Source organism: Microbacterium sp. NPDC064584, assembly GCF_040687315.1.
GTDB lineage: Bacteria > Actinomycetota > Actinomycetes > Actinomycetales > Microbacteriaceae > Microbacterium > Microbacterium lacus.
This window is the reverse complement of sequence record NZ_JBFBMZ010000005.1, coordinates 136,471-223,545: the sequence shown is the minus strand read 5'-3', so window position 1 is coordinate 223,545 and position 87,075 is coordinate 136,471. Positions and strand designations below refer to the sequence as shown.

Below are 87,075 nucleotides of genomic sequence, written 5' to 3'. Positions count from 1 at the left end.
CCGGGGAGATTAGGGAACGTAAGCACTTCCACTAAGCCCCGGAGGTTCTCCTCAGCGCAACCCCCGAAACGTCACCAACGTCTCAGCCGGGTACAGCTAGCCTGGCGGTGATGAGCCAGACACCTGCTGCCCCGCCCGTCGCCACGACGTCGCGCGCGAGCTTCCGAGGTACCGCATCGGGCGCAGCCGAGGTGTTCAAGGGAATCCGCTACGCCGAGGCGCCGGTCGGAGAGCGCCGCTGGCGCGACCCCGTGCCCCACGTCGCGAGAGGTGAGGTCGATGCGACGACGTTCGGCGCGATCGCGCCGCAGCAGACGAACCCGGCGCTGAACCTCGGACCGGATGCGGTGCAGGACGAGGACTGCCTGTTCCTGAACGTCTGGCGTCGCCAGGGGACGTCGGAGGACGCCGGGCGGCCCGTCATGGTGTGGCTGCACGGAGGCGCGTACACGTTCGGTTCTTCGAGCCAGCCCATGTACGACGGTGCCGCGCTCGTGCAGACGGGCGACGTGATCGTGGTCACCCTCAACTACCGGATCGGAGCCCTCGGATTCCTCGACCTGTCGTCGCTGTCGACGCCCGAGGACGTCTTCGACGGCAACCTGGCGCTGAAGGACATCCTGCTGGCGCTGCGCTGGGTGCAGCACAACATCGCGGGATTCGGCGGCGACCCGGAGCGCGTGACCGTGTTCGGGGAGTCGGCGGGCGGCGGGCTCGTCACCACGCTGCTGGCGACGCCGAGCGCCGAGGGCCTGTTCCACCGCGCGATCGCCGAGTCCTCCCCCGCCACGAGCATGTACGGACCGAAGCGCGCCGGCGAGGTGGCGCAGCGGTTCCTGACCGAAACCGGCCTCGATGCCTCCGCCCTGCCACGGCTGCGGGAACTCCCCGCGGACGAAATCGTCCGGGCGACGATGGCCGTCTTCGCGGCAGTCCCGACCGCCGCCCCGGGCACCCTCGCCTTCGCGCCGGTCGTGGACGGCGAGCTGGTGCCGGAGGCACCCGCATCCGCCCTCAAAGAGGGGCGCGGGCTCGCCGTGCCGCTCATGATCGGCACGAACCGCGACGAGGCGTCGTTCTTCCGCTTCATGAAGAGCCCGCTCATGCCGGTCACGAAAGACGACATCGAGCGCATGTTCGCCGACATGCGGGCTGAGAACCCCGACGTCGAACTCCCGTCACGCGAAGCGGTGCTCGCCGGATACGAGGGTGTCCGTCAGAAGGTGCTGGGGCTCGGGATCGCGCGCGACATCGCGTTCCGTCTGCCGACGATCTGGATCGCGGAGGGGCACAGCGCGGTCGCGCCGGTTTGGCTGTACCGGTTCGACCACGCGACGCGCGCGATGAATGCGATCGGCATCGGGGCGACGCACGGCGCCGAGCTCGCCTACGTGTGGGGCAACCTCGCCACCGGTCCGAAGGATCCGACGTTCTGGCTCGGCGGCAGGCGCACGGCGGAGCGCATCTCGGAGCGCCTGCGCGCCCGCTGGACCGCGTTCGCGCGCGGCGAGGCACCCGATGCTGCTGCGGTGACGGATGCCGTCGCCTGGCCGTCCTATGACGTGCAGGATCGACAGACGCTGGTGATCGACGCACAGGACCGCGTCGTGGAGGACCTCGACGCCGCCTTGCGGGCCGGGTGGGGCGACCAGGTCCTCGCGTTCCCCTGAGGGCGCTCGCTAGCCGCGGAAATCGTCCGGGTCGACGTCCTCGAGGAAGCGCTTGAACTCGTCGAGGGCCTCGTCCTCGTCGTCATCGGACGCCGTCACCGTGTCGAGCACACCGGCCTCCTCGAGGACGTCCTCCGCGACGCGGATCGGAGCGCCGACCCGGCAGGCGAGGGCGATCGCGTCGGAGGGCCGGGCGTCGACGATGCGCTCGCCGGCGATCGTGTCGAGCGTGATGTCGGCGTAGAACGTCCCGTCCGTGATCCGGGACACGGCGACCCCGCCGACGGACGCGTCCAGCTGAGCCAGAAGCGTGCGCATCAGGTCGTGCGCGAGCGGCCGCGGCGTGTCCGCGCCCTCCACCGCCGCCAGGATCGAGGTCGCTTCCTGCGCGCCGATCCAGATCGGCAGGATGCGCCCCTCGCCGGGTGCCTCATCGATCGGCTTGAGCAGGATGACGTGCTGACCGGCAGGGTCGAGCGCGATCCCCGCGACGCGAACCGGGATCATCCTGTTCTCCTCTCGCGCATCCGGGACCCCATGCTCCTCGCCCGCCTGCGGGACGGTCAAGGGGTCAGCTCAGCGCCTGCGCTTGCCGTTCTCCTCGAGCGGTCGCAGACGCGCGTGGACCATCGCCTGGCGGTACACCTCGCGCACCGTGCGCAGTGCGCTCTCGGTCGTGGCATCGTCGCCCGACCATGCCGACGGACTCGTCGAGCGGGCGGCGAAGACGTGGATGCCGCGATCGCGCAGCAGTGTTCCGGCGATATCCGGAGACGACAGGCGGTTCGCCACGTAGGCGGACTCCTCGCCGTGGGCGACGATGGCCTTCACGCGAGGCAGCAGATCGATGAGCTGACGCAGGGGCCGCGCCCCGGCATCCAATTGCTCGTGCGTGTGGCGACCCGCGTCGCGCCACGGGTACGCGTGCCAGGGCATCACGTGTCGGGGTTGGAGATCGACGGCTTCGAGCACGCGCGCCAGGCGTTCGGCCGAAGGGTGGTCGTCCTCGAGGGAGAACATGCCCGATCCCACCTTCAGGCGCGGTCGCGGTTCGGGGCGCGGGATGAGCACGATGATCCGGGCCTTCTCGAGGTCGTGCTCGGCCGAGACGTAGGGCGGCCACTCGTCGGCGGGGCGCCCGCGCTGCAGGCGGGTCGCGAGGTCGTTCACCGGCAGGATCTGCAGTTCGTCCAGCCGGGACTCCTGCAGCCGCTTGTACTCCGGATCAGCCATCCGACGCGACATCGCACCTCCTGAGCCTCGATGGCTGAACCCTAGACCCACCTGCACCGCGCGAGAGGGCAGAAACGGACCGCTTCGCCGGCGTGTCGCCTGTCAGAAGTGCCCTCTCGCGAGGAGCAGGTCAGCCAGCGCGGCGCTTGCGCATCTGCGCGAGCGGGAGGGACAGACGCGGGTTGCCCCGCAGCTGCTCCTCGTGCGCGTCGAGGAACGCCCAATACGCGGCGGTGAACTCCGAGTCCCGCGCCTCGGCGGCGCTCCCCCACCACGACCCCATCTTCTGCAGGTACGCCCCGCCCGAGATGTAGGGCTTGGTCGCCACCCGACCGCCGTCCGCGTACTGACTCATGCCCTGCACATTGGGAACCATCACCCACTCGTACGCGTCGACGAAGAGAGCGGAGAACCAGTCGTACACGTCGTGCGGGTGGTAGCCCTGCAGCAGGAACCAGTTGCCGAGCACCATGAGCCGCTCGATGTGATGGGCGTATCCCCAGCGCTGGACGCGCTCGAGCACGGTCCGCACCGGCGCGGGAAGATCATCCGGGATGCCGTCCCCGGTGTACCACCACGGCTCGAGCCTCCTCGACAGAGCGAAGTGGTTCGCCTGCTTCAGCTCCGGCATCGCCCGGTACGCACCGCGCATGTACTCGCGCCACCCGATCACCTGCCGGATGAAGCCCTCCAGCGACGCGAGCGGCGCGTCCGGATGCGCGAGCACCGCGTCCACGACCTCGTCCACCGTGAGCAGTCCGATGTTCAGCAGAGGGCTCAACAGCGAGTGGAAGAGGAACGGCTCTTCCGCGGCCATCGCGTCCTCGTAGCGACCGAAGAGCTTGAGGCGCCGCGACACGAAGTCATCCAGCCAGCGACGCGCGGCATCCGGCGTCACCGGCAGCCAGAATTCCGCAGCGTCGCCCGGCGCATCCGGAAAGCGCCTCGCCACCTCGGCTATCACGTCACGGGTGATGTCGTCGTGCTCGGGCAGCAGGGGCGCGGGCACGTCGATGCCGCCTTTCGGCAGCGGCTCGCGGTTGTCGGCGTCGAAATTCCAGCGCTTGCCGACGGGCTGCGCGCCGTCCATGAGGATGCCGGTCCTCCGGCGCTGCCACCGATAGAAGTCCTCCATGCGCGCCGCGGCATGCCCCGTGAACCATTCGTCGAGGTCGCGGGCAGGAGTCAGGAACAGAGCGTCGGAGTAGACGCGGGTGTGCAGCGACTCCTGCTCGCAGAAGCGCAGGAGGCGACGGTCCACACCCCGATCGGTCGCCGACATCCATGCGAGCGCCTCGATGTCGTGCGTGCGGACGAGGTGCCGAAGCGCGTGCAGGAACCCGAGGTCGGCATCCAGCGTCACGCGCTCCACCCGGCGGCCGTCGGCCGACAGCCGCGCTGCGGTGTGCCGCATGGCCGACAGGAGCAGCACGATCTTGTGGGAGTGATACGGGCGCCGACGGAAGGCGGCATCCGCTTCGACGAACAGGATCAGGTCGATGTCGGGATCGGCGAGCGCCGGGTGATCGGCGAACTGCTGGGTCGCCAGGATGAGCGCCGCCTTCACCGCGGCAGGCCGTCCAGATCCAACGGAAGCTCGCGGGCCCGGTCCCAGGGCTCGGTCCAGCCGAGCCGCTCGAACAGGCCGTCGAGCAGCATCGCCGTGAACCCCCACACGAGGAATTCGCGGCCATCGCGCTCGACGGTGAAGCCGGGTCCGCTCCACGTCCGGCCGTCGCGGCGGATCACCGTCACTCCTCGATGCGCCGGGTCGAGCAGATCGGCGACCGGCGCGCGGAAGACCGCGGCCGACTCGGCCTCGTCGACGACACGGACCTCTGACGGATGCCGCCACCACGCGACGACGGGCGTGACCAGGTTCTGCGAGAAGGCCAGCGGGACGCGTTCGAGCATGCCCAGCACTTCCACCCCGTCGGGGTCCAGTCCGGTCTCCTCCTGCGCCTCGCGCAGCGCTGCGTCGACCGGTCCGGAATCCTGCGGGTCCAGGCGACCGCCGGGGAAGGCGACTTGACCGGGATGGGCCCGCAGCGTCGCCGCGCGCTCGAGCAGCAGGACGTCGAGGTCGCGTGAGACGGCGTCGCTCGCGGCTCGATGGTCGCTGGGCAGTCCGTCCAGGATGCCGAACAGGATCAGCACGGCCGACGACCGGGCATCCGCCGAAGCGGGCAGGGCGCTCAAGCCGGGGAACCCGGCTCCGCGCCCGGCGGCCACGTCTTCCGTCAACGCGATGAGCGCGGCGCGCGCGCTCAGAGAGGTCTGTGACGGCATTCGATCAGGCTACGCCCGGCACGTGGGCGGGGGGCGATGCATCGGCATCCGGATGCGCCGCATCCGGACGGCGTACGCTCCTGATTGTGCAGTGCGTCGCCTTTCTCCGGAACGTGAATCAGGGACAGCGCGGGCACCCGTCGACGGCCGACGTCGTCGGATCCTTCGCCGATGCCGGCGCCGCCGATCCGCGCGCGTTCCAGAGCAACGGGACCATCCTGTTCGCTTCGGCCGACCCGGGGGCCACGGTCGAGGCCGCAGGGTCGGCGCTGGCCCGACGCTCCGGGATCGAACGCGAGGGATTCTGGATGCCGCTCGCCGACGTCGTCGCGATCGTCGACGTTCATGCGGATCGGCTCGACATCCGGCGCTGCGAGGTGACCCTCCACGGCGGGGGTGTCGTGGACCCGACCGATCCGGAGGTCGTCCGCACGGCGGCGCATCGCCGCTGCGAGATCGTGGATGCCGGACCCGGCTGGATCGTCACCGTCAACGAGCGGGACGCCGAGAGCAACGCGACACCCGTGGCGGAGCGTCTCACCGGCGGTCCGGCGACCTCACGGGGTCTGCCGACGCTCGTGCGCCTGGCCGACCGATTCGGAGCGGAGTGAGGTCAGGCCGGCTGCGGTGAGCGCAGGATCTTGCTCATCGCCTTGCCGCGCGCGAGCTCGTCGACGAGCAGGTCGAGATAGCGGATCTTCTGCATGAGGGGATCGTCCACGTCCTGCACACGAACGCCGCAGACGGTGCCGGTGATGAGCGTCGCGCTCGGGTTGAGGCGGGCGTCCTCGAAGAACTCCTCGAACGTGGTGCCGGCCTCGATGTGGCGTGCCAGCGCGACGGCGTCGAAGCCGGTGAGCCACGCGATGACCTCGTCGAGCTCAGCCTGGGTGCGCCCTTTGCGCTCGACCTTCGCGACGTACAGCGGATACACCGACGCGAACGACATCGTGAAGATCCGGCTCATGCCCGCGATCGTACGCCCGGCAGCTGACCGCCGACACGTTTCGGTCATGTGAATTCTGCGGCGGTTGAGATCCGAACTGATGACCGCCGTGCGCTGCGCTCCCTATGTTGGGAACAGACCCGTGACGGTGACGCTGTGAGGCCCCCTAGCGTTCCAGCCCTCGTCGTTGACGCTTCGCCGCGGGTTCAGGCCCTCCGGCGGCTCGGGTTCCCCAACTCCACCGCCGGAGGGCCGCCGCTGTTCGAGCGATGCCGTCGCTCCGGCTCTTATCCTTGGTCACGTGCCAGACAGTGATGCCGTCCCTCCACCGGCAAGATCGTCGATCGTCCGCTATTCCGGCATCTACAACGCCGACGGCGGCGTCGTAGGCGAGATCCGCTACCTGTTCGGGCACCTCCTCGGCTCGGCGGAGTGCTCGCTGTGCGACATCACGCACTCCCCTGTCCGCAGGAAACCGGAGTGGGATCGGATGGTCGCCAGGGTGGGCCTTCCGATCGTGCTGCTGCACCGCAACGAGCTCGACGGCGCCCTCGACGCGGCTGTGCGCGGCATCGCGCTGCCTGTGGTCGTGGCCCACCATGAGGACGGCTCGATGTCCGTCGCGCTGGATGCCGACGACCTGCGTCAGCTGCGCGGCTCCGTCGACGAATTCGAGCAGGCACTGCTCGGGCCTCAAGGATCGCGCTGACCAGCCTCGGAAAGATGACCACCAGCCCGGAAGCAGAATCCCTTCATCATCGGCTCCGGTGTGCCTCTGGTGGACGGACCGTTCGTCCCGACGGGTTTCCAGTCCGTGGATGAGGTTCTGCTGGACATGGTGTCCGTGTGCTCACGTACGACCGTCGGGCGCGGTAGCCGGGCACACGCTCAGTCCGCCGCCGAGGCCAGGGGCCCTGCCATCCACGCTTCGAGCTCCCGCTGAGTGCGCAGCCGGACGATCGCGAGATGCGGCATGTCGGCGTCGAGTTGCGGGATCCGCCCCGTGTATTTGCGTCTGGTCCTGATCGACCAGCGGACGATGTGCTCCCGGTCATGGAAGAACGTCCGCAGAGGCGGTTCGATGTTTCCGTTCCACAGAACCTCTCGGTGGAGGCGGCGTCGCAGCGTGCGCCGCACCACTCGCGGCAGGGTGACCGTCGCGAACGGCACATCCAGCCACACCAGGAGGTCGGCACGCTCGACCAGCAGGGGCCGCGCGGTGGAGTACTGCCACTCGGTCGTCCACGACGGCTGATCCGCCAGCATCCGCACGTCCTCGACGAACCCCTCCCGGGGCGTCCATTCCGGGCCGTGGTAAAGCGCGTCGAGCTCGGTGTAGGGCGCGTCGAGAACGCGGGCGATCCGCCTGGCCAGCGTGCTCTTGCCCGCGCCGGACACTCCGGCCACGAGCACACGCCGCGGTCGGAGCGGGAGCGGATCGTCGAAGCGCAGCACACGAAGGAGGCTAACGGTCGACGCGTCGTGTGATGCTGAGATGATGCGAGCCGTCCTCCCCGATGCCGTCGTTCCCCTCGCGCTGCGCATGATGCGCGCGAACCGGACCTTCGTCAGCGCCGACGGCGCGAGAAAGCGGATCCGGGAACGCGGGCTGCGACCGGTGCCGTACGGCCCTCCGTCGCGCCTGCGGCCCGGGATCCGTGTCGACGTGGAACAGTTCGACGGCTGGCCCGTGTACACGATCCTGCCGCCCGAGACCCGCGGCGCCGTGGTGTACGTGCACGGCGGCGGCTGGGTGAACGAGATCGCACCCCAGCACTGGCACCTGGCCGCACGGATCGCGGCGGAGACGTCGACGGCGGTCGTCGTGCCGATCTACCCCCTGGTTCCGTTCGGAACCGCCCGCGAGGCCCGCGACACGGCGGCTGCTCTGGTCCGCCGGAGCATCGACACGTACGGAGCGACCTGCCTCGCCGGCGATTCCGCAGGCGGTCAGATCGCTCTCTCCACGGCACTCGCCCTCCGTGACGGCGGCGTGGTGCTCCCCCGGACTGTCCTCATCTCCCCCGCACTGGATCTCTCGTGGAGCAACCCCCGCATTCCGCTCGTGCAGCCGTCGGACCCTTGGCTGGCCACTCCCGGCGGCCAGGTCCTCGCCGAGCAGCGGCGCGGCGATCTCGACCTGCTCGACCCCGCGGTGAGTCCGCTGTTCGGCGATGTCGCCGGACTCGGCCCCCTCACGGTCTTCACCGGGACGAGGGATGTCCTCAATCCCGATGCGCACGTGCTCGCGCAGAAATCCCGTGCCGCCGGCGTGCCCTTCGAACTGTACGAGGGTGCCGGGCAGGTGCACGTGTACCCGCTCGTGCCGACACGCGCAGGACGCGAGGCGCAGTCACATCTCGTCTCCGTGCTCGGATCAGCCATCGGCTCGTAGCCGCCCGGACGACGAAACCCCCGCTCGACCTGGTCGAGCGGGGGTTCGCTTTGGTATTTCAACGATCGTAGGCGCTCATATTCAAGATCCTTCCGTCGGGGATCTTGAGACTAGTCAGCCATCGCCGTCGTGGCAAGACACCAACAGCGCCAGAGCCGAGCCGCGCACGATCGCCGTCACGCGCGGCCCTACCGCCGCGGCCGACCGAGTTCTACCGTGTGGGCATGGGGTTCGATGGTGCCGCGATCGACTACGACCGCTTCATGGGTCGCTATTCGACTCTGCTCAGCGCTCCGTTCGCCGACTTCGCCGGCGTGCGAGCCGGGCAGCGCGTCCTCGATGTGGGATGCGGTCCCGGTGCGTTGACCGGTGAGCTCGTGGCACGTGTCGGGGCGTCTTCCGTCGCCGGCGTCGACCCGTCGGCATCGTATGTCGCATCCGCGCGCGAACGCTTTCCCGACGTACGGGTCGAGACGGCATCCGCCGGTGACTTGCCGTTCGACGATGCCGAGTTCGACGCAGCCCTGGCCCAGCTCGTCGTGCACTTCCTCGCCGGCCCGGTCCACGATCTGCGGGAGATGGCGCGGGTCACGCGGCCGGGTGGGATCATCGCGGCCTGCACGTGGGACCACGCGGGGGGAACGAGCCCGTTGAGCCGCTTCTGGGATGTGCTGAGCGCCCACGACCCCGACGCTCCGCGCGAAGCGCACCTCCCGGGGACGCGCGCGGGTCAGCTGAGCGAGTACCTCAGGGATGCCGGCCTCGACGACATCGTGGAGACGGTGTTGACCGTGCACGTGCTGCACCCGACTTTCGAAGACTGGTGGACGCCCTACCTGCGCGGCGCGGGCCCGATCGGGGCGTACATCGAGTCGCTGGATGAGACGGGCCGCTCGGCGCTGGAGCGCGCCCTGCGGGCCGAGATGCCCGCCGCTCCCTTCGAGATCAGCGGGTCTGCGTGGGCCGCCCGCGGAACCGTGGCCCCCTCACACTGAAGTCAGCGCCCCGGCACGGCGACGGCGCCGGGCGTTCCCGGAAGCACCTCGAAGCCGAGCGGGAAGTCGACGAGCATCTCCCCCAGTCGGGCGAGAACGCTGCCGTCGCCGTCGAGGTGCGCGGACCCATCCGTCAACATCGCCGCAAGGGAGACCTCGCCGGTCATGGCGCGTTCGAGATGTGCACGATCGATCGTCACCGAGACGTCCGGATCGGCCGCCGCCGCTCCTTCGAGCGTGGTCAGGGCGCCGTTGGAGAGCTCGATCACGAACCGCTGTCCGGTGTCGGGTGTGGTCAGGTTCGCGACGAACGACAAGGTCTCGGCCTTGGCGGGGTCGAGGCGAATCGCGAGGAAGTCGAAGAACTGCACGGTGGTGAGCGCCCGCACCAGATCCGGTCCGGTCGCCGTGGGAGTGACGCCCGAGGGAAGCCCGGAGCGCAGTTCGAGCGCTCCGGCCAGAAAGCTGTTGCGTAGGCTCGGACTCTCCTGCTGGTACCCGATCTGCTCGAAGGCCTGCGCCAGCAGCATCCGCGCGTCCTCTTCGCCCGGCTCGGCGTAGAGGAGCTTGTTCAGGATCTCGGTGGCCAGGAAGTACTCGCCCTCGGAGATCAGCTCCCGCGCCTTGGCGAGGATCGGTCCGGCGCCTCCCATCAGCTCGACGTAGAGCGGGGCGGAATCCTTCGGGGAGAGCGGGATGAGCGTCGTCGGGTTCGCATCCCAGTAACCGAGATAGCGGTTCACAACGGCCCGAGCGTTGTGCGGGACCGACCCGTGGTAGCTGCGCGCCGTCCACTGCCGCTGCAACGATTCCGGCACCCGGTAGACGTTGTGGATCTCGTTGATCGTCACACCCTGGTTCGCGAGGTGCAGCACGGTGTTGTTCAGGTGCGCGTACGTGTCGCGCTGTGCGCGCATCACCTCCTGGATGCGCTCGTTGCCCCAGCGCGGCCAGCTGTGCGAGGCGAACATGACCTCCGCCTCTCCGCCGAAGCGGTACAGCGCGGCGTTGATCTGCCTCGACCATTCGAGGGCGTCGCGGACGAGCGCGCCGCGCAGGGTGTAGATGTTGTGAATCGTCGCCGTGATGTTCTCCGCGGCCCAGAACGCCTTGAGGTCGGGGAACCACGTGTTCATCTCCGCCGGCGCCTCGGTGCCGGGGGTGTTCTGGAACACCATCCGGACCCCGTCGATCACGTGCTCCTCGAAGTCGTCCTCGATTGACATCGTCGGGGCGATGAGACCGATCGAGCCCGCGGCGACCTTCTTCCCGATCGCCTGGTCGACGTGTCCGAACGGGCTCGGCTCGAGCAGAGCGCCGTACTGGTAGAACAGGCGACGCGACATCGCGTTTCCGGCATAGACGTTCTCGGCGACCGCGTGCTCGAGGAATCCCGCCGGCGCGATCACCTGCACCGCACCGCTCACGACGTCCGCTTCGTCGATCACTCCGCGCACACCTCCGAAGTGATCGCCGTGCGAGTGCGAGAAGACCACCGCGACGACGGGGCGTTCGCCCAGGTGCTCGGTGACGAGGGCGAGCGCGGCCGCGGCGGTCTCCCGCGTGGTCAACGGATCGAACACGATCCAACCCGTGTCCGACTTGATGAAGCTGACGTTCGCGAGATCGAAGCCGCGCACCTGCCACACCCGGTCGGGGACGACCTCGAACAGGCCGTAGTGGGCATTCAGAACCGCCTGTCGCTGAAGCGACGGGTGGATGCTGTCGAACTCGTCCGATTCAGTGAGGAAGGAGTACGCGCCGAAGTCCCACGCGACGTTGCCGGCGTCCGCCATGATGCGCGTCACCGTCGGCCGGGCGATGAAGCCGCGGGTGACCTCGTCGAAGTCCCGGCGATCGGTGAACGGCAGGGACTCGCGGGCACGCTGCTGCGCGGCGGTGGTCGCGGCGGAGGGCGCCGTCCCGTGCGGGTGGAAGTGGTCTGAGCGAGCCATGGGCGGTGCCGACGTTTCTGCGAGGGTTGCCTCGACGCCTGACCGCTCGAAGCCTGTGGACCGCATTATCCCCGCGCCCCCAGGGGAAACGACCCCGCCGGCCCGAGGTCAGACCGAGCAGACCGACACCGGGATCCCGTCGACCAGGCAGGCGTCGCTGCCCTCGCGGGTCTCGATCTGCCTGCTCAGGAACGGGCTGAGATCGGCGCGCAGTGTCATGACCCGCGCGGCGGCCTCGTCGAGCCTGTCCTGCGGGATCCTCCCGGAGCGCACGGCATCGGCCAGCGCGGCCGAGAGCCCGGGGACGCTGATCCCGAACGTCGACGGATCCGCCGGCAGTACGTACAGCAGCAGATCCGACCCCGCCGCGACCGCTCGTATCGCGTTCTCGCCGGCATCGGCGTACTCCGCGAGTCCGTTGTGCTGCAGCATGAGCATGTCGTCGGTCACGACGACCCCGTCGAAGCCCAGCTCCTCCCTGAGGATGCGATGCCACACCGGCGACAGCGAAGCGGGCGTGGGATCGACGGCGGGGTAGGCGAGGTGACCCGTCATCACGAGGTCGACGTCCGCGTCGACAGCGGCGCGGAACGGGGGCGCGGCGGCGGACCGCCACTCGTCGAGCGTGAGTGGAGCGGCCGGCACACTCGTGTGCGAGTCGCCCGGAGCGGCGCCGTGGCCGGGAAAGTGCTTGACCGTGCCGGCGACGGACCCCTGCGCCTGCTCCCCCGTGACCGCCGCGGCCACCCGGTCGCCGGCGGACTGTGGATCAGTGCCGAGCACGCGATCCCAGATGAAGGACGCGGGATCGGCCGTCACGTCCGCGACGATCCCGAAGTTGACGTTGATTCCGGATGCCGCCAGCACGTCCGCCCGCATGGAGAAGGCCGTCTGCGCGTCCGCTGCCGGCGCCGCGCGCAGCTGAGCCGGATCGGCTGCGGGATCCCACGGCAGCCGCTGGACGATGCCGCCCTCCTCGTCGATGCCGACCAGGGTCGCCGCATCGGATTCGACGTGCAGGGCGGACGTCAGATCGCGGAGCTCCTCGGGCGCGCCGGGGATGTTGTCGCCCATCAGGATGACTCCCCCGACGCCCTGATCGACCAGGGCGCGCAACGGGGCGGGATCCGTGCCGGGTGCATGGACCATGAGCAGCGACGCGGCTTTCTGCTCGAGCGTCATGCCCGCAAGCCGTCGGTCGACCCACGCGTGCGTGCGCTCCTGCGCGGACAGGGTGGGGACAGGCGACGGTGCCGCTGTCGGGGTCGTGTGCGCCGCCGGGGGCGTGCTCTCTGCGGCGCAGCCCGCGATCGTCAGCGCGGCGACGAGCGCACCGACCGAGATCGCCGTCCGCTTCGCACCCATTCGCGAGAGCCTAGCCCGCGATCCCGACGAGCGGCTGAGAGGACCGGTGCGATTCGCACCGGATGCCGAGCGCCGCGCGCGCGAACGCCGAGGTGTATCAGCATCCGTCCGGCGGTCCTCTTCTTCTCTGCAATCAGCCGGCCTCGGCGTCGGCCCGGATGGAGAGGAGTGGTCATGACTGCCATCACCGGAATCCTGGTGCAGATCATCACCGGGGATATGGAGAACGCGGGCACCGACGGACGGGTCTACCTCGGGCTCGGCGGCAGGGAGTTCCGGCTCGACAGCCGAGCGGACGACTTCGAACGCGGATCGTGGCGCGAGTACATCCTCGGGCGCGGTCCGAAGGAGCCCGACCTGCCCAGTCCGCAGATACGTGTCGAGTGGCCGGGGTTCAACGATCCGCGCATCGGCTTCGTGCTGGACACCGCGTTCCTCGACAAGAGTCCGGTCTACCTGCGCTTCGAACCGGTCGGCGAGGATCCGAACTGGAACCTGAAGACCGTGTTCGTGCTGGTGTACGTGGGCCAGAGCAGCTTCCACGGATACTTCACGACTCCTGCCGGGTTCGACAACCTCTGGATGGGCCACCCGATGGGCAAGATCGTCTACCTGACGTCGTCGTGGCGCCCCGAGCGCCCGAGGCCGGTGCCCGACAGCATCCGCACTCACCTGCCCGAGGTTCTGCGGACTCTCAGCGACTGATCCTCACCGCGCCCGCTGACCGCGCCCTCGGCATCCGCGATCGCGTGTGTCCTCGCGCCCGTCCCGTCCCCGCCGAAATGGTGGGTTCCCCGCCGAGATGGTGGGCTCCCCCGCGAGATGGTGGGCTCCCCCGCGAGATGGTGGGTTCCCCGCCGAGATGGTGGGTTTCCCGCCGAGATGGTGGGTTTCCCCGCGAGATGGTGGGCACCACCTCGCCGGAACAGGCACCATCTCGCGGGAACAGGCACCACCCCGCGGGAACAGGCACCACCTCGCGGGAACAGGCACCACCTCGCCGGAACAGGCACCATCTCGCGGGAACAGGCACCTCCTCGCGGGAACGGGCACCACCCGGCGGGAGAGTCAGCGCGCGCGGACGCGATGGTGGAGAAGGAGGACTCCGTTCGAGAATCGACGCTCCCCGAGGAGTTCGAGACCCACGCGCTGTCCACGCGGGAGCGCGGGCTTGCCCCCGCCGACGCTCACGGGGAACACGAAGAGCAGGCATTCGTCGATGAGCCCCCCGGCGAACGCCCGGGCGGCGAGGTCCGCCCCTCCGATCAGGACGTCGCCGGGGGCGTCGTGCGTGACTCGGCGGACCTCGTCATCGACGAATCGGCGCTCGATGCGCGTATCGGCGGTGCCGACCTCGGCGAGCGATGTCGAATAGACGACTTTGTGCGCGGCCTTCCACGCGGCGGAGAACGCGCCGAAACGATCGTTCTGGGCGCCGAGCGCGGCATCCGTCTCCCACACCGCCATCGACTCGTACAGGCGACGGCCGTACAGGAGCGTGTCCGCGGACGCAACGAGCTCGGTCTGGTGGTCGAAGAGCTCGTCGTCCAGCGGCAGCCAGTCGAATCGGCCCTCGTCGTCTTCGATGAACCCGTCGAGCGACATGTTCGTCACGTACTTCAGCACGCCCATCGGTGTGCTCCTTCCGACAGTCCAGCCTGACCCGCCGAACGGATGCTGTCCACCCTGGTCGTCGCGAAGGTTGACGGCACCTGCCGCCTCGCCGTCACATCGGGCGCAAGAACAGCCCGCCGGGCCACCACCCAGGAAGGCCTGTTACAGTGGAGAAGCCCACTCGGGTCTTGCGTCGTCACCCACTCCGCATAGATGCAGAGCCTGGACCAGACAACACGACGCCCGGATCGTTCTCCTGACGTCCGCCGCCACTCCCCTTCGATTTCGCGCACGAGCGTCCCCTGACGTCGCGCAGCTCCTGAAAGTTCTTTTGACCTCCGTCACCATCACCCCCTCCGCCTCGCGACCGCAGCCCGTCTGGCGACCGGCCGACTCCGATGTCTTCGTCGCGACCGTCGCCGACGAGTACGCGGGTTTCGTCGCGGCCACGGCACGGGGCCACGAAGCCCACGGCGCCCGCGGCGAGAACCTCGGTGTGCACGAGACCCGCGACCGGGCGCGAGCCGCTGTCGCAGCATCCGTCACGCACCTCGCTCCCACCCCCGCGGGTCCCCCGCGTCTGAAACGTCCGCTCCGCACACTGCGGCGCGGCACCCCTGGTCGCTCTCGCGGCCCGAAAAGTAAAAGGAATGACACGATGGCCACTGGCACCGTGAAATGGTTCAACTCCGAAAAGGGCTTTGGATTCATCGCCCCCGACGACGGTGGAGCCGACCTGTTCGCGCACTACACCGCGATCGCCGCGAGCGGCTACAAGGAGCTCACCGAGAACCAGAAGGTCGAATTCGACGCCGAGCGTGGCCCCAAGGGCATGCAGGCAGCGAACATCCGCCCGCTCTGATCTCGCGTCATCCGCACGGGTGTGAACCCGTGTGACAGACGACACCGGATGCCGTCGATTCTTCGGAATCGGCGGCATTCGCGTCTATACCCCACGCCCCTGATCAGCACTTTTCCGCGCGACGCTCACATGTAACGTTCAGGTAACGCACCGGACCTGTCCAGAAAACCCAGGAAGAGTCGGGGACTTGTGTTCGCCTCGCGGACGCACGGCGCCCGCCCGTGGGCGCGGATCTCTCATACGGAACCGGTTTTCATGCGCTCCAGCACCCCCACGTCCTCTGCCCGCCGCGCCCGCCGCATCGCCGAACGTCGCTCTCGCCGCCGCCCCGCGATCATCGCTGCGGGCCTCGCCTTCGCCGTGGTGGCCGCAACCGGAGCGGCTGTCGCCGTCCCGGTCACGTCCGCACAGGCCTCGGCCGCGGGAACGTCGCCGAGCTTCGCGCTCGCGTCGTACTCGGTGCCCCTGGACTCCCAGGTGGCTGCCTCCGCCGGCGACAAGACCACGATCGAAGCCCGCGCGGCTCTCGTGGCGGCGAAGATGGCCATCGCCGACGCCGCTCAGGTCACGACCGATATCCAGGCCTCGGGCCTCGATGTCGGCGTCACGAACACGACCGTCGACACCACGCGCCTCGAGAAGGCCGTCGACCGTCTCAAGGACGCCAGCATGCTGCCCGCGATGCTGGTCTCCGCGTTCAGCACCGAGGTGACGGATGCCGTCGCGGCGGTCGATGCCCGGACCAACGGTCTGCGCGGTCGGCTCGACGCCGCGATCGCCCTGAAGGCGGAGCAGGAGGCCGCCGCAAAGGCCGCCGCCGAAGCCGCTGCCGCCGCAGAGGCCGCTGCGGCTGCCGAAGCCGCCGCCGCCGCCGAGGCCGCCGCGGCCGAGCAGGCATCGAGCACTCCTTCGCCCGTGTTCGCCGGACCCGGCACGAGCGCCGGCGAGGCGCAGGCGATCGCCCGCGGCATGCTCGCCGGCTACGGCTGGGGCGACGACCAGTTCGGCTGCCTCGTGGCGCTTTGGGACCGTGAGTCCGGATGGAACTCGCAGGCGTACAACGCCGGCAGCGGCGCCTACGGCATCCCGCAGGCTCTGCCCGGCAGCAAGATGGCCAGTGCCGGCGCGGACTGGCAGACCAACGCCGCCACGCAGATCTCCTGGGGTCTGGGCTACATCGCCGGCCGCTACGGCAACCCGTGCGGTGCGTGGGATCACTCCGAATCCGTCGGCTGGTACTGACCTCCTGACACAACCGAACGCCCCGGGATCCGCCGATCCCGGGGCGTTCGGTCGTACGATCAGGCATGGCGCACACGATGAACACCGGAACCATCGTCGCAATCGTCGGCGATCAGTCCGAAGAAGCCCTGGCCACGCTCGACGGCATCCGTGGAGTCGAGGTCCTGTCGCTGCAGGGCAGTGAACCGGCCCTCGCCACACGGCGGATCGCGGCATCCGCAACACCCTGGGTCGTGCATGACGCGGACCCGCTCGTGCACGTCGCCGCCGCGTGGGTGGAGCTGTTCGAAGCGCGCGCGACGCTGGAGACGCTCGAGGTCGAGGTGGAGACCGCGCTGTCCCTCTTCGAAGAGGGCGCCGCGATCATGCCCGATTACTACATCGTGCTCGAGCCGGAGGACGCCCCGGACACCTGGCGGCACTGGTGGTGCGGCGCACTCGGCCACCGCGCGCCGCAGCGCGTGATCGCCGCGCCCGCCCCGACGACGCCACGGGATGCGGCGCTGCGACGCATGCTCGGAAACCTTCCGTCCTCCCGCCCGTGGCCGGAGCCCGCCGCGTGGCTCCCCCGCCTGCCCTTCGAGATCCCCGACCGCGTCGGTCTTCGGGATCTCGGGTGATGCCGGAATCCCCGCAGCCGCGGCGCTGGTCGTGGGCCTACGCCCTCCCCGCCGGGGCGGCGGGCGCCGTCCTCGGTCTGCTCCCCTGGATCATCGCCGGAGGCCGCCTCCCCGAGCAGGAGCTGTGGACAGCGACAACGACGGCCATGCCGTTCGTGCTGCTTCCCTTCAGCTTCACCTCGGTCGTCCTCGTCTTCTCGCTCCTCATCGTCGGCGCGACTGTCGCGGGCATCGCCGGGCGGATGCTGCGCGTGCGCGGTTGGGGCCTGCTGCTTCTCGTCCTCGGCGTCCTGATCGTGCAGGGTCTTGCGACCGCGCAGACGGCTACGGTGCTCCGCGCCGGCTTGCAGGAACGACTCGAATCCACGGTCTACCTCGCGGCCCTGGTCGCCGGGACGGTGCTGTCGATGCTTGTCGGCGCGATCGTGACGATCCTGGTCGCCGGCGCACCGCGCGCCGGAGCCCTGATCGGTCTCACGATCGGCGCGATCGGCATGGGCTCCTGGACGGCACTGCTGCTGGACCCGGGACGAACGGCGGAGGGCGTCTTCTCCGCACTGCTGCCTCTCACGCCGTGGATCGCCCCGGTGCTCACGGGAATCGCGATCGCGTGGACGGGCATCGGGACGGCGGGGCGCGTGATCGCCGCTCTCGCGGCCCTTGTGATGGTCTGGGTGGCTCCGGCGGTGACGACGGCGTTGTTCAACGCCCTCGGCAGTCGCGTGCTCCTGCGGTCCTCCTCGGACCTGATCGACTACGGCGTGGGCGTCTTCCAGGCCGCGCTCCTCACCCCCGAACTGGCGCTGCGGCCCGTCCTCGCCGCGGCCGGAGTTGCCGCGCTCGGACTCGGGCTGCGTGCACTCGTGGGGCGTCGGCGCCGCGGCGCGGCATTCGCCGACCCGCCGTCAGGGCAGGCGCCTGCCGATCCACCCGGCGAGCAGGGCGTGCAGCAGCGGGATGCCGGACACGACGATCAGGACGGTGCCGAACACCGCATCGTCGGCACGCACAGTCAGGCCCCCGACGAACAGCGCGGCGAACAGCACCGCTGAGATCACCCGCCGCATCGTCCGCTCGAGGCTGCCGATGCGACGCTCGAGCCGCGGGTTCTGCACAGAGAGCCGGCCGTCCTCGATGCGGGTCGTGAGATCGTCGAGGCGCTGCGGCAGGCGCGCCGCCGTCCGCACCGCCGTCACCGCCTGCCCGGCGAACGCCTGGACGACGTTGCCGCCCTCCTGACGGATGAGCTCTCCCGCGTACGGCTCGACCGCGTCCCAGATGTTGAACGCGGGGTTGAGCGAACTGCAGTTGCCGGAGACGAGCGACATCGCGCGGATGATCAGGAGGAAGTTCTCGGGGAACTGGAACGGCAGCGAGCGGACCACGTCGCCGAACTCGATCGCGAACGCCCGGAACTCCCGCGGGTCGACCTCCTGCAGCTCCGCGAAGCCCATCCCGCCGAATCGCGCGAAGAGCGTGGTCATCGCCCGCTCGAGCTCGGTCGTGTCGGCCGACGGCAGCAGGACGCCCACTTCGCGGATGCCGTCGACCATCCCCTTGCCGTCACGGGATGCCGCGGCGATGAGCACCCGCCGGAGCCCTCGGCGCAGCCCGGGAGGCACTTCGCCCATCATCCCGAAGTCGATGAACGTGAGATGCCAGCCCGGACCGGTGCCGTCGTCCGCGGACGCGTCCGGCGTCACGAAGATGTTGCCCGGATGGGGATCGGCGTGGAAGAACCCGTCACGGAAAAGCTGGTCGAACATGACCGACGCGAACGCGATCGCAACATTGGACGGGTCGATCCCCGACGCCCGCAGCCCGTCGACGTCGTTGAGCTTGATCGCGGTGACGTCCTGCAGCGTCAGCACGCGACGCGTCGTCCGCTCCCACACGACGTCGGGCACGCCGACCCGCCGGTCACCGGCGAAGTCGGAGGCGAAGTGCTCGGCGTTCGCGGCCTCGTTCAGATAGTCGATCTCCTCGAGCGACGTGGCCGCGAACTCCTCCACGAGCGCCGGTGCGTCCACCCGGTCGGACACGAGACGGATGCGACTGAGCCACCCGCCGACCTTGCGCAGGGCGCGCAAGTCGACGTCGACGATCTGGTCGATGCCGGGGCGCTGGATCTTGACCACGACCTCGCGGAGCCCGGACTGCTCGGCATCGGCATCCGACAGCACCGCCCGATGCGCTTGTCCGAGGGATGCCGCCGCCAGCGGCGCCGGGTCGATCCAGGCGTACGCGCGCTCGAGCGGCACGCCGAGCTCGGCTTCGGCGAGCGTCCGGATCGCGTCGAAGGGCACCGCGGGCACCTCGTCCTGGAGGCCCTCCAGCTCTTTCGTGATCTCGGGCGGGAGGACGTCCAGGCGCGAGGAGAGGAACTGGCCCACCTTGATCATCAGCCCGCCGAGGTCGACGGCCAGAGCGTGGAACCGACGGGCGATGCGGGTGAGGCGCGCCGCGCGACCGCGGGCGGACAGGGAACCGAGACCGATGCGCGGCAGGAACAGCTCGTACCACCACGCCTGGGCGAGATAGCGCGCGGCGAACCGCGTTATGCGGCGATAGCGTGCGCGCATCTCACCGGCGTCGGTCATCGGATCTCCAGGGGTGCGCGAAGCTCAGGGCCGACGTGCGGCGGGCACGGATTCAGTCTTGGGCGAGGATGGAGAAAAGCTTACGGCGCGCGTCATCGAGGACGGCGACGGCTTCCTTCACCTGCTCCGCGCTGCCGGAGCGCCCGACCTGAGCGACCGCCTGGGCCAGGTCGATGCCTGCCTTCGGGAGCGCCGTGGTCCGGCCGCTGTCGCTGAAGCCCATCCGGGAGCTCGAGCCCACCCACGGCGCCGACTTCTCCGCTGCAGCATCCGCGACTTCGCGTCCCTCTTCGGTGAGCGAGTAGGTCTTGCGACCGCCGGATTCCTCGGCCTTGATGAGACCCTCGTCGGCGAGCAGCTGGAGCGTCGGGTACACCGAGCCCGGGCTCGGCTTCCAGCTGCCGCCGCTGCGCTCCTCGATCTGCTGGATGATCTGGTAGCCATGCATCGGCTTCTCCGCGAGCAGCGCCAGGACGGCGCTGCGCACGTCCCCGCGGCCCATCCGCGTGGATCCGCCGCCGACCTTCTGCTCGAACTGGCCACGGAGCTGCTCCATCGCCTCCCAGAGCCCCGCCATCGGCCAGCCCTGTCCGGAGCCGCGCGATCCTGCGCCTGCGCCGCTGCCGCCGAACCAATCGCCCATGTTCGAACCGCTCATGATGACCTCCTTCAGGCTGGCTCCGGCTGAGCTCAGCGATACTCAACGATATATCGCTCAGTATCGGCGAGGGGCGGTTCGGGGCAATCTGCCAGGTCAGCCGAAACGCTCCGCGGACGCCACCTGCTGGGCGACGCGGCGAAGGGCGAGCAGAAGCGGCTCGACGATCACCGATCCGAGGACGACGTATCGGACGGCCGCCTCCAGCGACTCCGTCGGAACCCCGGCGATCTCGGCGTCGGCGATCGCACGGATCGAACGGAGATAGACCGGCATGACGTCGGCAGGCACCTCGAACCCGGCCTGCTCGATCCCCTCGAGCGCGCGCGCGACTGCGCCGAGCACCTGCTGATCGCACATCCCCGGCCTCCACCCGAGACCTTCCGCCAGAGCCTCGGCGGCCGACAGATCGATCTCGCGATCCAGCGCCGGGGTGATCGCCGCGTGCGCGACTCCGAGGAGGTGGTGCGCCTCCGGGGGATCATCGAGAGCCGAGAGGACGGTGCGCGTCGTCGCGATACTGACCCCGGAGTCGACGAGCGCACGGACGAGGCGCAGGCGCTCGAGGTGAGCGGTCTCGTAGTCCGCCTGGGTCGCCGAGAGTCGCACGCCCTCGGGAACGAGCCCTTCGCGCAGGTAGTACTTGATCGTCGGCACTGCCACTCCGCTCCGGGCGGACAGCTCTGAAATCCTCATCGAGCCCCCTTGACTTCGATAGTAGCGCTATCCAATATAGATAGTAGAACTATCCAATCGGAGGAGGAGCCCCCGTGAGCAAGATCATGATCGGTCGTCATACCCATCAGCACGACGGCGAACTCGTCGTCTTCCACATCGGAATGCAGATCAACCGCTGGTGGCGACCCGACCTGTGGATGCCCGCGTTCACCGCGATGCCGCGCATGCTGCGCGAGCTGAGCATGGATCCGGACTCCGGTTTCCTGGGATACGAGCTGCTGATGGGCGCCGGCGGACCGTACGTCGTGCAGTACTGGTCCTCGATCGAGAAGCTCTACGCGTACGCGTCCGCACCGACGGCGGAGCATCGTCCCGCGTGGTCGCGATTCAACAAAGCGGTGCGCAAGGCGCCTGGGGCGGTCGGCATCTGGCACGAGACTTTCCTGGTCGATCGCGCCGAGAGCATCTACGTGTCGACGAAGCCGATGGGTCTGCCCAAGGCGACGCGCTCGGTGCCGATCGAGCGCAACTACGACCGCGCGCGGGCGCGCTTCGCCGACGGCCGGACGGCGGCGCCAGCCGCCTGACCGGCGCTCAGTTCGCGGCATCCGACACCGGTTGGCGCAGGATCGTGCGCAGCTTCGACGGGTCCGCGCGCCGCGGATCGCTCAGGTAGATCTCGTGGTGCCGCCCCGTCATCCGCAGCCCGCGAGACGGGATCACCTCCGCGTGCAGCTTCTGCAGCACCGGCCCCTCGCTGTCGAACGACCCGACGTGAAGGGTCTGCACGCACCGGCCCTCCGACAGGGTTTCGAGCCGCACGCGCTCCGCAGCCGCCGACGCCGCCTTCGCGCGCGCCCCCGCGAACTGCTCCGCGGTGATCCAGTCGGGCGTCAGGATCATCGCGGTCCATTCCCATGCCGATTTGTCGCGCGCGGCGGTGAAGCTCTGCATGTCCTCCGCCCACCACAGCGCCTCGAGCGGCATCACGACGTAATCGCGATCGAGCTCCTTCTTGCTGAGGAACTTGAGCGGATAAGCGATCGAGTACAGCGCTGTGAGAGCCTCGCCGAACACCGGCCCGTTGGGATCGCCGCGCCCGTCGATCATGAGGAACCGCAACGGCGGCACGTCGACGGTGTCGAAGACGCCGGTGCGCGCGCGGTAGCCGACGATGTCCTTCTTCAGATCGACCTTCATGGATCTCACCTCCTGCGCGCGCGGACCCTTCGCACCACGACCGCCACGACGCGCCACCCCACGAGCGTGACGAGCAGCGTCAGGGTTGCGACGATGATGAACGCCACCGCGATGCCCTGACCGGATGCCGCACGCAGCAGCATGCCACCCACCACGGTCACGACCCACACTCCGAGTCCGGTCCGCACCGGCGCTGCGGGTCGCCGCCAGCCGAGCGTCACGAGCCAGCCGGCGACGAGCCCCGCCAGGAAGGGCCATGCGGTCCCCCAGAGCCCGGCGAGCACAGCGGAGTCGTGGCTCGCCCGCCCGAGTGCGGCGAACACGACGACCAGCACGGCGTCCAGACCGAACGCGAGGGCGACCGATCGGCGGGAGGGACGCGCGGTCACGCGCGCTGCTCCCGCGGCGTGAGTTCGGGCGTGAGCGCCTCCCGCTCGTCGAACACGAAGCACTCCCCCGTCCAGTGCGCGCCGCCGGCCGCCGCGAAGTAGCCGAGGATGCCTCCCTCCAGCTGAAGCGCCTCCACACCTTCGGACCGCAGGTACAGCGCGGCCTTCTCGCACCGGATTCCGCCCGTGCAGTAGCTGACGACGGTCTTCCCCTGCAGGTCGTCGCGGTGGCGGGCCGCGGCAGCCGGGAACTGCGTGAACCGCTCGATGCGCCAGTCGACGGCACCGTCGAACGCGCCGTAGTCGACCTCGAACGCGTTGCGCGTGTCGATCAGGACGACCTCTCGTCCTCGATCATCCACACCGGCATCCAGCCATCGACGCAGCGTGAGCGGATCGACCGCCGGCGCGCGGCCTCCCGCGGGCTGGATCGTCGGGTGGTCCATACGGATGATCTCGCGCTTGACCTTCACGAGCAATCGTCCGAACGGCTGCTCGCGCGACCAGCTCTCTTTCGCGGCGAGCGCCGCGAACCGCTCATCGCGGCGCAGGTCGTCCAGGAACCCGCGAACGGCATCCGCGGCGCCGGCGAGGAACAGGTTGATGCCCTCTTCCGCCAGCAGAATCGTGCCCTTGAGCCCGCTCGCCTGGGCACGCTCGCGCAGCACGGGCTGCAGCGACGCCGGGTGGGCGATCCGCGTGAAGAGGTACGCCGAGACGTTCAGGACCGAAGACACCGCACCAGCGTACGTCGCGTCCTGCCGCGTCCCCGGCCGCCGGACGCCGCGTACACTCCGAGCGTGACCGTACACGCACCCCTCGAACCCGGCCGGTACCGCCACTTCAAGGGCGGCGAATACGAGGTGATCGGCACGGCGCGGCACAGCGAGACCGAGGAAGAGCTGGTCGTCTACCGGGCGCTCTACGGCGAGGGCGGCCTCTGGGTACGCCCCCGCGCGCTGTGGGACGAGCCGGTGCACCGAGACGGATACGACGGGCCGCGGTTCCGACGCGAGGACTGAGCGGGATCCGGCACCCGAGCCGATAAAGTACGACTCGAAACGCCCATGCGAACTCGCCGCGCACCCGAATGGACGACACGATGGCAGGTCTCTCGCGACGCCAGTTCCTGGCGCGTACCGCTCTGCTGGCTGCCGCGACCGGGGTCTCCTTCGACCGGCTCGGGCCGCTTCTGCACGCCGGGTCCGTCCGCGCGGCATCCGCCGTCGACGTGCCGACGACGCTCGCTCAGACGATCCTGCAGGGCGGCGTGCAGAGGGGCCGCTACCGCACGCTCGTGACGGGTCCCGGCGAGCCGTACATTCCGCGGCTCGACGTCCTGCGCGCGACCGCGAACCCCGACCGCGCCGCCGCGAGACGCTCGCTGCTGTACCTGGGCCATCTCTCGGATCTGCACGTGATCGACGCGCAGTCCCCGGGTCGCATCGAGCCGATGATCGTCCAGGACCACTCCGCGTGGGGGTCGGCCTTCCACCCGCAGGATCCGATGAGCGTCCACACGACCGCGGCGATGGTCCGCGCGTTCTCGGACGCGCGGTACAGCCCGCTGACCGGTGCGCCGATGAGCGCCGCGATCGTGACGGGCGACAGCGCCGACATGCACTCGCACCTCGAGCTGCGGTGGTACATCGATCTGATGGACGGGCTCACCGTGAATCCGGCGAGCGCCGGCGCGACCTACCAGGGCGTGCAGGCGTGGGCGGAAGCCGTGTGGGCCTACCGGCCGAAGGATCCCGCCGGCGGTGCGTTCGGAGAGTACGGGTTCCCGACGCTGCCGTCCCTGTTGGCCGAGGCCATCGCGATCCCGGTGCCTTCGGTCGGCCTTCCCGCACCCTGGTACGCGGTGTACGGCAATCACGACACCCTGCTGCTGGGCACGTTCGACCTGAGCCCGCAGCTGCACGCCCTGGCGATCGGCGGCCGGAAGTCGTACACGCTCGAAGCGACGGCCGGCAGCGTTCTGGCAGGGTACGCCGCGACCGGGAGCGCCCTGCAGCAGGCCGGCGACGCGCTCGGTCTCGCGCTCGGGCGCAGCGGCTTCCGATCCGTGCCGGCCAATCCCGCGCGGCGCCTGTTCGAGCAGCGCGAGTTCATGGCCGAGCACTTCCGCACCGAGCCCACCCCGGGCCCGGTTGGACACGGCTTCACGCAGCGCAACCTCGACACCGGCGAGACGTGGTGGAAGACCGACCTCAGCCCGCATGTCCGAGCGTTCGGCGTCGACACGTGCAACCAGGTCGCCGGCCCCGACGGTGCCGTGCCGGACACGCAGTTCCGCTGGCTCGAGAAGGAGCTCGAGCAGGCGCAGGCAGAACAGAAGCTCGCGCTGATCTTCAGTCACCACAACAGCCTGACCCTCGAGAACCGGGCGCAGCGCCCCGGAGAGACCGAGGTGCTGCACGGCGCCGAGGAGTTCATCGACCTGCTGCTGCGCTTCCCCGTCGTGGTGGGGTGGCTCAACGGCCACACCCACCTGAACCAGATCCTCGCCCACACCTCCTCCTCGGGCGGCTTCTGGGAGATCACGACCGCGTCGTGCATCGACTTCCCCCAGCAGCAGCAGGTGGTCGAGATCGTCGACAACCGCGACGGGACCCTGTCGCTGTTCACGACCGTGCTCGATCACGCCTCCCCCGCGGTGCCCGGCACCGGCGGCTCCTCAGCGGATCTGGCCGCTCGCAGCCGCGAGTTCGCGGCGAACGACTGGGCCGAGAGCCCCGACATGCGTCGCGGGTCGCCGCTGGATCGCAACACCGAGCTCCTGCTGAAGGCGCCGTTCGACCTGTCGAGGATCACGGATGCCGCCCTGGAGGCCCAGCACATGACCGAACGCGCGCGCATCGTCGCCTACGAGGACAGGATCGGCGCATGAGCGGTCGCACGCGAATCCCGTTCGCCCTGCTCGCGGCGGGCGTCCTCCTGCTGACCGGATGCTCGCAGGTCGCGGCGATCGCTCCGGTCGGCGGGGATCACCTCGCGGAGGTCCGCTTCGCGGCGATCGACGTGCTGGTGGCATCCGGTACCGAGCTGCTCACGGCTCCGGACTGCACGACCGAGTCCGACGGCGCGATCTCGTGCACCGGCGAGACGCTCGCTGGCGAGAGCATCACCGTGCTCTCCCCCGCCGACGACCCGGCCTCGGTCACGGTCACAGTCGATGACGTTGTGCTCTACCAGGGCAGCATCCAGGAAGCCCTCGAGAAGGCGCTGAGGCCCGCCGGATGAGCGCCTGGCGCATCGTCGCGCGGGGCTGGCGCGTCTTCGTCCCCGTCGTCCTGATCAATGCCGTCGTGCAGGCGGCGACCGTCGCGCCCGCGCTCACCCCCGAGCCGGGCGCGGGATTCCTCGCGCTCGCCGCCGCCTCGTTCCTCGCGTTCAGTGCCGCGTCGGCGGCCGTCGCCGTCGCGGCTCGTGCCGCCGTCGTCGGCGGGCGGATGCCGTGGCCGCGCTGGTGGGTGTGGTTCGGGTCCGTCCTCGCGGTGCTCGCGATGACGGCATCCGCTCTGCTGAGTCCGATCGCCGTGCCGTTCGCCGCGGTGCTCGCCCTCGTTGTCATGCCCGGGATCACCGCCGGAGACGGGCTCGCGGGCGTCCGGGTGTTCGCACGACGGCCGTGGCGGGCGATCCTGCTCTCGATCGGCTCGCTGCTCTCGATCGTCGTCCTCTGGGTCGGCGCGCTGCTGCTCGGCTTCTTCATCACCGGAGCGATCGCGGCGTTCGCGACCTGGCTCGTGAGCGGTGCGATCGCTGTGGTACTCGTCGGCGCCTGGACGAGTCTGGTGTCAGAGACGGCTCGCGCAGGGCACGCACAGCACGGCAGCCGGCCGTAGCCGCAGACGCTCGATCGGGATCGGCTGACCGCACGAAACGCAGATCCCATACGACCCCGCGCGCCGCCGCTCGAGGGCGCCGTCGAGATCCGCGAGCTCCTTCTCGGCATCCGCCCGCTGGCCCTCCGCCCGTGACCACTCCGTCGACAGGGTGGACCCCTCCGGATCGTGCTCGTCGTCGTCGTTGGCGCCGGCGCGCGCGGCGCGGATGACGTCGAGCCGCTCCTGCAGCGCGGCGAGCCGCTGCCGGACGTCGTGCAGCGCCTCCGCGATCAGAGCGTCGAGGTCATCGTCGGGGGCGCTCACCCGATCGCATCCGAGATCGGGACGTCGCCCGAGTTGAAGCGGATCGTCCGCCCGATCGTGGCGGGGGTGGCGAGCACGTCCGCGATCACCGCCGCGACGTCCGCGCGCGGGACCGAGGCCGACTCGGCGGCACCGACGTCGATCCGGCCGGTCGGCTCGTCGAGGGTCAGCGCGCTCGGGGCGAGGATGGTGGCGGACAGCGCGCTCTTGCGGAGGTGCGCGTCGGCGGCCGCCTTGGCCTCGGCGTAGGCGAAGAAGGCGTCGTCGGGGTCGACGCCGTGGTCGGGACCCGCGCCGAAGTAGGACACCATGACGTAGCGGTCGACCCCCGCCCGCTCCGCCGCATCCATCGAGCGGATCGCCGCGTCGCGGTCGACCGCGTACGTGCGCTGCGGGCTGCCGCCCCCGGCGCCGGCGGACCACACGATCGCATCCTGCCCGGCGAACAGATCGGCCAGGTCCGCGATGGAGAGGGTCTCGACGTCGGCGACGACGCCCGTCGCGCCCGCGGACTCGACGTCGATGACGTGATCGGGGTTCCGCACCACGCTGGTCACCTCGTGCCCTCGCTCGGCGAGCAGGGGGGCCAGCAACAGGGCGATCTTTCCGTGCCCGCCGATGATGAGAATGCGCGACATGAGTGCCTCCGATCGGTGAGCTTCCACGCTACGGCGCCACGGCCGCCTGCGGAGCGGAGTACGCGCTCAGCGCACGAGCCGGCGGGCGACGGCCGAGATCTGATCGGGGCCGACGCGGCAGCATCCGCCGACCAGTCGCGCCCCGCCGGCGGCCCAGTCGCCGGCATGCGCGGCGATCTCGGATGCCGACCCCGACCAGGCGCGCTCCTGCGCGTGCCAGAGCTCGCCGCTGTTCGGGTAGACGACCCCGGGAAGTCCGCCGCCGGACGCCCGCAGCGCGGCGAGCGCCCCGGTGATCTCGGCCGTGTCGCAGCAGTTCACTCCAGCCGCGACGATCTCAGGGACGCCGGCGGCGAGCGCGAATGCGTCCGCGAGGTCATCGCCCGCGCGCAGTCTGCCGTCTGCGACCGTGACGCTGACCCAGGCGGGGATGCCGATGCCGTCGAGTTCGGCCGTGATCGCCTCGACTTCGACGAGAGAGGGCACGGTCTCGATCGCGAGGACGTCCGGCGCCGCAGCGGCGAGCGCGGCGAGCCGCGGCCGATGCCATTCGCGCAGCTCGTCGACGGTCCGCCCGTACGCGCCGGTGTACTCGCTGCCGTCGGCGAGCGCTGCGCCGTACGGTCCGACGGATGCCGCGACCCACGCCTCGTCGGCGCCGAGTCCCGCGTCCTCGCGCGCCTGTCGCGCGATTTCCACGCTGCGATGCAGAGCCCGCTCGACGTCGGCGCGGTCGAATCCGGCGGCCGCGAGACCGGTGTGGCTCACCTGGTACGACGACGTGATCGCCACCCGCGCGCCCGCGTCGAAGTACTCGCGGTGAGCGCGCCGGATGGCATCGGGGTCTTCCAGGAGGAGCCGGGCCGACCACAGCGACGAACTCATGTCGTGGCCGTGCGACTCCAACAGGGTTCCGAGACCGCCGTCGAGCACGATGGGGCCGACGGCGAGGGCGGCGACGAAGGAGGACATCGCGTCAGTCTAGAAGCGGCGTCGTTCCTGCTTACGCCCAGCGTTGCCTATGAGCTCGCTGTGACGGGCCGATTCTTAGTGGCTCCTCAGAATCCGCTCTCCACGATGAACCCATGACCACTCTCGCTCCGCGGACGCGCACGATCCCGGCATCCTCCGTGTCCGCTCCCCCGGCGCCGGCTGTGCCGCTCGTCCACCGCCCTGCGCGGCGAGCCCTCTGGCACGCCGCGGCGACCGCGGTCATCTGGCTCACGAGCCTGTTCGTCGTCGCGCTGTGGGTCGCCGGCGGCGGGGTGACGGCCACCCTGGGGTTCGACGCCGACACCCTGACGACGCTCGGGCGACTGACGGGCCTCGTCGGCGCGAACCTCCTGCTCTCTCAGGTCCTGCTCATGGCGCGGATCCCGCTGTTCGAGCGGGGCTTCGGGCGTGACGCGATCACCCGCATGCACCGCTTCGTCGGATTCTGGTCGTTCTGGCTCATGGGAGCGCACATCGTGCTCCTCGTCCTGGGGTACGCCGCGACCGCGGCCGTGAACCCGTTCGTGCAGCTCTGGGAGTTCATCTGGGAGTACCCCGGAATGCTGCTCGCCACGGCGGGAACGCTCCTGATCCTGCTCGTCGTCGTCACCTCGATCCGCCGCGCGCGGAAGAAGCTGCGCTACGAGTCCTGGCACCTGCTGCACCTGTACGCGTACGTCGGCGTCTTCCTCGCGCTGCCGCACCAGCTCTGGACAGGAGCCGACTTCCTGTCCTCGCCCGCGGCGACGGTCTACTGGTGGACGCTCTGGGCGCTGGCGGCGGCATCCGTCCTGGTCTTCCGGGTCGGCATCCCGCTGGTCCGCTCCGCACGGCACGGCGTACGGGTGCACGCGGTCGAGCCCGACGGCGAGAACGGCGTGACCGTGCACATGGCCGGACGTGACCTGCACCGCCTCGGCGCACGGGGTGGCCAGTTCTTCGTGTGGCGGTTCCTCGACGGCGCCGGCTGGACGCGCGGCAACCCGTTCTCCCTCTCCGGCGCGCCCGACGGCCGGTCGCTGCGGATCTCGGCGCGCATCGCCGGCGACGGCACGCAGCGCCTGACCCGACTGCGCCCCGGCACCCGGGTGCTCATCGAGGGGCCCTACGGTCACATGACCGGCGACGCGCGGAAGGGGTCGAAGCTGCTCATGATCGGCGCCGGCGCCGGAGTGGCGCCGCTCGTGTCGCTACTGGAGGAGCAGGCGTACCGCCCCGGCGACGCGATCCTGCTGACCCGTGACCACACGGAGCGCGACGCGCTCCGTCAGGGTGCGATCGCACGCCTGGTCGTCGAGCGGGGTGTGCGTCACGCCGCGCTGTCCGGTCCCCGCAACCCCGGCGCATCGTCGTGGCTGGATGCCGGTCACGCGGCGTGGCGGGGACCGGACCTCATCCGCTACCTCGCCCCCGACATCGCGGCCTACGACGTGTACGTGTGCGGCCCCGTCCCGTGGATGGACGCCGTGATCCGCGACCTGAAGCAGGCGGGCGTCCGGGGCGACCGCATCCACTCCGAAGCCTTCACCATCTGAACCCGCTCGAGGAGCACATCATGAAGAGAATCGTCTACGCCGTCCTGGCCACCCTCAGCGGTCTGGTTCTGCTGTTCAGCTACCGAACCTCCCTCGACGCGGTGCAGCCTCTCGCCGTGGCGGACACGGGTGCCACCACCGGCACGAGCGCGGCCCCGAGCACCGGGACGCAGAGCTCGGATGACGAGTCGACCGAGTCCGGCGACGACGAGTCGAGCGAGGGTGGCTCGTCCTCCTCGAGCGGCTCCTCCTCGAGTTCGTCCGGCTCGTCCTCGTCCTCCGGATCGACGACCGCCGCGAGCGGCTTGACCGACGGCACGTACACCGGTGGCGCGGCGAACACGCGCTACGGCGCCGTCCAGGTGCAGATCACCGTGTCCGGAGGCGTCATCACCGACGTGCAGGTGCCGCAGTACCCGAACAGCAACCGCGAAGACCAGCAGATCAACGCCCGCGCTCTGCCGACCCTGATCGCCGAGACGACGCAGGCGCAGAGCGCGCAGATCGACATGGTGTCGGGCGCGACCTACACCAGCCAGGGCTACATGGCCTCGCTGCAGAGCGCGATCGACCAGGCGAGCGCCTGATGATCGCGACCGGCGCCGCGGCCCTCACCCGTTCGGTGCGCGTGGAAGAGATCATGGGGATGCCGATCAGCACCCATGTGCTCACCGGGGGCGTCCCCGACGCGGAGACCGAGCAGTCGATCGCGGCGTGCTTCGCGGAGCTGCGTGACATCGACCGCGTGTTCTCGACGTACCGCGCCGACTCCGACATCAGTCGCATCGCCCGCGGCGAGCTGACTCTGCGGGATGCCGATCCCCGCGTCGCCGAGGTGGAGGCGGCGTGCCGAGCGGCGGCGATCGAGACCGGCGGCCTGTTCTCCGCCACGTGGAACGGCACGTTCGATCCGACCGGATTCGTGAAGGGCTGGGCCGTGGAGAGCGCCGCGCGGCGCCACCTCGCGCCGCTGCTCGGCACCGTCGATGCGGTCGGCATCAACGCCGGAGGCGACATGCAGCTGTTCACCGCCGGCGGCTCGGCGTGGGTGTGGAACGTGGGGATCGCCGATCCCCGCCACCCGGGACAGGTGATCGCGACGCTCCCGGTGCGCACCGGCGCCGTCGCGACCTCCGGGTCGGCGGAGCGCGGCGCGCACATCATCGATCCGCGGACGGGCTCTCCGGCTCGCGGCGTCCTCAGCGCGACGGTGGTCGATGCGAGTCTCGCCCGGGCCGACCTCTGGGCGACGACCGCGGTGATCGCAGGCTTCGAGGACCGCACGTGGATCCCGCGCGCGGGCACGCGGACCGGCATCCTGATCGCCGACGACGGTCGCGTCACCCGCTGGCTCGACGGAACCTCCGTCGACGTCGTCCCGCCGGGGGTGCTTCTCGGCTGACTCGGTCAGGACGCGAGGGGCAGCCGCAGCAGCAACGTCGTCCCGGCAGCCGAGGTGCTCTCCACCTCGACGCCGCCGCCCGCCCGCATCGCGACGTCGCGGACGAGGGAGAGCCCGAGTCCGAAGCTGCGCCGGCGGCCGCTCTCGGCCGACCGTGAGAACCGTTCGAACACGTCCGCCGGGGCGATCCCGCGGATGCCGGAGCCGCGGTCGACGATCCGGATCGCCGCGGCGCCGCCCTCGCGGGCGACGCGGACAGCCACCTCCGCCCCGCTCGGCGAGTGCTGGATCGCGTTGTCCAGCAGCGCCACAATGACCCGCGTCAGCGTGACGGAGGGCAGGGTGACCGTGAGCGGACCCGTCGTCTCCGTCCGCACCGACACCCCCGCCTCGAACGCGAGGGGCTGCACGGACTGCACTGCGCCCGCGACGGCGTCGTCGACGGATGCCGGGGCTTCGGCGCTCGCGCCGCCTTCGGCCGCGAGCAGCAGGTCGCTCAGCACGTCGTTCATCATCGCGGCATCCGTCCGCAGCTCCCGGAGCGTCGTGTCGATCGGCTCGCCGCGCTCGTGTCGGCGCTGCAGGAGCTGGATCCGGCTCGTGAGGGCCGTCAGCGGGGTGCGCAGTTCGTGCGACGCATCCGCGACGAAGTTGCGCTGCAACCGGAGCGCTTCGCCGAGGGGCCGCACCGATCGCCGCGCCGCGAACCAGGCGACGGCGGCGAGCAGCACGACGCCGATCACCCCGAGGACGATCACTGCGGGAAGGATCCGGTCCGCATCGATCACGAAGTCGTCGTCGCCGCCCGGCCGAGGGAATCCCCCGTCGTGCTCGCCGACCTCTGGTCGCCGATTGAGCACGATGACGGCCAGGAGCAGTCCGACCCCTCCGGCGATGATCAGCGCGGAGGCGACGGCGACGGTGAGACCGATGGACACCGCGGCGCGTCGCACCCGCGCGCGGTCGTCCTGCACGGTCACGAGGGGTTCCCCGCCCGATAGCCGCGAGCGCGGACGGTCTCGATCATGTCGCGGGTCGACTTCCGTCGGACGTAGTGCACGTACGTGTCCACCGAGCTCGTCGTCTCGCCCTCGCGGAAGACCGAGCGCAGGATCTCCTCCCGCGAGAACACATGCTCGGGGCTCGCGCTGAGGAGTTCGAGGAGCGCGGTCTCGGTCGCGGTCAGGGCGATGCGGTACCCGCTCGGGTCGTACAGCGCCTGCGACGCGGGCGTGAACGTCCACTCCCCCAGACGCCGGCGCCCGGCATCCGCATCGAAGCCGCGCCGCAGCGAGCGCAGCCGCGCGAGCAGCTCTTCGTAGTCGAAGGGCTTCACGAGATAGTCGTTTGCTCCCCCGTCCAGGCCGCTCACGCGGTCGTCCACCGACCCGAGTGCGGTCAGCATCAGGATGGGTGTCGTGATGCGCGCGGTCCGCACGGCGCGGATGAACTCGACTCCGTCCATGCCGGGCAGACGCCGGTCGACGACCATGACGTCGTAGCGTCCGTTCAGCGCGAGCTGCAGTCCCGCCTCGCCCGTGGTCGCGTGATCGACGCGGTACGCCTCGGAGAGCACCTCGACGGTCATCGCAGCGATGCGCGGATCGTCCTCGACGTACAGCAGCGCGCCGCGAGCGGCATCCGCGTCCTCCGCCATCGTGCACCTCCCCGTCGGACTGGCTCCGAGACTACGACCCGAGCTGATGCACCGCCTGTGACGACCCATCGGTTTCGACGGATTCCGACCTGTCGGACCGGATCGCTGATTGACTGGACAGATGGCGCAGGTCGCGATGTTCCCTCTCGGAACGGTCCTCTTCCCGCACACGCCCCTGGCTCTGCGGATCTTCGAGGAGCGCTACCTCGTGATGCTCGGCCGACTCCTCGAAGACGACGACCCGCAGTTCGGCGTCGTGCTCATCGAACGAGGGAGCGAAGCCGGCGGCGGCGACCAGCGCTTCGGCATCGGCACGATGGCGCGGATCACGAACGTGATGGCCGCCGAGAAGGACATCCATCTGATCGCCGTCGGCGGCGCCCGCGTCGAGGTGAGCGACTGGAGCGAGGACGAGCCCTATCCGACCGCGTCCGTCAGGGAGCTGCCTCCGCTCGTCTGGGACGACGCGCTCACGCCGCTGCGCAACGAAGCGGAGCGCATCGTGCGGCGGGTGCTGTCCCGCGCCGCGGAGTACAACGAGGTGCAGTGGGACGCGAACATCGAGATCTCCGATGACCCGCTGGAATCCAGTTGGCAGCTCGCGGCGATCGCCCCGCTCGGTCAACTCGATCAGCTGCGACTGCTGCGCTCGACCACGCTGGGCGGTCTGCTGCGAGAGCTCATCGACCTCACCCTCGCCGCCGAACCCGTGCTCACCGCGACAGCCGACGACGCGGCGTTCGACCAGGCGCTGCTGACGCTCCTCGAAGAAGAGGACGGTGGCGACGCCGAGAGTAAGGACTGACCGAGGTTGCTTTTCGCCGTGCTCCCCCGCACGGGCACCTGAACCTCGAGCTTCGATCGCTATCCGTGGGGTCGTCGTAGCCGTGCTCTAGCCTGGGCCGATGCGCATGCTCCTTACCTCGAACGGCATCGCCAACGATCTCATCCGCGAAGCGCTTGTCGACCTGCTCGGCAAGCCCATCGCCGATTCCCGCGTCGTGGTGGTGATCGACGCGATCCTCGGGTTCCCCGGCGACAGCTCCACACTGGTCGACCATCTCGACGGCCTGCGTTCGCTCGGGTGGGCGGAGTTCGATGTGGCGTCGCTGTTCGCCGGACCGCCTGCCCTCGTCGAGTCGCGCCTGCGCTCGGCTGACGTGATCCTCGGATACGGAGGAAGCAACCTGTGGGCGGCGCATGCGTGGCACGCGACGGGACTGGCGTCGGTGCTCGCGGAGCTGCTCGAGGAGAAGGTGTACGTCGGGTGGAGCGCGGGCTCGATGATCTTCGCCCGCCGGCTGGACCGGTGGCCCGCGGACTTCGACGACCAGGACGAGCTCGACATGTTCGGGCTCGAGACTCCCTCGCCTGCCGTCGCCCTCTTCGACTGGTTCTTCGCGGGCCACCTCGGCGCGGACTGGATGCCCGCCGGGGCCGAGCAGCGGTTCGCCGTCGGCGCGGCCCGCTCCGGTCAAGAGGTGTGGTTCGTCGACGACGATTCCGCCCTTCTTGTCCGGGACCCGGCAGACGAACCGCTCATCATCACCGCCGGTCATTGGCGCCGGTTCGGCACCGACGGCTCCCTCGTCGCGTCGCGCTGAGCGCGGCGTGGTTGCTGCAGCCTCGATGAGCGGCCGTGCCTCGGGCAGCAATCGCGCTCTCCCGGCATTCCACGCATCGGCGCAACATTACGTGCGCGAGGACGCCCGGCCGCGTCCCATGGGGAGGTCCACACATCGACGCGCTCGAGGTTCGGAGCTCAGCGAACATGGGATGGCCCGCCTAGGCCAACTCCATCACGTGCTCGCCCAAGATCGAACAGCACATCAGGGTCGTCGGGCCGCGACGGAGAGCCCGTTCGTGCGTCGACTCACCCCTCTTCCTCCCGCGCCACTCGCACGGGCAAGACCGCGTGGCCGCATCTCTGCACTCAGCGGGGCGGGGAGGCCGCCTGTCTCCTGATGGCTGCCAGATCTCCCCAGCGATCGTAGGCACCAAGACTTGCGCGACGGTCCGCCCACATCCGTTGCTCGGTGCGAGTTCGGATGATGAGTGCAGGGTCGATATCGGCGACAGCCAGGCCCTCGCGACCGGGAACGTGTGCGATGCGTCGACCGACCGGATCGAAGATGGCGGAGCCGCCGACGAATCTGTCGGCACCACCGACGAGTCCGCTGAAAACGACGTACATGCCGTTGTCGAGGGCTCGCGCGGCGTGGTGGAGGTCGCGACGGTGTTCTCCTCCAGGGAAGTAGGCGCCGCTGTTGAGGTAGACCGTTGCGTTGTTCGCGGCCGCGGAGGCGGCGTGCTCGGGGAAATTGGCGTCGTAGCAGACGGACAGGCCCAGCTCGATGCCGCGCAGCTCCAGTGAGAATCCACGGTCGCCCGGAGTGAAGATCGTCCGTTCACTCTCGTACAGATGCTGTTTGTCGTACGCCAGCACCACGGAGCGGTCGGGAAACACCACCACGTCGGTGAGAGTCCTGATCTCACCTCTGTCGAGGGCGGTGTTGAGGACGACGGTCGTGCCGGTCTCGTCAGCAGCCTCCTGAACCGGGTCGAGCCAGCTCAACTCCCGTGCCGAGGGCAGAGCCCCGGCAAAGATCTCCTGGTCGTAGCCCGTGAGGAAAGCCTCAGGAAATACGATGACATCGACCATCTCTGACGCTGCCTGCCGGACGTAGCCGGCGGCCTTCGCGACGTTGTGCTCGACTGCGCCGCTCTTCGCTTCCGCCTGGACAGCAGCTACCCGGAGACTCACCCCGTCATCGTGCCACAGGGGGCTGGCGAGCAGGCTGCTCGCCGGAGGTCTTTCGCACGAGACTTGGTCGCGAGTTCGGCGCCACCCGCGCCGTCGCTGAAGGCGGCAGGGAGGGCATCCCTCTCTTCGGCAAGAAACGTCACGGTCACGGGCGGACCGGCGACCATCCGCACTCGCATCGAGGCCGCACTGCCCCGAGTACTCAGCGGCGCGACCGCGCCGAACAAGGTCTTCGACCGCGAGCTGTCTCTCGCCGGCATCGCCGAGGCGTACCGGCTCATGGACTCCCGCGAGGCTCTGAGTCGCTCGTCAGGCCGTAGCGAGCGAGACCGCCGGGACAGCCGTGCGTCCCTTCGGATCGCGGCTGACCAGGTGTCCGTTACGGTTGCAGGGGTCTGGCGCACTCGGGTCGAGCTTCTCGGAGCCGTCGAATTGAAAGCCGTTGCGAGGGCAGAACGCGACCGCGCGGGGTCCCTGATCGAACACCGGTGGGCGATGGTCGATGAACCTCTCGCTCCGTTTCCCGGTCACCGATCAGCGAGTGCTACCGTGGGCGCATCCGGCGGGGAGGTGACGGGCGCAGTGATTGACGTTCTGACTTCCTTCGTGCAGGTCCTGCTGTTCTCGTCGCCAGCCATCGGCGCTGCTGAGAGCGCTTCGGCCTCGATGTGGGTCGTCATGCTGGCCTCGGCTGTGGTCATCGTCCTGCTCTACGCCGTGGATTCGCCGCGGTCGGTGCGGGCCTCGCTTGTGCGACCGCGCGGAGCCATCGACGTTTCGGTGGCGGTCGCGCAGAGTGATCCGGATGCTGCGGGCCATTCGCGTTCGCGCGCGCCGGGTAACGCGGCTCTGGCCGCGTAGCGCGTCGACGCACCTCCACCCTGCTTCAGGGTGATGCCTGTGTTCGTCGATGTCTGACGTGGCCGTTCTGCGACCACCTCTGACATCGATGGACGGACATCATGGACCTTTTCTCATTCCCACCTATCGCGGCGATCCTGGATGCGGCGTACGCACTGCTGATGGGGTTGGCGTCACTGCTGCAACCGATCACCGGCGGCGCGTCCGCTGCAGTCGCCGTCGTGATCCTCACCCTCCTGGTGCGGACGATCTTGATCCCTACCGGCATCGCGCAGGCCAAGGCTGATCAGACGCGTGCGCGTCTCGCGCCACAGCTGCACGCGCTCCAGCGCAGGCACAAGAACGACCGTGAGCGTCTGCAACGCGAAACGATGAAGCTCTACGCCGATGAGAAGGCGTCGCCGTTTGCCGGCTGCGCGCCAATACTCATTCAAGCCCCCGTTGTCGGAATCATCTACGCACTGTTCCTGCACACCGCCATTGCGGGGCACACCAACGACCTCCTCATCGAGGAGGTCTTCAGTGTTCCACTCGGAACCAGCCTCATCGGCGCGATCGCAAATGGGTCCCTGACTCTGCCGGCCGCAGCCGTCTTCGGCGTCGTGATTGTCCTGATCGTGGCCGTCGCCGAGGTCACGCGTCGGCTGCTGCGACCGGATCCCACCGCCCTGGCTTCCACTCCGGGCGGGGCGCCGGCTCTGCGGTGGGTGGGCCTCCTGCAGTTCGGAACCGCCGTCGCAGCCGTTTTCGTCCCGCTCGCCGCTGGACTGTACCTGCTCGTCACGGTCGCGTGGACACTCGCGCAAAGGCTGATCCTGCGGCGAAAGTTCCCCACCGAACCCTCCACCCGTCGGCAATGAAGGTCGAGGCGTCGAGGGTGGCACGCAAGCCGGCGGCCCTACGGGACGATCTCGACGTCGTTGCTGACTCCGAGTTCAAACAGCTCCCCACTCCAGAAGATCTGTGCGGTGAGGAGCCCGATGACAGAAGCGGCGACGAGAGCAAAAAGCGCGAACGCGATGCCACGCTTCCCGTAGCCCCACCGCGCCAGCAGTAAGAGCAGTACAAGTCCGATCAGATGGACCAAGACGAGGGGAACGCCACCGATGAGCTCGGCGAAACCGACCATCGTTGTTCCGGCTGAACGTGCCTTGGGCTCTTCGGTCTGGGCCTCGAATTGGGCCAGCCCGTACCAGGTCCAGGGGGGCTGAACAGTCAGCGGTCGAGGTGCAACGAGGAACCCTCGAACGCCTCGAGCCCCAGGTCGGGCGCGTGTTCATTGAGCCGTCGTTCACCGAATCAGGCGCCGCGCATCCATGTGCTGTTCATGCCACCACGTCCTGCCGCCGTCGTTGGAACACCAACCGTCCCAGGCGAAGGATTCCGGTGCGATGTCGCTGAAGGTCCACCTCACATGACGGCCGTCAGCCTGTACTCCGTCGAGCTCGATCCTGTCCTCGGAAGCCCTCGCGCTGAGAACGACATGTTCGTCCGCGCGCGGGCAGAACCAGACCACACGCCATCCGATCCGCGAGTCCCACGTGCGGACGGTCGTACCCAGTGCGGACCCACTCGCATCGACAATCACGTCCTGGATTCCTCGACCACCGATGATCCAGTCGAAGCTCCACAGCAAATCGCTCTTTGACCAGGTCCCCGCAGACTCGCTGTAGAGCCTATTGCGGATCTCCCACTCACCGACGAATCGCCCGAACAGGGCGAGCTCGGAAGCGATCTCGGGTGCCGGCCCGTCTGCGGCCAGACTCCGCTGCATGCTCACGGACACAACCTACTCACCGACGCGACAGCGGCGAGCGTCTTGGACGACACGGATGCCGGTCGCCGTGCCTGCGCTCAGAGGCAGAAGCACGCACGCGACGCCGGCGAATCAGCCCGGCCGAACCCGGAGATTCAGCATCCGGTCGGGTCCCGGCCGCACTTACCAGCCCATCGTGCCCGGCTCGCCCTTGAAGGGGCCGACGATCTCCGACGTGATCCACCCCCCGTAGAACCCGCCGGGCTGAGGCACCACGACTTCGCCGTCGACCGTGCATCGATCCATCCGGCCGGCATACAGGGCCACGCGATCCCGCAGCAGCTCGTACCCGGGCGACGGGGTCGGATAATTCCACGCCGCCCCCTCGGCGGTCAGCCCGCCGCCGACGACGTCGAAATAGCGTGCGGCACCCTTGAACTCGCAGAACGACGAACCGCGCGCCGGCACGAGCGCACCGTCGGCGAACGCAGCGATCGGCACGTAGTAGACCGGCGGATGGCTGGTCTCGAGAACACGGACGACATCGCCCGTGTCGAGGATGCGCTGTCCGCCGAGATCGATCGTCACACGCTTGTCGACGCGCTCGATGCGAGGTGGACGGGGGTAGTCCCAGACGGATTCCTGGCCGGGGCTGACGGGAAGACGGATCGGGCGAGCCATGTATCAACGGTACGCACGAACGCCGGGGCGAGGGCCGTCAGCGCACGTCGCCGTCCACGTACACCCAGCGGCCCCGCAGCCTGACGAATCGGCTGCGCTCGTGCAGGGCTCCCCGGTCACCGTCCTGGATCCACTCCGCGCGGAACTCCACGACACCGGTGTCGCCGTCCGCAGGCGGGGCGTCGATGATCTGCAGGCCCGTCCACCGCACGTCAGGATCGATCGCGATCTCCTCCGGACGCGTACGCGGGTGCCACGATCGCGCGGGGTGTGCCGTGTCCCCGACGACGAAGGCCGTATAGCGCGAGCGCATCAACTGCTCGGGTGTCGGCGACGATTCGCCGCGAAGCATCGGGGCGCAGCATCCGTCGAAGGATGCACCGCTGCCGCAGGGACACGGATCCATCCCGTTCGGGCGGGCGGATGCCGACGCGGCGCGACCGAAGCTCACGCCGCCACTCTCGCACGATCCGCCACGATCGCCCGCACGGCGGCGCGCCCCGCCCGATTCGCCCCGACGGTGGACTGCGACGGGCCGTAGCCGATGAGGAAGAGGCGCGGCTCGTCCAGCGCGCGCCCGTCGGCCACCCGGATTCCGCCGTCCTTGGTGCGCAGCTTCAGCGGCGCGAGGTGGTCGACGGCGGGTCGGAATCCGGTCGCCCAGAGGATGACGTCCGCTTCGACGAGCGTTCCGTCAGGCATGCGGACGCCGTCCGGCTCGATCGCGGTGAACATCGGATGCCGAACCAGCACGCCCCGCGCCTGCGCGGCGCGCGCCCACGGCGTCCAGTGCATTCCCGTGACGGAGATGACGCTCCCCGGCGGAAGCCCGCGCCGCACCCGATCTTCCACGCCGGCGATCGCGGCGACGCGTGCCGGGATGTCGAAGGCCTCGTCCGACCAGTCCGGCTCGCGCCTCGTGACCCAGAACGTCTCGGCCACGTGCGAGATCTCGTCGAGGAGCTGCACCGCCGAGATCCCCGCTCCCACGATCACGACGCGCTGACCGGCGAACTCGTCCGCCGAGACGTAGTCGGCGACGTGCAGCTGTCGCCCGCGGAAGCTGCTCTGACCCGGGTAGTACGGCCAGAACGGCCGCGTCCACGTTCCGGTCGCATTGATCACGAATCGTGCCGCCCACTCCCCCTGATCCGTCCGCACGAGCAGGCGGCCTTCCGGATCGTCGTCCTCGCGCGCGACACCGGTCACCTTCACCGGCCGCCGCACCTGCAGATCGAACTCGTCCTCGTAGGCACGGAAGTAAGCAGGCAGCACGTCGCGGCTCGACGCCGCCGGATCGGCGGGCGGCACAGGGAAGCCGGGCAGCTCGTGGATGCCGTTCACGGTCGCCATCCGCAGACTCGCCCAGCGGTGCTGCCACGCGCCGCCCGGCTCAGTGTCGGCATCCAGCACGACGAAGCTCTCCGCTCCGGCACCCTCGCCCGGCCACGGCGTGAAGCCGCGCCGACGCAGGTGATAGGCCGCCGACAGCCCGGCCTGGCCCGCGCCGATCACGACGACCTCGACCGGGACAGCACGCATGACCCTCGTCAACACGCCCGACGCACCCCGGATTCCCGCTACCCGACACCCGCCGGGGCGGACTGGTAGCGTGCGGCGTACCGACGAGCTTCGCCCCCCAGCGACCGCACACGAGGAGAGCCCCATGACCGACGTGAAGAGCGAACCGCCCGCTGCTGGAGCGCAGCCCCGCGAGGAATGGACCGGCCAAGTCGGTTTCATCCTCGCCGCGATCGGCTCCGCGGTCGGCCTCGGCAACATCTGGCGCTTCCCCGGTGTCGCCTACGAGAACGGCGGTGGGGCGTTCCTCATCCCCTACCTCGTGGCGCTCATCACCGCCGGCATCCCGATCCTCTTCCTCGACTACGCGATCGGCCACCGCTTCCGCGGCTCCGCACCGACGGCGTTCCGTCGCCTGGGCGGCCGCGCCCGCCGATGGACGGAATCCCTCGGGTGGTTCCAGGTCGCGATCGCCTTCGTGATCGGCCTGTATTACACGGCGGTGATCGCCTGGGCGCTCAGCTACTTCGTGTTCTCGTTCGACCTGCGGTGGGGCGACGACCCGGCGGGATTCCTCACCGGCGAATACCTGCAGGTCGCCGATCCCGGGTTCAGCTTCGACTTCGTGCCGGGAGTGCTCCTCCCCCTCGCGCTCGTGTGGGTCGCCGCGATCGTCGTGCTCGCGCTCGGCGTCGCCAAGGGGCTGCAGCGAGTCAACGTCGTCTTCCTGCCGTTGCTCGTCGTCGCCTTCATGATCCTCGTCGTCCGCGCCCTGTTCCTCGACGGCGCCGCGGAGGGGCTGAACGCCCTCTTCACTCCGAACTGGGCAGCTCTCGGCGACCCGAACGTCTGGATCGCCGCGTACAGCCAGATCTTCTTCTCGCTCTCGATCGCGTTCGGCATCATGATCACCTACGCCTCGTACCGCAAGCGTCGATCGAATCTCACCGGGCCGGGCCTCGTCGTGGCCTTCGCGAACTCGTCGTTCGAGATCCTCGCCGGCATCGGCGTCTTCGCGACCCTCGGCTTCTTCGCCTACCAGCAGAACGTCGCCGTCTCCGAGCTCGAAGGCCTCACCGGCGTCGGGCTTTCCTTCATCACCTTCCCCGCGATCGTGTCCGAGATGCCCGGCGGCCCGATCTTCGGCATCCTCTTCTTCGGCTCTCTCGTGATGGCAGGGTTCACGTCCCTCATCTCGGTGCTGCAGGTGGTCTCGGCCGCTGTGCAGGAGAAGTTCGCGCTGACGCCTCGCGGGGCTGCGGTGGGCGTCGGCGTCGTCTCGGCGATCCTGTCGATCCTGCTCTTCTCCACGACGACCGGCCTCCTCGCCCTCGACGTGGCCGACCAGTGGGCGAACAACATCGGCATCGTCGCCTCCGCTGTGCTCGCGACGATCCTGGTCGTCTGGGTGCTGCGGAAGGGACCCGAGCTGCGGTACCACCTCAACGCGGTGTCGACGTTCCAGGTCGGCAGGATCTGGGTGCTGCTCGTGGGCGTCCTCGCGCCGGTGATCCTCGCCTACATGCTCATCCAGCGCATCGTGACCCTGGTCGTCGACGGCTACGCGGACATGCCCGCGTGGTACCTCGGTGTCGTCGGCTGGGGCACGATCGCGTTCATCGTCGTCGCGGCGATCGTGCTGCCGATGTTCCGCTGGCGCCGCTCCCCCGATGACTTCGCCGCCTGGCCCCCGTACCCGCCCTCCGGCGAGAAACCCGCCACCGCGCGGAAGGGAGCAGCATCATGACCCCGATCGCGATCACGTTCCTGATCCTGGCCATCGTGGTCGTCTGGGGCGGTCTCGTGGCCAGCACGCTCTACCTCCGACGCCGGCCCGAACGCGAGGGCTACCCGCCGGGTGACACGGATGACCACCGCGAAGACGACGCACCGGTCATCCGCGACACCTGATCAGTTCAGCGCGCGGGTCGACGGCGGAACAATGCCGTCGGAGTACAGGTCGATCGCGAGGTCCTGCAGCGCGGTGAGGGCGACGCGCTGCGTCATGGGCCCGTAGGAGATGCGCGCGACGCCCAGCGCCTCGTACTCCGCGGCGCGGAGCGCGCCGGGCAGCCCGATGACGCTGATCTTGCGCTCGCCGATCCCCTCGACGAGCTGCCGAGTGACGTCGGCGTTCAGGATGCCGGGCACGAAGACCAGGTCGGCGCCCGCATCCAGGTAGGCACGGCCACGGGTGATCGCGTCGGCGATGGATTCCTCCACCGGACGGTCGCCGGCACGGACGAACGCGTCGGTGCGCGCGTTCAGGACGAACGGCACGCCCTCGGCTTCACCGGCGGCGATCACCGCGGCGACGGCATCCACGGATTCCGCGAGCGGGCGCAGGCGGTCCTCCATGTTCGCGCCCACGGCGCCCGCAGCGATCGCGCGCCGGGCAGTCTCACCCGGATTGCCGAAGCCCGCGTCGAGATCGACCGATACCGGCAGGTCGGTCGACGCGGTGATGCGCGCGACCATGTCGAGCAGGACATCGAGCGGGATGTTCTCGCCGTCCTCGTAGCCGAACGTCGCGGCGATCGAGTGCCCCGCCGTCGCGAGAGCCTGCGTGTCGGGCAGCGCCGCCACGGCGCGTGCGGACACGACGTCCCACACGTTGACGACGCGAAGGATCTCGGGAGCCGCGTGCAGTGCGGCGAGGGTCTGTGCTTTCTCCTGCTGAGTGGTCATCGCTCCACGCTAGCGGCGGCGCCCCGCTCCGGTCGCGCGGACGCCGCGGGGTTGACGGCCGCTCTACGCTCGGTGCATGAGACTGACGGCCGGCTTCCGATCAACTCAGCGCAGTCCGCTCCTCCAGGTGGCGAAGTCCGCCGTAGCGACGGTGGCCGCCTGGCTCGTGGCGGGTTCCCTCATTCCCGGTCCTCCCCCGGTCTTCGCCGCGATCGCCGCTCTGCTCGTCGTGCAGCCCAGCGTGAACCAGTCGCTCACGAAAGCCGTCGAGCGCAGCATCGGCGTCATCGCCGGAGTCGTGGTCGCTGCACTGCTCGGCATCGTGCTGGGCGGCGACACCTGGGTCATCCTCCTCGCCACGGTGATCGCGATCCTCGTGGCGTGGATCCTGAAGATGACGCCGGGAACCGCGAACCAGGTGGCGATCAGCGCCCTCCTCGTGCTCGCGCTCGGCACGGCGACGCCGACGTACGCCCTCGACCGGGTGCTCGAAACGCTCATCGGCGCGGTGATCGGCATCCTGGTCAATCTCGCGCTGGTGCCTCCGGTGGCCGTCACGCCCGCGCGCGATGCGGTCACCACGCTCGGCGATGAAGTGGCGAACTCGCTCGAGCGCCTCGCGGATGCCTTGGAGTCGCGCCCCACCGAAGCCGACCTGCACGGACTCCTCGTCGAAGCGCGTCTCATGAAGCCCATGCGCACCGCCGCGGACCGGGCGATCGATGTGGCGACGGATTCGCTCTCACTCAACCCGCGCGGAAGGCGGCATCGTCAGGAGCTCGCGGCGACGCAGGACCTGCTTGAGCGCATCGGACCCATCGTCACGCAGACGATCGGGATGACGCGGGCTTTCTGCGACCACTACGACCCCACGCTCGCTGATGAGCCGACCGTCCAGGCGATCGCCGAGCAGCTGCGGAGGGCGGCTCACGACGTGCGCCTCGACGTGCGACGGACGGATGCCGCATCCGGCGCGGCGCCGGCGTACGAAGAGCCGGCCGCTCTCACCTCGCCGCTCAGCGTCGCCGCGCCTTCGCGCGCGCACTGGGTGCTGATCGGCTCGATGCTCGAGGACCTGCGCCGCGTGCACGAGTCGCTGCGCGAACCCGTGGGGTGATTCGCTACTTGCCGACCTCGACCGTGAAGGTGATGTCCTCGATGCCGCCGTCCGAGTTCGAGAGCACCACGGTCGTCGCGCCGTCGGCGAGCGCCTTGACGCCCGGGTTGAACGTGGCGCCGTCCTTCTCGTAGCCCTTCGTGAACTCGGCGACCGAGGTGTCCGCCACCTCGCCGCTGTAGCTGTCCACTGCCAGGTCGCCCGTGTTGATGTTGAGCACCTGGCCCACCACGAGCTCGACCGTCTCGCCCTGCAGGTCTCCGGCATCCATCGTCACCGGCGCGATCACGGGCGAATTGCTCTGCGCGCACGCGCTCAAGCTGAATGCGAGCGTAACGGCCGCCGCGGCGCCGATCAGTTTCGAGATCTTCACGCGGTCAGTATGACAGCGCGCCTGTCCCGAGTCACGGACCCGTTGAGTGTCCAAGACACGCCGTGTCACCCCGGGTCGATGCGGCGAGTCTTGGACACTCAACGGAAGGACGTGGGGCGGGGTGTGGATAAGTCGCGTGGTCGCGGCGGGTGGGGCGTTAGCGTGGTCGGATGTTCCGCCGCTCCGCCGCCGTCGTCGTCGCTCTCGCGGTGACGCTCGGCGCCACCGCGTGCCAGCCGGAGCCCACGCCGACCCCCACCGGGCCCGCCTTCGCATCGGAGGACGAAGCCTTCGCCGCCGCCGAGAAGACCTACCGCGCATATGTCGACGCGCTGAACGCGAGGCGGGAAGACCCGAGTTCTGACCCCGACCCACAGGTCTTCCTTACTGGGCAGGCGCTGCAGGTAGATATCGACACGCAACAGCAGCTCGACCAATCTGGCCTCCGAATTGTAGGACCGACCACAATCTCTTCTATCTCCGGGGTGTCTTTCGACGGAGAAGAGATCTCGATCGAAGTCTGCCTCGACTCGTCAATGACCCGTGTTGAGACAACGGCTGGCGAAGATGCAACTCCTCCAGACAGACAACCCATCTCGTTGGCATTCGTGGGGATGATCGCCACAGGAGATGGCGCGCTCATCCGCACGAGCACAACAAAGGTGGCCGACGGATGTTAGTGGCAGTTCTGCTTGTGTCTTCGTTCGCTTTGAGCGGCCTGACGACAACAATCGGCGCTCCCTGCAGTCCGGACCTCTCCGCGATCGGCGCATGCACTACCTCCGTCTCGAACTCCGGCTCCCAGGTCGACGTCGGCGCGAGCATCTCCGACCCGGCGACGCCGGTGGGCGACTCAGGCTCCAGCGCCCCCGACCCCGCTCCTCCACCCCCGCCCGTCACGAACACGTGCACCTCGGTGGGCACCTGCGGCGGTCACACGGTGGTGCTGCCGCCGGATGTGTCCGCGGAAGACCTCGCGTCCTTCCGGCCGGCGGCGCCCTCGCTCACCGGTCAGCCGACCGGCTTCGGCATCGTGGGAGCTCCCACGAACCTGGTCGCGGCGGCATCCGAGCAGTATCTGAGCGGACCGCTCCTCGGATGGGACGTCACCGTACGCTTCGTCCCCAGCAGCTACGTCTTCGAGTACGGCGACGGCGCGTCCGGCCAGTCCTCGACGGGCGGGGCGAGCTGGGAGGCGCTCGGGCAGGCGCAGTTCACGCCGACCGCGACGAGTCATGCCTACCGCGAGCGCGGCACATACCCGGTCCGAGTGAGCGTGCAGTACACCGCCGCGGTGAACTTCGGCTCCGGCATCTGGCGTCCGGTGACCGGGCTCGTCACGGCCACCAGCGGCACGTACGACGTTCAGGTCGTCGAGGCGCGCACCGCGCTCGTCGGGCAGACCTGCGCCGAGAACCCCGGGGGCCCCGGCTGCTGAGACGGCCATGACAGGATGAGAGCGTGACAGACCGCCTGATGCTCCTGGACTCCGCCTCGCTGTACTTCCGCGCGTTCTACGGCGTCCCCGACACCGTGAAGGCACCCGACGGAACGCCCGTGAACGCGGTCCGCGGCTTCCTCGACATCATCACGCGCCTGGTCACGACCTACGAACCCACGCACCTCATCGCCTGCTGGGACGATGATTGGCGCCCGCAGTGGCGTGTCGATCTCATCCCGACGTACAAGACCCACCGGGTGGCTGAGGTGACAGCGACCGGCCCCGACGTCGAGGTCGTCCCCGACCCGCTCGAAGTGCAGGTTCCGATCATCCGGCAGACCCTCGATGCCCTCGGCATCCCGATCATCGGCGCCGCCGAGCACGAAGCCGATGACGTGATCGGCACGCTCGCGACGCGGGCTTCCCTCCCGGTCGACGTCGTCACCGGCGACCGCGATCTGTTCCAGCTCGTCGACGACTCCAGCGGAGTGCGGGTCATCTATACGGCGCGCGGAATGAGCAACCTCGAGATCGTCACCGATCAGACCGTCGTGAAGAAGTACGGAGTTCTGCCGAGCCAGTACGCCGATTTCGCGACGATGCGCGGAGACTCCTCCGACGGCCTCCCCGGCGTCGCCGGTGTGGGCGAGAAGACCGCCGCGACCCTACTCGCCGCGCATGGCGACCTCGCGGGCATCATCGCAGCCGCCGAGGCGGGCGAGGGCATGTCGGCGGGCGTCCGCGCCAAGATCCTCGCCGCGCTCCCCTACCTCGAGGTCGCGCCGACCGTCGTGGAGGTCGTGAAGGATCTCGATCTTCCCGAGCCCGACGCACGCCTGAGTCCCCTCGACGAGGCACGACGAGCGGATGCCGCGACTCTCGCCGAGAAGTGGGCGCTCGGCACCGCCATGACGCGGATCACCGACGCGCTCGGCACCCGTTGAGTCAGCGCCCCCTCCGGGCGGCCGGGACGGACGCCAGAAGCGTCGCGCAGTAGATCACCGCAAGCGCGACCAGGAGCGCGAGGGTCGCCGTCCAGTCCCCCGTCACCTCGTGGAGCGCGCCCATCACCGGAGCCCCGAGCGCTCCCACGGCGTAGCCGCCGCCCTGCACGAGAGCCGACATGCCGGCCGCCTCCGCATCGCTGCGCGACACCGTGACGAGCGTCGTGAAGATCACCACGAACCCGCCGGCATGCCCGATCGCTCCGATCATGAGCCACAGCCAGGTCAGTTCGCGTGAGAGCAGCATCCCGACCGTCAGCACGAGCCAGGAGACGCAGATCGTCACCGTCGGGACGACGGGTCGGGTGAACCGCGCGAGGAGCGGCACGAGGAACGCCCCCGCGATGCCCGCGCCCTGGAACAGCGACGCGAGCGCGCCCGCCGCCTCGGCGTTGAGCCCGAGCTCGTCCGCGGTGAGGGTGGGCAGCCATGTGGAGAGTCCGTAGTAGATCGCGCATTGGATCGCGAACGACACCAGCAGCAGCCAGGTCACCGGTCGCCGCGCGATCGAGCGTTCCCGGTCAGCGCGGGCGACGACCGGCATCGGGCCGGTCAGCACCGTCGGGTCGAGATCCTCCACGCGCTCACCCGAGGGCTCCTCGCCCGAGTACCGCTCCCCGTAGCGGTCGCCCTCGCGGCGCGATCGACGCAGCTGCACGCCCCACAGCGCGATACCGACGAGCGTGAGGACGGCCCAGGCAACGAGCGCCGCCGGCCATCCGATGAGTGCGGCGAGCGGAGCCGTGAGGAGCGACGTGATGAGCGATCCGGCATTCAACGTCGCGACATAGGCGGCCGTCACCACACCGACCCGCGCGGCCGGGACGTCACGTCGGATGATCACCGGAATGACGACGTTGCCGATCGTGATCGCCGCGCACCGATCACGAACATCCCGGTCAGCATCCAGCCGAATCCGGGCAGCGCACGCACGAGGGTGCCGAGCAGCACCCCGCTGAGCGACAGCATGAGCGCGAGCTCGGCGCCGGCCCGCCGGATGATGAGCGCCGCGAGCGGCGTGAGCAGCGCGAACATGAGCACAGGGGCGGTCGTGAGGAGTCCCGCCGTGGCGGATCCGATGCCGAGGTCGCCCTCGATGTCCCGCAGCACGGGCGTGGGGGCCACGATCGGGCCGCGCATGCTCAGCGCGGCGACCAGCACGCCGGTGATCACGAACCACGGGATGCCGCGCCCGATCGATCCTGCCCTGCTCGAGGTCACCGTTCGACGGTACCGCCCGCGCTCTCAGCGGTGCGTCGCCGTCCACTCCCGGAGCCGCGCGAGCGGCCACGTCGTGACGATCCGGTCCGCCGGCACACCCGCGCGTTCCGCCCGCTCGGCGCCGTAGTCGAGGAGCGACAGCTGACCCGGAGCGTGAGCGTCCGAGTCGATCGAGAACAGGCATCCAGCTTCGAGTGCGACTGCGATGAGCTCGTCGGGCGGATCCTGCCGCTCCGGTCGGGAGTTGATCTCGACGGCCACGCCGTTCGCGGCGCACGCGGCGAACACGGCCTCGGAGTCCAGGGTGGACGGTGGCCGGGTCCCGCGGGATCCCTCGACCAGGCGTCCCGTGACGTGCCCGAGCACGTCGATCCGCCCGGACGAGACCGCGCGCACCAGGCGGCGGGTCATCGGTCCGCGCTCCATCCGCAGCTTCGAGTGGGCGGAGGCCACCACGACGTCGAGGCGCCCGAGCAGCTCTGGCTCCTGGTCCAGTCCGCCGTCCTCGAGGATGTCGACCTCGATGCCCGACAGCAGCGTGAATCCCTGGCCGCTGAGCCCCGCGACGATCTCGAGCTGATCGCGCAGGCGCTCCGGCGACAGACCGTTCGCGACCCGCAGCCGCGGAGAGTGATCGGTCAGCGCCAGGTACTCGTGCCCGAGCGCACGCGCCGCATCGACCATCAGGTCGATCGAAGTGAGTCCGTCCGACCAGTCACTGTGGCTGTGCAGGTCGCCGCGCAGCTCGGCGCGCAGCGCCGACGAACGTTGCACTCCCGCGCGCTCGCGCAGATCGACGAGGTACCCGGGCACGTCGCCGGCAAGTGCTTCCTGGATCACGGCGAAGGTCGAATCGCCGATGCCCTTGCGGCGACGCAGGGCCGCGGCATCCCGCAGCTGCTCCTCGCTCAGCCCCGCGATCGCGTCCGCCGCCGTCCGGAACGCCTTGGACTTGTAGCGCGAGGACCGCTCCCGCTCGAGCAGCGTCGCGATCTCGGTCAGCGCGTCGTGGGGGTGCATCGCGGCTGCGGTCTAGGCGAACGAGCGGGTCGCCGCGACCCAGTCCGAGAGCTTCTGCGCTGCGAGGCCCGCGCCGATCGCCGCCGCGGCGGCGTCCTTCGCCTCTGCCAGGCGCTCCAGGATCGGCCGCTGCACTTCGTTCGCGTCCTGCGACAGCCGGAACGCGACGATTCCGGCGGCGGCGTTGAGCAGCACGATGTCGCGCACCGGACCCGTCTCTCCGTCGAAGACGCGGTGGACGATCTGCGCGTTGTGCGCGGGCTCGCCGCCGAGCAGATCGTCGATGTCGGCCAGCGGGATGCCGAGATCACGCGGATCGAGGTCGTGCTCGTGCACGTCGCCGCGACTGACCTCCCACAGCCGGCTGTGCCCGGTCGTGGTCAGTTCGTCCAGACCGTCGTCGCCGCGGAACACCAGGGCTGTCGCCCCACGCGTGCGGAACACGCCCGTGATCAGAGGGACGCGGTCCAGGTGCGCGACACCGACGGCGTTGGCCTCGGCGCGCGCCGGGTTGCACAGCGGCCCGAGGAAGTTGAACACCGTCGGCACGCCGAGCTCGGCGCGGGCCGGACCGGCGTGACGGAACCCCGGGTGGAAAGCCGACGCGAAGGCGAACGTGATGCCCGCGCGCTCGAGCGTGGTCGCGACCTGATCGGGGGTCAGCGCCAGATCGATGCCGAGCGCCGACAGCACGTCCGACGACCCTGACGCCGAGCTCGCAGCGCGGTTGCCGTGCTTGACGACGGGGACACCGGATGCCGCCGCCACGACCGCCGCCATCGTGGACACGTTCACGGTGCCGAAGCGGTCACCGCCGGTGCCGACGATGTCGAGCACGTTCGGGTCCACGCGCAGCGGCAGGGCGGCCTCGAGGATCGCGTCGCGGAAGCCCACGATCTCGTCGACGGTCTCACCCTTCGCGCGGAGCGCGAGGAGGAATCCACCCAGCTGGGACGGGGTCGCCGAACCCGACATGATCTGTCGCATCGCCCACGTCGACTCGGACACACTCAAGTCGCGGTCGTCGAGAAGCGTCGTGAGGATGCCCGGCCAGGTGTACAGCTCCGCCATAAGCCCACAGCCTAGCCGCGGGCGTGATCGCCCCGGTGCCGGGCGTGGCGCTCGGACGCGAACGGCCCCGGGCGAGTTCTTGCCGGACTCCCAGCGGACTCGCGGCGCGCTCCGAGGGTGCATCGAGTCCGAAAGGGAATAAATCGAGACCGCGAATGCGATCCGGCGCCTCGAGGATCGGCCATAATGGTCAGGTGACGACCACGACAGCGACCTACTCGCAGGCCATGCGTTCCGTCAAGCGGCCCGATCCGGTCGCCGTCGGAACCATCGTGTGGCTGGGCAGCGAAGTGATGTTCTTCGCCGGCCTCTTCGCGATCTACTTCACCCTCCGCAGCACTTCGCCCGACCTCTGGGCGCAGGAGACGCAGCTGCTGAACATCCCGTACGCGACCGTCAACACGATCATCCTCGTGCTGTCCTCGGTCACGTGCCAGATGGGTGTCTTCGCGGCCGAGCGGTTCCAGCCCTATTCGACGCGCAAGCGCGGCTGGCTCGGCTGGGGAATGGTCGAGTGGTTCTGGCTGACGTTCGCCCTCGGCGCGATCTTCGTCTCCGGTCAGGTCTGGGAGTACGCGCAGCTCGTCGCGGAAGGCATGCCGATCCAGGCGAACGCCTACGCCTCCGCCTTCTACCTCACCACCGGCTTCCACGCCCTGCACGTGACGGGTGGCCTCATCGCCTTCCTCCTCGTGATCGGCCGCGCATTCGCCGTCAAGAACTTCGGGCGCAAGGAGATGACTTCCGCGATCGTCGTGTCGTACTACTGGCACTTCGTCGATGTCGTCTGGATCGCCCTCTTCCTCGTCATCTACTTCCTGAAATAAGAGCTGGAGCTGATTTCCGACATGGCACGAGAGACCAAGCGCCGCACGAACGGCCGCCGCAGTCCCTGGGCTGCGGCCGCCCTCATCGGCATCGGCCTCCTGATCACCGGCGGCGTGTACGCGGGTGCGTCTGCGGCGATGGCGGCGGGCACCGACACGACGACGGCGTCCGCTCTGACCGTCGAAGACGGCAAGAAGCTGTTCCAGGCGAACTGTGCGACCTGCCACGGACTCGACCTCCAGGGTTCCGGTGAAGGCCCGTCGCTGTACGGCGTCGGCGAGCTCGCGGTGGAGTTCCAGGTCTCGACCGGCCGCATGCCGCTGCAGGCATCCGCCCCGCAGGCACCGCAGAAGCCGGCTCAGTTCACCGAGGAGCAGATCCTCGCGATGGCCGCGTACGTGCAGTCGATGGCGCCCGGCCCCACGTTCCCGTCTGAAGAGACGATCGACGGCCAGGGCGACGTCGCGCGCGGCGCCGAGCTCTTCCGCGTCAACTGCGCCATGTGCCACAACGTCGCCGCCGCCGGCGGTGCGCTGACCGAGGGCAAATACGCCCCCGGCCTGCAGAACACCAGTGCCCTGCACATGTACGCGGCGATGGTCACCGGACCGCAGAACATGCCGGTCTTCAATGACCTGACCCTCACCACCGAGGACAAGCGCGACATCATCTCGGCCCTGCTGTTCCTGCAGCAGAACGAGTCGCCCGGCGGCTTCTCGCTCGGCTCGCTCGGTCCCGTGTCGGAGGGTCTGTTCATCTGGATCTTCGGCATCGGCGGCCTGATCGCCATCACCGTGTGGATCACGGCGAAATCCAACTGATCGACTCGACAGCAGTCACGAACACAGCAACGAACGAGGATCACCATGGCACACGAGGACGACCCGCTCGAGCATGAGAGGGCCTCTTGGAAGCCCTCGCCCGGGCTCGCCGTCGAGGTTTCCGACCCGGTGCAGCCCCCGGCTCTTCCGCCCCACCGGGAGCGGATGACCGACAAGGACCCCGTCGCGATGAAGAACGCGGTCCGCACGGTGTACACGCTGTTCTACGTCTCGCTCGCGGCGAGCATCTGGGCGATCGCCGCCTACATGCTCTTCCCGATCGAGAGCGGCGCGATCGTCGACATCCGCAACAACAACCTCTTCGTCGGTCTGGGCATCGCCCTGGCACTGCTCGCGATCGGCATCGCCGCGATCCACTGGTCCAAGGCGATCATGTCCGACAAGGAGCACACGGAGCCGCGTCACGCGACCCGCGGGCGCGACACCACCCGCGCCGCCGCAGTTCAGGCCTTCGCGGAGGCGAACGAGGAATCCGGATTCGGCCGCCGTGTCATGATCCGCAACTCGATGTTCGCCGCGATCGTCGCGTCGGTCGTCCCCGGCATCGTGCTGTTCCGCGGCCTCGCCCCCGAGGGTGAGGACCCGGTCGAATTGCTCGAGACCACGATGTGGACCGAGGGCATGCGTCTCGCACACGACCCCGAAGGCACTCCGATCCGCGCCGCGGACGTCACCCTCGGCTCGGCCGTGCACGTGATCCCCGAGGCTCTCGCCGAACTGGGACACGAGGAGGGTTACCTCGAGCAGAAGGCGAAGGCGATCGTCCTCCTCATGCGCCTGCTGCCCGAAGACCTCAACGAGACGCCCGAGCGGGCCGACTGGTCCTACGACGGCATCGTCGCGTACTCCAAGGTGTGCACCCACGTGGGGTGCCCCGTCGCCCTGTATGAGCAGCAGACGCACCATCTGCTGTGCCCGTGCCACCAGTCGCAGTTCGACGTGGCAAACGGCGCCGCGGTCATCTTCGGCCCGGCGGCCCGTCCCCTGCCGCAGCTTCCGATCACCATCGACGAAGAGGGCTACCTCGTCGCGCGCAGCGGCTTCACCGAACCCGTAGGCCCGAGCTTCTGGGAGCGCCATTGAGTACCGCCACGGCACCCGCCGACAACCCTGACGCCGAAACACGCGAAAAGCCGCTGGGCGGCCGCTTCATCGGCGCGACCGCGAACTACATCGACGAGCGCACCAGCCTCTCCGGGATGGTCAAGGAGCTCGGACGCAAGATCTTCCCCGACCACTGGTCGTTCATGCTGGGTGAGATCGCGCTCTGGTCCTTCGTCGTCGTCCTGCTCTCCGGAACGTTCTTGACGTTCTTCTTCCAGGCCTCGATGGTCCCGACCCACTACACCGGCGCTTTCCTGCCGATGCGCGGTGTCGAGATGTCCGCGGCACTGGACTCGTCGCTGCGGATCTCGTTCGACATCCGCGGCGGTCTGCTGGTCCGCCAGATCCATCACTGGGCCGCCCTCGTGTTCGTCGCCGGCATCGGTGTGCACATGCTGCGCATCTTCTTCACCGGCGCGTTCCGCAAGCCGCGCGAACTCAACTGGGTGATCGGCTTCGTCCTGTTCATCCTCGCGATGGCGGAGGGCTTCACCGGCTATTCGCTTCCCGACGACCTGCTCTCGGGCAACGGCCTGCGCATCATCGACGGCATGATCAAGGGGATCCCCCTGATCGGCACGTGGACCTCGTTCCTTCTCTTCGGCGGCGAGTTCCCGGGCACGGCGATCGTCGGACGCCTCTACACCCTGCACATCCTGCTGCTGCCGGCGATCCTGGTGGGTCTGCTCGTGGTGCACCTGATGCTGATGATCGTCAACAAGCACACCCAGTTCGCCGGCCCCGGCCGCACGAACAGCAACGTCGTCGGCTACCCGATGATGCCGGTGTACATGTCGAAGATGGGCGGCTTCCTGTTCATCACGTTCGGTGTGATCGTGCTGATCGCGTCGCTGTTCACGATCAACCCGATCTGGAACTACGGTCCGTACGACCCGTCCCCCGTGTCGGCAGGCACCCAGCCCGACTGGTACATCGGCTTCGCCGACGGTGCGCTGCGTCTGGTCCCGCCGGGGTGGGAGTTCGTCTTCCTGAACCGCACCTGGTCGTTCAACATCCTCGTTCCGCTCGTCGGACTGGCGCTGTTCATCCTTGTCGTGCTGATCTACCCCTTCATCGAGGCGTGGATCACGGGCGACAAGCGTGAGCACCACATCGCCCAGCGTCCGCGCAACGCGGCGACCCGCACCGCCATCGGCGCCGCCGGTGTCACGTTCTACGCGGTCCTGTGGGCGGCGGCGTCCTCGGACATCATCGCGACGCACTTCCACCTCACGATGGAAGGCGTGATCCACACGCTGCAAGCGCTGCTGGTGATCGGACCGATCGTCGCGTACTTCGTCACGAAGCGCATCTGCCTCGCCCTGCAGAAGAAGGACCGCGAGATCGCCCTGCACGGCTACGAGTCGGGACGCATCGTGCGCCTCCCCGGTGGCGAGTACATCGAGGTCCACCAGCCCGTCGACGAGTACGAGCGCTGGAAGCTCGTGGACAACGAGACGTACGAGCCGCTCGTGGTCCGTCCGAACGCAAAGGGTCGCATCCCGTGGCACGAGAAGCTCCGCGCGGTCGCCTCGCGTTCGCTGTTCGAGGATCGCCTCGCACCGCTCACACAGGCGGAGCTCGATGAGGCGGTTGCCCACCAGCACCACGAGCTCGAGCACATCGCCGCCGAGGAAGACCTCGAGATCCAGGGCGCTCACGAGCGCGCCGGTGTCCCGGACGCTCCGCACGTGCCGATCGACGACGGACGCGCCTCTGAGACGGCCGTCCGCCCGTCCAACGTGATCATCGCCGAGAAGGAAGCCCCGAAGAAGGGCAAGAAGCCCTCCTCCGACTGATCGGCAGTCATCCGACGACGCCTGGCACTCCTCCGCACGGAGGGTGCCAGGCGTCTGTCGTAGCGTGGAGGGATGACAGACGCCCTCGCCTACTTCTCCGCCAAGCTCGCCCACGAGACCGACGCCTCCGATGTCTACGCCGCACAGAAGGCCGGTGAGGACTTCGTGCTCGTCGATGTCCGCAGCGACGAGGCGTGGGCGCAGGGACGCATCTCCGGGGCAGTGCATCTTCGGCGACAGGAGATCGCAGAACGGGCGCCGGCCGAGCTCGACGCGCGGATTCCGGTCGTCGTGTACTGCTGGAGCCCCGGATGCAACGCCGGCACGAAGGCGGCGATCGAGTTCGCCCGGCTCGGCTTCTCGGTCAAGGAGATGATCGGCGGCTACGAGTACTGGGTGCGCGAGGGCCAGCCGACCGAGAACGACGAGGGTTCCCTCCCCCGGACGTTCGATGCCCAGGTCATGGTCGTGCGCGCTCCGACAGGAGCCTGACTCAGGTCGTCTCGAGCTCCTCGCCGAACCGCCCAGCGGCCTCACCGCGCGGAAGTCGGGAAGATCCCGTTCCACCGCGCCTGGAGCGACCTCGACGTCGCACACCACAGCCGTGACGTCCGTCGCGCGTACCGGCCCTCAGTGTGATGTCGACGAGCGCGTGCGCACCGTCCTCAGGGGACGAAGCGGCGGGAAGCACGGCCGCATCCGCCGGCATCGTGCGCCCGGCGACAAGGCTATGGATCAGCGCTGCGGAAGCGAGATCGCCGGAGCGCCACCCACGCCGTCAGCCACGACAGCGCCCCAGCCGGCGGTGAACGCGGCATCCTGGTTGATCGTGCGAAAGGCGCCGACGTCCGAGACGCCGGCGCCTGTCAACCGCAGGGGCACGATCTGGTGAGGATCAGCGGGCGAAGTATCCGCGGTAGTACTCGTACACCCACCCGACGATCGCGACGGCGAAGACGCCGAGGCCGATCGGGAAGATCCATGCGCCGACAGCCAGGCCGAGGATCGCGAGTGCCGCTGAGAAGGCGAGCACGATGGGCCACCACGACCAGGGGCTGAACTCGCCCACCTCGGGGTCACCGTCGTCGATGTCCGACGTGAGGATGTCCTCGGGCAGTTCACCGCCCTGAGCCTTGTGCACGCGCCCGACATAGAACGCGATCAGCGCGGCCATCAGGCACGCGAACAGGAGCGCAACGGAACCAACGGGCTCGAGTCCGGTGTACCACGACTGGTCGGGACTCGTGATGATGGCCCAGATCGTGTACACGATCGCCATCAGCAGGAAGAAGGCCGACAGCACCCACCAGAGACCGGTGTTGGTCCTCACCTACTTCACCTTTCCTTCGTCGAGATCGACGACCGGGGCTTCGGGAGCATCCTTCGCCGGTCCGACGCCGACCGGGATGCCGGCCTCGGGATGGTTGAGATCGAATGCCGGCCGCTCGCTGCGGATGCGCGGGATCGACGTGAAGTTGTGCCGTGGCGGCGGGCAGGAGGTCGCCCATTCGAGCGAGCCGCCGTATCCCCACGGGTCGTTCACCGTGACCTTCGGAGCCTTCCGCGCCGTCATCCAGACGTTGAACAGGAACGGGATCATCGATGCACCGAGGATCATCGCACCGACGGTGGACAGCTGGTTCTCCCACAGCCAACCGTCTGCGGCGGAGTAGTCCGCGTACCGTCGGGCCATACCGTCGACCCCGAGCCAGTGCTGGATGAGGAAGGTCATGTGGAAGCCGACGAACAGCATCCAGAAGTGGACCATCCCGAGACGCTCGTTGAGCATCTTGCCGGTGAACTTGGGCCACCAGAAGTAGAACCCGGCGAACATCGCGAACACAACGGTGCCGAAGACGACGTAGTGGAAGTGCGCCACGACGAAGTACGAGTCAGACAGGGCGAAGTCCAGCGGCGGCGAGGCGAGGATCACGCCGGTGAGTCCACCGAAGACGAACGACACGAGGAAGCCGAGCGCGAACACCATTGGCGTCTCGAACGTCACCGACCCCCGCCACATCGTGCCGATCCAGTTGAAGATCTTCACGCCCGTGGGCACCGCGATCAACATCGTCATGAGCGCGAAGAACGGCAGCAGCACGGCACCGGTGACGTACATGTGGTGCGCCCAGACGGCCACCGACAGCGCGGCGATCGCGATCGTCGCGTAGACGAGCGTCTTGTATCCGAAGATCGGCTTGCGGCTGAACACCGGGAAGATCTCGGAGACGATGCCGAAGAACGGCAGCGCGATGATGTACACCTCGGGGTGCCCGAAGAACCAGAACAGGTGCTGCCACAGCAGGACACCGCCGTTGGCCGGGTCGTAGATGTGCGCGCCGAGCACGCGGTCGGCACCCGCCGCGAGGATGGCCGCGGCCAGCACCGGGAAGGCCATCAGGATGAGGATGCTGGTCACGAGCGTGTTCCACGTGAAGATCGGCATGCGCCACATCGTCATGCCAGGAGCGCGCATCGTGATGATCGTGGTGATGAAGTTCACCGCACCGAGGATCGTGCCGAAGCCGCTCATACCGAGGCCCAGCATCCAGAGGTTGCCACCGACGCCGGGCGAGAAACTCGCATTCGCGAGCGGCTGATACGCGAACCAGCCGAACGCCGCGGCGCCCTGCGGGGTGAGGAAGCCGGCGACCGCGATCGTCGAGCCGAACAGGAACAGCCAGAACGCGAACGCGTTCAGGCGCGGGAAGGCGACGTCGGGCGCACCGATCTGCAGCGGCATGATCACGTTCGCGAATCCCGCGAAGAGCGGCGTCGCGAACATGAGCAGCATGATCGTGCCGTGCATCGTGAACAGCTGGTTGTACTGCTCTTTGGTCGGGATGATCTGCATGCCCGGCTCGAACAGCTCAGCACGCATGATCAGCGCCATCACGCCGCCGAGCATGAAGAAGATGACGGACGAGATCAGGTACAGGTAGCCGATCGTCTTGTGGTCAGTGGAAGTGATCCACTTGACGACGATGTTGCCCTTCTGCCCGACGCGGGACGAGCTCAGCAGCGCGGCCTGACGGGGAGGCAGAGTCGTCGGGCGACCCGGCGACGATTCCTGTAATGGAAGTGTGGTCGCCATGATCACTCATCTCCTTCAGCGGTCGCGCCCGTGCCGGGCTGGTTCTGGAGCCGGTCGTATTCGTCGTTGATGTCACCGGTCTGGCCGGCGGCCTTGAGCGTCGCGAGGTAATCCTCGTACTCGGCCTCGCTGACGACCTTGACGTTGAAGAGCATTGCCGAGTGGTACTCGCCGCACAGCTCGGCGCACTTGCCCGCGTACGTGCCCTCGCGGGTCGGCGTGAACGACCAGTAGTTGTCACGCCCGATGTACATGTCCTTCTTGTAGAGGAAGTCAATGACCCAGAAGGAGTGGATGACGTCACGCGACTGGAGGAGGATCTTCACCGACTTGTCGACCGGCAGGTAGAGCGTCGGAAGCTTCTCCTGGTCGACGTCGCCGTTCGCGGCGGGGTCGGCCTGGACACCCATCGACCAGACGGCGTCCGAGCCGTCCTCGTCCTCGCCGTTGTACTGGAAGTCCCACGCCCACTGCTTGCCGATCGCGATGATCGACACGTCCGGGTCCTCGGTCTGCGTCTCGAGGATCGTCTGGTCGCGGGCGGTGAACGCGAAGAAGCCGATGACCAGGATCAGCGGGACGATCGTGTAGAAGATCTCGATCGGCATGTTGTACCGCAGCTGGACGGGAAGCCCGACCTGGCCCTTGCGCCGGCGGTACACGATGGCCGCCCAGCCCATGAGACCCCACGTGATGATGCCGACGACAAGGAGCACGATCCAGGAGTTGACCCAGAGACCGGCGACCATGTCCGTGTGGTTCGTGGTCGGCTCGGCGCCCTCCTCGAAGCCGGGCAGGTAGCCGTGAAGCTCGGCCTGCGTGCACCCTGCGAGGGCGACGGCTGTCGCGACTCCGATGGGGATCGCAGCCCAGCGCAGGAGGCGTTTCGAGGGCACTCGACTCAGGGGCACAATGCACCTTTCGGACGTGAAGCGGACATCGCCAGTCTAGGGCAACCTCCGGGCGCATTCAGGCCATCCGCCCAGGTTGCGCCGTGTGTTCGGGGGACGAAATCGGGCCCTAACGCTGTTCGCACAGGACGGGCCCGATCACGGAAGACGGCAGATCAGTGGAAGCTGTCGCCGCAGGCGCAGCTTCCGGCGGCGTTCGGGTTGTCGATCGTGAAACCCTGCTCCGAGATCGTGTCCTTGAAGTCGATCTTCGCGCCGTCGAGGTAAGGGACGCTCATGTCGTCGACGATCACCTCGACACCGTCGAAATCGACGGTCTTGTCGCCGTCGAGGTAGCGCTCGTCGAAGTAGAGCTGATAGATCAGGCCGCTGCAGCCGCCCGGCTGCACCGCGACACGCAGACGGAGGTCATCTCGACCCTCCTGCTGCAGCAGGCTCTTCACCTTCAGCGCGGCGGCCTCGGTGAGCCCGACGCCGTGCTCGAGAACGGGCTGGTCGGTCGACAGTGCAGTGTCGGTCATGGCACTCCTCCGGGTGGGCCGCGAGACGCGGCGTGGTGTGTCGATTCTACGCCCGGGTCGGGCGGGCGGGTCCGCTACGCCCCGGCGGACTCCGCATCCAGCTTCTCCAAGAGGAGCGCTTCGGCCAGCACGGCGTTGCGGAAGGTCTCGAGGTGCAGCGATTCGTTCGGGCTGTGCGCTCGGGCGTGCGGGTCCTCGACGCCGGTGACCAGGATCTGCGCGGCGGGGAACTCGCGAACCAGATCTGCGATGAACGGGATGGATCCGCCGACGCCGATCTCCACCGGCTCGACCCCGTACGCCTCGTGCATCGCCTCGAGGGCCCGGGCGACCGCCGCGCCGCTCGTGTCCACGAGGAACGCGTCGCCGTAGTCCTGATCCGAGAAGGCGAGCTCTGCACCGAACGGCGCGCGGGCGCGCAGATGGGCCTCGATCGCCGCGTACGCCTCGCGGGCCGGCTGCCCGGGCGCGACGCGGGCGCTGATGACAACACTCACCTCCGGACTCAGCGTGTTCGACGCGTTCGCGACGCTGGGCGCGTCGATTCCCGTGACCGTGATCGACGGTTTGTTCCAGATCCGGCTGAGGATCGACCCTCGCCCGATGGGGCTGACTCCGTCGGGCAGCCCGGCTTCGTCGCGAAGAGTCACTTCGTCGTAGGCCGGGGTTTCGGCATCCCTCTCGGTGAGCCCCTCGACGGCGACGGCGCCGTCCTCGTCCCAGAGGGTGGCCAGGAGCGTGACCGTTGCCATCATGGCGTCGGGCACCGCTCCCCCGAACATGCCCGAGTGCGACGCGTGCTCGAGCGTGCGGACCCGCAGAGTGAAGCGCGTGTTGCCGCGGAGCGACACCGTGAGGGCCGGAGTCCGGGCGTCCCAGTTGCCGGAATCGGCGACCACGATGACATCGGCCCGAAGCGCGTCGGCGTTCTCGCTGAGGAACTGCGCGAACGATCGCGAGCCGGCCTCCTCCTCCCCCTCGATGAAGAGAGCGACGCCGAGGTCGAAGTCGGGGCCGAGCGCCTCCTTCAGCGCGCGCAGCGCGGCGACGTGCGCCATGACGCCCGCCTTGTCGTCGGCGGCGCCGCGGCCGTAGAGACGTCCGTCGCGGACGGTGGGTTCGAACGGCGAGGACTCCCAGAGCGCCTCATCCCCCACCGGCTGCACGTCGTGGTGGGCGTAGAGCAGGATCGTCGGCCGGCCGTTGCGGGCGGCGCGCGTGGCCAGGACGGCGGGATGCCCGATCTCGTCCGTGCCGGCGATCCCCGCGCGCCGGATCTCGACGCTGTCGAACAGACCCAGGTCGTCCACGAGGGCCTTCACGGCCTCGGCGCTGCGCTGGACCTCTGTCGCGTCGAATCCCGGGAACGCGACCGAGGGGATGCGCACGAGGGTGCCCAGATCGGCGAGAGCAGCGGGGATACCGGATGCGGCGGCATCGCGCACGGCATCCTGTCGGGTGAGGTCGGTGTTCATGCGGGTAATCTTAAGGTGCTTCCTTTTCGAGACTCCGAGGTTCCATCGTGGCGAAAACCCCCGCAGCTCCCGTCCCCGCAGACGTTCCGGACCAGGCGACCTCCGGCGGGAAGGGCCGTGCGACCCCGACGCGCGCCGAGCAGGAGGCCGCCCGCAAGCGCCCGCTCGTGGCCGACACGAAAGAGGCGAAGGCGCGCGCGAAGGCGGAGCTCGCCGCGCAGCGCGAGAAGGCCCGCATCGGCATGGCCGCCGGCGAGGACAAGTACCTGCCGATCCGGGACAAGGGCCCGCAGCGCAAGTTCGTGCGCGACTTCATCGACTCGGGCTGGCACCTGGGCGAAGCCGTGATGCCGGCCATGGTCCTGGTGATCCTCGCCACCTTCATCCCGGTCCCGGCCGTGCAGTACTACTCGTTCATCGGCCTGTGGATCTTCATCCTCTTCGTGATCGGCGACATGGTGCTGACCTCGATCCGGGTCAAGCAGGCGGCGCGCAAGAAGTTCGGCGCCGAGCGCACGGAGAAGGGCCTGGGCTGGTACGGCGCGATGCGCATCATCCAGATGAGGTTCATGCGTCTGCCGAAGCCGCAGGTCAAGCGCGGGCAGCACCCCGTCTGAGCGTCACCGGTCTGCGACGAGACCCCGGTTGATCTGACGCCCCCACAACGGGCCGCGGTACAGGAACGCCGTGTAGCCCTGCACGAGCGTCGCGCCGGCACGCAGCCGTTCGCGCACATCCGCGGCTGTCTCCACGCCCCCGACCGAGATGACGACGAACTCCTCCGGCACGACGGCGCGAACGATCCGCAGTACCTCGAGGGCGCGCGCGGCGAGCGGAGCGCCCGACAGCCCTCCCGCGCCGGCCGATTCCACGACTGCTGCGTCGGTGCGCAGGTCGTCGCGTGAGATCGTCGTGTTCGTCGCGATGATGCCGGACAGCCCGATTTCGACGGCGAGACGGGCGACGGCCTCGACCTCGTCATCCGGAAGGTCGGGGGCGATCTTCACGAGGAGCGGCGTCCGGCCCGCCGCGTCCCTGACTGCGACCAGCAGAGGCCGCAGCGTCTCCACCGCCTGGAGTCCGCGCAGCCCCGGCGTGTTCGGCGACGACACGTTCACGACGAGGTAGTCGGCGAGCGGCGCGAGGAGCGTGGCGCTGTGGACATAGTCCTCGGTCGCGTTCTCGACGTCCACGACGCGACTCTTGCCGATGTTCACACCGATGACCGCGCCTTGGCGGCGCTTGCGGAGGCGCTGGAGCCGGCGAGCCGCTTCGGTCGCCCCGCGGTTGTTGAAGCCCATCCGGTTGATCACGGCACGGTCGGGGATCAGGCGGAAAAGCCGCGGGCGGGGGTTGCCCTCCTGCGGGATCGCGGTGATCGTCCCCACTTCGATGTGCCCGAATCCGAGGGCGTGCAGCCCCCGGACGGCGCGGACGTCCTTGTCGAAGCCGGCGGCGACGCCGAACGGCGAGTCGAACGTCAGACCGAGCGCCGACACCTGCGATGAGGGAGCCGGGCGCGTCAACGCTCGCGCGATCCAGGCGAAGGGTGCGACCCCGGCGAGCCGGATCACGACCATGGCCGCGTGGTGCGCCGTCTCGGGATCCATCCGGGCGAGGACGGTGCGGAAGAGGAGGGGATACATCGCCTCCAGGCTATCCGCTCAGGCGGGTGCGACCGATTCGTCCGGAGCCGGAGAAGCGTGATCTGCGCGGAGCTGACCGATCGCCGATTCGAAGTCCTCGAGCGAGTCGAACGCCTGGTAGACGCTGGCGAAGCGGAGGTACGCGACCTCGTCGAGGTCGCGGAGCGGACCCAGGATCGCCAGTCCGATCTCGTTCGTGTCGACCTGCGAGGAACCCGTCTGGCGTACGGCCTCCTCGACTTTCTGCGCAAGCACCGCGAGGTCGCCCTCGGTGACCGGGCGCCCCTGACAGGCCTTGCGGACGCCGGACATGACCTTCTCGCGGCTGAACGGCTCGACGACGCCAGAGCGCTTGATCACGTTCAGACTCGCCGTCTCGATCGTCGAGAACCGGCCCCCGCACTGCGGGCACTGACGACGACGACGGATGCTGAGCCCGTCGTCACTCGTCCGCGAGTCGATCACGCGGGAATCGGGATGGCGGCAGAACGGGCAATGCATGGCGGACCCAGACTACGCGGGGAAGCGTGCCTGCACGGCTTCGCCGTGCGCGGGCAGGTCTTCGGCTTCGGCGAGTGTCACGACGGCCTCGCGCACCTCCGCGAGTGCCGCACGGTCGTACTCGATCACCTGCTGCGGACGCAGGAAGGTCGCCGCCGAGAGACCCGCGGCGTAGCGCGCCTGTCCCCCGGTGGGCAGGACATGGTTGCTGCCGGCCAGGTAGTCGCCGAGGCTCACCGGGGTGTGGGGTCCGACGAACACGGCACCGGCGTGGACGAAGGACGCGGCATCCGGGTTCGACAGGTGAAGCTCGAGGTGTTCGGGTGCGTAGGCGTTGCTGAACGCGGTCGCGGCCGCGAGGTCGTCGACGAGGACGACGGCCGACTGCGGTCCGCCGAGCGCCGCGGCGACCCGCTCCGCGTGCCGCGTCCGCGCGGCGAGCGGCCCGATCTCGTCCAGGACCGCCGCAGCGAGGGATTCGGAGTCCGTGACGAGCACCGCCGAGGCCTGCTCGTCGTGCTCCGCCTGGCTGATCAGGTCCGCCGCAACCAGGCGGGGATCTGCGGTGTCGTCCGCCACGATGAGGATCTCGGTCGCACCCGCCTCGGAGTCAGTCCCCACGACACCGGCCACCGCGCGCTTGGCGGCGGCGACGAAGTTGTTGCCCGGCCCGGTGACGACATCAACCGGCTCCAGTGCGAGCGTGGGCACGCCGTACGCGAACGCCCCGACCGCTCCGGCGCCGCCCATGGCGTACACCTCATCCACACCGAGCAGTCGTGCCGCCGCGAGGATGACGGGGTGCACGCGCCCGCCGTGGGCGCGCTGCGGCGGCGAGGCCAGAGCGATCTGCTGGACGCCGGCGACCTGCGCGGGAACCACGTTCATCACGACGCTCGACGGGTATACGGCCTTGCCGCCCGGCACGTAGAGGCCGACACGGCGCACCGGCTGCCATCGCTGGTGCACGAACGCGCCCGGCGCGAGCTGTGTCACCGACGGCGCCGGGACCTGGGCGGCGGACCCGGCGCGCACGCGCACGATGGCCTCCTCCAGGGCGGCGCGGACCTTCGGATCCAGCACGGCGAGCGCCTCGTCGAGATGGGCAGCGGGCACCCGGATCTCGTGGCCGGACGCTCCATCGAACTTCTCGGCCTGCTCGCGCAGCGCCGCCTCACCGTGGGCGGCGACGTCGGCGACGAGCCCGGCGGCCGTCAGGAGCGCCTCCGCACGCGCCGACGTGGCGCGTGGAACGGCGGCGAGGAGCTCGGCCGGAGTGTGGTCACGGCCGCGCAGGTCGATCATGCGGAGCATGGGGGAAGCCTTCGGGTCGAGCGGGTGAGATGACGCGGGGTCAGCCGCGCGTCACGCCGGTGACATCGTGCAGGTAGCCGATCCGGCCGTCCTCGTGCCGCACGACGAATACCTCGCCGCGGTCCTCGAGGACGAGCGCCCACGCGGTGGGCCCGATGCGGAAGATCGGGACGTCCCGCTCGTCGACGACGTCGCGGTCCTCTGGCACGAGCGCCCAGAACGCCTGCACGGCGGAGCTCGACTCACTCGCGGCGGACTCGTCGGCCTCCGGTTGCGCCTCGACCGGTTCGAACGTGTCGCGGGTCTGCACGGGAGCCCAGGCTTCACGCTCGCCGGAGGCCGTGCGCGCGACGGGCATCGTGTCCGACTGGCCGGCAGCGTACGCTGCGGTCGAGTACGCGGCGGTCTGATCTGCGTACGCCGGAGAGGCGTCGGTGTCGAACGTGTCGGTCTCCGACGCGGCCGGTGCGGCGGGGCGCGGCGGCCGAGCCGAGACGGGGCGGATCGGGCGCGCGTTGCGGTGTGCGGGCACCTCACGGCGGCCTGCGAAGTCCTCGCCGAGGATCGGCAGCAGCGGTGCGACGACCGTCAGCACGACGCCGGCGAGCATGAGGAAGAACTCCACCCACACGACCCAGCCGTAGATCCACACACCGGTCTCGATCGAGACGGCGACGTTGCGCCACAGCAGAGTGAGCCACACCACGGCGGAGACCGAGAAGGCGACCGAGGCGAACTGGTCGATGCCCAGGGAACCGACCCGACGGATGCCATCCGGTGAGAAGCGGCGCAGGACGATCAGGAAGACCGCGACGGTCGGTAGACCGATCGTGAGGATCCAATCCAGGCCGTTCGTCCAGACGGAGCCGCCGAACAGGAGCTGGGCCATCGCCTGCTCGCTGGCGACGGAGAAGAACGACACGATGAACGCGACGATCCAGACGCCGACGATCGCGACTTCGCGGATCGAGAACGGTCCGACGCCGTACTGGGGCCGTTCATCGGACGTCGTCGGAAGCACATCCTGCTCCGTGATCCGCTCTTCTCCGGCCCCGGTGTACTCGTTCGCTCGCTCGTCGGTCACGATCATCCTCTCCCCGCCGCTCGCGCGGCGCACACCGTCCCGATACTACCGGCGGCTCATGAGACGCCGATGAGATCCGCTCCACTCACGGGCAAGCCATAGGCACGGGCCTGCGTGCCCGCGCCGGCTCTCATCCCAGGCACTGCGGCCCGAGAAGTCCCTTCAGCTCGCCGTAGAGGTCCGCGGTCACGCGCACCGGCAACGGCACCTCGAAGACCTTCGCCGTGGAGCCCGCGTGGAGCTTGACGGTGACCTCCGTGTCACCACGATGACGCTCCAGCGTCTGCCGCAGCTCTTCGATCGTGGACTGGCTCGCCCGCCGTTCCGGCAGGACCAGCACCAGGGGTCCGGACTCGTCGACCGCACCGAGGTCGGGGGCGAACGCCGAAACCGCATGCAGGTTCATGCCGTCGTCCCGCCGCGACACGCGTCCGCGGACCACGAGGATCGAGTCCGCGACGAGCATCGACTGGAACTCCGTATAAGTCTTGCCCATGAACATGACCGTGATCTCGCCGTTGAAGTCCTCGACGGTGATCATGCCGTACGGGTTTCCGCTGGACTTGGCGACCCGGTGCTGAACGCTCGTGACCAGGCCGGCGACGGTCACCTGCTCGCCGTCGGAGATGTCCTCCGACGCGAGCAGATCGTGGATGCTGATCGACGCGTGTTTGGCGAGGGGGATCTCCAGCCCCGCCAGCGGATGATCGGACACGTACAGCCCGAGCATCTCGCGCTCGAAGGCGAGCTTGTCCTTCTTCGTCCACTCCGGACGCTCCGGCACTTTCTGCGCCTGCTGCGGCTCGTCATCACCCCAGAGTGAGTCGAAGTCGAAGCCGACCTCGCCGTTGGCCTCGCGGCGTTTGTCGAGCACCGCGGCCTCGGTGGCGTCCTCGTGGATCTCCATGAGGGCCCGGCGCGTCGCCCCGAGCGAATCGAACGCACCCGCCTTGATGAGCGACTCGACCGTGCGCTTGTTGGCCACGTGCGCGGGAACCTTCGAGAGGAAGTCGTGGAAGTCGGTGAACGGCGCATCGGCGCGGGACGCGACGATGCCGTCGACGACGTTCGCCCCGACGTTGCGGACCGCCCCCAGACCGAAGCGGATGTCGTCGCCGACGGCGGCGAAGAAGCGGATCGACTGCCCCACGTCCGGCGGGAGGACGCGGATGCCCATACGGCGGCACTCGTTGAGGTAGACCGCCATCTTGTCTTTCGAATCGCCCACGCTCGTCAGCAGCGCGGCCATGTACTCGGCGGGGTAATGCGCCTTCAGATAAGCGGTCCAGTACGAGACCAGGCCGTACGCGGCGGAGTGCGCCTTGTTGAAGGCGTAGTCCGAGAACGGCAGGAGGATCTCCCAGAGCTTGTTCACCGCGTCGTCGGAGTAGCCGTTCGCGTGCATCCCGGCCTGGAAGCCCTCGAACTGCTTGTCGAGCTCGGACTTCTTCTTCTTGCCCATCGCGCGGCGGAGGATGTCGGCCTGACCGAGGCTGAACCCGGCGACGCGCTGAGCGATCGCCATCACCTGCTCCTGGTAGATGATCAACCCGTAGCTCGTGTCGAGGATCTCGGCGAGCGAGTCCTTGAACTCCTCGTGGATCGGCGTGATCTCCTGCTGGCCGTTCTTGCGCAGGGCGTAGTTGATGTGGCTGTTCGCGCCCATGGGCCCGGGTCGGTACAGCGCGATGACGGCCGAGATGTCTTCGAAGTTGTCGGGCTTCATCAGACGCAGCAGAGAACGCATCGGACCGCCGTCGAGCTGGAACACCCCGAGGGTGTCGCCGCGCGAGAGGAGTTCGTAGGAGGCCGCGTCGTCGAGCTCGAGCTCTTCGAGGACGAGCGGGTGGCCCCGGTTCGCGGCGATGTTGTCGAGCGCATCGTTGATGATCGTGAGGTTGCGCAGCCCCAGGAAGTCCATCTTGATCAGACCCAGCGCTTCGCACGACGGATAGTCGAACTGCGTGACGATCTGGCCGTCCTGTTCGCGCCGCATGATCGGGATGATGTCCTCGAGCGGGTCACTGGACATGATCACACCGGCGGCGTGCACGCCCCACTGCCGCTTGAGGTTCTCGAGCCCGACCGCGGTGTCGAAGACCGTCTTGGCCTCGGCATCCGTCTCGATGAGCGCGCGGAACTCGCTCGCCTCCTTGAAGCGCGGGTGCTCACGGTCGAACATGCCCTCGAGAGGCATGTCCTTGCCCATCACGGCGGGCGGCATCGCCTTGGTGAGCTTCTCCCCCATGCTGAACGGGAATCCGAGCACACGCCCGGCATCCTTCAACGCCTGCTTGGCCTTGATCGTGCCGTACGTCACGATCTGGGCGACTCGCTCGCTGCCGTACTTCTCCGTGACGTACTGGATGACCTCGCCGCGGCGACGGTCGTCGAAGTCGACGTCGAAGTCGGGCATCGAGACGCGGTCGGGGTTCAGGAAGCGCTCGAAGATCAGACCGTGCTGCAGCGGGTCGAGGTCGGTGATGCGCATGGCGTAGGCGGCCATGGATCCGGCGCCGGATCCGCGGCCCGGGCCCACCCGGATGCCGTTGTCCTTCGCCCAGTTGATGAAGTCGGCGACCACGAGGAAGTACCCCGGGAAGCCCATCTGGACGATGACGGAGGTCTCGTACTCGGCCTGTGCGCGGACGGCGTCGGGGATGCCGCCGGGGTACCGGTACTCGAGGCCCTTCTCGACCTCCTTGACGAACCAGCTCTCCTCCGTCTCGCCGTCGGGCACCGGGAAGTTGGGCATGTAGTTCGCGGAGGTGTTGAACTCGACATCGCAGCGCTCGGCGATCAGCAGGGTGTTGTCACACGCCTCGGGATGATCGCGGAAGACCTGCCGCATCTCAGCGGCGGACTTGACGTAATAGCCGTCTCCGTCGAACTTGAAGCGCTTGGGATCGTCGAGGGTGGATCCGGACTGCACGCACAGCAGCGCCGCATGGCTGGTCGCATCGTGCTGGTGGGTGTAGTGGAGGTCGTTCGTCCCCACCAGCGGGATGTCGAGGTCTTTCGAGATCTTGATGAGGTCCGACATCACCCGGCGCTCGATCGACAGACCGTGGTCCATGATCTCGGTGAAGTAGTTGTCTTTGCCGAAGATGTCCTGGAACTCCGCCGCGGCCGCACGGGCGGCCTCGTACTGGCCGAGCCGCAGGCGCGTCTGCACCTCTCCCGACGGGCATCCCGTCGTGGCGATCAGGCCCTTGGAGTACTTCTGCAGCAGCTCGCGGTCCATCCGCGGCTTGAAGTAGTACCCCTCCATGCTCGCCTTCGACGACAGCCGGAACAGGTTGTGCATGCCCTCCGTGGTCTCGGAGAGAAGCGTCATGTGGGTGTAGGCGCCCGCACCGGAGACGTCGTCGTCGCTCTGCTCGGGTGATCCCCACCGCACGCGCGACTTGTCGGTGCGGTGGGTGCCGGGTGTCACATAGGCTTCGATGCCGATGATCGGCTTGATGCCGGCGGCCTTGGCCGTCTTGTAGAACTCGAAGGCCGCGAACGTGTTGCCGTGATCGGTGACGGCGATCGCCGGCATCTCGAGCCGGACTGCTTCCTGCACCATCGGACCGATGCGCGCCGCGCCGTCCAGCATCGAATATTCACTGTGAACGTGAAGGTGAACGAAGGAATCGGCTGCCACCCGACGAGTCTAAGTTCGCTCGCCGACACCGTGCGCTCACCGTAGATCGAGGCGCATGATCACGCGCGGGAAGCCGTTCAGCACGGACTCCGTCGGCGCGGCGAGGTGGAAGCCGGCCTTCTCGAACAGGGACCGCGTTCCGACGTAGGCCATCGTGAGGTCCACCTTCTGCCCGCGGTTGTCGACGGGGTAGCCCTCGACGGCGGGAGCCCCGCACTCACGGGCGAAGTCGATCGCCCCGGCCAGGAGCGCATGCGAGATGCCGGAGCCGCGGTGTCCGGGTCTGACCCGGATGCACCAGACGCTCCAGACATCCAGGTCGTCGACGTGCGGGATCTTGCGGCTCGTCGCGAACGACGTGTCGGCGCGCGGGTGCACCGCCGCCCAACCGACGACGTTCCCGTCGTCGTAGGCGAGGACGCCGGGAGGACCTTCGCGCAGGAGCCCCCTCACCCGCTCGGCCCGCGCCGTCCCGCTCAGAGCGAGATTCTCCTTCGCGGGGATGCGGTAGCTCAGGCACCAGCAGACGTTGGACCCCGGCTTCTTCGGCCCGACGAGGGTGGCGATGTCATCGAAGTCGGTCGCCGGTCGAACGCTGATCGTCATTGCGCCACTGTGCCCCGTACATCCGACACGCGTCCAGGCTCGCTCTAGGGTGAGTGGATGCCGACCCCCGACTTCGTCCTCGAACTCCGCCGCGCGATCGGACACGCACCCCTGTGGCTCATGGGGACGACCGCCGTCGTCGTCCGTGACGGCAGCGTGCTGCTCGGCCGACGCACCGACAACGGTGCGCTCACCCCGATCACGGGCATCATCGATCCGCGGGAAGAACCTGCGGACGCCGCCGTCCGCGAAGCGCTCGAGGAAGCCGGAGTCGTGATCCGCGCCGATCGTCTGGCGTGGATCCACGTGATCCCCCGCATCACGTACGCCAATGGCGACCAGACGGACTACCTCGATTTCACCTTCCGTTGCACCTGGATCTCGGGCGAGCCGCGGCCCGTGGACGGCGAGATGACCGAACTCACCTGGGCGCCGATCGACTCGATCGACGCTCTCCCCGACCTGGACGCGGACATGCGCGAGCGGATCCGCCGTGCGCTCGCCGATGGGCCTGCGGACTTCGTCGCAGGCGCCTGACCCCGAACGCGCCGATCCGGAGAGGCGAGGATCAGTCCCCGCGCAGGATCTCGAGGGCGGCCGCCAGGTCGGCCGGGTACTCCGATGTGAAGGTGACCTGCTCGCCCGTCGCCGGATGCAGGAACGACAGCTGCCGAGCATGCAGCCACTGACGGGTCAGGCCGAGCCGCGCGGCGAGGGTCGGGTCGCCGCCGTACAGCGGATCCCCTACGCACGGATGCCGATGGGCGGCCATGTGCACTCGGATCTGGTGCGTGCGCCCCGTCTCGAGGTGGATCTCCAGGAGCGCCGCGCGTCGGAAGGCCTCGAGCGTTTCGTAATGGGTGACGGAGTCCTTGCCGTCAGGCGTGACGGCGAACTTCCACGAGTGGGACGGATGCCGACCGATGGGCGCATTGATCGTTCCGGCGAGCGGATCGGGGTGGCCCTGCACGACCGCGTGGTAGATCTTCTCGACCTCGCGCTCTTTGAAGGCGCGCTTGAGCGCGGTGTAGGCCCGTTCCGTCTTCGCGACCACCATGAGACCGCTCGTGCCGACGTCGAGGCGGTGGACGATTCCCTGCCGCTCGGCCGCCCCCGTCGTGGCCACGCGGACTCCCCCGGCAGCCAGTGCCCCGAGGACGGTCGGGCCCTCCCAGCCGAGGGAGGGGTGGGCGGCGACGCCGGCGGGCTTGTCGACGACGACGATCTCGTCGTCCTCGTAGACGATCCCGAGGTCCGGCACGGCGAGCGGAACCACACGCGGCTCCTCTTTCGGCTGCCACGTCACCTCGAGCCAGGATCCGCCATGGAGGCGATCGGACTTCGTGAGGACGCGGCCGTCCATCACGACACCGCCGGCGTCGGCCACCTCTGCGGCGAACGTCCGCGAGAAGCCGAGCATCTTCGCCAGGGCGGCGTCGACTCGCGCGCCGTCGAGCCCGTCCGGAACGGGCAGCGTCCGCGAGTCCACGTCAGCGATCCGCGTCGGGACGACCGTCGACGTGCGCCGCGGCGTCCTCGGACTGACCGACCTCGGGCCGACCGTCCTTCGCCGCCCGGACTTCTCGCGTGCCGTCCAGTCGGAGACCGATGAGGACGAGCAGCGCGACGGAGATCATCATCGTCACGATGAAGATGTCGGCCACGTTGTAGATCGCCGGCATCATCCACGGAGTGTTGATGAAGTCGACGACGTGGCCGACGGGGAACCCCGGCTGGCGGAATGCGCGATCGGTGAGGTTGCCCAGCACACCACCGAGGAGCAGACCGAGCACGACGGCCCAGAGGCGCGAGCGCAGTCGCGTGGCGGTGAGCCACACGATCACGACCGCGACGACGGCGAGGGCGATCGTGAAGATCCATGTGACGCCCTCGCCGAGCGAGAACGCCGCCCCCGGGTTGCGGACGAGATAGAAGATGAGGAAGTCACCCAGGATCTTCACCGCCTGCTCGGGCGGGAGGTTCTGGATCGCGAGGTACTTCGTGAACTGGTCGGCGGCCAGCACCGTCGCCGCGAGGATCGCGACGACGGCACCGGCCGCCGCCTTGTGCAGGGGGGCTCGGCCTGTCAAGACCGGCCTAGAGGCCGATGGCCGAGACCGGGGTCGAGCCGGAGTTGGTGCCTGTGGTCTCGAGGTCCCGCAGCTTGCCCTCGATGTAGCCGCGCAGCTGTGCGCGGTAGTCGCGCTCGAAGTTGCGCAGCTCGGTGATGCGACCCTCCAGGCTCGCGCGCTCCTTATCGAGGCGTGCGATCTCCTCGCGGCCCTTCGTCTCGGCCTCCGAGATGATCGACGCCGCCTGCGACTGGGCGTCCGCGATGAGCTTGTCGCGCTGCGCGATGCCCTCTGCGACGTGCTCGTCGTGCAGACGCTGCGCGAGCTCGATGATTCCGGCGCTCGCTGCGGCGGGGGCCGTGCCGGACTCGGCAGCGGGCACCGCGGCGACCGGAGCGGGCGTCTCTTCGACGACCTCAGCGGCGGCGGGCGCCTCGGCGGGAGCCTCGGAACCGGACTCGTACGCAGCCAGCTTCGCCTTCAGCTCGTCGTTCTCGGCGATCGTCTTGCGCCACTCGACGACGATCTCGTCGAGGAAGTCGTCCACCTCGTCCGGGTCGAAGCCTTCCTTGAACCGGACGTGCTGGAACTGCTTGGTGACGACGTCATCGGGGGTCAATGCCATGGTGGTACCTCTTTCGGGCGCTCTGGTCGCTGGCCGATGTCGGGGGCCGCTCCGCCGATGGCCGGCGGTCGTACCAGGCAAGCATAGCCGCGCCTCACGGAGGTGTCGAAGGCCGGTATGCTCCGCCGTCAGCGCATGAACGCGCGCGTGACCGCCAGCAGGACGAAGCACAGGAGCATCGTCAGCGTGAAGCCGAAGTCGATGCCGATCCCGCCGACCCGCAGGGGCGGGATGAAGCGACGGAACATCTTGATCGGTGGGTCGGTGACCGTATAGACGATCTCCGCAGCCACCAGTCCCGCGCCGCGAGGACGCCATTCCCGGTTGAAGAACGGGATCCAGTCGAGCACGAGCCGCACCAGGAGCACGATCACGAAAAGCAGGAGGAGGCTATTGAGGATCGTGGCAATCGCGCCGACGATGTTCACAGAACGATCGTATCAGCGCGTCGTACTAGCCCTGCGCGAACGGGACGGACTCGGGGTCCGCCTGCGCCACGGCGCCGTCGCCGGAGACCGCGACGTTCTCGGGCGAGAGCAGGAACACCTTGCTCGTGACGCGCTCGATACGGCCGTAGAGCCCGAGCGACAGGCCACTGGCGAAGTCGATCAGACGACGTGCGTCGGCGTCGCTCATCTGCGACAGGTTGATGATGACGGGGATGCCCTCGCGGAAGTTCTCGGCGATGACCTGCGCGTCCCGGTACTGCTTGGGGTGCACGGTGAGGATCTCGCTGATGGATGCCGGGGTCACCTGGCGGACGACGGCGGGGCGGTGGATGGGGGTCACCGGAGCGGCCTTCTCGATCGTGGTGGTCTTGCGGGCAGCCGGCTGGGAAGCGGGCTCTTCGTAGACCTCTTCCTCGTCGGCGAGACCGAGGTAGACCATGGTCTTCTTCAATGGGTTCGACATCGCATCCTCCTGCTGACTCATGCTCTGAGTGGTCGTGTTTCGAGGTTAACCGGGTATCGGCCTCGGGCCGGTGATTGCCGACCCGATACGTAGGTGTGTCGCGCCCGCGGCGATCGCCTGTGGGAAATCGGCCGTCATCCCGGCCGAGATCCATGTGGCGTCGGCGGCGACGGCACGGACGCGCGCGGAGTAGTCGGCGAGCCGCGAGAACGCCGGGGCAGGGTTCTCCCCCAACGGCGCGACGGCCATCACCCCGCGCAGGCGCAGGGTTCCGCATCCGCTCACGTGCTCGGCGAGACGCTCGAGCTCGTCGGGCGCGACGCCCCCGCGGCCGGCATCGTCGGTGAGGTTCACCTGGATCAGGACGTCCAGCACGGGCGACTCCGCCGTCGCCGCGGCATCCAGTGCGTCCGCGATGCGCAGACGGTCGACGGAGTGCACGACGGATGCCGCCGCCCTGATCGCCTTCGCCTTGTTGGTCTGCGCCTGCCCGATGAAATGCCATCGCAGATCGCCCAGGGCGCTCAGCGCCGCCGTCTTCTCGGAGAGCTCCTGCTGTCGGTTCTCCCCGACATCTCGGACACCGAGCGCGTACAGCTCTTCGACGAGAGCAGGCGGGTGGAACTTCGTCACGACGATCCGCGTGATGGACGCGGGATCGCGGCCTGCCGCGTGTGCGGCAGCCTCGATCCCGGCGTCGACCTGTGCGAGTCGTGCGGCAAGCTCCACGCTCGTCCTGACGGGTTACTTGAGGAAGTCGGGGATGTCGAGGTCGTCGTCACCGAACGCCGAGTCGTAGCTCGAGTCAGGGACGGCGGCACCCACCGGAACGGGCTCGGTCTCGCGCGGCGCCGGCTCCTTCGCGGCGTCCGCCGCGGGAGTGGCAGGCACGACCGGCGCGCTGACGACGCGGGCGGCGCCCATCGGCTCGACGCGCAGCGTGGGCTCGCCGTTGTCGAAGCCCGCCGCGATCACGGTGACGCGGACCTCGTCGCCGAGAGTGTCGTCGATCACGGTTCCGAAGATGATGTTGGCCTCGGGGTGCGCGGCCTCCTTCACCAGCTGCGCAGCGTCGTTGATCTCGAAGATGCCCAGGTTGGACCCGCCCTGGATCGACAGCAGCACGCCGTGCGCACCTTCGATGCTCGCCTCGAGCAGCGGGGACTCGACCGCGAGTTCGGCGGCCTTGATGGCGCGGTCTGCACCGCGCGCGGACCCGATACCCATGAGCGCCGAACCGGCGCCCTGCATGACCGACTTCACGTCGGCGAAGTCGAGGTTGATCAGACCGGGCGTGGTGATGAGGTCCGTGATGCCCTGCACACCGGCGAGGAGCACCTGGTCGGCCGTGGCGAACGCCTCGATCATGCTGATGCCGCGGTCGCTGATCTCCAGCAGTCGGTCGTTCGGCACCACGATGAGGGTGTCGACCTCTTCCTTGAGCTTCGCAACGCCGGTCTCGGCCTGGCTCTGACGGCGACGGCCCTCGAAGGAGAAGGGCTTGGTCACGACGCCGATCGTGAGCGCACCGATCGACTTCGCGATCTTGGCGACGACGGGCGCACCGCCGGTACCGGTACCGCCGCCCTCGCCCGCGGTCACGAAGACCATGTCGGCGCCCCGCAGCGCCTCTTCGATCTCTTCCGCGTGGTCTTCCGCGGCGCGGCGCCCCACCTCGGGGTCGGCGCCGGCACCGAGGCCGCGCGTGAGCTCCCGGCCGACGTCGAGCTTGACGTCGGCGTCGCTCATGAGCAGAGCCTGCGCGTCGGTGTTGACCGCGATGAACTCCACGCCGCGAAGGCCGAGTTCGATCATGCGGTTGACGGCGTTGACGCCGCCGCCGCCGACACCCACGACCTTGATCACCGCGAGGTAGTTCTGGTTCTGGCTCATGCCGGCCTCCGTCTGTGCTGCGCCCTGGTGGAATCACGTGGTGTGAAACCTTCAACCTCATCTAGAGGCTTAAAGAATTGCCCGGTATGCAATTCCTCTGGGTCGAAAGTATGCGGACGCCGACCCGCGGCGGGGATCGTCGCGGCGTGTCGCGACATCGTCTCCAGAACCCGTCCGCGCGGGGCTGAGATCGGGTCAGCGGACGACGATCGCGCTCGGCGAGGACACGTCGTAGACGCTCACCGTGGCGGGCGGCCGCGCCGCCATGATCTTCTCGAGCGTGACAGCCTTCAATGCCGAATCCTCGGCGCTCCCCCACACCACCTGCGCGTTCGAGTCGCCGAGAGTGAGGGTGACGTCATCCGGCGTGGAAGCGGACACGGCCGTCACCTGCGCGAGGATCGACGACGGCAGCGATCGCATGACCTGACCGACGGAGGTGAAGGCCTTCGACCGCGTCCCCCCCTGGACCGTCAGCAGCGGGCGACCCGCTGCCGGTGTCTCGGTCGTCGACAGCGCGACGCCGGCCGCGTCCACGAGGGTGTACCCGGCCCGGGTCTGGACGAGACCGATCGGTGTCCGCTCGACGATCCGCACGATCAGTTCGTGCGGCGGGCGGGCCTCGAGCGAGTACGACTCGACCAGGGGGAAGGCGACGAGTGCCGCCTTGACGGCACTCTCGTCGACGCGCGGCAACGGTGTCCCGATCTGGTCCGACAGGGCCTTCTCCACCGCAAGGGTGTCCAGGTTCTCGGTACCGACGATCCGGATCTGCTCGACGGCGAAGAGCGGACTGTACGCCGCGCCGAGCGTCGTCAGGACGAGCAGCACGACGGATGCCGCTGCCCCCGCCCAGAGGAGGCGCCGTCTCCTCTGCCGCCCGGTGAAGCGCCGCACCTCGGCCCGCAGAGCCTTCCGGCGCGCCCGCGCGGCCGACCAGACCTCGCGGATGCCGATCTCCTCGTCTCCGGCATCGTCGGGGGCCTGCTCGATCGGCTGCTCCGCGGACGTCGGCAGACCCGCAGGGCGCTGCATGCCGGCAGAGGCGAGCGGAACGGTCAGGGGGATGACCGGCGCGACCGCCGCAGGCTCCTCACTCGGCCCCGGTGCGGCGGGAGCGGCATCCGTCTGCTCATCGTCGTGCGTGGGACGGGTCTCCCGGCCGGTCGTCGACGCCGGACCCGCGGTCGTCCCCGACGGCGGCAGCGGCGGTGGGCGGCGCAACGGCGGTCACTCCGCCGCGTCGGGCGCGGCTGCTCGGGCGGTCGGGGTGCTCGCGAGCGCCTCGAGCACCTGCGGGATGATCTGGTACACGTTGCCGCAGCCGAGCGTGATGACGTAGTCGCCCTCGCGCGCAACGGACGCGGTGTAGTCGGCCGCCTGCTGCCAGTCGGCCACGAAGTGCACGTGGGCGGGATCGGCGAAGGCGTTCGAGACGAGTTCGCCGGTCACCCCGGGAACCGGATCCTCGCGCGCCCCGTAGACGTCGAGCATCACGGTGTGGTCCGCGTGCGTCTCGAGCACCTCAGCGAACTCGCGGTACATCTGCTGCGTGCGCGAATACGTGTGGGGCTGCTGGATCGCGATGATCCGGCCGTCGCCGATCACGGTGCGCGCGGCCTCCAGCGCCGCCGCGACCTCGGTCGGGTGGTGTGCGTAGTCGTCGAACACGCTCACGCCGCGCTGGACGCCGTGCAGTTCGAACCGGCGCACCGTCCCCTCGAAACCCTCCACCGCGCGGACGGCGTCGGCGAGCCCGTGGCCGAGGGTGAGGAGCACCGCGACGGCACCGGCCGCGTTGATCGCATTGTGCGCGCCGGGGACGGCAAGGCGCATCGGCGCATCGACGCCCTCGTGCGTGAGGGTGAACGAGACCGGACCGTCGGTGCGGATGCCGCTCACCCGCACGTCCGCATCCTCCGCCTGACCGAACGTCACGATGCGCTCGTGGACGAGTCGTTCGGTGACGGTGCGCGCCCCGGGGTCATCGGACGAGATGACGACCGCCTCGCGGGCGCGGTTCGCGAACGTGGCGAACGCGTCGATGAACGCGTCGTCGCTGCCGTAGTGGTCGAGGTGGTCGGGGTCGACGTTCGTGATGAGGGCGATCGACGTGTCGTAGAGCAGGAACGTGCCGTCTGATTCGTCTGCCTCGATCACGAAGAGGTCGTCGGCACCCGTGGCGCTGGACACGCCCAACTGGGCGATCACGCCGCCGTTGACGAACGTGGGGTTCTCGTCGAGCTCCCGCAGCGCGGTGACGATCATCCCGGTCGACGTCGTCTTGCCGTGGGCTCCCGCGACCGAGACGAGCCGGCGGCCGCCGATCAGCCAGTACAGCGCCTGCGAACGGTGGATGACCGGCATCCCGCGTTCTTTCGCGAGGACGAACTCGGGGTTCTCCGGCCAGATCGCCCCCGTGTGGATCACCGTGTCGGCATCGCCGAGGTTCGCGGCGTCATGGCCGACGTGGACGGTGGCACCGAGGGCCGCGAGATCCTGCAGAGCCTGACTGTCCGCGCGATCCGATCCCGAGACGCGGATGCCGCGCTCCAGGAACATGCGCGCGAGGCCGGACATGCCGGATCCGCCGATTCCGATGAAGTGGGCGGCGCCGATGTGCTCGGGGATGGGGAGGCTCAGGTCGGGTCTGATCATGACCCGACAATCCTAGGTCGGCGCGTCTGGGAGCCCGCCCCGGCACCCCGTGCGGTGCGGATCCCGAGAAGTCACCGCCTCAGAGCGGCCCACCCTGGCAGGTCGCCAGGTCTTCGAGCGTCTTCGCCTCGGGGCACGGCGTGAACCACCAGATGCCGCCGTTCGCGTCCTGGCTTCCGTCGATGTAGGCCTCCCAGCCGCCCCCGGGAAGCACGCGGTAGTACTCCGTGACGGGGTCGCCCTCCGTGGTCGGGCGCGTGACCGCGAGCTCCGCCCCCTCGTCCGCGGCATCCTGCAGGCAGGTGATGTTCTCGGCGGGGATCTCGTCGCCCTGGGCCAGCTCCACCTCGCCGCACGAGGGCAGCACCGCGCGATCCGTGAACTGCGTCGGGGTCCGCGCCGGCGTCGTCGGACCCTGCGCGCACCCGGACAGGAGAGCGACCAGCGCACCTATCAGAGCGGCGGCCGCCACGAGCCGGGCCGTCATGCGACCCTCCCGAGCGCGGCGTCGATCATGGCGATGACGTTCTCGGTGCCGTTGCGCGTGCCGACGGATGCCGCAGCCCGCGTCATCGCCTCGCGTCGGGTTTCGTCGGCCAGGAGAGGCACGACCTCGGACCTGACGCGGTCACCGGTGAACTCGGCATCCGGAATCAGCACGGCTGCACCCGCGCGCACGGCGCCCGCCGCATTGAGCGCTTGCTCGCCGTTGCCGACCGCATACGGGACGTAGACCGCGGGGATGCCGAGCGCGCTGATCTCGCTCACCGTCGCGGCGCCGGCGCGGGAGACGATGAGGTCGCACAGCGCGAACGCCAGGTCCATCCGGTCGACGTAACGCCGAACCGCGTAACCGGGCGCACCGGGGTCGGTCAGCTCGGACCGCTCCCCCGTGACGTGCACGAGCTGCCAGCCGGCGTCCAGGACATCCCGCCACGCATCCGCGAAGGCCTCGTTCAGCCGCTGCGCGCCGAGGGAGCCGCCGAAGACGAGCAGCGTCGGCCGGTCGGCGTCCAGTCCGAAGTACGCCGCGGCATCCGCCCGCCGGGCCGCCCGGTCGAGGTCGACGATCTCACGGCGCAACGGCATCCCGACGACACGCCCGCCCCTGATCGGGGTCCCCTCGAACGCGACCCCGACGGCCGCGGCGCGCCGAGCGCCGAGCGCGTTGGCCATTCCGGGCTTCGCGTTGGCCTCGTGCACGACGACGGGAATCCGCGCGCCGCGGGCGGCGAGGTAGGCGGGGGCCGCCGCGTAGCCGCCGAACCCGACCACGACCTCGACGCCGCGATCGCGGATGTGGGTGCGCACCTGCGCGATCGCACGCCGCAGGCGCGCGGGGAACGCGGCGGCCGCGCGATCGGGTCGACGCGGGAACGGCACCTTGTCGACGAAGAGCAGCTCATAGCCGCGCTCGGGCACCAGTCGTGCCTCGAGACCTTCCCGCGTGCCGAGGACGAGGATCTCCGCCTCCGGCTCGCGGGTGCGGAGCGCGTCGGCGACCGCAAGCAGCGGGTTCACGTGACCGGCGGTGCCGCCGCCGGCGAGAAGATAGGTCGTCACCTACCGACCTTAACCCGCGGCCCGCGCGACCCTCGAACCCCGGCCTGCGGGACCCCGTGCGGCACGAGAACAGGTGTTTCGGGAAGCGCAGGAAGAACCGATGCGGGAAAGACCTGTGTCAGCCGAAACTCCTGTTGCGGTGCCGACCGGCGAAGATCAGCGTCCGGCGCGCGCCGCCGCGCGTTCGCGCCGGATGGCCGCCTGCTGGATCGCGGCGCGGCGCTTGGCCTCCGCTTCGGGCAGCGTGCGCGCGAACGCCAGAAGAACCCCGGAGGCGAGGAGGACGGACAGCAGAGACGTACCGCCCTGCGACATGAACGGCAGCGGCACACCGAGCACCGGGAACACCCTCAGCACCACGCCGATGTTGATGAGCGCCTGGCCGACGATCCACGCCGTGATCGCGCCGGAGACGATCCGCACGAACGGGTCGTCGGTCTTGCGGATCACGTGGAAGGCGCCGATCGCGAACAGGGCGAAAAGCGCGAGGACCACCGCGCAGCCGATGAGTCCCAGCTCCTCGCCGACGATCGCGAAGATGTAGTCGTTCGCCGCCGCGGGCAGCCAGTCGTACTTCTCCTTCGAATTGCCCAGGCCGAGCCCGAACAGGCCGCCGCCGGCCAGCCCCCAGATGCCGTGCAGCGGCTGGTAGCAGTCGTTGAAGTAGTCCGCGAGGCAGTTCGGATTCAAGAAGCTCAGGATGCGGCGCATGCGGTCGGGGCTGTTGACCGCGAACAGGAATGCTCCGATCGCCGCGCCGATGAGCGGAAGGATGAAGATCCGGAGCTTCACGCCGGAGAAGAACAGCGCGCCGAGGACGACGAGCGCGAGGATCATCGCGGTGCCCATGTCGTGCCCCGCCATCACCGTCGCGATCACGAGGATCGACATCGGCACGAGCGGGATGAAGACGTGACGCCACAACCCCAGCAGCGTCTGCTTGCGGAAGAGCACGTAGCCGATCCACAGTGCGAGCGTGATCTTGAGGAACTCGGCGGGCTGGAACTGCAGACCGGCGATCTGCACCCAGTTCCGGTTTCCGTTGGCCTCCACACCGAGACCCGGGACGAAGACCAGCAGCTGGAACAGGACGGCGCCGATGAGGGCCGGCCACGCGATGCGCTTCCAGAACCGCACGGGCATGCGGCTCGCGACGAACATGAGCGGGATGCCGATCACGGCGAACACGGCCTGCTTGATGACCGCCTCATAGGGCGGCTCCCCCGCAGCCGTTGCGGTGGCGGACGTGGCCGACAGCACCATCACGAGCCCGAATCCGGTGAGCAGGAGCGCCGTGGAGGCGATCAGCAGGAACTCGCTCGGCACGGGCGCGAAGACGCGCCCGAGGAATACGCGTGCGGCGAGACCGCTGCGCGAAGGCTCGTCAGTCGGAGTCGGCGGACGGGTTGCCGGTGGTGCCTGCGTCGTACTCGCCACCGGACTCCCTCAACGTGTGCTCTCGCACCGCGGCGGCGAACCGCCGCCCACGGTCGGCGTAGGAGGCGAACTGATCGAAGGAAGCGGCGGCGGGGGCGAGGAGGACCACGTCACCGTCACGCGCGACCAGGGAGGCCAGTTCGACGACCCGTGCCATGACCTCTTCAGTCTCATCGGCCTCCACGGCGAACACCGGGACCCCCGGCGCGTGTCGCGAGAAAGCTGCGAGCACGGGTTCGCGGTCGGCGCCGATCACGATCGCCGCCTTCGCGGTGGTCCCCCGTGATGCGACGAGTTCGGAGATGTCGACACCCTTCAGCAGTCCGCCGACGACCCACACGGCGCCGGGGTAGGCGGCGAGAGAGGATGCCGCCGCGTGCGGATTCGTCGCCTTCGAGTCGTCGATCCAGGTGATCCCCCCCGAGACGGCGACGACCTCGATGCGGTGCGGGTCCAGCGTGAAGCCCTGCAGAGCGTCCCGGATGGCAGCCGGGGTCACCTCGAGCGATCGGGCGAGTGCGCTCGCGGCAAGGATGTTCGCGACGATGTGCGGCGCGGACAGGCCTCGGTCGGCGAGATCGGCGACGGTCGTGAGTTCCAGGGCGCTCGTGCGACGGTCCTCGAGGAATGCGCGGTCGACCAGGATGCCGTCCACCACGCCCAGATCGCTCGGGCCGGGCACGCCCAGGTCGAAGCCGATCGCGCGGGCGCCCTCGACCACCTCGGCATCCTCGACCATCTCCCGCGTCGCCACATCGGCCTTGTTGTACACGCACGCCACCCGGGTGTTGTCGTACACGTGCGCCTTGGCGTCGCGGTAGGCCTGGAAGGACCCGTGCCACTCGAGGTGGTCGTCGGCGAGGTTCAGGCAGACGGCCGAGTGGGGCGAAACGGGGTGGGGTCCGCTCTGCAGCCCGAGATACCAGAGCTGGTGGCTGGAGAGTTCGATGACAAGCACGTCGAACCCCTCCGGATCGCGGACGGCATCCAGCACAGGAGTGCCGATGTTGCCGACGGGCGCGGCGCGCAAGCCGCCCTCGACGAGCATCGTCGCGGTGAGCCGCGTCGTGGTCGTCTTGCCGTTCGTCCCGGTGATCACCACCCAGTCGGCGGGGGTGCCGTCGGCGCGCACGACCTTGTCGCGCACGCGCCACGCGAGCTCGATGTCGCCCCACACCGCGATGCCGGCATCCCTCGCCCAGACGATGACCGGGTGCGCGGGCGAGAACCCGGGCGAGGCGATCACGACGTCCGGGGCGAAGTCGACGAGCTCGACGGGGGGCGAGGACAGGGCGCCCACGTGCGCGCGGACACCGATCACCGGCAGCAGGGTCTCGTACTCGGGGTCAGCCGACTCGGAGAACACGACCACGTCGGCGCCGAGTTCGGCGAGCGTGTCGGCGACCGAGAATCCTGTGACCGACAGTCCCAGGACCGCGACCTTCACTCCTCGCCAGTCCGCGTGCCAGCTGTACAGGCCGTCCAGACGCGCGGCGCTCATGTCTGCGAGAGCCACTCGACGTAGAAGAAGCCGATGCCCGAGACGGCGAGGAGCCCCGCGATGATCCACATGCGGACGACGATCGTGATCTCGGACCAGCCACGCATCTCGAGATGGTGGTGGAAGGGGCTCATCAGGAAGAGGCGCTTGCCGCGCGTCAGCTTGAAGTAGGCCCGCTGCAGGATGACCGAGCCCGGGCCGATCACGAAGACACCGGCGATCAGGACGGACAGCAGCTCGGTGCGGGTGAGGATCGCCATGGCCGCGATGACGCCGCCGATCGCCATCGATCCGACGTCGCCCATGAACACCTGCGCCTTCGGCGCGTTCCACCACAGGAACCCGACGAGGGCTCCGATGAACGCCGCTGAGACGATCGCGAGATCGAATGGGTCCCTCGTGGCGTAGCAGGCGCCGGCCACCCCGTCGGAGAGGATCGCTCCCCCGCTGCAGGACTGGTTGAACTGCCAGAAGGCGATGAGCGAGAACGCCCCGACCACGAAGACGCCGGCGCCCGCGGCGAGGCCGTCCAGCCCGTCGGTGACGTTGACGCTGTTCGAGTACGCGACGCCGATGAATGTCGTCCACGCGAGGTACAGGAGCCACCCGATGATCGGGCCGAGGGCCATGAAGGACAGCATCGGGATATCCCGGAAGAACGACACGTACGCCGAGGCCGGCGTCTGGTTCCAGGCGTTCGGGAAGTTCAGCGCCACGATGCCGAACGGCACGGCCACCAGAATCTGACCGACGATCTTGCGCCACCCTGTCAGCCCGAGGCTGCGCTGGCGGCGTACTTTCATGAAGTCGTCGATGAAGCCGACCGCCCCGAAGCCGACCATCATCCAGACGACGAGCCAGCCCGAGATCGTGGGCGGATTGTTACCGCTGTACGCGCCGACCAGATAGCCCACGATCGTGCCGACGATGAAGATCGTGCCGCCCATGGTCGGCACACCGCGCTTCTCGCCGTGACTGGGATTGTGCACGTTCTCCGGGGTGCGGATCACCTGACCCCAGCCCCATTTGCGGAACAGACGTAGGAAGACGGGGGTGAGGAAAAGCGTGAATGCCAGCGAGATCGCCGCTGCCGTCAGGAGTGATCTCACGAGAAGGATTCTCCCAGACGATCGCCCAGGAACCGCAGACCCGCCGAGTTCGAGGACTTCACCAATACGCGATCGCCATCGCGCAGCTCGCCCATCAGATACTCGTAGGCTTCGTCGTCCGTCGCGAAGAAGACCGCCTCGGCGTCCCATGAGCCTTGCGCCACGGCTTCCAGATACATGCGGCGGGCGGCCTGCCCGATCACGACGATGCGCTGGATGCCGAGCCGCACGGCCAACAGGCCCACACGGTCGTGCTCTTCGTCCGCGTACTCGCCGAGCTCGCTCATGGATCCCAGAACCGCGACGGTGCGCTCGCCGGGACCCGTGATCTGAGCGAGTGTGCGCAGCGCTGCCGCCATCGAGTCGGGACTCGCGTTGTACGCATCGTTGATGATCCGCACCCGATCCGATCCGAGGGGCTGCATGCGCCAGCGCTCAGCGAGCTCGACGGTCTGGAGGCGCTCCACGCACGCGTCCAGCGCCACCCCGAGCTCGGTGGCTGCGGCGATCGCGGCGAGGGCGTTCATGACGTGGTGCTCGCCGAGCACCCGCAGGTGCACTCTCGCGGTCCGTCCTCGTGCGGTCACGGTGCAGCGCGTGCCGTCGGCGGTGACCTCGACGTCATCGGCTCGGACCTCGGCGTCTTCGCCGCGGCCGAACCAGCGGACGGAGACGCCGCGCTCGTGCGCGATGGGTGCCATCGCCGCCACGCGCGGATCGTCGACGTTCAGCACGGCCACGCCACCGGGGCGAAGGGCTCGAACGAGTTCGGACTTTGCTCGGAAGGTGCCCTCGATGCCGCCGAATCCCCCCGCATGGGCGAGACCGACCATCAGCACGACGCCGATGTCGGGTTCGACGAGCCCGGCGAGACGCGCGATCGCGCCCGGTCCGCTCGCGCCGAACTCGCTCACGAGATAGCGGGTGTCCTCGGTGACGCGCAGCATCGTGAGCGGCGCGCCGACCTCGTTGTTGAACGAGGCGCGCGGGGCGACCGTCTCGCCTTCGTCTTCGAGGATGCGGGCGAGCAGGTTCTTGGTCGTGGTCTTGCCGTTCGAACCCGTGATGCCGACGATGCGCAGCCGCCCGGCATCCCGAACGGTCCCCACGACCGCGCGCGCGAGGTCGGCGAGGGCGGTGACGGCGTCGGCGACGACGATCTGGGTGATCTCGGCCGGCACGAGGCGCTCGACGATCGCGACGGCGGCGCCACGCTCGACGGCGGCGTCGACGAACACGTGTCCGTCGGTGACTTCACCCGGCTTCGCGACGAAGATGCCGCCCGGCTCGATGAGCCGCGAGTCGGTGTCCACGAGGCCGTCGACGCGGTCGCCGGGAGCCGCGTCGGGGCCGAGATGGAGTTCTCCGTGGAGGACGTCGGACAGTCGGGTGAGCGTGAGCGAGATCATGGGTTCTCCGGCCGGATGGGGCGCTGTGCCGACATCGGCAGGGATCAGCCGAACTTCGGGAGCAGCGTCGGCGCCGTCGTCGCGGGCATGACCCGGTAGGTCTTGAGGACCTGGGTCATCGCCTTCTGGAACGCCGGCGCATTGGCCGAAGACGAGGTTACCGTAGTGGGCTCGTCGAGAGTCACGGCGACGAGGTACTTGGGATCGTCCGCGGGCGCGAATCCGATCATGGTGGTGAAGTAGACCCCGGCTTTGTAGCCGCCGCTGCCGTCGGATTTCTCACCCGTTCCGGTCTTCGTCGCGATCCGGTAGCCCGGGACCTCGACCTGCTTCGCGTAGCTCGCCTGCATCGCGACGTTCTCGAGGATCTCCCGCATCTCGGCAGAGGTCTGGGCGCTGATCACCTGGACGGGTTCGGGGAGGTCCGGCGTCACGACGGTGCCGTCGGCCTTCGTGCACGACTCGACGATCGACAGCGGCATGCGCGTCCCGTCGTTGGCGATCGCGTCGTACGCTCCGACCAGCTCGGGCACGGTCGTCGTGACGCCCTGCCCGAAGGACGTGTTGTACAGCTGCTGGTTGTCCCACTGCGCCACGGGGTAGAGCAGCCCCTGCTCCTCGCCCTGGAAGCCGACCGCGCTGCCCGAGCCGATTCCGAACTTCTGCAGGTAATCGAAGCGCGTCTGCGGGCTGACCCGCTCGCTGAACTTGGAGATGCCCGCGTTCGAGGAGTCGATGAGCACGCCCGCGAGCGTGTACAGGTACGGCTCGTGCTGGAAGGCGTCGCGGACCCGGGCTCCGTTCGGGAACGTCTCGGTGCTCGACGCGACCACGGTGGACGACAGATCCTGCCCGCCCGCATCGAGCACGGTCGCTCCGGTCAGCGCCTTGAACGTCGAGCCGGGCTCGAACGTGTCGGTGAAGATGTGGCTGCGACGATCTTCGGTCGGCGCGGCAGCCGGATCGTTCGGGTCGACCGACGGATACTCCGCCGCCGCACGCACCTTCCCCGTCTCCACCTCCACCACGGTGATCGTGCCGCGCTTGGCTCCCATGTCCTGCACCTGTTCGCCGATGAGCTGCTGCAGGTACCACTGCAGGTCGCGGTTGATCGTCAGCTGCAGCGTGCCGCCGTTGACGGCAGGGGTCTCCACCTCGGTACCGGGGATGACGACGCCGTCCTTGCCCTTCTGGAAGGTGAGCGAGCCGTTGCTGGCTTGAAGGCAGTCGTTCGCGCTCTGCTCGATTCCGGCGAGCGGCTCGCTGTCCACGCTCATGAATCCGACCAGGTTCCCGGCGACGGCGCCGTCGGGGTAGGTCCGCGCCGGGTGGGAGTCGAAGGTCAGGAACGGTGCACCGATGTCCACCAGGGCGCGATACTGCTCGGTCGTGAGACCGCGCTTGAGGTAGGCGAACTGGGAGTCCGGGTTCTCGGCGAGTGCGTCGGCGACGATCTTCTCGACCTCGGCGCCGGTCTGGCCGGTCACGGCCCCGATCTCGGCGGCGACGGCCGGCCACGACACGACCTTCCGCGTGCCGTCCTCGTCCGCCCGGGTGATCGGGCCGGCGTTCTTGGGGTCCAGGACGCCGTCGTAGAGGAGGATGCTGCCGGCCAGTGTCTGTCCGGTCTCGTCGACGATCTCGCCGCGAGTGCCGTAGAGCGTCCGCGAGGCGCCGAGGGCGACCTGCATCGAATCGGCGATGTGGTCGTCCGCGTTGACGATCTGGATGTCGACCAGTCGCACGATGAATCCGGAGAGAACGGCCAGGACGACGGCCAGAGCGACCACGGTGCGCCGACGAGGACTGCGCGTGCTTCTCGTGGTCATGTACTCAGTGTGTGCTCGGGGTGGGCAGTCCGTCGGTGAGCGGCGGCGGAGTGTTCGCGACTCCGCCGTCCGTGGCGACCAC

At 69.1% G+C, this 87,075-nt stretch carries 95 protein-coding genes (1 of these 95 only partly in view); 34 read left to right on the top strand and 61 right to left on the bottom strand.

Annotation, left to right across the window (positions count from 1 at the left end; translation table 11 throughout):
* The first annotated feature begins 110 nt into the window (after window positions 1-110).
* A complete protein-coding gene (locus AB0P18_RS09925) occupies window positions 111-1,670 on the top strand; it encodes a carboxylesterase/lipase family protein (RefSeq protein WP_363359877.1) in 1,560 nt (519 codons plus the stop codon).
* Between the two features lie 9 nt (window positions 1,671-1,679).
* On the opposite strand, the gene AB0P18_RS09920 is transcribed toward AB0P18_RS09925, so the two are convergent.
* The 4 genes from AB0P18_RS09920 to AB0P18_RS09905 form a co-directional block, all read right to left on the bottom strand.
* The gene (locus AB0P18_RS09920) at window positions 1,680-2,177 is read right to left on the bottom strand and encodes a bifunctional nuclease family protein (RefSeq protein ID WP_363359876.1); all 498 of its coding nucleotides are present in this window, start codon (window positions 2,175-2,177) and stop codon (window positions 1,680-1,682) included.
* A 69-nt stretch (window positions 2,178-2,246) separates the two neighbouring features.
* A complete protein-coding gene (locus AB0P18_RS09915; RefSeq protein ID WP_344053293.1) occupies window positions 2,247-2,903 on the bottom strand; it encodes a hypothetical protein in 657 nt (218 codons plus the stop codon).
* A 130-nt stretch (window positions 2,904-3,033) separates the two neighbouring features.
* Window positions 3,034-4,470, bottom strand: coding sequence for a cryptochrome/photolyase family protein (locus AB0P18_RS09910; RefSeq protein ID WP_363359875.1), 1,437 nt, complete (start codon window positions 4,468-4,470; stop codon window positions 3,034-3,036).
* On the bottom strand, window positions 4,467-5,192 hold the full coding sequence (locus AB0P18_RS09905; RefSeq protein ID WP_363359874.1) for a CoA pyrophosphatase: 726 nt from the start codon (window positions 5,190-5,192) through the stop codon (window positions 4,467-4,469). Before AB0P18_RS09905 ends, AB0P18_RS09910 begins: the two co-directional genes overlap by 4 nt.
* On the opposite strand from AB0P18_RS09905, the gene AB0P18_RS09900 reads away from it, so the two are divergent.
* On the top strand, window positions 5,183-5,803 hold the full coding sequence (locus AB0P18_RS09900) for a DUF1697 domain-containing protein (protein WP_363359873.1): 621 nt from the start codon (window positions 5,183-5,185) through the stop codon (window positions 5,801-5,803). The two genes, AB0P18_RS09905 and AB0P18_RS09900, sit on opposite strands and share 10 nt — an antisense overlap.
* Window positions 5,804-5,805: 2 nt before the next feature.
* On the opposite strand, the gene AB0P18_RS09895 is transcribed toward AB0P18_RS09900, so the two are convergent.
* Complete coding sequence (locus tag AB0P18_RS09895; RefSeq protein WP_344053287.1) at window positions 5,806-6,159, bottom strand: DUF2200 domain-containing protein; 354 nt, start codon at window positions 6,157-6,159, stop codon at window positions 5,806-5,808.
* 280 nt (window positions 6,160-6,439) lie between these two features.
* Between AB0P18_RS09895 and AB0P18_RS09890 the strand changes: the two genes are divergently transcribed.
* Window positions 6,440-6,847: a hypothetical protein gene (locus AB0P18_RS09890; protein WP_363359871.1), complete on the top strand. Its 408-nt coding sequence runs from the start codon at window positions 6,440-6,442 to the stop codon at window positions 6,845-6,847.
* A gap of 179 nt (window positions 6,848-7,026) precedes the next feature.
* Here the strand turns inward: AB0P18_RS09890 and AB0P18_RS09885 are convergent, their stop codons facing one another.
* On the bottom strand, window positions 7,027-7,593 hold the full coding sequence (locus AB0P18_RS09885) for an AAA family ATPase (RefSeq protein WP_344053286.1): 567 nt from the start codon (window positions 7,591-7,593) through the stop codon (window positions 7,027-7,029).
* Between the two features lie 43 nt (window positions 7,594-7,636).
* Between AB0P18_RS09885 and AB0P18_RS09880 the strand changes: the two genes are divergently transcribed.
* Window positions 7,637-8,533: an alpha/beta hydrolase fold domain-containing protein gene (locus AB0P18_RS09880; RefSeq protein ID WP_363359870.1), complete on the top strand. Its 897-nt coding sequence runs from the start codon at window positions 7,637-7,639 to the stop codon at window positions 8,531-8,533.
* A 224-nt stretch (window positions 8,534-8,757) separates the two neighbouring features.
* Complete coding sequence (locus AB0P18_RS09875) at window positions 8,758-9,528, top strand: methyltransferase domain-containing protein (protein WP_363359869.1); 771 nt, start codon at window positions 8,758-8,760, stop codon at window positions 9,526-9,528.
* A gap of 2 nt (window positions 9,529-9,530) precedes the next feature.
* Here the strand turns inward: AB0P18_RS09875 and AB0P18_RS09870 are convergent, their stop codons facing one another.
* A complete protein-coding gene (locus AB0P18_RS09870) occupies window positions 9,531-11,483 on the bottom strand; it encodes an alkyl sulfatase dimerization domain-containing protein (protein ID WP_363359868.1) in 1,953 nt (650 codons plus the stop codon).
* Window positions 11,484-11,591: 108 nt separating this feature from the next.
* Entirely contained in the window at window positions 11,592-12,848 is a 1,257-nt protein-coding gene (locus tag AB0P18_RS09865; RefSeq protein WP_363359867.1) for a glycoside hydrolase family 3 N-terminal domain-containing protein, read from the bottom strand.
* A 174-nt stretch (window positions 12,849-13,022) separates the two neighbouring features.
* On the opposite strand from AB0P18_RS09865, the gene AB0P18_RS09860 reads away from it, so the two are divergent.
* Entirely contained in the window at window positions 13,023-13,553 is a 531-nt protein-coding gene (locus tag AB0P18_RS09860) for a hypothetical protein (RefSeq protein ID WP_363359866.1), read from the top strand.
* Window positions 13,554-13,916: 363 nt separating this feature from the next.
* On the opposite strand, the gene AB0P18_RS09855 is transcribed toward AB0P18_RS09860, so the two are convergent.
* Window positions 13,917-14,480: a dihydrofolate reductase family protein gene (locus tag AB0P18_RS09855; protein WP_344053274.1), complete on the bottom strand. Its 564-nt coding sequence runs from the start codon at window positions 14,478-14,480 to the stop codon at window positions 13,917-13,919.
* 640 nt (window positions 14,481-15,120) lie between these two features.
* Here AB0P18_RS09855 and AB0P18_RS09850 point away from each other — a divergent pair.
* The 3 genes from AB0P18_RS09850 (at window position 15,121) to AB0P18_RS09840 (ending at window position 17,186) form a co-directional block, all read left to right on the top strand.
* A complete protein-coding gene (locus AB0P18_RS09850; RefSeq protein WP_179435946.1) occupies window positions 15,121-15,324 on the top strand; it encodes a cold-shock protein in 204 nt (67 codons plus the stop codon).
* Window positions 15,325-15,579: 255 nt separating this feature from the next.
* Window positions 15,580-16,566, top strand: coding sequence for a lytic transglycosylase domain-containing protein (locus tag AB0P18_RS09845; protein ID WP_363359865.1), 987 nt, complete (start codon window positions 15,580-15,582; stop codon window positions 16,564-16,566).
* A 65-nt stretch (window positions 16,567-16,631) separates the two neighbouring features.
* Complete coding sequence (locus AB0P18_RS09840) at window positions 16,632-17,186, top strand: hypothetical protein (protein WP_363359864.1); 555 nt, start codon at window positions 16,632-16,634, stop codon at window positions 17,184-17,186.
* Between the two features lie 905 nt (window positions 17,187-18,091).
* On the opposite strand, the gene AB0P18_RS09835 is transcribed toward AB0P18_RS09840, so the two are convergent.
* From AB0P18_RS09835 to AB0P18_RS09825, 3 genes are all read right to left on the bottom strand, one after another.
* The gene (locus tag AB0P18_RS09835) at window positions 18,092-19,786 is read right to left on the bottom strand and encodes an AarF/UbiB family protein (protein ID WP_363359863.1); all 1,695 of its coding nucleotides are present in this window, start codon (window positions 19,784-19,786) and stop codon (window positions 18,092-18,094) included.
* Between the two features lie 52 nt (window positions 19,787-19,838).
* On the bottom strand, window positions 19,839-20,444 hold the full coding sequence (locus AB0P18_RS09830; RefSeq protein ID WP_363359862.1) for a PadR family transcriptional regulator: 606 nt from the start codon (window positions 20,442-20,444) through the stop codon (window positions 19,839-19,841).
* 96 nt (window positions 20,445-20,540) lie between these two features.
* Window positions 20,541-21,140, bottom strand: coding sequence for a MerR family transcriptional regulator (locus AB0P18_RS09825; protein ID WP_344053263.1), 600 nt, complete (start codon window positions 21,138-21,140; stop codon window positions 20,541-20,543).
* 74 nt (window positions 21,141-21,214) lie between these two features.
* Here AB0P18_RS09825 and AB0P18_RS09820 point away from each other — a divergent pair, with 74 nt between their 5' ends.
* The gene (locus AB0P18_RS09820; RefSeq protein ID WP_363359861.1) at window positions 21,215-21,709 is read left to right on the top strand and encodes a DUF4188 domain-containing protein; all 495 of its coding nucleotides are present in this window, start codon (window positions 21,215-21,217) and stop codon (window positions 21,707-21,709) included.
* A 7-nt stretch (window positions 21,710-21,716) separates the two neighbouring features.
* Here AB0P18_RS09820 and AB0P18_RS09815 read toward each other — a convergent pair whose 3' ends face one another.
* Genes AB0P18_RS09815 through AB0P18_RS09805 form a run of 3 tightly spaced genes read right to left on the bottom strand, consistent with a single transcriptional unit; the run spans window position 21,717 to window position 23,448 of the window.
* Window positions 21,717-22,322: a GyrI-like domain-containing protein gene (locus AB0P18_RS09815; RefSeq protein WP_363359860.1), complete on the bottom strand. Its 606-nt coding sequence runs from the start codon at window positions 22,320-22,322 to the stop codon at window positions 21,717-21,719.
* 5 nt (window positions 22,323-22,327) lie between these two features.
* Window positions 22,328-22,711, bottom strand: a complete 384-nt coding sequence (locus AB0P18_RS09810; protein WP_363359859.1) for a DUF3054 domain-containing protein — start codon at window positions 22,709-22,711, stop codon at window positions 22,328-22,330.
* Entirely contained in the window at window positions 22,708-23,448 is a 741-nt protein-coding gene (locus AB0P18_RS09805; protein ID WP_363359858.1) for a sulfurtransferase, read from the bottom strand. Before AB0P18_RS09805 ends, AB0P18_RS09810 begins: the two co-directional genes overlap by 4 nt.
* A gap of 63 nt (window positions 23,449-23,511) precedes the next feature.
* Here AB0P18_RS09805 and AB0P18_RS09800 point away from each other — a divergent pair, with 63 nt between their 5' ends.
* From AB0P18_RS09800 to AB0P18_RS09785, 4 genes are all read left to right on the top strand, one after another.
* Window positions 23,512-23,733: a DUF1653 domain-containing protein gene (locus AB0P18_RS09800; protein ID WP_344053253.1), complete on the top strand. Its 222-nt coding sequence runs from the start codon at window positions 23,512-23,514 to the stop codon at window positions 23,731-23,733.
* 80 nt (window positions 23,734-23,813) lie between these two features.
* Window positions 23,814-25,604, top strand: a complete 1,791-nt coding sequence (locus AB0P18_RS09795) for a TIGR03767 family metallophosphoesterase (RefSeq protein WP_363359857.1) — start codon at window positions 23,814-23,816, stop codon at window positions 25,602-25,604.
* A complete protein-coding gene (locus AB0P18_RS09790) occupies window positions 25,601-25,957 on the top strand; it encodes a hypothetical protein (RefSeq protein ID WP_363359856.1) in 357 nt (118 codons plus the stop codon). The genes AB0P18_RS09795 and AB0P18_RS09790 overlap by 4 nt, the downstream gene beginning before the upstream one ends.
* Window positions 25,954-26,562 (top strand): hypothetical protein, encoded by a 609-nt coding sequence (locus tag AB0P18_RS09785; protein ID WP_363359855.1) that lies wholly within the window; start codon window positions 25,954-25,956, stop codon window positions 26,560-26,562. The genes AB0P18_RS09790 and AB0P18_RS09785 overlap by 4 nt, the downstream gene beginning before the upstream one ends.
* Here AB0P18_RS09785 and AB0P18_RS09780 read toward each other — a convergent pair.
* From AB0P18_RS09780 to mmuM, 3 genes are all read right to left on the bottom strand, one after another.
* Complete coding sequence (locus AB0P18_RS09780) at window positions 26,515-26,868, bottom strand: TraR/DksA C4-type zinc finger protein (protein WP_363359854.1); 354 nt, start codon at window positions 26,866-26,868, stop codon at window positions 26,515-26,517. The two genes, AB0P18_RS09785 and AB0P18_RS09780, sit on opposite strands and share 48 nt — an antisense overlap.
* A complete protein-coding gene (locus AB0P18_RS09775) occupies window positions 26,865-27,506 on the bottom strand; it encodes an NAD(P)H-binding protein (RefSeq protein WP_344053243.1) in 642 nt (213 codons plus the stop codon). Before AB0P18_RS09775 ends, AB0P18_RS09780 begins: the two co-directional genes overlap by 4 nt.
* 66 nt (window positions 27,507-27,572) lie before the next feature.
* Complete coding sequence (mmuM, locus tag AB0P18_RS09770) at window positions 27,573-28,478, bottom strand: homocysteine S-methyltransferase (protein WP_363359853.1); 906 nt, start codon at window positions 28,476-28,478, stop codon at window positions 27,573-27,575.
* Window positions 28,479-28,591: 113 nt separating this feature from the next.
* On the opposite strand from mmuM, the gene AB0P18_RS09765 reads away from it, so the two are divergent.
* Genes AB0P18_RS09765 through AB0P18_RS09755 form a run of 3 tightly spaced genes read left to right on the top strand, consistent with a single transcriptional unit; the run spans window position 28,592 to window position 31,436 of the window.
* Complete coding sequence (locus tag AB0P18_RS09765; RefSeq protein WP_363359852.1) at window positions 28,592-30,034, top strand: ferric reductase-like transmembrane domain-containing protein; 1,443 nt, start codon at window positions 28,592-28,594, stop codon at window positions 30,032-30,034.
* 20 nt (window positions 30,035-30,054) lie between these two features.
* Complete coding sequence (locus tag AB0P18_RS09760) at window positions 30,055-30,621, top strand: FMN-binding protein (RefSeq protein WP_363359851.1); 567 nt, start codon at window positions 30,055-30,057, stop codon at window positions 30,619-30,621.
* Window positions 30,621-31,436: an FAD:protein FMN transferase gene (locus tag AB0P18_RS09755; protein ID WP_363359850.1), complete on the top strand. Its 816-nt coding sequence runs from the start codon at window positions 30,621-30,623 to the stop codon at window positions 31,434-31,436. The genes AB0P18_RS09760 and AB0P18_RS09755 overlap by 1 nt, the downstream gene beginning before the upstream one ends.
* A gap of 5 nt (window positions 31,437-31,441) precedes the next feature.
* Here AB0P18_RS09755 and AB0P18_RS09750 read toward each other — a convergent pair whose 3' ends face one another.
* Both AB0P18_RS09750 and AB0P18_RS09745 read right to left on the bottom strand, forming a co-directional pair.
* Window positions 31,442-32,416 carry a HAMP domain-containing sensor histidine kinase gene (locus AB0P18_RS09750; RefSeq protein WP_363359849.1) on the bottom strand — a complete coding sequence of 325 codons (975 nt, stop codon included), beginning with the start codon at window positions 32,414-32,416 and terminating at the stop codon, window positions 31,442-31,444.
* Window positions 32,413-33,093: a response regulator transcription factor gene (locus AB0P18_RS09745; RefSeq protein WP_363359848.1), complete on the bottom strand. Its 681-nt coding sequence runs from the start codon at window positions 33,091-33,093 to the stop codon at window positions 32,413-32,415. The genes AB0P18_RS09750 and AB0P18_RS09745 overlap by 4 nt, the downstream gene beginning before the upstream one ends.
* Before the next feature lie 121 nt (window positions 33,094-33,214).
* On the opposite strand from AB0P18_RS09745, the gene AB0P18_RS09740 reads away from it, so the two are divergent.
* Window positions 33,215-33,898 (top strand): LON peptidase substrate-binding domain-containing protein, encoded by a 684-nt coding sequence (locus tag AB0P18_RS09740; protein WP_363359847.1) that lies wholly within the window; start codon window positions 33,215-33,217, stop codon window positions 33,896-33,898.
* A gap of 100 nt (window positions 33,899-33,998) precedes the next feature.
* Complete coding sequence (locus AB0P18_RS09735) at window positions 33,999-34,697, top strand: Type 1 glutamine amidotransferase-like domain-containing protein (protein ID WP_363359846.1); 699 nt, start codon at window positions 33,999-34,001, stop codon at window positions 34,695-34,697.
* Window positions 34,698-35,026: 329 nt separating this feature from the next.
* On the opposite strand, the gene AB0P18_RS09730 is transcribed toward AB0P18_RS09735, so the two are convergent.
* Entirely contained in the window at window positions 35,027-35,857 is an 831-nt protein-coding gene (locus tag AB0P18_RS09730; protein ID WP_363359845.1) for a carbon-nitrogen hydrolase family protein, read from the bottom strand.
* Between the two features lie 549 nt (window positions 35,858-36,406).
* Between AB0P18_RS09730 and AB0P18_RS09725 the strand changes: the two genes are divergently transcribed.
* Window positions 36,407-36,718: a DUF6412 domain-containing protein gene (locus AB0P18_RS09725; RefSeq protein WP_363359844.1), complete on the top strand. Its 312-nt coding sequence runs from the start codon at window positions 36,407-36,409 to the stop codon at window positions 36,716-36,718.
* 101 nt (window positions 36,719-36,819) lie between these two features.
* Window positions 36,820-37,578 (top strand): membrane protein insertase YidC, encoded by a 759-nt coding sequence (gene yidC, locus AB0P18_RS09720; protein ID WP_363359843.1) that lies wholly within the window; start codon window positions 36,820-36,822, stop codon window positions 37,576-37,578.
* A 38-nt stretch (window positions 37,579-37,616) separates the two neighbouring features.
* Here the strand turns inward: yidC and AB0P18_RS09715 are convergent, their stop codons facing one another.
* The 5 genes from AB0P18_RS09715 to AB0P18_RS09695 all read right to left on the bottom strand — a co-directional run bounded on the left by AB0P18_RS09715 (window position 37,617) and on the right by AB0P18_RS09695 (window position 40,697).
* Entirely contained in the window at window positions 37,617-37,847 is a 231-nt protein-coding gene (locus AB0P18_RS09715; protein WP_363359841.1) for a hypothetical protein, read from the bottom strand.
* Between the two features lie 162 nt (window positions 37,848-38,009).
* Window positions 38,010-38,498 carry a hypothetical protein gene (locus AB0P18_RS09710; RefSeq protein WP_363359840.1) on the bottom strand — a complete coding sequence of 163 codons (489 nt, stop codon included), beginning with the start codon at window positions 38,496-38,498 and terminating at the stop codon, window positions 38,010-38,012.
* 159 nt (window positions 38,499-38,657) lie between these two features.
* Entirely contained in the window at window positions 38,658-39,155 is a 498-nt protein-coding gene (locus AB0P18_RS09705) for a DUF427 domain-containing protein (protein WP_363359839.1), read from the bottom strand.
* 37 nt (window positions 39,156-39,192) lie between these two features.
* Entirely contained in the window at window positions 39,193-39,606 is a 414-nt protein-coding gene (locus AB0P18_RS09700) for a YchJ family metal-binding protein (protein WP_363359838.1), read from the bottom strand.
* Window positions 39,603-40,697, bottom strand: a complete 1,095-nt coding sequence (locus tag AB0P18_RS09695) for an NAD(P)-binding domain-containing protein (protein ID WP_363359837.1) — start codon at window positions 40,695-40,697, stop codon at window positions 39,603-39,605. Before AB0P18_RS09695 ends, AB0P18_RS09700 begins: the two co-directional genes overlap by 4 nt.
* Window positions 40,698-40,821: 124 nt before the next feature.
* Between AB0P18_RS09695 and AB0P18_RS09690 the strand changes: the two genes are divergently transcribed.
* Together AB0P18_RS09690 and AB0P18_RS09685 are read left to right on the top strand one after the other, a co-directional pair.
* Complete coding sequence (locus AB0P18_RS09690; protein WP_363359836.1) at window positions 40,822-42,423, top strand: sodium-dependent transporter; 1,602 nt, start codon at window positions 40,822-40,824, stop codon at window positions 42,421-42,423.
* Entirely contained in the window at window positions 42,420-42,587 is a 168-nt protein-coding gene (locus tag AB0P18_RS09685) for a methionine/alanine import family NSS transporter small subunit (protein ID WP_344053200.1), read from the top strand. Before AB0P18_RS09690 ends, AB0P18_RS09685 begins: the two co-directional genes overlap by 4 nt.
* Here AB0P18_RS09685 and AB0P18_RS09680 read toward each other — a convergent pair whose 3' ends face one another.
* Window positions 42,588-43,364 carry an isocitrate lyase/phosphoenolpyruvate mutase family protein gene (locus AB0P18_RS09680; protein ID WP_344053198.1) on the bottom strand — a complete coding sequence of 259 codons (777 nt, stop codon included), beginning with the start codon at window positions 43,362-43,364 and terminating at the stop codon, window positions 42,588-42,590.
* Window positions 43,365-43,440: 76 nt separating this feature from the next.
* On the opposite strand from AB0P18_RS09680, the gene AB0P18_RS09675 reads away from it, so the two are divergent.
* Window positions 43,441-44,481, top strand: coding sequence for an FUSC family protein (locus tag AB0P18_RS09675; protein WP_363359835.1), 1,041 nt, complete (start codon window positions 43,441-43,443; stop codon window positions 44,479-44,481).
* Window positions 44,482-44,485: 4 nt separating this feature from the next.
* Here AB0P18_RS09675 and AB0P18_RS09670 read toward each other — a convergent pair whose 3' ends face one another.
* Window positions 44,486-44,854 carry a hypothetical protein gene (locus AB0P18_RS09670; RefSeq protein ID WP_363359834.1) on the bottom strand — a complete coding sequence of 123 codons (369 nt, stop codon included), beginning with the start codon at window positions 44,852-44,854 and terminating at the stop codon, window positions 44,486-44,488.
* Window positions 44,855-45,024: 170 nt separating this feature from the next.
* On the opposite strand from AB0P18_RS09670, the gene AB0P18_RS09665 reads away from it, so the two are divergent.
* The 3 genes from AB0P18_RS09665 to AB0P18_RS09655 all read left to right on the top strand — a co-directional run bounded on the left by AB0P18_RS09665 (window position 45,025) and on the right by AB0P18_RS09655 (window position 47,239).
* Entirely contained in the window at window positions 45,025-45,534 is a 510-nt protein-coding gene (locus AB0P18_RS09665) for a hypothetical protein (protein ID WP_363359833.1), read from the top strand.
* A 260-nt stretch (window positions 45,535-45,794) separates the two neighbouring features.
* Window positions 45,795-46,292: a hypothetical protein gene (locus tag AB0P18_RS09660; protein WP_363359832.1), complete on the top strand. Its 498-nt coding sequence runs from the start codon at window positions 45,795-45,797 to the stop codon at window positions 46,290-46,292.
* Window positions 46,293-46,315: 23 nt separating this feature from the next.
* Window positions 46,316-47,239, top strand: coding sequence for a 5'-3' exonuclease H3TH domain-containing protein (locus AB0P18_RS09655; protein WP_363359831.1), 924 nt, complete (start codon window positions 46,316-46,318; stop codon window positions 47,237-47,239).
* A gap of 1 nt (window position 47,240) precedes the next feature.
* On the opposite strand, the gene AB0P18_RS09650 is transcribed toward AB0P18_RS09655, so the two are convergent.
* The 4 genes from AB0P18_RS09650 to trpD are packed head-to-tail and all read right to left on the bottom strand — an operon-like array spanning window position 47,241 to window position 50,611.
* The gene (locus AB0P18_RS09650; RefSeq protein ID WP_363359830.1) at window positions 47,241-48,143 is read right to left on the bottom strand and encodes an MFS transporter; all 903 of its coding nucleotides are present in this window, start codon (window positions 48,141-48,143) and stop codon (window positions 47,241-47,243) included.
* Window positions 48,140-48,520, bottom strand: a complete 381-nt coding sequence (locus tag AB0P18_RS09645) for a hypothetical protein (RefSeq protein ID WP_363359829.1) — start codon at window positions 48,518-48,520, stop codon at window positions 48,140-48,142. The genes AB0P18_RS09650 and AB0P18_RS09645 overlap by 4 nt, the downstream gene beginning before the upstream one ends.
* Before the next feature lie 24 nt (window positions 48,521-48,544).
* Window positions 48,545-49,540, bottom strand: a complete 996-nt coding sequence (locus tag AB0P18_RS09640) for a PHP domain-containing protein (RefSeq protein ID WP_363359828.1) — start codon at window positions 49,538-49,540, stop codon at window positions 48,545-48,547.
* Window positions 49,541-49,552: 12 nt separating this feature from the next.
* Window positions 49,553-50,611, bottom strand: coding sequence for an anthranilate phosphoribosyltransferase (gene trpD / locus AB0P18_RS09635; RefSeq protein WP_363359827.1), 1,059 nt, complete (start codon window positions 50,609-50,611; stop codon window positions 49,553-49,555).
* A 227-nt stretch (window positions 50,612-50,838) separates the two neighbouring features.
* On the opposite strand from trpD, the gene AB0P18_RS09630 reads away from it, so the two are divergent.
* From AB0P18_RS09630 to AB0P18_RS09610, 5 genes are all read left to right on the top strand, one after another.
* Window positions 50,839-51,438: a heme-copper oxidase subunit III gene (locus AB0P18_RS09630; protein WP_344055818.1), complete on the top strand. Its 600-nt coding sequence runs from the start codon at window positions 50,839-50,841 to the stop codon at window positions 51,436-51,438.
* 21 nt (window positions 51,439-51,459) lie between these two features.
* Entirely contained in the window at window positions 51,460-52,260 is an 801-nt protein-coding gene (locus AB0P18_RS09625; protein WP_344053178.1) for a cytochrome c, read from the top strand.
* Between the two features lie 45 nt (window positions 52,261-52,305).
* Window positions 52,306-53,364, top strand: a complete 1,059-nt coding sequence (locus AB0P18_RS09620; protein ID WP_344053176.1) for a Rieske 2Fe-2S domain-containing protein — start codon at window positions 52,306-52,308, stop codon at window positions 53,362-53,364.
* Entirely contained in the window at window positions 53,361-55,184 is a 1,824-nt protein-coding gene (locus AB0P18_RS09615) for a ubiquinol-cytochrome c reductase cytochrome b subunit (protein WP_363359826.1), read from the top strand. The genes AB0P18_RS09620 and AB0P18_RS09615 overlap by 4 nt, the downstream gene beginning before the upstream one ends.
* Window positions 55,185-55,256: 72 nt before the next feature.
* A complete protein-coding gene (locus tag AB0P18_RS09610; RefSeq protein ID WP_363359825.1) occupies window positions 55,257-55,676 on the top strand; it encodes a rhodanese-like domain-containing protein in 420 nt (139 codons plus the stop codon).
* A gap of 243 nt (window positions 55,677-55,919) precedes the next feature.
* Here the strand turns inward: AB0P18_RS09610 and AB0P18_RS09605 are convergent, their stop codons facing one another.
* The 6 genes from AB0P18_RS09605 to AB0P18_RS09580 form a co-directional block, all read right to left on the bottom strand.
* Window positions 55,920-56,054 (bottom strand): hypothetical protein, encoded by a 135-nt coding sequence (locus tag AB0P18_RS09605; RefSeq protein ID WP_363359824.1) that lies wholly within the window; start codon window positions 56,052-56,054, stop codon window positions 55,920-55,922.
* A 25-nt stretch (window positions 56,055-56,079) separates the two neighbouring features.
* Window positions 56,080-56,514 (bottom strand): cytochrome c oxidase subunit 4, encoded by a 435-nt coding sequence (locus AB0P18_RS09600; protein WP_363359823.1) that lies wholly within the window; start codon window positions 56,512-56,514, stop codon window positions 56,080-56,082.
* Window positions 56,515-58,278, bottom strand: coding sequence for a cytochrome c oxidase subunit I (ctaD, locus tag AB0P18_RS09595; protein WP_363359822.1), 1,764 nt, complete (start codon window positions 58,276-58,278; stop codon window positions 56,515-56,517). It abuts the gene before it with no gap.
* A 2-nt stretch (window positions 58,279-58,280) separates the two neighbouring features.
* On the bottom strand, window positions 58,281-59,174 hold the full coding sequence (gene coxB, locus AB0P18_RS09590; RefSeq protein WP_363359821.1) for a cytochrome c oxidase subunit II: 894 nt from the start codon (window positions 59,172-59,174) through the stop codon (window positions 58,281-58,283).
* A 170-nt stretch (window positions 59,175-59,344) separates the two neighbouring features.
* Window positions 59,345-59,710: an iron-sulfur cluster insertion protein ErpA gene (gene erpA, locus AB0P18_RS09585; RefSeq protein ID WP_344053164.1), complete on the bottom strand. Its 366-nt coding sequence runs from the start codon at window positions 59,708-59,710 to the stop codon at window positions 59,345-59,347.
* A gap of 74 nt (window positions 59,711-59,784) precedes the next feature.
* Window positions 59,785-61,185, bottom strand: a complete 1,401-nt coding sequence (locus AB0P18_RS09580; RefSeq protein ID WP_363359820.1) for a dipeptidase — start codon at window positions 61,183-61,185, stop codon at window positions 59,785-59,787.
* A 47-nt stretch (window positions 61,186-61,232) separates the two neighbouring features.
* Between AB0P18_RS09580 and AB0P18_RS09575 the strand changes: the two genes are divergently transcribed.
* Window positions 61,233-61,802 (top strand): DUF3043 domain-containing protein, encoded by a 570-nt coding sequence (locus tag AB0P18_RS09575; RefSeq protein WP_344053160.1) that lies wholly within the window; start codon window positions 61,233-61,235, stop codon window positions 61,800-61,802.
* Window positions 61,803-61,805: 3 nt separating this feature from the next.
* On the opposite strand, the gene AB0P18_RS09570 is transcribed toward AB0P18_RS09575, so the two are convergent.
* From AB0P18_RS09570 to AB0P18_RS09545, 6 genes are all read right to left on the bottom strand, one after another.
* Complete coding sequence (locus AB0P18_RS09570; protein ID WP_363359819.1) at window positions 61,806-62,831, bottom strand: quinone-dependent dihydroorotate dehydrogenase; 1,026 nt, start codon at window positions 62,829-62,831, stop codon at window positions 61,806-61,808.
* Between the two features lie 18 nt (window positions 62,832-62,849).
* Window positions 62,850-63,332, bottom strand: coding sequence for a transcriptional regulator NrdR (gene nrdR / locus AB0P18_RS09565; protein WP_344053157.1), 483 nt, complete (start codon window positions 63,330-63,332; stop codon window positions 62,850-62,852).
* 12 nt (window positions 63,333-63,344) lie between these two features.
* Window positions 63,345-64,646: a histidinol dehydrogenase gene (hisD, locus tag AB0P18_RS09560; protein ID WP_363359818.1), complete on the bottom strand. Its 1,302-nt coding sequence runs from the start codon at window positions 64,644-64,646 to the stop codon at window positions 63,345-63,347.
* A 40-nt stretch (window positions 64,647-64,686) separates the two neighbouring features.
* Complete coding sequence (locus tag AB0P18_RS09555) at window positions 64,687-65,730, bottom strand: hypothetical protein (protein ID WP_363359817.1); 1,044 nt, start codon at window positions 65,728-65,730, stop codon at window positions 64,687-64,689.
* A 130-nt stretch (window positions 65,731-65,860) separates the two neighbouring features.
* Entirely contained in the window at window positions 65,861-69,379 is a 3,519-nt protein-coding gene (dnaE, locus tag AB0P18_RS09550; RefSeq protein ID WP_363359816.1) for a DNA polymerase III subunit alpha, read from the bottom strand.
* A 36-nt stretch (window positions 69,380-69,415) separates the two neighbouring features.
* Window positions 69,416-69,985 carry a GNAT family N-acetyltransferase gene (locus AB0P18_RS09545; RefSeq protein ID WP_363359815.1) on the bottom strand — a complete coding sequence of 190 codons (570 nt, stop codon included), beginning with the start codon at window positions 69,983-69,985 and terminating at the stop codon, window positions 69,416-69,418.
* A 57-nt stretch (window positions 69,986-70,042) separates the two neighbouring features.
* Here AB0P18_RS09545 and AB0P18_RS09540 point away from each other — a divergent pair, with 57 nt between their 5' ends.
* The gene (locus AB0P18_RS09540) at window positions 70,043-70,522 is read left to right on the top strand and encodes an NUDIX domain-containing protein (RefSeq protein WP_363359814.1); all 480 of its coding nucleotides are present in this window, start codon (window positions 70,043-70,045) and stop codon (window positions 70,520-70,522) included.
* Between the two features lie 31 nt (window positions 70,523-70,553).
* On the opposite strand, the gene AB0P18_RS09535 is transcribed toward AB0P18_RS09540, so the two are convergent.
* The 17 genes from AB0P18_RS09535 to AB0P18_RS09455 form a co-directional block, all read right to left on the bottom strand.
* A complete protein-coding gene (locus AB0P18_RS09535; protein WP_363359813.1) occupies window positions 70,554-71,474 on the bottom strand; it encodes an RluA family pseudouridine synthase in 921 nt (306 codons plus the stop codon).
* Window position 71,475: 1 nt separating this feature from the next.
* On the bottom strand, window positions 71,476-72,075 hold the full coding sequence (gene lspA, locus AB0P18_RS09530; RefSeq protein WP_363359812.1) for a signal peptidase II: 600 nt from the start codon (window positions 72,073-72,075) through the stop codon (window positions 71,476-71,478).
* Between the two features lie 7 nt (window positions 72,076-72,082).
* The gene (locus AB0P18_RS09525; protein WP_344053138.1) at window positions 72,083-72,682 is read right to left on the bottom strand and encodes a DivIVA domain-containing protein; all 600 of its coding nucleotides are present in this window, start codon (window positions 72,680-72,682) and stop codon (window positions 72,083-72,085) included.
* Window positions 72,683-72,810: 128 nt separating this feature from the next.
* A complete protein-coding gene (locus AB0P18_RS09520; protein WP_344053136.1) occupies window positions 72,811-73,110 on the bottom strand; it encodes a YggT family protein in 300 nt (99 codons plus the stop codon).
* 25 nt (window positions 73,111-73,135) lie between these two features.
* A complete protein-coding gene (gene sepF, locus AB0P18_RS09515) occupies window positions 73,136-73,594 on the bottom strand; it encodes a cell division protein SepF (protein ID WP_363359881.1) in 459 nt (152 codons plus the stop codon).
* Between the two features lie 45 nt (window positions 73,595-73,639).
* Complete coding sequence (locus AB0P18_RS09510) at window positions 73,640-74,323, bottom strand: YggS family pyridoxal phosphate-dependent enzyme (protein WP_363359811.1); 684 nt, start codon at window positions 74,321-74,323, stop codon at window positions 73,640-73,642.
* A gap of 15 nt (window positions 74,324-74,338) precedes the next feature.
* Window positions 74,339-75,487 carry a cell division protein FtsZ gene (gene ftsZ, locus AB0P18_RS09505; protein WP_344053132.1) on the bottom strand — a complete coding sequence of 383 codons (1,149 nt, stop codon included), beginning with the start codon at window positions 75,485-75,487 and terminating at the stop codon, window positions 74,339-74,341.
* Window positions 75,488-75,682: 195 nt separating this feature from the next.
* A complete protein-coding gene (locus AB0P18_RS09500) occupies window positions 75,683-76,711 on the bottom strand; it encodes an FtsQ-type POTRA domain-containing protein (protein ID WP_363359810.1) in 1,029 nt (342 codons plus the stop codon).
* Between the two features lie 6 nt (window positions 76,712-76,717).
* A complete protein-coding gene (gene murC / locus AB0P18_RS09495; RefSeq protein ID WP_363359809.1) occupies window positions 76,718-78,145 on the bottom strand; it encodes a UDP-N-acetylmuramate--L-alanine ligase in 1,428 nt (475 codons plus the stop codon).
* Between the two features lie 79 nt (window positions 78,146-78,224).
* Window positions 78,225-78,632 (bottom strand): hypothetical protein, encoded by a 408-nt coding sequence (locus AB0P18_RS09490; RefSeq protein ID WP_363359808.1) that lies wholly within the window; start codon window positions 78,630-78,632, stop codon window positions 78,225-78,227.
* Window positions 78,629-79,708, bottom strand: coding sequence for a UDP-N-acetylglucosamine--N-acetylmuramyl-(pentapeptide) pyrophosphoryl-undecaprenol N-acetylglucosamine transferase (locus AB0P18_RS09485; RefSeq protein WP_363359807.1), 1,080 nt, complete (start codon window positions 79,706-79,708; stop codon window positions 78,629-78,631). The genes AB0P18_RS09490 and AB0P18_RS09485 overlap by 4 nt, the downstream gene beginning before the upstream one ends.
* Window positions 79,709-79,864: 156 nt before the next feature.
* Window positions 79,865-81,145 (bottom strand): putative lipid II flippase FtsW, encoded by a 1,281-nt coding sequence (ftsW, locus tag AB0P18_RS09480; protein ID WP_344053122.1) that lies wholly within the window; start codon window positions 81,143-81,145, stop codon window positions 79,865-79,867.
* Window positions 81,093-82,646: a UDP-N-acetylmuramoyl-L-alanine--D-glutamate ligase gene (gene murD, locus AB0P18_RS09475; protein WP_363359880.1), complete on the bottom strand. Its 1,554-nt coding sequence runs from the start codon at window positions 82,644-82,646 to the stop codon at window positions 81,093-81,095. The genes ftsW and murD overlap by 53 nt, the downstream gene beginning before the upstream one ends.
* The gene (mraY, locus tag AB0P18_RS09470; RefSeq protein ID WP_344053119.1) at window positions 82,643-83,755 is read right to left on the bottom strand and encodes a phospho-N-acetylmuramoyl-pentapeptide-transferase; all 1,113 of its coding nucleotides are present in this window, start codon (window positions 83,753-83,755) and stop codon (window positions 82,643-82,645) included. The genes murD and mraY overlap by 4 nt, the downstream gene beginning before the upstream one ends.
* Window positions 83,752-85,164 carry a UDP-N-acetylmuramoyl-tripeptide--D-alanyl-D-alanine ligase gene (gene murF, locus AB0P18_RS09465; RefSeq protein ID WP_363359806.1) on the bottom strand — a complete coding sequence of 471 codons (1,413 nt, stop codon included), beginning with the start codon at window positions 85,162-85,164 and terminating at the stop codon, window positions 83,752-83,754. Before murF ends, mraY begins: the two co-directional genes overlap by 4 nt.
* A 44-nt stretch (window positions 85,165-85,208) precedes the next feature.
* A complete protein-coding gene (locus tag AB0P18_RS09460; protein ID WP_344053115.1) occupies window positions 85,209-86,993 on the bottom strand; it encodes a penicillin-binding protein 2 in 1,785 nt (594 codons plus the stop codon).
* Between the two features lie 4 nt (window positions 86,994-86,997).
* Window positions 86,998-87,075, bottom strand: partial view of a hypothetical protein gene (locus AB0P18_RS09455; protein WP_344053114.1) — the 3' portion only. 519 nt of this gene lie beyond the right edge of the window; the window shows 78 of its 597 coding nt (coding positions 520-597); its start codon lies off the right edge, out of view; its stop codon occupies window positions 86,998-87,000.

Coding starts and splice junctions, on each gene's coding strand:
- mmuM (WP_363359853.1), bottom strand. CDS start 28,478: ATGTCCTCCTTCGTCGCCGCCCTCGCCGTCGGCCCCATCGTGCTCGAC.
- AB0P18_RS09525 (WP_344053138.1), bottom strand. CDS start 72,682: ATGGCATTGACCCCCGATGACGTCGTCACCAAGCAGTTCCAGCACGTC.
- AB0P18_RS09795 (WP_363359857.1), top strand. CDS start 23,814: ATGGCAGGTCTCTCGCGACGCCAGTTCCTGGCGCGTACCGCTCTGCTG.
- AB0P18_RS09610 (WP_363359825.1), top strand. CDS start 55,257: ATGACAGACGCCCTCGCCTACTTCTCCGCCAAGCTCGCCCACGAGACC.
- AB0P18_RS09680 (WP_344053198.1), bottom strand. CDS start 43,364: ATGACCACTCAGCAGGAGAAAGCACAGACCCTCGCCGCACTGCACGCG.
- AB0P18_RS09925 (WP_363359877.1), top strand. CDS start 111: ATGAGCCAGACACCTGCTGCCCCGCCCGTCGCCACGACGTCGCGCGCG.
- yidC (WP_363359843.1), top strand. CDS start 36,820: ATGGACCTTTTCTCATTCCCACCTATCGCGGCGATCCTGGATGCGGCG.
- AB0P18_RS09625 (WP_344053178.1), top strand. CDS start 51,460: ATGGCACGAGAGACCAAGCGCCGCACGAACGGCCGCCGCAGTCCCTGG.
- AB0P18_RS09840 (WP_363359864.1), top strand. CDS start 16,632: ATGGCGCACACGATGAACACCGGAACCATCGTCGCAATCGTCGGCGAT.
- AB0P18_RS09850 (WP_179435946.1), top strand. CDS start 15,121: ATGGCCACTGGCACCGTGAAATGGTTCAACTCCGAAAAGGGCTTTGGA.
- AB0P18_RS09785 (WP_363359855.1), top strand. CDS start 25,954: ATGAGCGCCTGGCGCATCGTCGCGCGGGGCTGGCGCGTCTTCGTCCCC.
- AB0P18_RS09855 (WP_344053274.1), bottom strand. CDS start 14,480: ATGGGCGTGCTGAAGTACGTGACGAACATGTCGCTCGACGGGTTCATC.
- hisD (WP_363359818.1), bottom strand. CDS start 64,646: ATGCTCCGCATGATCGACCTGCGCGGCCGTGACCACACTCCGGCCGAG.
- AB0P18_RS09895 (WP_344053287.1), bottom strand. CDS start 6,159: ATGAGCCGGATCTTCACGATGTCGTTCGCGTCGGTGTATCCGCTGTAC.
- AB0P18_RS09620 (WP_344053176.1), top strand. CDS start 52,306: ATGGCACACGAGGACGACCCGCTCGAGCATGAGAGGGCCTCTTGGAAG.
- AB0P18_RS09640 (WP_363359828.1), bottom strand. CDS start 49,540: ATGCACCCCCACGACGCGCTGACCGAGATCGCGACGCTGCTCGAGCGG.
- AB0P18_RS09905 (WP_363359874.1), bottom strand. CDS start 5,192: ATGCCGTCACAGACCTCTCTGAGCGCGCGCGCCGCGCTCATCGCGTTG.
- AB0P18_RS09755 (WP_363359850.1), top strand. CDS start 30,621: ATGATCGCGACCGGCGCCGCGGCCCTCACCCGTTCGGTGCGCGTGGAA.
- ftsZ (WP_344053132.1), bottom strand. CDS start 75,487: ATGAGCCAGAACCAGAACTACCTCGCGGTGATCAAGGTCGTGGGTGTC.
- AB0P18_RS09880 (WP_363359870.1), top strand. CDS start 7,637: ATGCGAGCCGTCCTCCCCGATGCCGTCGTTCCCCTCGCGCTGCGCATG.
- AB0P18_RS09835 (WP_363359863.1), bottom strand. CDS start 19,786: ATGACCGACGCCGGTGAGATGCGCGCACGCTATCGCCGCATAACGCGG.
- AB0P18_RS09665 (WP_363359833.1), top strand. CDS start 45,025: ATGTTCCGCCGCTCCGCCGCCGTCGTCGTCGCTCTCGCGGTGACGCTC.
- AB0P18_RS09745 (WP_363359848.1), bottom strand. CDS start 33,093: ATGGCGGAGGACGCGGATGCCGCTCGCGGCGCGCTGCTGTACGTCGAG.
- erpA (WP_344053164.1), bottom strand. CDS start 59,710: ATGACCGACACTGCACTGTCGACCGACCAGCCCGTTCTCGAGCACGGC.
- AB0P18_RS09915 (WP_344053293.1), bottom strand. CDS start 2,903: ATGGCTGATCCGGAGTACAAGCGGCTGCAGGAGTCCCGGCTGGACGAA.
- nrdR (WP_344053157.1), bottom strand. CDS start 63,332: ATGCATTGCCCGTTCTGCCGCCATCCCGATTCCCGCGTGATCGACTCG.
- AB0P18_RS09830 (WP_363359862.1), bottom strand. CDS start 20,444: ATGAGCGGTTCGAACATGGGCGATTGGTTCGGCGGCAGCGGCGCAGGC.
- AB0P18_RS09735 (WP_363359846.1), top strand. CDS start 33,999: ATGCGCATGCTCCTTACCTCGAACGGCATCGCCAACGATCTCATCCGC.
- AB0P18_RS09545 (WP_363359815.1), bottom strand. CDS start 69,985: ATGACGATCAGCGTTCGACCGGCGACCGACTTCGATGACATCGCCACC.
- AB0P18_RS09695 (WP_363359837.1), bottom strand. CDS start 40,697: ATGCGTGCTGTCCCGGTCGAGGTCGTCGTGATCGGCGCGGGCCAGGCC.
- AB0P18_RS09675 (WP_363359835.1), top strand. CDS start 43,441: ATGAGACTGACGGCCGGCTTCCGATCAACTCAGCGCAGTCCGCTCCTC.
- AB0P18_RS09740 (WP_363359847.1), top strand. CDS start 33,215: ATGGCGCAGGTCGCGATGTTCCCTCTCGGAACGGTCCTCTTCCCGCAC.
- ctaD (WP_363359822.1), bottom strand. CDS start 58,278: ATGGCGACCACACTTCCATTACAGGAATCGTCGCCGGGTCGCCCGACG.
- murD (WP_363359880.1), bottom strand. CDS start 82,646: ATGAGCGCCGCGCGTCTGGACGGCCTGTACAGCTGGCACGCGGACTGG.
- AB0P18_RS09760 (WP_363359851.1), top strand. CDS start 30,055: ATGAAGAGAATCGTCTACGCCGTCCTGGCCACCCTCAGCGGTCTGGTT.
- sepF (WP_363359881.1), bottom strand. CDS start 73,594: ATGTCGAACCCATTGAAGAAGACCATGGTCTACCTCGGTCTCGCCGAC.
- AB0P18_RS09825 (WP_344053263.1), bottom strand. CDS start 21,140: ATGAGGATTTCAGAGCTGTCCGCCCGGAGCGGAGTGGCAGTGCCGACG.
- AB0P18_RS09570 (WP_363359819.1), bottom strand. CDS start 62,831: ATGTATCCCCTCCTCTTCCGCACCGTCCTCGCCCGGATGGATCCCGAG.
- AB0P18_RS09540 (WP_363359814.1), top strand. CDS start 70,043: ATGCCGACCCCCGACTTCGTCCTCGAACTCCGCCGCGCGATCGGACAC.
- murF (WP_363359806.1), bottom strand. CDS start 85,164: ATGATCTCGCTCACGCTCACCCGACTGTCCGACGTCCTCCACGGAGAA.
- AB0P18_RS09870 (WP_363359868.1), bottom strand. CDS start 11,483: ATGGCTCGCTCAGACCACTTCCACCCGCACGGGACGGCGCCCTCCGCC.
- AB0P18_RS09875 (WP_363359869.1), top strand. CDS start 8,758: ATGGGGTTCGATGGTGCCGCGATCGACTACGACCGCTTCATGGGTCGC.
- murC (WP_363359809.1), bottom strand. CDS start 78,145: ATGATCAGACCCGACCTGAGCCTCCCCATCCCCGAGCACATCGGCGCC.
- trpD (WP_363359827.1), bottom strand. CDS start 50,611: ATGGCGGAGCTGTACACCTGGCCGGGCATCCTCACGACGCTTCTCGAC.
- AB0P18_RS09685 (WP_344053200.1), top strand. CDS start 42,420: ATGACCCCGATCGCGATCACGTTCCTGATCCTGGCCATCGTGGTCGTC.
- AB0P18_RS09815 (WP_363359860.1), bottom strand. CDS start 22,322: ATGAAGGTCGATCTGAAGAAGGACATCGTCGGCTACCGCGCGCGCACC.
- AB0P18_RS09690 (WP_363359836.1), top strand. CDS start 40,822: ATGACCGACGTGAAGAGCGAACCGCCCGCTGCTGGAGCGCAGCCCCGC.
- AB0P18_RS09715 (WP_363359841.1), bottom strand. CDS start 37,847: ATGGTCGGTTTCGCCGAGCTCATCGGTGGCGTTCCCCTCGTCTTGGTC.
- AB0P18_RS09865 (WP_363359867.1), bottom strand. CDS start 12,848: ATGGGTGCGAAGCGGACGGCGATCTCGGTCGGTGCGCTCGTCGCCGCG.
- AB0P18_RS09860 (WP_363359866.1), top strand. CDS start 13,023: ATGACTGCCATCACCGGAATCCTGGTGCAGATCATCACCGGGGATATG.
- AB0P18_RS09845 (WP_363359865.1), top strand. CDS start 15,580: ATGCGCTCCAGCACCCCCACGTCCTCTGCCCGCCGCGCCCGCCGCATC.
- AB0P18_RS09790 (WP_363359856.1), top strand. CDS start 25,601: ATGAGCGGTCGCACGCGAATCCCGTTCGCCCTGCTCGCGGCGGGCGTC.
- AB0P18_RS09460 (WP_344053115.1), bottom strand. CDS start 86,993: ATGACCACGAGAAGCACGCGCAGTCCTCGTCGGCGCACCGTGGTCGCT.
- AB0P18_RS09920 (WP_363359876.1), bottom strand. CDS start 2,177: ATGATCCCGGTTCGCGTCGCGGGGATCGCGCTCGACCCTGCCGGTCAG.
- AB0P18_RS09705 (WP_363359839.1), bottom strand. CDS start 39,155: ATGGCTCGCCCGATCCGTCTTCCCGTCAGCCCCGGCCAGGAATCCGTC.
- AB0P18_RS09630 (WP_344055818.1), top strand. CDS start 50,839: ATGCGTTCCGTCAAGCGGCCCGATCCGGTCGCCGTCGGAACCATCGTG.
- AB0P18_RS09580 (WP_363359820.1), bottom strand. CDS start 61,185: ATGAACACCGACCTCACCCGACAGGATGCCGTGCGCGATGCCGCCGCA.
- AB0P18_RS09765 (WP_363359852.1), top strand. CDS start 28,592: ATGACCACTCTCGCTCCGCGGACGCGCACGATCCCGGCATCCTCCGTG.
- AB0P18_RS09490 (WP_363359808.1), bottom strand. CDS start 78,632: ATGACGGCCCGGCTCGTGGCGGCCGCCGCTCTGATAGGTGCGCTGGTC.
- AB0P18_RS09775 (WP_344053243.1), bottom strand. CDS start 27,506: ATGTCGCGCATTCTCATCATCGGCGGGCACGGAAAGATCGCCCTGTTG.